The sequence below is a fragment of the Acinetobacter sp. ANC 4204 genome (genome assembly GCF_002135205.1).
Lineage (GTDB): Bacteria > Pseudomonadota > Gammaproteobacteria > Pseudomonadales > Moraxellaceae > Acinetobacter.
The window spans coordinates 688406-784040 of sequence record NZ_NEFZ01000001.1 but is presented as its reverse complement, the minus strand read 5'-3'; the positions used below and the strand labels follow the sequence as shown (position 1 = coordinate 784040).

Genomic DNA, 95635 nt, shown 5'->3' with positions numbered 1-95635 from the left:
CTAGACGAAGGCCGTGCGGGCGAGAACTGTGGTGTTCTTCTACGTGGTACTAAGCGTGAAGACGTACAACGTGGTCAAGTACTTGCTAAACCAGGTACAATCAAGCCGCACACTAAATTCGATGCAGAAGTATACGTACTTTCTAAAGAAGAAGGTGGTCGTCACACTCCATTCCTTAACGGTTACCGTCCACAGTTCTACTTCCGTACAACTGACGTAACTGGCGCGATCAAACTACAAGATGGCGTAGAAATGGTAATGCCTGGTGACAACGTTGAGATGTCAGTAGAATTAATCCACCCAATCGCAATGGACCCAGGTCTACGTTTTGCGATCCGTGAAGGTGGTCGTACAGTTGGTGCTGGTGTAGTTGCTAAAGTAACTGCATAATCATCTGATTGTGTGAAAAAGCGCCCCTTTGGGGCGCTTTTTTTATGGCGTCTAGTTAGATGTTTTGTTTGTTGGATTGTTAGTTATTGCCACAGTGCAATATTGATAAGCTTTTATGAACCTTATTTAGTAATAAGATGGTTTTGTTTTACGATTTTTTTTAATAAAAATTATATAAATTAGTTGCTTATGTGCTGTAAAGAAGAAGTAAATTCAATTCTTATCCCTTATTAAGCCTGTCTCCTAGAGTTAAATATCTGTCTCATTATGTCAAGTTTTAATTTTCATAAGAATTAGTATAAATGGAAGAAAAATACAAAAGCGACAAGGAGATGCAAAATGCAAAAGGAATATGATGTCGTCATCATCGGAGCAGGACTTTCGGGTATTGGTATGGGATGCCAATTAACTCAACAAAGCCCGCACAAATCATTTACTATTTTAGAACGTCGTCAGGCTTTAGGCGGGACGTGGGATCTTTTTCGTTATCCTGGAATCCGCTCTGACTCAGATGTGATTAGTTTTGGCTTTAAGTTCAGCCCTTGGAATAGTAATCAAGTTTTAGCTGCTGGAGAGTCCATAAAAAGCTATTTAAAAGACACAGCTGAAAAATTTGGTATTGATCAGAAAATTCAGTACGGTATTAAAATTAACTCAGCAAATTTTTCCACTCGAACCAATCGTTGGACGGTAGATGCGATAGATGAGGCAACGGGCGAAGTATGTCAATTTGGTTGTAATTATCTGATCACCGCTACAGGTTATTATAACCACGATCAAGGTTATACGCCAAAGTATCAAGGTTTGGAAAATTTTAAAGAGCAATTTGTGCATCCGCAGCACTGGCCAGAGAACTTAGATTATAAAAACAAACGTGTGGTGGTGATTGGCAGTGGCGCAACTGCGGTGACTTTAATTCCTGCGATGGCAAATGAGACGGCGCATATCACGATGTTGCAGCGTTCTCCAAGTTATGTGATTAATGTGCCAAATACCGACAAATTGGTTGATGCCTGCCGAAAAGTCTTATCTGAAGAGTTGGTGTATAAAATTTTCCGTAAGCGTAATATCTTTATGCAGCGTGGTATTTATAAATTATCACGTCGTTTCCCGAATAAAATGCGCTCATTCTTGCTGTCAAATGCGCAAAAAGCGTTGGGTGAGCACTATGATATGTCCCACTTCACACCGAAATATATGCCTTGGGATGAGCGTCTTTGTGCTATTCCAGATAATGATTTATTTGCTGTAATTCGCGAAGGTAAAGCTTCTGTTGTAACAGATCATATTGAGTGTTTTAGCGAAAAGGGTATTTTGTTGAAATCAGGTGAAATGCTTGATGCAGATATTATTGTAAGTGCTACAGGCCTTGAGTTACAGATGCTTGGGGGGATTCAAATTTCGGTCGATCAAGAGCAGATTAAACCGAATGAAAAAATGAGTTATAAAGGAACATTAATTCAGGATGTTCCTAATTTTGCGTACTTATTTGGTTATACCAATGCGCCTTGGACACTCAAAATTGATTTAGCGTGTGATTATATTTGTCGCTTAATCAATGAGTTGGATATTCGTCAAATGGCTGCTGTTAAAGCGGTTGCGCCAATCAATGAGAAGACAGAGCATAGTATCGTATATGGCATGCAATCGGGTTATGTACAACGAGGGGATTGGGTCTTGCCACGTCAAGGAAAGTCTTCCGAATGGTTTGTTAGCCATAATCTTGAAAAAGATACAGAAATGTTTAACCAATCCGTTGATAGTCCGAATCTGGTTTGGTCAGTTGTTTTAGAGAAGCCTAAAGGAAAAGTGAAGGCAGCATAAGTTGGGGAAGGCTTTGGCGTATGCTGTAGATGAAGACATGCGCCAAAATTAATTGCCGAAAAGGGAATATGGGCATGAATATAAAACAATTAAGTTTTATGAGTGGTGGGGGTATTCTTTCTCGGGTGGGCATGCGATTCAAACTGCAGCCAATCATCCAGAAATTTGTGCAGTATTACTTCAAGCAGCGCTTGTCAGTGGTTTATCCAGTTTGAAAGGTGTTCCACTGGCAAAATTGGCCCGTTTGAGTGTTGTTGGTCTTTGTGACTTGATGGGTGGCTTGCTCAATAAACCCGTTTATCGTCCAATTGTTGGGCATGTGCAGGATGATGCGGCCATGACCACAGCAGATGCATGGGAGGGTTATCTGTCGCAACTTCCCGAGAATGCGAACTGGGAAAACAAAAACTCGGGCCCGTATCTTCTTAGAGGTACCATTATATAACCCGATTCGTTCCGTGCATAAATTGAATATGCCAATTTTGGTGATTTCAGGGCAAAACGATACAGTCATTCCAGAAACAGCAATGCGTGTGGCGGTCCATAAAATGCCAAATGCACGCTATTACATGCTGCAAAGTAATCATTTTGAACTTTGCTCAGGTGAAGTTTTTGAAAAGAATATTGCTTTGCAAATCGGCTTTTTAAAGGAAAAAGTTCCCGTGCATTTGGTGCATGTAGCAGCATAAAAAATGAGGCCTAGTGCCTTATTTTTTATGCTCATCATCTTTGTTTGTACTAACTTTCTATCTTCAGGTGGATCTGGGTGTAGGTGAATTGTCTAACAATTTAGCTCTAAAACTGTCCTAAACTGATATTTTGCTGACCTTAACTGCACTTATGGGCAGAGCCTAATCACGTAAGATAAAAAGACAGAATAAATATAAGGATTGAATATCTTTATCGGATGTTCATAGGAGCCGAAAGATGAATGCCAAGGTAAAAATTACCAATCGCGCAGGTGCGAGTTTCCCTGTACGTCGAATGAACTTTGAGTTTGAAAATGTGCCTGAATATTGGATGAATGGTTCGGCAGGGCTGACCCATTTTATGACAGCTTTATCGGCACTCTTTCCGGCAGGTGAGATGTTTTTTATCGACAGTGTCCGTGCCGTACGCCAGCATCCAGCAATCAAAGACAATGCTGAACTGCAAAAGGAAATTTCAGCGTTTATTGGTCAAGAGGCGATGCATACGCAAGAGCATGAAGGCTTTAATGCATCAGCACAAAAATATGGACATGATGTGGCAACCCTTGATCACTATACTGATCGTGCGATTCAGACCACGCGTAAAGTATTTGCTTTTTTAGGTAAACCTGTGGGCATTACTCAAGAAATGGTCGATTTAACCGCAACTACAGCGTTAGAGCATTTTACTGCAACGATTGCCTCTCAACTGTTGGTCAATAAACACATCCAAGAACTTATGACAGATGAAACCATGAAAACCATGTGGTTATGGCATGCGATTGAAGAAAATGAACATAAAGCAGTGGCTTATGATGTTTTTGAAGGTATTTTTGGTAAAGGCTTAAAAGCATATCTTTTAAGAACCAGCTCTTTGGTTGCAGCAATGGCAATTCTGTTCCTTGTACAGTCGTATTTCGTATTTCGGTTATTGCAACAAGACAAACTGTTGAACATGGCGGCATTAAAAGATATTTATACCTATGGATATAGCCCATCGAAAGGCATTATAACGGGGATGGGGCGTGAAATGATGATGTATTTCAAACCCGGTTTTCACCCCAATGACCACGATACCGATGCTTTACTGGAAAAGTGGAAAGCAAAGTTAGGTTTTTAAGTTGTATTGACACTTTGAGCGATATAAATCGCTCATTTTTGTATTCGATTTTAGCTACAAATTTTTTATAATGCTGCATCCTTATTTTAGAAAGATAAACGAAGATGATTCGTTTAATGCACACTGCGGACTTAGATCAAGTCGTTCAGATTGAGCGTTTAGTTCAAACCCATCCTTGGAGCTTGCAACAGTTTCAAGAGTCAATCCAGTCTTATCATAGTACCGTGATTGAACAGGCGGGGCAGGTGGTCGGATTTTGTATCCTGCAACCTGTACTTGATGAAGCCAATTTACTGTTGATGGCTATTCATCCGAGTCAGCAAGGCAAAGGGCTGGGTTATCAACTGCTCGATGCTTCATTGGCACAACTCAAAAACAACCCACTACAAGTCTTTTTAGAAGTCCGTGAGAGCAATCAGGCGGCCATTGCATTGTATGAAAAGTCGGGCTTTCATCAGATTGATCTGCGGAAAAATTATTATCCTAAACCCGATGGGACTCGTGAGCATGCCATTATTATGGTGAAATCGTGCAGTGATGACTTTGCCGAACTGTTTAAATAATCGAAAAGTTGAATTGAATACGATGACTATTTAATAATGGCATTATTCCAGCCTGAAGGCAGGGTGGTCATTAATGAGTTTCCCAATTGCTCGACTTCTTCTGTACTGAGACTGTGGTTGAGTCGACGCCATTGGCCATCAATGAGTAGCTCTAAAGGCAAATATTGCGATTTGTAGTTCATTTTTTCTGAGTGTGGTACCCAGTAACCCAAGTACACAAACTGTAAAGCACGTGCTTTAGCAAGCTCAATTTGTTTTAAGATGGCAAAAGCCCCCAATGAGCGTTTGCTTTCATCGGGGTCAAAAAACGTGTAGACCGCAGACAAGCCATCATCTAAAGGGTCACAAGTCGAAACACAGATGAGACGGTCTTCTTTCCATAGTTCTAGGAAAAAGCTATCAGTACAGCTGTGCACGAGAAATTTATCAAATTGGTCACGACTCGGTGGGAACATATCTCCATCGGCATGGCGTTTAAAGATATAACGCTCATATAAGTCATAATGCTTTTTAGTGGCATCTGCCGTGCGAGTAATCTTTAAAGTAAGGTCTTGGTTGCGTTTCCATGCCTTTTTTTGACTGCTGTTCATTTTAAATTCGCGCACAGGTACACGGCTAGACAAACACTGTCGACACAGATGACACTCTGGGCGGTAGACAAAATCTCCACTGCGACGGAAACCGACACGAGAAAGTTCGGACAGTGTAACCACATCAATACGATGTGCTGGATCGAGGAACACCATCCGAGCTGACTTTTTTTCTAGATAGCTACAGTCATGCGGTGGGGTAATGTAATACTGTAAATCATTCAGTAGGGACTTCGGGTGATACGAATTCATAGTAAATCCCTCTATTATTCTTTATTCAATCAGTCGCGCATTCTGCGCTATTGTTTTACTTGAAAATACACCCTCCTGATATATTTTCCAATCAATAGCAGGTTGATTTACAACATCTTGTAACGATTTTAAGTAGGTTTGCCGAGAAAGTGTACAAGCACCGAGGCTCAACAGATGATCATTGACCAATTGGCAGTCGATCCAAGGTAGTTCATTTTCACGTCCAATCAACATCAGTGTATAAAATGCCATTTTTGAAACATCAGTTTCGGTACTGAACATAGACTCCCCAAAACAACCTTTGCCGATGCTGACACCATAAAGCCCTCCGACTAAGCGTGTTTGATCCCAAACCTCGACACTATAGCCATAGCCTGCATCAAACATGTCACAATAACCCTCAATAATATCTTCACTGATCCATGTGTCATTGGCATAGCTACGTGGCAGTGAACAGGCACGGATCACCCGTTCAAAAGCTTGATTGATGGTGATGCGATAATCTTGCTTTTTCATGCTACGAAGTAGGGTTTTACTGGGCTGATAATCCTGCGGTCGGATGATGCAACGTGGTTCAGGGCTCCACCAGCAAATGGGTTCACCTGCGGAGAACCATGGAAAGAGACCATGGCTATAAGCCTCAAACAGGGTAGACGGGGAGAGGTCTGCACCGATACAAATTAAGCCTTCACCCTCGGGGTCAACTTCAAGCGGATCGGGAAAGATATACTCAGAAGGCGGTAACTGCTGCATAGTAAAGTCGAAACATGATAAAAAATGACCCTTAGATCATACATAAAAAAACCGCCCATTGTGGGCGGTCTTTTTTAAAGGCTTAGATTATTCGCCTAACGCATCCAAATATTTTTCCGCATCTAGTGCAGCCATACAGCCTGAACCTGCTGAAGTGATTGCTTGACGATAAACACTATCTGCAATATCACCTGCTGCGAATACACCTGCGACAGAAGCAGCGGTGGCATTACCAGATGTACCGCTTTGAACTTGGATATAGCCATCACGTAAGTTCAATTGACCATCAAACATTGAACTGTTTGGTTTGTGACCAATTGCAACAAATAAACCTTGTACATCAATGTTTTGGGTAGATTCGTCTTGAGTTGATTTTAAGCGAACTGCGGTTACGCCCGTGTTGTCACCTAACACTTCATCGACTTGGTGATTCCAAATGATGCTGATTTTTCCTTCTTTTTCTTTTTCAAATAAATGATCTTGAAGGATTTTTTCAGAACGCAATGAATCACGACGGTGAACCAAAGTCACATGCGATGCAATGTTAGACAAATACAGCGCCTCTTCGACGGCAGTATTGCCTCCACCCACAACCATGACTTTTTGGTTTTTGTAGAAGAAACCATCACAGGTTGCACATGCGCTCACGCCTTGGCCCATAAAAGCAGCTTCAGATTCAAGACCTAAGTACTGAGCGGTCGCACCTGTGGCAATAATTAGTGCATCACAAGTGAACTCATCCATATCACCTTTAAGGACGAATGGACGTACAGAAAGATCGACTTCATTGATATGATCGTAGATGATTTCAGTACCAAAACGTTCCGCATGTGCTTGCATACGTTCCATGAGTGCAGGGCCTGTTAAGCCTTCAGGGTCACCCGGCCAGTTATCCACTTCAGTCGTTGTGGTGAGCTGACCACCGAGTTGGATACCTGCAATCAATGTAGGCTTTAAGTTGGCACGCGCAGCATATACCGCAGCGCTGTAACCTGCAGGGCCTGAACCGAGAATAATCAAACGTGAGTGACGAGCGCTCATACGTAGAATCCTTTTTTTATTTAGAAATTTGTGGAATTATACGTGAAACTCTATAACAGTTGTGTGTGTTCAATGTCGATATTATTGATCATATAAATCGTTTTGAGCTATATAGAAGAAATATGCGGTGTAGAGCGGGTAAAAGTGGATAAATCATCTACTCGCTATACATAAAGCATTTAAGAATAGTGCATCTTTTTATAGAGAAGAGGTGCATAATATGACGTTTATTGTGAAACTTTTGCTTTAGGTTTCGAACAAAAACATTAATGAAGAATTTGTTACAGGACAGTATATGACTGAGGTGTCGGGTGCTTATGCACAGCGCTTATTAATGACATTATTTTTAGTCTCGTTTGGCATTTATTTGTTCCTTGCTACCGTGACCTATACCCCATTTGATCCGGGCTGGATGCATATATCAAGTGATACCTTACAAGTTTCGAATGCCAGTGGTGTTGCAGGGGCATGGATTGCTGATTTGTTGTTCGGCTTTTTGGGGTGGGCAAGTTTACTTATTCCTGTGTTTTTGTTTATTGAAGCCATTCAAGTGTGGTGGCCACATAGCTTTTTAAACCGCCCATTTCGTTATGCTGCCCAGTTTTTTATTTTGCTTGCAACGGCCAGCTTACTGTTCTTGTTTTGGCAAGTTCCCGCAGATACTTTAGATAATGCCTCGGGCGGGATTATTGGCTACGAACTTGGACAAAGTTTGTCGCAAATTTTAAGTATTTATGGTGCAACTTTATTTTTGGTTGTTTTTACTTTAGTTTTGCTAACCTTGGCTTTTGGGATTAAATGGAATCGTACTTTCGCTACACTTAAGGCAACCCCAGCTTATTTACAAGATCTATTTTATCGTAACGTGCCTGAAAGCGAGTCTGCCTTTGATCGGACGGCGCCAAGTGTAAAAAAAGAAGTGATTGCAACAGCACCGAAAAAGGGTATTGATGCAACGGAATTGGCAGAGGCGCCAGCTGTGCAAGAGGCATCGGTGAAAGCACCTCAGCGCGACTATTCAGCAGAGCATTTGTTTAATGATATGGTTGCGAAAGAACACCGTGTCCAAGAACAACAGGTGGATGTGGATGATGAGGCAGAGCTTGAGCGAACCCTTGAAAAAGCACATCAATTAGAACAAGACAGCCAACGTGTCGTGGCGACAGGTGAGGTTTGGCGTGCATTAAACTCAGGTGAGGATCAACGTCATAAAAATGATATTGATGCTTTACTTCGTGCTGCCGAAGAAGATCGCCCATTTAGCCCAGAACAACATTTTCAAGCAGTGGTGCAAGATCATACAGCACCCATTGCTGATCCAAATTACTTCCAAGACAATGCTCCTGCGCAGAAGAAAAATGTCGATTGGGATGATGATGAAATCTTTGATGAGTTGCTTGCTGCCGTACCTAACGGCAAAACAGCAACGGATGTTCATAGCCCATTCAATATGCCTGAACCTGTGTCTCATTTACATGTCGTTGAAGATCCTGTTGCAGTGGCAACAATAAGTACTGCTGTGACTCAGGCAGCATCACAACGGTCAATCCAGACTGGACAAATAGCCCCATTAGATACATTGGATGATATTGATGACTTCTTAGCCGAAGACTGGGAAGAGCGTAAAGAGGCTTCACCTGAAGTACGCACCACTAGCAGTTATGCTCAGTCTTCAGCCTTTGTCCAAGCCCCGATTCAACATCAAAATACGGTGAGCACTCATGCTACACCTGCTGCGGTCAAAGAAGTTTTATCTAAAGAAGCATTTATTGAAGCATGGCAAGATACCGCAGGCAAACCGCAGGATGAAGACGAGTTTGATTTTGATGCGCCACTGACGGATGCCTCTGGTCGTCCGATGTCTTTGGCAATGCAAGTGGTCGAACGTCGTCGTGATCTATCACCACTCCCGGGGTTAGATTTGCTCGATGAAGTTGATCTGAATAAAAAAGTCAATTTCACCGCGGAACAGTTAGCTCGGTTATCTGAATTGCTTGAAATTAAGCTACAAGAATTTAATGTCAAAGCTAAAGTGGTTGAGGCGCAACCAGGACCTGTGGTAACTCGATTTGAGTTAGATTTGGCTCCAGGTGTAAAAGCCTCTAAAGTCACCAATATCTCGCGAGATTTGGCACGTTCAATGTCCATGGCTTCCGTACGTGTGGTCGAAGTTATTCCGGGTAAACCGTATATTGGGATTGAAGTGCCAAATAGCAGCCGTGAAATGGTGCGTTTGATTGAATTGTTAAAAACCCCAGCCTTTGAAGATCCTGCTGGCTTACTGTCTATGGCAATGGGTAAAGACATTTCAGGTAATCCGGTGATTACTGATCTGGGCAAAGCACCGCATATGTTAGTTGCGGGAACTACAGGTTCAGGTAAGTCCGTTGCAGTGAACTCGATGATTTTGTCGATGCTGTTAAAATATAAGCCAGAGCAACTGCGCCTGATTCTGATTGATCCAAAACAGTTAGAACTTGCAAACTATAACGATATCCCACATTTACTTACCCCAGTTGTGACTGATATGAAAGATGCGGTCAGTGCCTTGAATTGGTGTGTGAATGAAATGGAACGTCGTTATAAGCTGATGTCTTTCTTAAAGATCCGTAAGCTTGCAGACTACAACCGTAAGGTGGAAGAGGCTATTGCTAATGGTGAAGACCTGATTGATCCGACATGGAAAGCCAGCGACTCTGTTGCATGTGAGCGAGCACCACGTTTACAACCCTTACCTTCGATTGTGATTGTGGCCGATGAGTTTGCTGACATGATTATGCAGGTCGGAAAAAAAGCAGAAGAAATGATTACTCGTTTGGCGCAAAAATCACGTGCCGCAGGGATTCACTTATTGCTTGCAACACAGCGTCCATCGGTGGATGTGATTACAGGTTTAATTAAAGCTAATATTCCAACACGTGTGGCTTTGCGTGTGAACTCAAAAATTGACTCACGTACGATTTTGGATGCGGGTGGTGCAGAAGACTTACTCGGTCATGGTGATATGTTGTTTTTAGGGCCCGGTAAAATTGAGCCTGAACGTGTACATGGTGCCTTTATTGCCGATGACGAAGTGAACCGCATTTGTGATGCGTGGCGTGAACGAGGCTCACCAGACTATGTCGATGAAATTTTGACGCCATTTGATGAAGAGCCAAGTTCTCGTGGCTTTGAAGATGGGGATGGTGATCCAAACCGTGATGCGCTGTATGATCAGTGTGTGTCCTTTGTATTGGAAACACGCAAAGTTTCGGTATCTTCGCTACAACGTAAATTTAGTTTGGGTTATAACCGTGCGGCACGGATTGTTGACCAAATGGAAGAAAACGGAATCGTAAGTGCACAAGGTGCGAACGGTAAACGAGAAATTTTAGTTTAGAAAAGTCAGCCTGCGGATAGCAGGCTTTTTCTTAATCATTCAGTTTAGGCATAGTCATGCAAATTATTGATGCATTAATTCCATTGGTGGCACTGATCGCAATGGGATATGTATTAAAGCGTTATCGCTTTTTAACGGTGGAATTTTGGCAAGGTGCTGAAAGGCTAAACTATTGGATTCTATTTCCTGTTCTACTTTTTACAAGTTTAGCTACAGTTCATTTTGATATCGGACAAGTTTTGCCTCCGCTAGCGGTTGTTTTTGCAGTGACTTTGCTGATTAGTTTAGTTCTGTGGATACTTAAAGCAATCTTTCACTTTCCTGTCGCTCAGTTTGGTGTGTATTTACAAAGCCAGATTCGTTTCAATACCTATATTGGCTTGACCAGTATGGCACTGATTTTTGGTGCTGCAGGGATGCAAGTCTTTGCCATGATTATTGCCTTTGTGATTCCTTTGGTGAATGTGCTGTCGGTACTGAGTTTTTCTCAAGGGCAGGGGCTGTCTTATAAAAACATTGCGTGGTCGGTTGCGAAGAATCCACTAATTTTGGCGTGTATCGTGGGGATTATGTTTAATTTCTCAGGTATGCACTTAGCTGAAAGCATTAGTCAATCCTTAAAACTGGTGGCGGGAATGAGTCTTCCACTTGGTTTGTTGTGTGTTGGTGCGGCATTACAGTTTAATGCGTTGAGGCATGCTGGGCGTGCTTTGATTTTAAATACCTTCGGGCGTTTAATCCTTGTGCCGATTCTGGCTTATATTGGCTGTCGTTTAATGGGTTTAGCCTCATTTGAAACCATGATTGTAGTGGTGTTTTTCTCGCTCCCAACGGCATCAGCAGCCTATGTCCTCACTAAATACTTCCAAGGTGACAGTCAGCTCATGGCTGCTGTGATTAGTTTACAAACCATTTGTTTTGGTCTGACTTTTCCACTGTGGATGTGGTTTTTGCATGTATAAAAAAATGCCAGTTCCATTGTGCTGAACTGGCATTTTAAAATGGCTGTTTTTGAAGAGTTAGGCAAATTTAGCCAAGACCTCTAAAAATGGTGCCGCTTGACGTGGATAAGCGGCAATCACGTCATGAATGCGCTGACCTTCTGGATTGGTTGCGTTAATATCGCGACCATCCGTTTTAAATTGGGTGAGCAGACGCTCATAATCACTTGGGCGCATGTGTTTAAATGCATGGTACAACACATGAAAGTCGCCATTCACACCTTCAGGAGGAAGCTGAGTTAAATAGGCAAATACACGCTCATCTGACCATTCTTCATTGAACGTTGCTGGCTGAGATAATGCCATAGCAATCTCCTTGCTGGTTTAATCATTAAAAAAGGCAAAATATGGGAGACAAAAAATACTTTTTTGTGTCTGCGCATATTCTGCCTTGATTCAATTTGCTTGACTAATCAAAAATCAGATTAACGTTCTTCAGGCAAATTGATATTCATTTCAAGCATTTCAATATTCGCTTCAGAACGAACAGCCATTTGAATGTGCTGTTCATCTACACCGCGAACATAGCGATTCACCACTTGCATGATTTCTTTCTTCATTTGGTCGATTTTTTCTTGGCTAAGACGTTTACCTAAACCACTTTCAGACGCTACGATAACTTTCAAACGATCTTTTGCTGTTTGTGCACTAGACGGTTTTTCATCATTACTAAAAAGCTTACTCCAAAATCCTGCCATGTCTACGCTCCAAATAATCGTGCTAACCAACCTTTAGGTTTCACGGTAATGTGACGATAAGGACGTTCTTCACCTAAGAAACGTGCTACAAGGTCATCATAGGCTTGGCCTGCTGATTCTTCAGTGAAGAGAATCACTGGTTTACCTTCGTTCGATGCTTGTAAAACGCTCTTACATTCAGGAATAACACCCAAAGTCGGCACACGTAAAATATCTTTAGAAATGTCGTCAATAGTTAACATTTCTTGTTTATCTGCGCGTTCAGGGTTGAAACGTGTGATACACAAGTGTTTACGAATACGACCTTCGTTCATTTCCACTTTCTTGGTTTTGCTATCGAGCATCCCAATAATACGGTCTGAGTCACGTACAGATGAAATTTCAGGGTTTGTCACAATAATTGCTTCGTCGGCATGGTACATTGCTAAAATCGCACCACGCTCGATCCCTGCGGGTGAGTCACAAATAATATAGTCAAACTCTTGTGACAACTCATCCATAACACGCGCTACGCCTTCATCAGTTAAGGCATCTTTATCACGGGTTTGCGACGCAGGTAAAATATATAAGTTCTCGATATCTTTATCGCGGATAAGCGCTTGTTGTAATCGAGCTTCGTTATTTAAGACATTGACAAAATCATAGACAACGCGGCGTTCACAACCCATGATCAAATCAAGGTTACGTAAACCTACGTCAAAATCGATCACAACAGTTTTGTGACCACGTAGGGCTAAACCTGTTGCAAAAGATGCACTTGTCGTAGTTTTGCCTACGCCACCTTTGCCTGATGTTACGACAACAATTTTCGCCACCGAATCCACTCCTGTTATGGTTTAAATCCCCTTATTTATCATTTGGGGCTTTTGGTGTTTATTTATACATTAAAATTCAAGCGCTTCAAATACAAGCTCTTGTTGATCATTTAAGTAAATATGTGTTGGGCGTTTTAAATGCTGCTGAGGAATATCATCTGCGACACAATAGGTTCCTGCAATTGAAACCAACTCAGCTTCTAAAGCATGGCAGAAGATACGTGCAGCAGTGTTTCCACCCGCGCCGGCAATGACTCTACCACGAGCACTGCCATAAATATGTATATTTCCTGAAGCAATTACTTCCGAGCCACTGTTAATGCCCGCAGTAATAATGATATCGCCTTGATTTTGAACCAAGCACTGACCCGTACGTAAAATTTCGTCATGGTATGAGGTCGCATGACGAATCACAGAGGCTGCCGCAACTGGAGCATTGGCAGACGGTGTGGCAACAGGAGCAGGGGCTTCAACCACTTGCTCTTTGGTTGCTTTAACTTCTTGTAGCTGTGCACCTACCGCATGACCTTGGGCTGGAATTACGGGGAACTGAATGGCACGTGCTTGTTCAGCCAAAATCCCATCTTGTACTGCCATTGGTTGAACATCCAGATCAAGCAGTAATTGGATGAGCGAAATTAACTCTTGCTCAACAGTACTTTCTAGAACCACCAAAGCTCCAGCAGTTGATGCACTTTGTAATGTTTTAGTTAACTGCTGTCGGATTGCATCATGATCATTGGTGTCAAGGGTAATGCGAATTGCATTGACCATTCTGCCGGTTATCCGGATATCAGCCATAATTTTTCCTTAAGACTTCTCAGATTTATTTTTTACTAAAGAAGTGATGTTGTAAATAGAGCAAATCCTAGAACAAAATGAAGGATTGCACTAGCTACGTTTGTAATATTTTTAGCTTAATGCTTATTCTTTGGCTTGATCATCTTTTTCTAGCTCTTCTAGCCATTGTTTCACTTTAACTTGCTTACGAATTGCATCCAAACTTTCATAGACCACAGACTCAACCAATTGCTCCAATGACTGATTGTCAATTTTTAAATCACTGACCTTTTCCGCAATTAAGCGGTAGGTTGCATTGGGTTGTGCTGGGTTTCCCGTAACCATTGGTTCTAATAAGCCTTGAGTGATATTTTCACCGAGACGTTGCCCGATACTTTGAATTTGCTGTTCAATTCGTCCTCCCACAATTGGAATTAAACGCAGTAATTGGGTGAGTTCGGGGGTATCTTCAATCGCACGGTTCACAATCAGACCGACATTTTGTGCAATAAAATACTGACGCTGTTTCAGTTCAGTCGCGAGAGATTCTTGTAGAATTTCGGCCAATGCTTGTGCAAATAAAGTCCGATGATGATCGACAAGGTCATGGATAATTTTTTTATGGGTCGAGCTGGTATTTAATTCGTGCTTAACCCCATCCAATACGGTAATCACGACGCGGTCAGACAGTTCCTCCATCACCACGCGGTAGTAAAATTTGCCCTTAGCTTGTACCGATTGAGGAATGACGTTATAGCCTAATTCGTGCAGGCGAAAAGCAATCACTCCCGCGCGGAATAACCTTAAAAAGCGTAAATGAGGAATAATGGCTAAAATTTCGTACCAATGGATGAAAGGGAAGAAAAACCAGCGACGATGGTGCTTATAAATAATAGCAATACCCCAACGTACCAGTAATTCAGCAATCAAGAACAGAATAAACCAAGCCTCGGTGGTAATGACCCACGGGTGCAAATGTTCGCGATAAAACGCTAAAAAATTTTCAAGATGAATGGCATGGAAAAACCATCCACCAATATTGCTCATGATAAAAAAATTAGTGCACAAGCAAAACAAGTTAAAAATGATGAGAAACACCATAAAAATGTCATAGATCAAAAACAGTTTGAAATACAAACTTTGTGGATCGACCTGATGATATTTTGATTTTTTGGCTTGGTTATTCTGCATCATGCATAGACCCTTACTGGGTTGAGTGGGAAGGTGAATATTTGGTTTTCATTTGTTCAATCAATTGGTCTTTTTCAGCCCAAAGTTGGTCAACCCATTGTTGAAACTGTTCACGAAAGCGTGCATCGTCTTCATAATTTCCAGAAAGTACCCACGCAGGGATGTCAATTTTACGCAAATTAACTGCAATCCGTGGGACTTCGCCAAGCCAAAATTCACTATAGCCAGGCACACCATCGGGATAGACAATGGTCATGTCTACCAACGCATCAATCTCCTTACCCAAAATCCCTAAGGCCAAAGCTAAACCGCCTGCTTTGGGTTTGAGCAAATGTTGATAAGGGGATTGTTGCTGGTCATGTTTTTCTTGGGTAAAGCGTGTACCTTCCAAATAATTTAATAGGGTAAATGGTTGACTCAGTAATTGTTCACAAGACTTGCGCGCTTCAATCATATCGCGTGTTTTTAATGCAGGATTTTTCGCAATTTGTTCTTTACTATGCCTTTTCATCATTGGAAAACCTAGAATTTTAAAGGCTTGTCCGACAAATGGAATAAAAATAAGTTCCCACTTGGTAAAGAAGCGAGTGAGGGGCATACGGGTTAAGCCGAAGTACTGATTGACTGTGGTATCGACCCAACTTTGGTGGTTACAGGTCATGAGATAACGACCTTGCATACTTAGCTCAAGATCTTCATCGACTGAAATATCCCATTGGGTATCAGGTAAAATATGATCAATTAAATAATTGTTCACTCCTAGCCAGCTGTTGGTAATTTGAATATTGGTTTCATCTACTTTTTTTGATTGTTTAAACAGTTTTGTGAGACCAAGTGCCAGTACGGGTGGGCCGTGAAAAAAAGTACTTCCTGTAATGACTGAACCAACAGTTAAACCACGTGTGATTTTTTTTAATAAAGGTTGTTTTTGGTTTGGCGATGACATAAAAATAAACCCTGAAATCTAATGTGTTTTACAACTCGTTCTATTTTCTAAAGGTCAATATAGTACGGGATGATCAAATAGAAAAGCACCAAACATTAACTGTGTAGGAAATGTGACGAAGAAAGCCTTGAAAAGGAAATTTTTTATTACATATTGTAAATAAAGGCTTTATTATTAACAAAAAATCAATGGTCTATTTTATCGTTTTACGACAATATTTGTTCTATAAACAAAACACACAAAGAAGGAGGCATGCGATGCGTGCACTAGCAATTTCCGCAGTCGTTGGGGCAATGGTTCTTACAGGTTGTCAAAGCACTGGCAATAACATTGGTGGTGTAGAATACGATAAAGCTGCTTTAGGTACTTTAATTGGTGCTGCTGCGGGTTATGGTATTTCTAAAGGTAATGCGAATAGTAGCCGTCAAAACAACCGTGCTGCAGCGATTGGTGCTGTATTAGGTGGTGCAACGGGCGTTTACCTTGACAATAAAGAGAAAAAACTTCGTCAACAAATGGCGGGTACTGGTGTAGAAGTTAACCGTAATCCAGATGGCTCTGTAGGTTTAATCATGCCAGGTAACATTACGTTTGATACCAACAAATCGAACATCAAGCCAAACTTCTATTCAACGTTGAACAAAGTTGCGCAAACTTTAACTGAAGATAACAAGAGCGGTATTCTTGTAACAGGTTATACCGACAGTACAGGTAATGACTCAATCAACATTCCGCTGTCTCAAGCGCGTGCGCAATCTGTAGCAAGCTACTTGGCATCTCAAGGTGTTTCTACAACACGTATTAATGCGCAAGGTCAAGGTTCAGCAAACCCAATCGCGTCTAACGCAACTGCTGAAGGCCGTGAGCAAAACCGTCGTGTAGAAATCAGCATCTACGCAATTCAATAATTTTTATTGAAGACTGAAAAACCACCTTCGGGTGGTTTTTTTATGACGATTAAAATGTGAATTTGCATTATGCATCTTGAGTGGAGATGACTATAATCGAGCTCGGAATGAAATAGAGGAAAGACTATGTCACTGGCAAGTCAGTTAAACGACAAGCAACTTGAAGCCATGAAATATACTCAAGGACCCTTGTTAGTACTTGCAGGGGCTGGTTCAGGTAAAACTTCGGTGATTACCCGTAAGGTTGCTTACTTGGTGAAACATTGCGGTATTCCAGCGTATCGCATCACAGCGATGACGTTTACCAATAAAGCAGCACGCGAAATGAAAGAACGTGTCACTAAATTACTTTCACGCGAAGAGGCAAAAGGCCTTTCAGTTTCGACTTTCCATACCTTCGGTCTAAACATGTTGCGTTTAGAGTTAAAACACACACCATTAAAAAATAATTTTTCTATTTTAGATGCAGACGACTGTAAGCGTATTTTGATGGACTTGATGCACCGTGACAATTTATCTGGTGCGGAAAGTAAAGAGCTGATTGCGAAAGCCATGAAGATGATTTCAGATTGGAAAAACGATCTGATTCCACCTGAGCAAGCACACACCACTTGTGAAACTGCTGAAGATGTTCAGTTTGCGCATTTGTATCAACTGTATGAACGTAATTTACGTGCTTATAATGCGGTCGATTTTGATGACTTGATTGTGATGCCGACGCGTCTTTTACAGGAAAATGCAGAAGTTCGTGAACGCTGGCAAAATCGCATTCGCTATTTATTGGTCGATGAATATCAAGATACCAACACTGCACAGTATATTTTGGTGAAATTACTGGTGGGGGTGATGGGGCAGTTCACCGCAGTGGGCGATGATGACCAATCCATCTATGCATGGCGTGGGGCTAAGCCTGAAAACATGGCTTTGCTCAAAGAAGACTTTCACAATTTAAAAGTGATTAAACTGGAGCAGAACTATCGTTCGACCAGTCGCATTTTAAAAGCGGCCAATACCGTGATTGGTAATAATCCACATATTTTTGATAAAAAACTGTGGTCAGATAAAGGCCATGGTGAAGTCATTCGCGTGATTACGTGTCGCAATGATGACGATGAGTCAGAGCGCGTGGTGAAAGACTTGATTACGCATAAACTGATGAATGGCAAAAATTGGAAAGATTATGCCATTTTGTATCGCGGTAATTTCCAAGCACGTGCACTAGAAACACAGCTCCGTCAGATGCAAATTCCATATAAGTTATCAGGCGGTCAGTCGTTCTTTGCGCGTGCTGAAATCAAAGACGTGATGAGTTATTTGCGTGTCATTATTAACCCAGAAGATGACAGTGCATTTTTACGGATCATCAATACGCCTAAACGCGCCATTGGCCCTGTGACTTTAGAAAAACTGGGTTTATTTGCTCAAGAAAATCATTTGTCTTTGCTTTCAGCAGCGGGTGATCAGCGTCTCACCATGGTGATTCCTAAAAAAGCCACCACGCAGTTGGCGGAGTTTGCAGACTTCATTACCACCTTTACTCGTGAGTTGCTTGAGGATGATGAACCAGTGCCGATTATCCGCAAGATGATGGTTGAAGCGGGTTATATCGACTATGTCAAAGAGTCTGCGGCGACGCCTGCACAGGAAAAAACCAAGCTAGATAATATTGAAGTACTGTATAGCAGTATTCAAAGTTTGATTAACCGTGCTGAAGATGTTGATGAGAAAAACATTGAAAGTGTGATTCGTAAAATGGTGTTGCTGGATATGTTAGAGCAGCAACAAGAAGAAGAAGACACCGACAAAGTAAACTTGTTGACGTTACATGCATCCAAAGGTCTTGAGTTTCCATATGTCTATCTGATTGGTCTTGAGGAAGAATTGCTGCCGCATAAAAACTCGATTGCCGCAGATACGGTTGAGGAAGAGCGTCGCCTGATGTACGTGGGTATTACTCGTGCGCGTCAGGGTTTAACCATTACGCTGGCAGAACAACGCAAAGCGGGCGGGCAGATGAAGCAAATGACACCAAGTCGTTTCTTGGATGAGTTGCCGCAAGATGAGTTGGAATGGCTAGGGCGGAAAAAGAAACTGGCGGGCAATGTCGATCCGAAATTACAAGCGCAGCACTATTTAGACAATTTACGTGCGTTGATTAAACGCTAATTTTTTTTGTTTTTGAAATTTATTGTACGAGGAAGAATAGAATGAAAGTTCAGGTTAAAGTGTTGGATTCACGTTTAGGCAATGAATGGCCAATGCCAACTTATGCGACAACGGGTTCAGCAGGTTTAGACCTTCGTGCATGTGTCGATGTTGCGACCGTCATTGAACCGGGACAAACAGTTTTGGTCAAAACGGGTTTATCTATTTATATTGAAGATCCACATTTTGCAGGTTTAATTTTACCGCGTTCAGGTTTAGGTCATAAACACGGTATTGTTTTAGGTAACTTGGTGGGTTTAATTGATTCGGACTACCAAGGTGAATTGATGGTTTCAGTTTGGAACCGTAGTCAAACGGCATTCAGTTTAGAACCAGGCGAGCGACTTGCACAGTATGTACTTGTACCTGTGATGCAGGCACAGTTTGATATTGTAGAAGAATTTGAAGCGACAGAACGCGGTGCAGGTGGTTTTGGACATACAGGTCAAAACTAAACGGTCCGTGAAAATGTAAAAAAGCCTCTCATCTGAGGGGCTTTTATTGTTTCTATGCTGAGTGCTCATTTTTAGTTCATAAAAAGTTACACCTCGTTTTTGAATCCTGAGTAAAATTAAAAAAAGCACAAAGCCATAAAAACAAGGGCAGTTGAAAATGAGCTGCTCGAAATGAACAGATTAGAAGTTAGAACTATGCATTATCAGCCGAATTTCCCTGCACATATTTTCCGCGCCTATGATATTCGTGGCAAATTGGATGTCATGAGTGCTGAGTTGATTCGTGCCATTGCGCAGGCGCTAGCGATGCAATATTTAAATGCTGGCCAAACCCGTTTAGCGATTGGTTATGATGCTAGGCTAAGCAGTCCCGCATTTGCAGAAATTATTTATCAAGAATGTATTAAACAGGGGCTAGAAGCACATGATATAGGCTGTTGCGCCAGCCCTGTATTGTATTTTGCAGCGCGTCAGTTTGACGGCAATGGCATTATGGTGACAGCCAGCCATAACCCGAAGTCGGATAATGGTATTAAATGGATTGTGCAGAGTGAACCTCCTTTACCTGAAACAATTCAGCAAGTGGCATACGATACAAATGCGTGCTTGGATCGTCATGCAGAAATGAACTGGCAGATGTTGCCACATGAGGTCGTGCCTGAATATTGTTTAGCTTATCAAGATGCATTATTGAGTGATATCCAACTGCAGCCCCAAGCTCGACCATTTAAGGTGGTGGTAGATGGGCTACACGGATCTGCGGGGCGCTGTGCAGTCTTGGTTCTAAAAAAGTTAGGTTGTGTGGTTCACCCGTTACGCTGTGAGGCCAATGGTGAATTTCCTGAACATGCCCCTGATCCATCTCAAGCCAAACATCTAGACCTGCTACGCCACGCCGTGCAACAGCAGCATGCGGATATCGGTATTGCCTTTGATGGAGATGGAGACCGTGTTGTTTTAATTGATGAAAACGGAGTGATTATTTCAGCTGATCGGTTACTGTCACTGTTTGCGCAAATGTGTTTGTCTCAACATCCCGAGCATGAAGTCGTGTTCGATGTGAAATGCTCCACGATGGTTCGCAACACAGTACTGGCTCATCAGGGAACTCCCAAAATGATTCGCACAGGTAGTTCATTTCTACGTAAGTATTTGGCGCAGTCTAAAGGACAAGCTATCTTTGGCGGTGAGTATGCTGGGCATTATGTGTTTAATGATGGGCGTGGTTTCGGTTATGACGATGGTTTGTATGCTGCACTACGAGTATTGGAATATTTAAATTTACATCAGCTAACTTTATCAGAAGCACTGGCAGATTACCCAGAACGTTCGAGTACTGAAGATATTTATATCAGTACCCATCAAATTTCACCTGCGCTGGTTTTAGCGAATGTAGAAAAACAAAGTCAGCACTTTCAAGCAGAAATGAGTAAAATTGATGGTGTAAGACTTGATTTTGAGGACGGATTTGGCATTATTCGAGCATCGAATACGGGCGAGTATTTTACCGTGCGTTTCGACGCGGACAGTGATCAGCGGCTCAATCAAATTCGCCATAGCTTTGTGCACATGCTGACGGCAGATTATCCGCAGATTGCACAAGACATATTAGACGCCCATTAAGGAGAGGCACATGCCACATCAACATACTGGCCTCGACAAAGCACAGGTTCTGACTGAAGCTTTGCCGTACATTCAACGTTTTGCTGGAAAAACGCTAGTTGTAAAGTATGGTGGCAATGCAATGACCGATCCTGAGCTTGAGAGCTCGTTTGCACGTGACATCGTTTTGTTAAAAACCGTTGGATTGAACCCAATTGTAGTCCATGGCGGAGGTCCACAAGTCGACTCGTTTTTAAAGCAGTTGGGACGTGAGTCTGACCGTATTGATGGCATGCGTGTGACTGATCCAGCGACCATGGAAGTGGTTGAAATGGTGCTGGGTGGTAGTGTGAATAAATCTATCGTGAACTTGATTAACCAACATGGCGGTCGTGCCATTGGTTTAACGGGTAAAGATGGTAATTTATTGCGTGCACAAAAGTTACTGATGGAAAAAACTGCGGAAGATGGCACAGTACAAAAAATTGATCTTGGCCTAGTCGGTGAAGTGACCAGTGTTAAAACTGATGTATTGGAGATGTTTAGCAGTGGTGATTTTATTCCTGTGATTGCACCCTTAGGTGTGGATGAAGAGGGCAATACCTACAACATCAACGCAGATTTGGTGGCTGGAAAAGTAGCTGAAGCCCTTGGTGCTGAAAAGCTGATTTTGTTGACCAATATTTCAGGCGTTCTAGACGAAAATAAAAATCTGCTGACAGGACTTACCACCCAAGAAGTTGACCGTCTTATTGAAACGGGCGTGATTTATGGCGGGATGATTCCGAAAGTGGGTTGTGCGCTAGATGCGGTGAAAGGCGGTGTGGTGAGCGCGCATATTGTGGATGGTCGTGTGCCACATGCAACACTGTTGGAGATTTTCACCGATCATGGTGTGGGTACATTGATTACCAACCGCAGTAAACACTAAGTATTTTGAAAGCCTCCTCGGAGGCTTTTTTTAAGCCTATACGTTTTATAAAAATGGTTTTATGCCCGAATGTGTTCGGGTTATGAAGCATTGTGAATTGCAAGCCAGTCAGGACTCATGCACAATAAAACCATCATAAATAAATATGTTTGAAATAAGATCAAGATTATGTGCCAACTGCTCGGAATGAATTGTGCAACACCGACTGATATTACCTTTTCATTTCGAGGCTTTTCGCAGCGGGCGGGGATTACCTCAGATCATTGTGATGGTTTTGGAATTGCTTTTTTTGAGAATAAAGCCTGTCGTTTGTTTGTTGATAATCAATCTGCAGTTGAGTCACCGATTGCTGAATTAATTCGGAACTATCCGATCAAATCACGCAATGTGATTGCCCATATCCGCAAAGCGACGCAGGGAAAAATTAACTTAGAAAACTCACATCCATTTAGCCGTGAGCTATGGGGGCGACAGTGGATTTTTGCGCATAATGGCGATTTGCATGACTTTGATCCTGTACTGTCAGGACGTTTTACCCCTGTGGGGAATACTGACAGTGAACGTGCATTTTGTTATTTGCTAGATCAGTTAGTGAACAAATTTGGTTATGTTGAGCCAAGTTTAGATCAAGTTTTTGATTTATTAACCGATATTTCTCCACGGATTGCGGAACATGGTACGTTCAATTTTTGTTTGTCTAATGGGCAGGCACTTTTTAGTTACGCTATTACCAAACTGCATTGGTTGGTGCGAGAGTACCCATTTAAACCTGCGCAGCTGATTGACCTTGATGTTGAAGTGGATTTTAGTCAAGTCACTACTGCAGAGGATCGAGTCGCTGTGATTACTACAGAGCCTTTAACTCAAAATGAAGCATGGACGGCCTTTGCACCAGGGGAAATGATTTTATTTCAATATGGCAAAGCGATACGGCATGAAATGACGCATGTAGAACGCTTAGTCCGGGAAGCTAAAGACCCATCATTAAAAAGAGTGACCAAAGCAGATCAATATTAAATTATTCCAAAATAGATAAAATATAAAAGCATGCTGATAATAATGTTAAGCATGTTTTTATTATTTTTTGTGTATTAAAAATAATAAATTGGTTAAAAAATAACTTATTCTTTTGCTCGGGTTTAAATTAATATTTTCATATAAAATAATCACTTATGTTGAATATGATGCTAATATCAGAAACCCTACTAAATTGATTCACTTTTATTTTCATCACTAACCGATATGATTAATTCATGTAATTAATCTATTAATTTTTATTGGGTGGTCGGAATGATAATGAAGTGGGTTCCAGAATATAATACTGGTATCGATGTGATTGACGATCAGCACCGTCGTATTTTAGATTACATTAATGAAATTGAAGCAATTGATGTTGATACTGATCGTGCACGTGTAAAGCAAATTCTAGAAAATATTATTGATTACACACAATCTCATTTTACTTTTGAAGAATCTCTTCAAGAAGAGGCGGGTTATAAATACCGTGTACCACATAAGCGTGTGCATGATTTATTTATTAAAAAAATTGAATCTTATCGTGACCGTTTTGAGTTAGGACAGTCGATTGAAGCTGAGTTGCATGAAGTATTGTCGAAATGGCTGATTAATCATATTCAACACGATGATGCTGACTATGTCGGGGCAGTGAAAGAAAACATGATGGGGATCATCAAAGAAAAAGAAAAGAAAAAAGGGAAAAACTGGTTTGCTCGCTTCTTTTCATAAGTGAGCATAACAAGGGATAAAAACAATAAATTTTAATTATATTTAGCGCAGCAAATCATCAGTTTTGGTGGTTTGCTTTTTGTTTTTGATTTTCATAAGAGAGCAAGGCAAAATAGCGCAAGACTTATTGAAGGAACGCATCATGCAAGACAATGCTATGTCACGATGGTTATCGCCGCTGATGGCATTTTGTTTATCATTTATTATCATTGCCACACTTGCACCCTTGGTGGGAATTCAGGTTGAACGTCAGCTCGACTTTTGGTTGCTCTGGTTATTTACCATGCTGATCTTGGCTTTACCTGTGTGTTATTTAGAAATTGCCTTAGCAAAGCGTTCAAAAACTACGGCATTAAACGCATTATCAAGTTTAACCCGTGATGCAGATGCATCACAAACTTGGCGTCTTGTGGGTTGGCTTGCGGTTGTCTTTATTCCTTTCTTGGCAGGTGGCATGCTCTCTAATGCTGCACAGCTCCTGAATCAATATGCACTGCCAGATAGTATATCACCCGTGATTTTTGGTGGTTTGGCTGTGGTTGCCATCGCTTTGTCTTTTGCACCACGGAAGCTAATTTTAGCCTTAACGGCTATTGGTGTAATCGTTTCATTAGTCGTAGCCAATGTCTCTGGAGTAAGTGCGGCTGAATGGCAAGTGACGCCTGTTGAATTCTCAGAATGGGGCAGTGCAACGGTATTGGCATTAGTGGCAAGTGGTTTAGGACTCGGTCTGTACTGGCAAAATAGCCTACTACAGGTTCAACAGCAAGATGCTGCAAGCAAGACGGTTCTACCTATTTGGATTGCACAAATTTTAGCTGTGGTTGCTTTTGCATTTTTTGCAGTACAAGCAGCATTACCTGCGTATGCCATTGCGTTGACTGCAGTTGCAGCAGCGGCCGTGTTGTTGCAGATGGCACGTGAACAGTTGGCACAGCGTCAACTGAATGTGGTCATTCAATGGTTGATACTTCTGGCTGCGACATTGGTTTGGTTGATTCCAGCGACTGGTCCGATTTTTAACATCTTACTGATGCTTTGGGGCTTAGTGATTTGTTTGATTTATGCCATTTTTGCTGGTTGGATTATGAAAATTAGCCATTTACGTAAGTCAATGAACTTTAGCAATGAAGCTTTTTATAATATTTGGCGTATTGCGGTGCGTGTGATCTTACCCGTTTCTATTGTATTGGCTATCGTGGCTGTGCTTGGAAAATTGATCTAATGAGCCAGCTTCACTACGTCTGGGTTGCTTATGCAACAGCAAACCAGCAGTTTCATCTCCGGGTTCCGTTTGCTGAGGGGATGACGGCATTGGATGCGATTCAATTGAGCGGTATTTGTTCTCAAGTTGAATTACCAGAGCCATTACAACTGGGTATTTTTGGTGTTCGTTTGAAAGAGCATGCGCAGATATTACAAGCTGGGGATCGCGTTGAAATTTATCGAGCTTTAAGCATTAATCCTAAAGATATTCGTCGGATACGTGCAGAAAATAACCCTGTGGGGCGCTTTGCCAAAGGCAATCGCTTAAAACAATCGAAGTGATATGAAAAACCCCTCAGTTGAGGGGTTTCTTTTTTATTATAAGGCTTTATAGTGGGGGCGCGTTTAGAATCGCTTCTTTCGATGCTGGTAAGCCTGGCTGAGATTCAGGGATGCTTTCTAAGCCTTCAATTTTTTGGACAATACCATTTGAGTCAAAGTAGATTTGCAGGTGTTGCCCATGCGCAGCAGGAATCTTGGCTTTTTTAGCATAGGTTCCTGGGGTATAATTGTAGATGTAGTCCCAACGTAGTGGATTCATTGGATCTGAAAGCGTAGGGCTGCCAAGTAAAAAGCGAACTTGTTGATGGCTCATGCCAACTTGTATTTTTGACGCTTGTGCTTGAGTTAATGGTGTACCTTGAGGAATATCAACTTTATAAACGCCCAAGGTCGAACAACCTGCGAGCAGTGAAGTGACGAATAACGTCAACATGATTTTTTGCATTTTGCTACACTATCCCAAATTAATTATGATGCAATTGAGCCACGGATAGATCATACTGCATCTACACTTTGTTGCATATTCTAACTTTAAATTTGTTGAGAGACCTTTTTACATGCCAATTTCAAATCAAGATCTACGCAAAGCTGGACTTAAAGTTACACTTCCACGAATTAAAATATTAGAACTATTAGAAAATTCAAAACAACACCATTTAAGTGCGGAAGATATTTATAAGACTTTACTTGAACAAGGTGAAGATGTCGGTTTAGCAACTGTTTACCGCGTGTTAACGCAATTTGAAGCAGCGGGTATTATTCAGCGCCATCACTTTGAAAATAACCACTCTGTTTTTGAAATTATGCAAGATGATCATCATGATCATATTGTGTGTCAAAACTGCAACAAAGTGGTTGAATTTACGAATGAAGTGATTGAGCACGAGCAGCATGAAGTTGCTGAAAAACATGGCTTTACTTTAACGGGACACTCGTTGAACCTGTACGGTTATTGTGATGCTACTGAATGCCAAGACGCGCTACGTAAAAAGTAAGATGTTCATCTAAGATATAAAAAAGGGCTTCATGAGAAGCCCTTTTTTTAGTTTGAAGGAATAAAATTAAGCTTGTCCATCAAACGTGATATTTGCACTGGCATGCAATAGACGATCGCCGCCTTCTTCTGATAATTTGATTTGTAAACGTAAGTCGTTTGGTGAGTCAGCGTGTTTCAGCGCATCTTTATAGGTAATCTGCTTGGCTTTGTACAAATCAAACAAGGCTTGGTCAAAGGTTTGCATACCAAGTTCACGAGAACGCTTCATCAAATCTTTAATTTCGTGGATTTCGCCTTTACGGATCAAATCGGAAATTAACGGTGAGTTAATCAAAATTTCAATGGCAGCACGACGTGAATTACCGTCAGGTGTTGGAATCAACTGCTGAGCAACCATCGCTTTAAGATTTAAAGATAAGTCCATAAACAATTGGCTATGACGGTCTGCTTCAAAGAAGTGAATAATACGGTCGATGGCTTGGTTGGCGTTGTTGGCGTGCAGTGTTGCAAATACCAAGTGACCTGTTTCCGCGAAGGCAATTGCATAATCCATGGTTTCACGGGAACGAATCTCACCAATCAGGATCACATCAGGTGCCTGACGCAAGGTGTTTTTCAGCGCGATTTCAAAAGAGTCCGTATCAATGCCGACTTCACGCTGGGTAATGATACAGCCTGCATGTTCATGAATAAATTCAATCGGGTCTTCAATGGTAATGATATGACCTTTCGAATTCTGGTTACGATACCCAATAATTGAAGCCAACGAGGTTGATTTACCTGTACCTGTTGCACCCACAAAGATGATGATGCCACGTTTGGTCATCGCTAGTTCTTTGAGTACAGGTGGAAGTTTTAACTCGTCCATGGTTGGAATCTTGGTCTCAATTCGACGCAAAACCATACCAGGCATATCACGTTGTTGAAAGGCACTGACACGAAAACGCGCAGTTTTATCACGATTCATAATCGCGAAGTTACACTCACGTGTATCCGCAAATTCTTTACGCTGCTTCTCGCTCATGATGGAGTTCAGCAGTTGTCCTGCGACATCACCTGTCAGTTTGCCTTTAGCTACAGGCACAATTTGACCGTTAATTTTCATTGAAGGTTCAACATCAGCGGTGATAAATAAATCTGACGCTTTTTGTTGAATCATATAATTGAGTAAGTCGTTAAAATCCATATCTCTACCCCAAATCCATTGTTTTCTTATAAGAATGTTTCAGGTTGTTTAGCAGCAGTACGTGCGGTCTGTGGACTAATCACCCCTTTAGTGACTAAGTTTTTCAAACTTTGATCCAGTGTGGTCATACCGTAGTTTGCACCAGTCTGAATAGCAGAATACATCTGTGCCACTTTGTTTTCACGAATTAAGTTACGAATGGCAGGAATACCAATCATGATTTCATGCGCGGCAACACGTCCACCGCCATTTTTTTTGAGTAAGGTTTGAGAAATGACGGCCTGTAGCGATTCAGATAGCATGGCGCGAACCATGTCTTTTTCTTCAGCAGGGAATACGTCAATCACACGGTCAATCGTTTTTGCAGCAGAGGTGGTATGTAATGTACCAAAGACCAAGTGACCTGTTTCAGCTGCTGTGAGTGCCAAACGAATGGTTTCAAGGTCACGCATCTCACCTACGAGAATAATATCAGGGTCTTCACGCAGAGCAGAACGTAGTGCTTCATTAAAGCCATGTGTGTCACGGTGCACTTCACGTTGGTTTACGAGACATTTTTTTGATTGGTGCACAAATTCGATGGGGTCTTCAACGGTTAAAATATGGTCATAACGGTTGTCGTTAATGTAGTCAACCATAGCGGCCAGTGTAGTTGATTTACCCGAACCAGTCGGACCTGTTACCAGTACGATACCACGCGGAAATTCACAAATATCTTTAAAGATTTGTCCCATACCCAAGTCTTCGATAGTCAGAACTTTGGATGGAATAGTACGGAATACAGCACCAGCACCGCGGTTTTGGTTGAATGCATTCACACGGAAACGTGCAATGCCCGGGACTTCAAAGGAAAAGTCTGTTTCTAATAATTCTTCAAAATCACGACGTTGTTTGTCATTCATGATGTCATAAACCAACTTATGCACTTCTTTGTGTTCTAAAGCTGGTAAATTAATTCGACGAACCTCACCATCGACACGAATCATCGGTGGCATACCCGCAGATAAGTGTAAATCTGACGCCCCGTTCTTAGCAGCAAAGGCTAGTAATTCTGTGATATCCATAATTTCCCCGAGATCATATAAATGCTAATTATTTTGATAGAATAATAAGGCTTTCAAACAACTTAACCAACAGTTTGTTGAAAGGCAAAGCAAAAAAGATGACTGAAATGAGACCCTCGTCAATGAATATCCTGCAAAACTCACGTCAACATGTGTTATCCCAAATTCAGCAGGCCTGTGAGGTTTCAGGGCGTGATGTGCAATCTGTGCAGCTTTTAGCCGTTTCGAAAACACATCCAAGTGAAGTGTTACGAGACATGTACGTTTGCGGTCAACGTGCCTTTGGTGAGAACTATCTGCAAGAGGCTCTGCAGAAGATTGAGGTGTTACAGGATTTAGATATTGAATGGCATTTTATAGGACATGTACAACGCAATAAAACCAAACATTTGGCTGAAAAATTTGCATGGGTGCATGGGGTAGATCGTTTAATTATTGCTGAGCGGTTATCGACTCAGCGACTTGCCACCCAAGCAGCCTTAAATATTTGTCTACAGGTTAACATTGATGGTCAGGACAGCAAAGATGGCTGTCAACCTAACGAGGTTGCTGAGCTGGTACAAAGCATTAGTCAGTTGCCTCACATCAAACTGCGTGGTTTGATGGTCATTCCAGCACCAAACAATGTGCAGGCTTTTACGGCGGCGAAAGTGCTATTTGAGCAAGTGAAAGCACAGCATGCACATCCAGAAGACTGGGATACGCTTAGTATGGGGATGTCGGCAGATATGAATGAGGCAATCGCTGCGGGTTCAACCATGGTGCGTGTTGGAACAGCTTTGTTTGGGGCGAGAGACTATTCACGACATTGAGTTGTTGAGGCATTAAGGTCAAAAAAGCTTCTTGGTATTCAAATATGCTGAGAAGACTTAACTTACAATTTTATAAAACTAAAACGCTGCTGAAAAAATAGGCTTCATTTAAACTGATTGAATTGCTTGTAGATTTAAGTTACTGAGTTATTGGAACAGACACTCTGACAATGATAAAAACTGCATTTAGGATGAAACCAAAAATGGAAAAAATTTATTTATTTCTCTCTCTGATGCTGAGTTTATTTTTGGCAGCGTGTAGTAGTACAAATACTCACATGGAGGAAGTGACAGCGGAACCAACAGCATTAAACGCGACGGTTTCTCGAGCTGAAAAATTGGGTACGAAATGGGGTGATGAGCTTCGTTCAAACGTAACAGAAGTGAATTTAAAACGTTTATCCAGCAGTCCAATTGCTGAATCACAAGTTCGCTATGCCAGTAAAACATATACAGGCAAAGCGGTGAATAGTATTTCTTTGGCGGCCGGAAAAATCAGTTTTTCAATTATAAATGATGCACAGCGTCCACTGCCTTTATTTCGAGATGGTCAGCAGTATTATTTATCTGGCAAAGATGGACAAAGTTATCAACTCAAATACCAAAACCATAGCAATAGCACCTTTGAAGTGGTTGCCAGTGTAGATGGTTTAGATGTGATTAATGGGCGTTCGGCATCTCGTAGCAACTCAGGTTATGTGCTTCGTCCACAGGGTGAGCTGATCATTGAAGGTTTCCGTAAGAGCGACTCCGCGGTGGCATCTTTTACCTTTAGTCGACCTGAAGATGCTTATGCGGCAAACTCAGACCACGGTTCAATCCAAAACACAGGTGTGATTGGTACAGTCATTTATCCGTTAGAGTCTGCTACGGCAGTGGACAAGGCAACTGATGCATCTAAATATGCACCACCACCAAAAGCATTCCCAGCGGATTAAAAGTTGGCGTTCTGCTTTCTCTATTGAAAATGGCGTTTAGTGGGAGCACTTACATTAAGTAGGATGCTCCTATTATTTTTAGCAGGGAACTGTATCTTAAAAAAAAGATCAAACTTTGATCATTAAAAAAGTTGAAATTATCCCACCACCTCAATGGTACTGGCACCTGCGCCTAGAGCTTTAACTTGGATTTGGACAGGAATACGTTCATGCATTTCTTGGATGTGTGAAATCAGCACCACCTTACGGCCTTGGTTTTGTAGTTGATCGAGAGCATTCATGACCATGTGTAGCGATGATGCATCTAAAGTCCCAAAGCCTTCATCAATGAACAGCGATTCGATTTTCATTGAGCCCGAGGCCATATTGGCGATGGCAAGAGATAGGGCAAGGGCAGTCAAGAAAGACTCGCCTCCTGAGAGTGATGCAACGGAGCGGGTTTCTCCATCCATGTCATGATCAATAATAGCTAGACTGAGCGAGTGATCCAAACGCTTTAAGGTATAACGCTGTGAGAGTTGGTTGAGCTGTTGGTTCGCATGTTCCAGTAAAATATCAAGGTTATATTGCTGCGCATAATCACGGAATTTCTTGCCCGTAGCATCGCCCATCAGACCTGATATTTTCCCCCAACGATGTTCTTCTTGTTGAATGTTTTGAATTTGATCGACAAATTGTTTTTGTTTCACCACATTTTGCTGATGTAACTCAAGTTTCAGTTTGAGCTGATCGCGTATTTCAAGTTGATTATTGAGTGCAGACTGATGCTCCTGCATGTGTTGCTCTAACTGTAGTGGATCAATCTCAGGTTGATACTTGAGATGTTCTTGCAATTGTTCTTGTATGGTTTTCAAAGCAGCATCGGCTTCATTCAGTAGGCGTTCAGCATGCTGTAATTTTTGACGGATCTGTTGCACTTGTGCAGGGTTAATTTCAGCAAGCGTTTTTAAGTCTTGCAGTTCAAACTCAGGATGTTCTTTGAGCCAGTGCTGGATTGTATTTTCCACATCATCTGCACTACTTTGGTTTTGCTGTAATTGTGCTTGAAGTTGTTCTAGCTGACTTTTGTCTTGCTCAAATTGATGACGTAATTGCTCAAAATGTTGCTTGATCTGTTGGTAATGGCTTTGTGTCTGTTGGCGCCGATGATCGTGTTGAATAAGCCATTCGTTGGCTTTAATACCCGTTAAGCCTGTCATCTGTTGGATCAATTGATTGGCTATTTCTGTATTCTGCTGTCCTTTTTGTTTGATCTCACTAAGCCGTTCAGCGGTTTCTCTGATGTGTTGGCTCGTGTGATCAAGATTCTGTTGATTGGTCTTGAACTGTTGATTGGTCTGATCGAGTTGCTGACGCCATTGTTCCAGTTGTTCTAGTTGCTGTGCACGAGTCTTTAGACGTACTAACAGTTGCTGTGCAGCCAAGCTAGTCTGTTGTTGCCAAACTGTTTTTTCAGCATCAGATAAATACTGGGCAATGTGTTGAACTTGGTTTTGCAAACTATTTGCTGTGTGTAGCAAGTGTTCAGTCTGTTGAATGTTTTGGATGCAGTATTGCTGGGTTTTAATATTATGTTGGCACTGCTCAGATTGCTGTTTGAGTTGCTGTAGATCGAGCGTATGTTGCTGAATGATCTGCTCAAATTGCATGTTTATTTCTGATTTTGTTTGTGTCAGGTCGAGTGCAATATCTGCTGTTTTACCGTGTGCAATCAGCACGCTTTGTAATGGGCTGATTTTTTCAGAAAGTTGCTGGATTAGTGTTTTGCGTTGTTCTATTTCTGCATTGAGTTTGGTGAGTTGTTGCTGTGCTTGCTGCCAAGCTTGAAAGCTTTCGAGCTCTTTTTGGTTTGCTTGTTGTTCCTGCTGTTGTTGAAGCTCAAACAGGGCTTTGGAGAGCGCAGTATCTTCCATTTTATAAGGATGTGATGTACTTCCACAGACAAGACAAGGTTCGCCCTCTTGGAGTTCAGCACGTAAATGTTCAACATTCTCAGCATGTAAAAGCCGTTGCTGTTGTAAAACTTGTTGTAGTTGGATGCGTTCACTTTTGGTTGATTGAAAAGCCTGATCCGCTTGCAGCGTATGCTGTTGTAAGGCTTGTTGCTGAGTTTGAGCACTGTTGAGCTGTTCTTGCTGTTGTGCAATATCAGTCTTCAATTCAAAAAACTGTTGAACTTTTTGCTGAATTTGCTCAATTTGACTGAGCTGATTGATCTTCAACTCTCGTTGCTGCTGTGCTTGCGCAATTTTAACTTCCAGTTCTTCGATGTGACCAAACTGTTGTATGGACTGTTGTAATTTTACCTTTTGTGCTGACAGTTGCTGTTCTACTTGAGCTTGTTGCCCGAGTTGATATTCAATGTTTTGGTATTGTTGAATAAACTGTTCGAGTTGTTGGACATGGGCGCTGAGGCCTTGGTCTAAGCTTGTAAACTGTTGTGAACTTTCCAGTTGCTGCTTACACTCGGTTTGCTGACGCTCAATGTGCTGAATCTGCTGTTCAAGCTTTTGTTGTTGCTGGGTTAGGGGCAGTTTAGACTGTTCTAAAGCCTGCAATTTTTCCTGAGCTTTCTTAAACTCAGCCCCGATAAAATCACGTTCTTGAATACATTTACGTACATCATTCAATGCATCATGATGGGTACTTTCAAACTGTTGTAGTTCATTCACTGCCGTTTCAGCTTGCATGAATTGAGCTTTTTCAGTCTCAAATTGCGTGAGTAAATGATCAAATAACTGTTGTTGTTTTTTCAGGCGGGGCAGCAGTTGTTGTTTGGTTTGAAGTAGCTGTTGTTGTTGGAACAGCATAGGTCGAACTTCAGCGAAGATCTCTAAACGAGCCAAGCGTTCACGCTCAGGGTTTAATTCCTGTTGTAACTTATACTGTGCTTCGACCAGTTGTTGTTTAATGATGATTTCACTGTCGAGTTTCTGCTTGCTTTCAAACCATTGCTGTTGTTTTTGCAGTTGTGACTTTTGGGCTTCGAGTTGTTGATAGCTGTGGTCACTATGTTGGAATTGTGCGGATAGTTCTGCAACTTGCTCATCGGTTAACAGTTCAATATGACCCAATACATTTTCTAGCTCTTTGCGCTGAGTCGCGACCAGTTTGGTTTTCTCATAAGCCAGTTGTCCAATTTTGCCAAAAATAGCCGAATTGGTGAGATATTCCAATAATTCGCCGCGCTCATTGTCTCGTGCTTTTAAAAAAGCAGTAACTTCGGATTGTGCCAGTAGAACAGCGCGCGTGAATTGTTCAAAGCTCAACTGGGTAATACGTTTGATGTTTTCATCGACGGCTTTGGCTTTATCCGCAACAACGACACCATCGGTGACACATTTTAAATAGCGCTGTACGTTTTGTAGTTTCCCGTCAGCTTTTTCTCGTGAACGTTTCAATTCCCATCGAGCGATATAGCGTTTTTGGTCTTGTGCAATAAAGCAAAGTTCAGCATAACCATGCGCGGTACCACGACGCAGTACGGTCAGTGGGGAATTGGTGAGTAGTTCTGAGCCATCGACATCTTGAATTTTTCCATCGCTGTCTTTGAGGCGTGGAATACGGTTAAACAGTGCCAAACACATTGCATCTAAAATGGTAGATTTGCCTGCACCTGTTTTCCCTATAATGGCAATAAGCCCTGCACTGGCTAAAGGATCACTTTCAAAATCAATCAAGTGTTCGCCAGAAAGTGAAGCAAGGTTTTTTATTCGAATGGAAACAATATTCATAGTAAACCTTTAAGCCTCGTATCCATCTTCAAGGGATTGTTCAGCTTCACGCATTAAACTCATAAAATCCTGTAGCACAGCGGTATCATGCTGATAACCCTGTTTTTCCCAAATTTGCTGAAACAGTTTTTCTGGTGTGGGTGGTTCTAAACTTACTTTAGCGGGGGCATTGGGGTCTTGCTCCGTAGCTAAGTACTGACGTGAAATACGGACTAAACGATAACGATTTTTAGGCAGTGCATCTTCAAACTGTTGTCTTAAATTGGGCTGAGGCGGAACAGCTGTATGATATTCAATATCGACATATTCACGTTGATCAATCAGCTCAATTTCACCTGCTGGTAAGGCTTTGAGTTTGTCCAGCACCTCATTTAACTCCCCCCGTATTTTATGCAGTTGAATACTACGTGGTATAGCGAGTACATTTAACTGGAAACGTGAGGCATCTTTCTGTACAGGGTCAAGTGTCACTTCAAGAACTTGATGTTTGTAGTTAATTTCACTAAATGACAGGGGGATGGGGGAGCCGCTATAACGGATATGCTCTTCACTGACTTTTTGTGGTTTATGTAAATGTCCGAGTGCTACATAGTCAATGATTTCATCAAATAATGCTGTTGAGAGTGCTTCTTCATTACCAATCACAATCGGACGTTCAGAGTCTGAGGTTTCGCCACCTTGCATATGTGCATGAGACATTAAAATCAGGGCTTGATCTGCTGTTTTGCGGGCTTTGGCCTCGGCAATCAGTTGTTGATGCAAATAGGCAATCGCGTTTTGGCTATTGGTGGTGTGTTCATTAACGCCTGTAATTTCAGCGGGGCGTAAAAAGGGCAGGCTCAGACACCATGCCACAATATTCTGTTGTTCATCTAAAATGGGCACCAATAAATGTTCAAGGTCGATTTGTTGTTCAGTATTTTTATGAATGACACCGACTGCTTTGGCATTGTATTTCGCCAGTAAAGGTTCAACTTGTTCAATGCGATAGCCTGAGTCATGGTTGCCTGCAATCATGAGCGTTTGCATGTGGGGGGCACGTGCATGCGCATCGGCTAAGAACTGGTACAGTTGTTTCTGTGCACTGGATGCAGGATTGATGACATCAAAAATGTCTCCTGCAATAAGTAAAGCATGCGGTTGTTTTTCACTGATTTGTTGTAGTAACCATGCTAAAAACTGTTCATGTTCATACTGGCGGGAATGGTTATAAAAGAACTGTCCCAGATGCCAATCCGATGTATGAAAAAAACGAACAGCCATAGATGCCCCAAGCTCAAAACGCAATAGAGCTATAAGCTAACATAAATCAAACTTTTTCGAAGGATAATCATCAGCTCTACGTCAAACCTTGACGTAGATGATTGAGCTGATAGTTATAAGTCGCATGACACCGAGATATGGCGAGATTATTATGTGAAAAGGAAAGTGATGGATGTGTTTGATTAACACTATAGTAAAAAGATTAAATATGATTAAAAAATGTTCTTTTTATGAGCTATTATGTATCTGAATGAAATTGTATATCATTTCGTATGCATAAAAAAATGTAAAAATTGATTAAGTATTCAATTTCAATAATTTATAACAATGATTTATGAAAAAGGTTAAAAACAATAAATCATTTATCGAGTAAGACTGGGTATAAGGAGAAAATAACTATGTCTGATTCTATTTTCAATTCGCCCCGTATCGTCAATGATCTGGTGTATAAGACGCTGATTGAATCAACACTTGCTATTCCTTGGAGCATAGATTGGGAAACCAAAACTTTTAGTTATATTGGCCCACAAATTGAAAAAGTATTAGGTTGGAAACAGGATTCATGGAGAACTGTTGAAGACTGGGCAATGCGTATGCATGAAAATGACCGGGCATGGGTGGTTGATTTTTGCGTGGCACAGTCGATTTCTGGTGTCGACCATGAGGCAGACTACCGTGCGCTGACCATTAACGGGGAGTATATTTGGATCCGCGATGTGGTTCACGTGGTTAGAAAGCCAGATGGGGAAGTGGACAGTCTGGTCGGATTCATGTTCGATATTTCTGAGCGCAAAAGACAGGAACAAGAGTTAGAAACGCTGAAAAAGCAATTGGAAGAATATTCGTATCAAGATGGCCTTACGGGTATTGCAAACCGTCGATTCTTTGAAGATTGCTATCAACGTGAGTGGCTTAATGCGCAGCGTGAGCAGAAACCACTGACATTAATGTTATTAGACATCGACTATTTTAAACAGTACAACGATTATAATGGTCATATTTTGGGGGATGCATGCCTCAAACAAATTGCACAATTGTTGAAAAAAAATGTGTCGCGTCCACGTGATTTAGTTGCACGTTTTGGTGGGGAAGAGTTTATTTTGGTTTTACCTGATACATCGCAAGATGCTGCCATTGAAATTGTAGAACGTATTTTGCAGAGTATTCGGACAGCCGATATTTGTCACAGTTCATCGCCATTAGATCAGCGTTTATCCGTCAGTCTAGGAGTAAAGACAATTGTGCCTATGTTTAATCATGACAAAATGACCTTCTTAAAAGAAGTAGATCGAAATTTATACTTGGCTAAAGAACAAGGACGAAATGGCTACGTTATTCAAGATGAGTCTGCTGTTCAACATTTAACGTATTATTAATCTATTCTTTGCTTCCTCATCTGTTGATGGTGGGGAAGTTCTAAAAAATCAGTTGCCCAAAAAATAAAGACCGACGATTCGAGTGATGATGAAATCGTCGGTCAAAGAAAACTGCTTCACGTTTAAATGTTGGCTGCTAACAACATTTAAATTTGGAGCCAATCTTATTGCTCTAGGAAAGGTCACCGTACGTATTGTGGATGCCGGTACAATATTTTGACGGTTGCTGCGACCTTGTACCCTATTTAACGCAACTCAACTTCAATTGGTTGACATGAAAATGAAAAAAAATTGAATTTTTTTTATAATGAGTTTTTAGCTAGGTTGTAAGCAGCGCTATGGTATCACTAACACGATATTTTCTTTGGTTTTTTTTCTTGTGTTTTATTTTTAGCTGCGTATGCGGTGTGTTAGCAGCACTGCTACCTACAGGTTTGGGCGGTGTATTAACAGCTGTACCGTATTTGGTGGCTATGATTTGGGTGCTCCAAAAATTTATTAAACAACAGCGCCGTGCACCGACCCAAGCTGAACGTAAAAAATTTACTTTGGGTTTTAGTCTGATATTTTGGGGCTATAACTTGGCGTTTCTCTTGCTTGGTTTATTCATTTTTGCCCAAGCTGATGCTGAAGTGGGACAAAACTTTATGCTTTATCTACAACAGCCACAGTTTGTCGCGATTATCGTAATTATGTTTTTACTGGTTGCCATTCCACTTTGTTTGCTGACCTATTGGTTCTATGGCAAACAAGCAGAACGTATGGCGGCAAAAATTGTCGCTTAATCGTAAAGCTTTCTTCTAAATGCTATAGTCTGATGAAAAGTATCATTTGAGATCACGCTATGCAAAAAGAACGTGTATTGGTGACAGGAGCGAGTGGTTTTATTGGTTCAAACTTGCTTAATTATTTATTAGAAAAAGATTATGAAGTCATTGGTTTAAGTCGGCAGAAGAATCTTTCAAAAATACATCCACATTTAATCTGGATTCAAACGTTGGATGAATTGAAACATGATCGAATTGATTATGTGGTAAATCTGGCGGGGGAAAGTATTGCTCAAGGGCGTTGGACAGATGCCCGCAAACAAAAGCTGATTGCCAGTCGTGTTGAAATGACGACAACACTCTATCAGTATCTAGCCAAAAGAAATATCCAACCGAAATGCATTATTTCAGGCTCAGCGGTGGGCTATTATGGTATTGACCCGACTGAACAATGGACAGAACGTTGTACAGAACAGTCTCCACCGCAGTCGATTTTTATGTCGGAGTTATGTCAAAAGTGGGAGCAATCTGCTCGGCAAAACACAACGCAAAATACCAAAATCATCCGCTTGGGGGTGGTCTTTGGACGCGGGGCGGGCATTCTGCCGCAAATGTTGTTTCCGATTAAAATGAATCTGTGTGCTCGAATTGGTTCAGGACGACAACCTGTGGTGTGGGTGCATATTCAAGACGTGTTGCGAGCGATCGAGTTTTTGATGCTACATGAAACGACTGAGCAGGTCTTTAATGTCGTCAGTCCAGAAAAAGTCACCCAGTCGGCGTTTGCACAAACCGCAGCTCAAATTCTAAAACGTAAACCTTTACTTTCTTTGCCTGCTTTTGTGTTGAAATTGCTCTTAGGCGAGCAGTCTCAACTGGTGTTAAATGGTCAGTTTGTCCGTCCGCAAGCGCTGAGCAATCAAGGCTTTGAGTTTAAGTATCCGACTTTAAAAGAAGCATTGCTTCATCTCATTCAGCCCAAAGCGTGATTGTGGTGAAGTCATCATCACGCAAAATGTGCTAAACGTTCTGGAGTATAGGCAGTCGCATCAACAGTTAATGGGTGCTCTAACATTAACTCACGCAGTAGCCGTGCAGATGCGGGTCCCATACACAGACCATTTCGATAGTGGCCGAAGTTTGCCCAAAGATTGGAAATTTCAGGAAATGCTCCGATATAAGGGACGCCTGTTGGTGAACTTGGGCGTAGACCTGCCCAATGCTTCACAATTGGGAAATCAGCCAGTTCTGGCACCATGTCCAAGCAGGCTTTATAAATATTTTGTTGGGTTTGTAGGGAGGGGCGTTGGTCAAAACCGACATCCGCCATGCTTGAGCCACAAACGATATGACCGTCTAAACGTGGAATCAGATACATGACCTGATTCATACACATTGTTGGGAGCCAGTTTTCAGGGGTTTTAAACAGCAACATTTGCCCTTGTACAGGGTTCACTGGAATGCTGCATTGGAGTTGTTCGGACCAGTGCTGTGACCATGCGCCTGTTGCAATCACCACATGATCTGCATGATAACTTTGACCATCAGCAGTTTTTACCCCTTGAACTTGCTGATTGACTATGTCAAACCTATGTACCCATGCTTGCTCATGGAAAGTGACTTGTGATAATTGTTTGAGATATTCCACAATCGACTTGAGCAGTCGGGGATTGCGGACGTTAGCTAACTGTGGAAAATGGATGGCTTGTTGAAAGCGCGTTGAAATACGTGGATTGATCTGTTCCAGTTGCGTGCGTTGTAAAAGTTCACACTGCTGCATCGGTTCCTGATGTTGTTCTTTATAATTTAGACCAATATCAAAATCAGCTTCGTCAAAAATTAGCATACCTGTTTCATGGATTTCAAAATCTATCCCTGAAACGGGGCTAATTTTTTCATTCCATGCTTGATACATGCTTTTGCCATATTTGGCGAGGTCATTGACACTTTGTGGATAGCGCCACGGGTACATCGGAGAGAGAATACCTCCACCTGCCCATGAGGCCGCTTGTCCTGCTTGTTGTTGGTCAAAAATCTCCACTGAACAACCGTGTTCAATCAGCTCAAGCGCTGTCAGTAATCCACTGATACCTGCACCAATAATGGCAATATGCATTGCAACTCAATCCTTCTGGTGTATTTCTTTTACTTCATGTCTTTCAGTTTGAGTGCCGCTTCTTCTGCAAAATAGGTCCAGATGCCATCGGCACCTGCGCGGCGGCAACTCATCAGTGATTCAATAATCACGCTGTCCGATAACCAACCATTTTGAATGGCTGCGGCAAGCATGGCATATTCACCACTGACTTGGTAAACGAAAGTCGGGACGCCAAAAGTGTCTTTGACTTCACGAACAATGTCCAAATACGGCATACCCGGTTTGACAATTACCATATCCGCGCCCTCTTGAATATCAAGGGCGATTTCATGTAGGGCTTCTGCGCGGTTGCCGACATCCATTTGATAGTTGTATTTATTGCCACCTTTAAGGTTGCTCGATGAACCGACTGCATCGCGGAAAGGACCATAGAAGCTTGATGCATATTTTGCTGAATAGGCCATGATCGAGGTGTAGATATGGCCATTGGCTTCAAAGGCTTGACGGATGGCACCGATACGACCATCCATCATGTCACTGGGTGCGAAAATATCAGCACCCGCTTCCGCGTGGCTTAAGCCTTGTTTAATCAGTGCCGCAACGGTTTCGTCATTGAGTACATAACCTGTTTCATCAATAATGCCATCTTGACCATGCGTGGTATATGGATCAAGTGCACCATCGGTAATCAGCACCATTTCAGGCAATTCTTTTTTGAGCAGACGTAGCGTGTTTTGAACCAAACCATCTTCACACCATGCTGCTTCGGCACTGAGGCTTTTATCTTCTTGAGGAGTTACTGGAAATAGTGCGAGTTTCGATACACCAAGTTCAAGTAAACGCTCCGCCTTTTTGACAAGTAAGTCAGCAGATAAGCGCTGAATATTTGGCATACTGGGAATATCTTGGGTTTGCTTCTGTCCTGGCAGGACAAATACTGGATAGATGAGATGATCTGGCGTTAAATGAGTCTCACGGACCATAGAGCGCAGATGTTCATTTTTACGAATACGACGCATGCGAGTAGCGGGAAACGCGGGACGATTGAACGTATAGGTCATAAAAATCTCGATAATCAGTATTAAACTAGGTCAGTATTGTAGACCTATCTGGTGGTTTTGGGCAGATTTGGATAGGTTTTTATTGTTTGCATGCTAAAGCAGGGTGTTATGAATAGTGGTGAAAAAAGCTGGACGGGCAGCATACACTTAGGAGCGAAAGTGGATATTGATGTGGTTTTTGAGCAATTGGTCAAGGCTTTTAATGCATCGCCATTTTTTAAGCACAACAGTATGAGCATGCGTGTAGTCAATGGACAGATTGAAGCCTATATAGATATGCAGGATTACTTAATTGGTAATGTCGCGTTCCAAATTTTACATGGTGGCGTGGCTGCAACGATTTTGGATAGTGTTGGTGGTATTGTGGCGATGGGGGAGCTGTATAAAAAAGCCGAACCTGACACGATTGCAGATACCATCAAAAAAGTATCACGTTTAGCGACAGTAGATATGCGGGTTGATTATCTTGCGCCGGGACGTGGAAAATATTTTATTGCACGTGCTGAAACCCTGAGATTGGGGCGTAAAGGTTGTACGATGCGTATGACTATGGTGAATGATGAAGATCGAGCGATTGCAACAGCTATTGCTTCGTATGCATATTAGGTCTATATGACTAAATGATTAATAATTAAGTGAAATTTATAGCACTCAGCAGGAAGTTGGGTGCTAAAAACTAAAAAAGACTGTGCAGTTACAAATTATATTCTCAAAATATGATTATCTAATCGTAAAATGCATCAAATTTTATAGTGACTTTCTCATCGACACCAATGCAGACAAGTTTTTTGTCTGATGTCCCTTTAGAAGGGATGATGCCGGCTGACCAAGTCTGTTAGATTTAGGAAAAATCAATGACAGATGCCTCAAATACACTGCCAGATACTGATACAGCCAATCAAATTAGTGATCAAACACTGAAAGCAAAACGGAAGAAAAGTTTAACTTTTGTTGCTCTAATTCTGATTATTGCTGCCGTTTTATACTTGGTTTGGAAACTGTTTTTTCAACATTCAGTTTCTACAGACAATGCTTATGTGGGTGCAGAAACGGCATCCATTACCTCTATGGTGACAGGTCAAGTTGAAAAAGTCTTGGTCAGTGATACTCAGAATGTGAAAAAAGGTGATGTGCTGGTTTTAGTGGATCATCGTGATGCTGAAATTGCTGTAGCCCAAGCTCAAGCTGAACTACTTAAAGCAAAGCGCCAATATAAACAAAGTGCCGCCAACAGTAGCTCTTTAAACTCGCAAGTCTTTGTGAGTGATGACGCCATTCACAGTGCCGAAGCGCAAGTGGCTAAAGCCCAAGCTGAGCTAAATAAAGCAAAGGATGACTTGAACCGTCGCCAGCAGTTGAGTGCAACAGGGGCAATTTCCAAAGAAGAGTTGAGTACTGCACAAGCCACATTTAATAATGCGCAAGCCGGCTATAACTTGGCACAGGCTGGTTTAGCTCAAGCAAAGTCGAGCCAAAAAGCGGCACAAAGCAATTTGGCTGCCAATGAAGCCTTAATTCAGGGTAGCAATGAAAACTCGATGCCTGATGTTTTAGTGGCACAAGCAAAATTAAAACAAGCTTTGTTAGACCTAGAACGTACAGAAATAAAAGCGCCTTTTGATGGTGTGGTGACAAGCCGGAAAATCCAAGTTGGACAACGTGTGGCACCGGGTTCAGTGCTCATGATGTTGGTTCCTATTTCACAGTTATATGTCGATGCGAATTTTAAAGAAAGTCAGCTTGAAAATGTACGTCCAGGTCAAAAGGCTATTTTAACCTCAGACTTATATGGGGATTCGGTTGAATTTCATGGCACAGTCTTGGGCTTTTCAGGCGGTACGGGCTCTGCCTTTGCATTGATTCCTGCTCAAAATGCGACAGGAAACTGGATCAAGGTCGTACAGCGCTTGCCTGTGCGTATCCAACTTGACCCGAAAGAACTGACTGAGCACCCTTTACGTGTTGGCTTATCTATGGAAGCTCAAATCGACTTGAAATCGAAGTAGTTGCTTATGAATAGCTACGTTCCCTATGGCGACTTAAAAGGTGGTCGCCTCATGCTGGCAGCCTTTGTTCTTGCTTTGGCCAACTTTATGGTCGTGCTAGATATGACGATTGCCAATGTCTCTGTGCCTCATATTACGGGAAGCCTTGCTGTATCGAGTTCGCAAGGGACATGGGTGATCACCTCCTATGCTGTGGCTGAGGCAATATGCGTTCCTTTAACGGGATGGCTTGCAGGTCGTTTCGGTGGGGTCAAAATTTTCATTTTAAGCCTAATAGGCTTCACGGTATTTTCAGTACTGTGTGGTTTATCAACCAGTTTAGAAATGTTGGTTTTTTGCCGAATCGGTCAAGGTCTATTTGGTGGTCCGATCATGCCACTTAGTCAGATGTTGCTGATGCGAATTTTCCCTCCTGAGAAACAATCTCAAGCGATGGGTATGTGGGCAATGACGACTGTGGTTGGTCCAATTCTGGGTCCAATTTTAGGCGGAACCATCAGTGACAACATGTCATGGCATTGGATTTTCTTTATCAATATTCCAGTCGGTATTTTCTGTGCATTTGCAGCAATGCGTTTATTAAAACCAGCAGAAACAGCAACAGCAAAACTGAAAATTGATATGGGGGGCTTATTGCTATTGGTGCTTTGGATTGGGGCATTACAACTCATGCTCGATCTGGGGCATGAACGTGACTGGTTCAATAGCCCTGTGATTGTGGTATTGGCTTTAACCGCTGTGATTGGTCTGGTGATCTTTACCATTTGGGAGCTGACCGAACGACATCCAGTGGTGAATATCCAAATCTTTAGATACCGTAGTTTTACTATTTCTGTTTTAGCATTGGCCTTTGGTTTTGGTGCTTTTTTCGGTAGTATTGTGCTGATTCCACAGTGGCTACAGATCAATTTGGGTTATACCGCAACTTGGGCAGGTTATTTAACTGCAACTATGGGGTTTGGTAGTTTAACCATGTCGCCGGTTGTGGCAAAGCTAGCAACCAAATATGACCAACGCGCACTGGCGAGTTTTGGTTTGAGTATTTTGGGTGGGGTGACGCTGATGCGTTCATTCTGGACCACAGATGCAGACTTTTTCGCATTGGCATTACCACAAATCTTGCAAGGTTTTGCTGTGCCTTTCTTCTTTATTCCACTGTCGAATATGGCATTATCGTCTGTGTTGCCACATGAAATGGCATCTGCCGCAGGTTTAATGAACTTTTTAAGAACTATGGCAGGGGCAATTGGGGCATCAGTTGCCGTTACCATTTGGGATGACCACACTAAAGTTGCACGTAGTGAAATGGTAGGTAGTTTACATACAGACCAGACCCAATCCCTGTTAATACAGCAGGGGATGAGTTCGGAGAGTGCTTTAGCTTATATTTCCAGTCTAGTCGATAAAGAAGCATTAACCTTATCCGCAAACTATATTTTTCTGATCTTAGCATTAGTATTTCTTTTCGCTGCTGCCATTATTTGGCTTTGCCCTAAACCTAAATTGGGTGCCGGTGGTGGAGGGCATGCACACTAAGACCATAAAAAATCACTTAAAAAAGAACATGCCAGTCAGTTCCTTAACTGACTGGCATATTCTTTTTCAACCCTAGATTTTATTCGATAGAATTAGGAATTAAATTTCAGACTTTGCACGTTCTAATGCAGACTGCCATTGCTGTAAGTGAAAATCACGTTGATCTGTGCTCATTTGAGGTTCAAATGCACGCTCAAGTTGCCAAGACTGTGCAATTTCATCTAAGTTAGAAAAGATACCAGACCTTAAACCTGCCATGGCAGCAGCTCCCCATGCTGTAGATTCTTGCATTTTAGGGCGTAAAACAGGCACATTTAAAATGTCTGCCTGAAACTGCATAAGCATATCATTTTGACTCGCACCGCCATCGACACGTAATTCTTTGAGTGGTTGCTGAATATCAGCTTGCATGGCGGTCAGTACATCTGAGACTTGGAAGGCAATAGATTCTAAAGCTGCACGTGCAATATGGGCTTTGTTGGTTCCACGTGACATTCCACATAGTAATGCACGAGCTTCACTGTCCCAATGTGGCGCACCAAGTCCAGTAAAAGCAGGGACAAGGATAACACCATCGGTATCCTTAACTGTACAAGCCAGCTTTTCGACATCGCCACTTTTTTGAATAATGCCTAAATTATCTCGTAGCCACTGCACAATTGCTCCTGCCATAAATACGCTACCTTCTAAGGCATAAGTAGTTTGATTTTGCGTTTTCCAGCCAAGTGTAGAAAGCAGTTTATTTTTACTGTACTGAACGGTGTCCCCCGTATTGAACAACATAAAACAACCCGTGCCATAGGTATTTTTAGCTGTACCACTTTCAAAGCAAGACTGGCCAAACAGCGCAGACTGTTGGTCACCTAAAATCCCTGTAATTGGAATATTGGCTCCAAGTAGTCCTGTTGCAGTATCGGCCACATAGGTATCTGAATTGATAATTTGAGGAAGTAGTGTAGATGGAATATTAAAGAGTTCTAATAGCTCTTCATCCCACTGCTGGGTACTCAAATTCATCAGCATGGTACGAGATGCATTACTAACTTCGATGACGTGATTTGCGCCTTGAGTCAGGTTCCAAATGAGCCAACTGTCAATGGTACCAAAAGCTACATGACCTTCTGTCGCCAATTTACGGAGACCGTTGACATGTTCAAGTAACCATACCAATTTTCCAGCACTAAAATAAGGATCAATTCGAAGCCCTGTTTTGGATTGAATTTTGTGGCTCATGTTTTGCTGAAGGAGTTGGTTGCACCATTCAAAAGCACGACGATCTTGCCAAATAATGGCAGGTGCAAGTGGTTGCCCTGTGCGTTTATCCCATACGACAGTCGTTTCTCTTTGGTTGGTGAGACCAATGGCTTGAATGTCTTTGGCAAGGATGCGAGCCGAGGCGAGTGCTTGCTGTACAACGGCAATTTGTGAGCTCCAAATCTCTTGGGCATCTTGTTCAACCCAGCCAGATTGAGGGGTGTGTATGCGTGTTTCGCGTTGTGCCGTTGCCTGAACTTGACCTTGTTCATTGAAAATAATGGCACGACTCGAAGTGGTTCCTTGGTCGAGTGCAAGTAAGTAGCTCATAAATTATTTTATTGTTGGACTTGAAAACCAAAATATTAACGCAATTATGTAATTAAGCGCATCAATATGTGTGTTTGTTTAGAAAATAGATCGTATTTTCTGGCAACTATGCTATGATTGACGCTACTTTGGGGGTGTTTCTGGCTTCGACGCTGGTGATGAAACTCATAGATGCATGTCGAGAGCGCATTTTCTCTCGTAAATCAAATTTGCATTTTTTAGTCGCAAACGACGAATCATACGCTCTAGCTGCCTAAGGGCAGCTTGTCCGCCTCTCTGAATACTTGTGGTTAGAGAGTCCGACTGAAGCGCACGCACACAAGTCCGTATAAAACCAAGCCTCGGGGTTTTGTACTAAATTAAGAGGATCGCGATTTGTACCCTGTTCGTCGGGTCACAAAGAGTTAAAACAGTAGACGATATCTAAGCATGTAGTATTCTCGAGCGTAGTGCTGGCGGACGCGGGTTCAACTCCCGCCACCTCCACCAAAATTCTTTATATAAATCAGCCACTTGTGAAAGTGGCTTTTTTATTGCCACATTTTTGCCGCACTTCCCCACAAAACCCGCCACATTTTATAGGCATTAAAAAATGCACCTTAAGTACCATTTGTAGTATTTAGTTTCGCCATTCCTATCCTGTTCTTATCTCCATGTATTCATTTTGCATATCGCTTAATCAGCATTGGGAGACTGTGGCCAATCCCAACTTGGGGTGTTCTACTCATGTTAGATACCTGCTAAATAAATACGAATAAGCAAAGCAAAGCGGTAATGATTCGGTTCAAATTTTCTTGGTGAAATATTTAAATGTCGAAATTGGTATGAATAAGCATGCAGATTGATGGGCTAGTGCAGACTTTTGGATGCTCTCTGCATACAAAAATAAGCTATTTGTTGAATCTATCTTGGATTTAAGTGAAATCTGCACTGCTGGATTCGATGGTGGTGGCTTATCCGCTCGCATCAATGATCAGGAGTAAATGTCATGAATGCGTTTGTTGGTGAAACTTTTCAAATGAATCAACTGATTAGTATTAAAGAAGTCATTAAATATGTAGGTGTAGGTTGTTCAATGATCTACGAGATGATGGATGAGTTCTCACCGTATTACGATCCAACTTTCCCGAAGAAAGTTAAAATTACTCAAAACCGTATTGGTTGGTCTGCTTATGAAATTCATCAATGAATTATGATTTTGAAAGCTTTTTATATTTTTGTAGGATTTGATCTTTGCTTAAAGTTGCAGTGGTTGCTGAAGGAGAAAGGCCTTCAAGTTTTAGGTTAGCTCTATAATTTTGTAAGCGTGTTGCTTGAATATATTTTTTTCTGTTCAATTGTCTTAAGCATGTTTAAGCTTCTTAAGTCAAAAAAGTTTAATCAGTATATCAGATTTGGCTTATATCAAATGATGGCAGTCGAAATATAAAAATAAAAGCGTTGTAGTGATTAAATTTAATTGCGACAGTTTGTGTCTTTCACTCTCTGTTTTTTGCTGAAAAATAATTAAATTTCGGTAAACTATTCACGTTTCATTCTTCTCTTCGGACTTCAATAACAATGACCCAAGTACAACTGCAACAGCTACAAAAACAACTATGGAATATAGCCAATACTTTACGTGGCAAAATGGGTGCAGATGAGTTTCGTGATTATATTCTTGGGTTTATCTTCTTTAAATATTTATCTGAAAAAGCGGTCAACTTTGCCAATGAATTACTGGATGGCGAAGACATTGGCTTTTTAGCGTTAGATGAGAATAACGCTGAGCATGTGCCATACATCGAAGAAATCAAAAAAAATGCCATTGAAGAAGTGGGTTATGCGCTGACACCAAAGCAACTATTCCATACGCTTGCAGAACGTGGTCGTAAAGGCGATTTCATTTTGGATGACTTGGCAGAAACGCTGAAAGCGATTGAACAAAGTACGCTTGGTTCAGACTCTGCCGATGACTTTGCCAATCTGTTTGAAGACCTCGATCTAAATTCGACTAAGCTGGGTAATACAGCGAGTGATCGAAACGAGCTTGTGGCGAAAGTACTCAGTCATTTAGATGATATTGATTTTGATATTTCCAATACTGAATCGGATGTATTGGGTGATGCCTATGAATACCTGATTGGTGAGTTTGCATCAGGTGCAGGCAAAAAAGCAGGGGAGTTTTATACGCCACAAACGGTATCAACTTTACTGGCTAAGATCGTTACGCAAGGTAAAACCCGTTTACGTTCACTCTATGATCCGACTTGTGGTTCAGGTTCGTTGTTGCTACGTGTAAAGCGTGAAGTGCAAGATGTGGATATGATTTACGGTCAGGAGATGAATCGTACCACTTACAACTTGGCACGTATGAACATGATTTTGCATGATGTACATTTCGCCAAGTTCGACATCAAGCAAGAAGATACCTTGATTCGTCCTCAGCATTTGGACAAGCGTTTTGATGCGGTGGTTGCCAATCCGCCATTTTCGGCAAAATGGTCTGCTGATCCGTTATTTTTACAAGATGAGCGTTTTGCTGCTTATGGCAAACTTGCGCCAAGTTCTAAAGCGGATATGGCATTTGTTCAGCACATGCTGCATCAACTGGATGAGCATGGCACGATGGCTGTTGTGTTGCCACACGGTGTTTTATTCCGTGGCTCGAGTGAGGGAATGATTCGTCAATACCTAATTGAACAGCTCAATGTGATTGATACCATTATTGGTTTACCTGCCAATATTTTCTATGGTACGTCTATTCCGACTTGTATTTTAGTGCTGAAGAAAAACCGTGAGCATAAAGACAATATTTTGTTTATTGATGCCAGCAACGAGTTTGAGAAGCAGAAAAATCAAAACAAGTTATTGCCTGAGCATTTGGACAATATTATTGGGGCATTTGAAAACCGTCAGAATATTGAAAAGTATGCGCATGTAGCAACTTTAAAAGAAGTTAAAGAAAATGACTTTAACCTGAATATTCCGCGTTATGTCGATACTTTTGAAGCTGAGGATGAGATTGATCTAAATGCGATTGCTCAAGCCTTGCAAGCTTTGGAAGTTGAAACTCAAAAGACGGATGCCGTAATTTCAGATTTCTGTAAAGAGCTTGGGATTGCTTCGCCGTTTGCGGAGGTGAAGTAATGTCTGCGCCTAATTTAAGATTTAAAGAGTTTGATGGGGATTGGTTAAGTTCAAATCTAGGTGAAATCTCTGATATTAAAACAGGCCCATTTGGCTCAACTTTACATCAAGAGGATTATGTCGATATTGGAACCCCAATTATTACAGTTGAACATTTGGGTGAAATAGGAATAACTAATCAGAATTTACCATTAGTTTCTGATGCAGATAAAACACGTCTTAAATCATATTTATTAAAAATAGGAGATTTGGCTTTTAGCCGTGTAGGCTCTGTAGATAGATGTGCAATTGTTACCGAAAAAGAAAATGGTTGGCTTTTTTCAGGTCGTATTCTAAGAGTAAGGCCTAATAATGAGTTAATTGATTCTAAAAATTTAATGTATGCCTTAAAAACAGAAGATGCACAGTATCGAATTAGAAGTGTTGCTGTCGGTCAAACAATGCCTTCTCTTAATACAGAGATTTTGAAGAATTTCCCTGTAATATTAAGTAATTCTAAAAACGAACAAACCAAAATCGCTACTTTCCTTTCAGCAGTCGATGAAAAAATTAACCAACTCACGCAAAAACATAAGTTACTCAGCCAATATAGACAAGGCATGATGCAGAAGTTGTTTAGTCAGCAGATTCGTTTTAAAGCGGATGATGGCAGTGAGTTTGGGGAGTGGGAGGAGACAACATTAGGTAAGTTGGCAAAATATTTTAAAGGTTATGCTTTTAAGTCTGAGTCGTATAAGGCAACAGGCATAAGGATAATTAGAGTCTCTGATTTAAGTAAAGATTCGATTAAATATGATAATGAAGCGATTTACTTAGATGAAAATGAATCTCTAAATCATAAAAGTTGGGCTATTCATAAAGGGGATATTGTTATTACGACAGTAGGCTCAAAACCTCATCTTATAGAATCTGCAGTAGGTCGTCCTATTTACATTAAAAAAAATAATGAAGGATTGTTAAACCAAAATTTATTGGTGTTACGTCCAATTGATGAGAGTGTAGAGATGTATTTTATTTTTTCTCAGTTGTTGAGTGTGAAGTATTTAACACATATTGAAACTATTCAGCGTGGGAATGCAAATCAATCTAATATTACAGTTAAGGATTTACTTGAATTTAAACTTTTCAAAGCTTCAGTAGATGAACAAACCAAAATCGCTAATTTCCTCTTTGCTATTGACCAAAAAATTGAAGTCGTGGTGCAGCAAATTGAACAAGCCAAACATTGGAAAAAAGGCTTGTTACAGCAGATGTTTGTTTAATATTTTCATATCAGCAAAGTGCGATAATTCACTTTGCTTTTTAATACTTTATAAAACTTAAAATAGGATCATCATGAAAAAACTTATACTCGTTGCTTTTATGGCATTACCGATGTTGGTACAGGCTCAACCTTTTAAATATCAAAAAGATAGTTCTGGTTTTAAGCAATATAAAGGGAACGCGACTTTAACAGGAACATACTCACGTACTTTAGACCCTGAATATTTAGAATATATGGGCGATGGGATTTGCTTTGAACCAGATCAAAAATCCTCTGCACTTGTTCCTCGTCCAAAAGGTGATGAACGAACAGCATGGTTCTGCTTTAGCAATTTTGAGCAAGCAAAGAAAACATTTAAATTGCCAGACACCATCAAAAAAGACTTTTGCAAGTATGAAGGTAAGGCAACCATTACCATTAAAGATTACAACTTATTTGTTGAAGAAACAGAAGGTTCTGATTTAACCCAACTTGTTTCAGCAAAAAATATTACACCTGCGAAAGCAGTCAAGTGTGAAGCTCAGTATTAAAGCTGTTTTGTTAAAGTATTTGCATAACTAAAACATTTGAAAAAGGTTTGTTGCAGCAGATGTTTGTGTAAGGGGAATTGTTATGGCGAATTGGTTAGTTACTGTTAATTACGATGAATTTGATTTAGAAAAAGCCTTTGAAGAGTTATCAGAAGTTTATTGGAGTAACCATTCCAAAAATGAAGATGCAGGGTTTCAAATAGACGATATTGTATATATTTATGTGACTCAGCCTATATCGAAAGTGATGTATAAATTTAAAGTCATTGGTCAATCGGATAACTTTTTTCCTACAGCACAAAGAAAATATTGGGCGAATAAGGACGATATAGATTCATATACTGGAAACTTTTCAGTGTTTGAAAAGATATGCAAAGTTGAAAAAAATACCTTATCTAGAACATTTTTTCTTCAGGAAAGTTTCATTAAAAAAAGTGATACCTTACAAGGGCGTAGAACTGATCGAGGTAAAGGGCCAAATGATCCTATTAAATTATTGCTTGATCATATTTCTCGCCAGTTTGCTGTTGAAATTATTGAAACGGATTACCCAGATGAAGCCAATTTAGAAAATAAATCATTTCCTGAAGGGGCAAAACAAACAGTTCAGGTGAACCGCTATGAACGTAATCCCGAAGCAAGAGCAAAATGTATAGAAATTTATGGTACTCGTTGTTATGTATGTACCATGAGTTTTGAGTTTACATATGGAACATTTGCTCGTGATTTCATTCATGTGCATCACAAAAAGGCACTACATCAAATTGCAGAGAGCTATGAGGTTAATCCTGAAACAGATTTAATTCCAGTCTGTCCGAACTGCCACGCAATGTTGCATAAAAATAATGACGGCATACCTATAGATATTGAAAAATTGAAAAGTTTTTTTAAAGCGGCACTCAATGATTCAAGACGATATAACTTTGATAATTAATAACCAATTCAACAATGAGAAATTGGTTAAAACAAATGTCAATTGAGGATGAATTAATGCAGCTTTATCAAACTCAAGCAGAAACATTAACGGCATTGACCGAAGATCCTTTTCGGCTAGAAAAAGAAATTCAAACGTTATTTGAAAGTAATTTATATAGTTTTACAGGTTTAGAGTTCGTCAAATCTGAATTTACCATCAAAAATAACCGTATTGATACTTTAGCTTTTGACTCAGAAAGCCAAGCTTTTGTGATTATCGAGTATAAACGAGAGCGTAACTATAGCGTGATTGATCAAGGGGTTTCCTATCTTAATCTTATGCTTGAATACAAAGCTGACTTCATTGTTGAATATAACGAGAGCCAATCTCAGCATCTTAAACGTCAAGATGTTGATTGGTCACAAACCCGAATCATCTTCGTTTCGCCGAGCTTTACTGACTTTCAAAAACAATCTACCAACTTTAAGGACTTAGGTATTGAATTGTGGGAAATTAAACGCTATCAAGGTGGAATTGTTTCGGTCAATCCATTACAGAAGACAAAATCAGCACCTTCAATCAAGCAGGTGCAAATAGTCGAGTCTGGAGATATTAAAAAGATTGCCAAAGAAATTCAGCAATATGACGAAGACTACCATTTAGCAGATAAAACAGATGACATTAAAGAGTTATATGAGCAATTTAGAAATTCAATTTTAAATCTTTCCCCTGATTTAGAGTTGAATATTAAAAAGGTTTATATTGCATTCCAAAAAAATAAAAGGAATCTTGTTTACTTTTCAATTCAAAAAAACCAAATAAAAATTTGGTTAAATGTAAAATTTACCGATATTGATGATCCTAAAAATCTAGTGAAAAATGTTACAGGCATTGATCATTATGGAAGTGGGGACTGTGAATTAAAGGTTTGTGATACAGAAGACTTGGAATATATTTTGAGTTTAGTTAAGCAATTATTGAAAGAATAAGAGAAAATATTGTGCAAGAAACAGGTCAATTAGAAGTTTATAAAAATCTACTTTTACATGCGGTTAAATACCATCAACAACCACGAGAAAAAACTTTTTTTGATACTGCAATTCGTAAGCATTATGAAAACCCAACCACAGAATTACTCAGCTTTTTTCTAAACCCTGAAAATGAGCATGGTTTAGGATCAGTATTTTTTGATGGACTAACCGATGCAATTAATGCTCTTACTCTAAATGCCGATGCAGATGACTACGGTAATGTAAACAATGTTTATACTGAATTGCCCACTGATTCAGGAAAGCGTATTGATTTATTAATAGAAACTGATACCGCTGTTTTTCTAATTGAGAGTAAAATTCATTACACGCAAAACAATCCTTTTGATGACTATGAAACTCACATTGCTGAAAAATTTTCTAAGTTAAAGCCATTTAAGGTTGTATTTTGTATTGATGGAAAATCATCAATACAAGGTTGGCAAGGGTTATCTTTTAGTGTCTATGCAGAACATGTTCGAACCTATTTGTCACACGCTGTATTGAAAAATCCCTACAACAAATGGGGGTTATTTGCGAGAGAGTTTTTAATGCACTTAGAACATTTTAGGGAAAAGAAAATGAATAATGAAGCCATGAATTTTGTGCAGGATAGCTACAAGCAAATATCTGAATTAATTCAATTAAAGCAAGATTTTTTTTTAGAAATAGCGAATCGAATAAATATAAAACTAGAAACTAGTATTGAAAACTATAAATCATGTAGTTCGCCGCCATATACATGGGATATAGATCAACAAAAGTATGAGGTTATAGATTTCTCAAACAGTCACTGGAAACATGTAAAAAGTTCAGCAAATCTAAGTCTACTTATTGATACTCAACCTTTACAATGTTCTGTCTGTTTATTTCTGCACAAACCCAACAATAATTTAATTAAAAAAGTAAAAGAAATATTGAATGTCAATATGCTCCAAACTTCAAACTATGAAGAATTTCTAAATAGAAATACTGAATGGTGGTTAGGTTGGGAAAGGATTCCGTTCGAATTTGATGAAGTGTCAAACAAAATTATAGAGATTAATACTGTATTACAAGAAATAGAAACAGTGTGGAGAAATACAGAGGCACAAGAGGTATGACCATTCAAAGCGAATATCAACTTGAAAATAAACTGATTGCACAACTGCAAGGGCTAGGGTACGCAACCGTTACCATCAAGGATGAACGCCAACTACTGTCTAATCTTAAAACACAAATTGAACTTGCCAACGGACTTGCACCATTATCAGAAACTGAATGGAAGCAGGTCATTAGCTTTCTTAATACAGGCACGGTATTTGAACGAGCTAAAAATTTACGTGACCAGTTTCCTGCCAAATTTGATGATGGTTCCAGCAAGCACATTTTCTTTTTATCAGATGACCCAAGCAAAAACTTTTACCAAGTCACCAATCAAATTACCGTAGATCATCGTGATTTTAATGGTCGAACCAGTCGTTTCGATGTCACGCTCTTGGTCAATGGTTTGCCTTTAGTTCAAATTGAACTGAAAAAACGCGGCATGGAAATTGCCGAAGCCTTTAATCAGACACAACGCTATATTCGTGAAGCGTATTGGGCAGGGCAAGGGCTGTTTGGTTTTATCCAGCTTTTTGTCATTAGTAACGGTGCAAATACTCGCTATTATTCTAATGGTACAACTGGGATTGAATTTGCCTTTCCGTGGGCAGATGTTGCCAATAAACATATCAATGAAATTGTTGATTTTACTGATGCCTTTTTAAATCATAAGCATCTTACAGATATGCTGACCCAATACATGGTGATGTTGGAAACCAGTAAAAGTTTAATGGTATTACACCCATATCAAATTTACGCCGTGCAAAAGATTATTGCCCATGTACAAAATTCAGAACAAAATGGCTATATCTGGCATACCACAGGTTCAGGTAAAACACTGACATCATTTAAAGCCAGTCAGCTCATCATGAAAATGCCTGATGTGGAAAAGGTATTGTTCGTAGTAGATCGTAATGACCTCGACACACAAACCTCACGTGAGTTTAATGCTTTTAAAGCCGAGAGTGTGGATAGCACAGACAGCACGCATACTTTGGTGAAGCAACTCGATCAACGTCACGACAAGCTGATCGTGACCACCATTCAAAAGTTAAATCGCGCTATTAGCACTGACCGATATTTAGAACATATCAATTATCTAAAAGACAAAAAAGTGGTGTTCATTTTTGATGAATGTCATCGTAGCCAATTTGGTGATACTCATCAAAACATTAAAAAGTTTTTTAGTAATGCGCAGATGTTTGGATTCACGGGAACACCGATCTTTGAGGAAAATAGTCAGTCCAAAGCAGGTTTGAAACTCACCACAGACTATTTGTTCAATCAGTGTTTGCATCAATATGTCATTGTGGATGCGATTCGAGACCGTAACGTACTTCAATTCCAAATTGATTATCGTGGCAAATATACTGCTAAAGGTATGCAGAATAACCTTGATTATGACGAAGATGTTGAGGGGATCGATACCAAAGAGCTTTATGACAATCCGCAGCGATTAGAAATGATTGCTCGTTATATCGTTGATACGCATGACACTAAAACCAAGAACCGTGAGTTTACGGCGATGTTCTGTGTCAGTTCAGTGGATACCTTGACGCAGTATTATGAGTTATTTGAAAAAGTCCAAGCTGAAAAGCAGCAACAAGATGAGGCGCAAGGTCGATTATTTAAACCTCTCACCATTGCGACTATTTTCTCTTATGGTTCGAATGAAGCGGTTGAGAACAATGACCAAAATGGATTGATTCAAGAAGAATCAACTGATGCTCCGAGCCAAATAAATCAGTCTAGTCGTGATAAATTGGATCGCTATATTGCCAATTATAATGCTCAGTTTGGCACTAACTATAACTCTGGTGATGGATTCTATGCTTATTACCGTGATATTGCAGATCGGGTAAAGAAAAAGCAGATTGATATTTTACTGGTCGTAAATATGTTCCTTACAGGTTTTGACTCAAAGCCTTTGAATACCTTGTATGTCGATAAGAACCTTAAATATCATGGTCTAATTCAGGCTTTTTCACGGACTAACCGTGTTTACAATGATAAAAAACCATTTGGGAATATTATTAGCTTCCGTAACCTAAAACGTGCTACAGATGAAGCATTGGCATTATTTTCAAATAAAGAAGCCAGAAAGACTGTACTCGTCCCTAGCTTTGATGAAATCAAACAAGATTATGAGCAAGCGGTTGAAAAGCTCCTCAGTATTACGCCTGATTATCAGACTGTAGATAATTTAGTCACAGAAGAGGAACAACTTGAATTTATTAAAGCTTTCCGTGAGGTCATGCGTTACAACGCACAGTTGCAAACCTTTGTGGAGTACGATCAAGACCAGACGTTATTAGATAAACAGCACTTTGCTAATTTTGCTTCGAAATATGCAGACCTATGTCGAGAAATTCGTAAAACCACCAAGAAAGATAAAGTCTCGGTCCTTGATGATGTCGATTTTCAATTAGATTTACTGCACAGTGATCGTATCAATGTTGGTTATATCCTGACACTATTACAGATGGTGGTGAATGCTGAAACGGATGAGCAGCGTCAGAAATACGAAGCACAGGTACACGATCTTATAGGCAGTGATATTAGTTTGCATGATAAGCAAGATTTGATTCAAAAGTTCATTGAAGAAAACATGCCAAAAATGATTAATGGGCAAAGTGTACAAACGGCGTTTGCTCAGTTCTGGGATGTACAAAAAGAACAGGCTTACCAGCATTTCTGTGAGCAAGAAAATCTAAAACCTGAAGCGATGAAGCGGGTCTTGGATAATTATGAGTTTAATCAACGCTTGCCACGTAAAGAAGAAATGAAGGAATTACCTAACTTTAAGGTGAAGTTGTTTGAGCGAGATAATGTCTTGACCAATTTGCTGGCGAAAACGAGACAGTTGATTGAGAAGTTTTATGTCGGGTTTTAATAGAGGTAATAATTGGGTCAAAGCAATTATAAAAATTAAATTTATTAATGAGTAAGGTGCCAGTTCATCTGCCACCATCTCAGATAGCTCAGTTTAATTTATATGAAGTCTTTACTTAAAAGATATCAGCCTAAAGATTCAAGGCATATTGTTACCAATAGAATAAAAAATCGTAAATAATCTTTACCTTTTAATATCGAGGATTCCTAAAATCCACGAGCAGGATTTAATATAATACTGAACTTTATAAGTGAAATATTATATTAAATAAATCCTATTACTTCTGAAATCTGCAATCTTTTCAAATTCAGTATTTATTTTATTTACTGTGTTTATATCAATTTTAGCTAAAAAATTGACATGGATGTGAGCATCTTCTACGCAAGCGTCTTACTTTCATCTAACAACATTTCACATGAAAGCTTTCCTTAGATTGAATCAATGATTGCGCCTAAGATCAGTATTGGGATAAATTTTTTTCTTACAAAGAAATGCCTGCACTATCAGCACAAAAAAGTTGAATTTATTTGAAATTTTTCAAAAGTTAATTTCGATTAGTTAAAGTCATTTACTCATAGCCTACCGTTTTTTGATGCAGAAAAAAATGCGTTGGCTTTTTTGTAATAATTAAAAAAGTCGAATTTTTTAATGGAGTTAAGGTTCTTTTTTGTTTATTATCTGTTTGTTTTTTGTATATGTGAAATATCACTTTAAATCTAATAAAGAAATTATAGTTCTAGCTTGAAGCTTTAACGATGAGGGGAATTATGAAAAAGGCTATATTGACACTATTGTGCTTGGGTATTGTTCAAGTTAGTACTGCTGAAATCGTTAAAGCGAATGGGGAAGGTAGTGCACCTATCGTTAAAAAAGACCTAAATAGTACACGTAATCAAGCATTCAATAATGCAAAAAAGGATGCAGTGATTACTTTGATTAAACGTATTAATGGCCCTCAAGCTATGAACGATGCGAATCAATATTTGGATGATATTGTAAAACAAATTGATAGCAGTTATGTGTTGAATCGAGGGAGTAGTACTAATAGTAACAATGAGTTAGTTACCCAAGTTAGTCTAGAAGTGGATGATCAAGAATTTCGTTCAATTCTCAATGATTTAGGGCTGGCGAAGAAAAGTAGCCGAACGAGTCCAATTATGATTGTAATGGATGAATATTTTGGGGTACCAAAAGATAACTCAAAACCTGTTAAAGAGTTCACATCATATTTTTCTGATCGTAGTTATAGCTATGATGAAGATGCGAGTTACAAAGCTAGCGAAAGTGCCAAAGCCAGTGCTTCAGATTCTTATTCTTCAAAAGGACGTTCAGCTGCTGCATCTGGTTATGCTTATGATAATTACTATGGGGCGGGTGTTGGTGTTTCCGCTCGTTCAGCAAGCCATAATAATTCAGGTAAATCAGCTTCTTCAAGTAGCTACAACGCTAGTGAATCAGCTAAATACAGTCAATCCGAACGACAAAATGATATCCAAAGCTTTGTGAAATATGTGGAATATCAGACTCCAAGTACTAAAGCTGAGCGTGATAATCAAACCTTAAATTCAATTGCGAGTTCTGCTTCACGTTATGATTTGCGGTTGCTCGATTCTGACCGTTTTAGAAGTCAGTATTTGAATGGTCGGAGTATGTCGATTCAGCAACTGATGAGTGATACAGAGTTGAATAAACTCGTAATCGCTGCACGAAAAGAAAAAGCAGATTGGTTTATGGCGGGTAGCTCTTATATTTATGATCGTGGTCGTTCGAGTGCTACTGGGCAATTTGTCTGTGATGGTGCCGTTAGCTTCAAAATTTATTCAGTCGATGATTCAACTTTGATGGGTGGTGAAACTCGTACAGAATCTTCGACAGGTGCGACTACAGATTCTTGTCGTACGAATGTTGCTAAGAAACTTGGCGAATTGGCCGTTAGCCAAGTAGGACCACAGATTCTGGGTTATGCAAAAAATCGCACTATGTATGGTAAAGAAATTACCATTTTTGTGAAAAGTGTTTCTGGCAATGTTTCTTCTCGTTTAGGGGACGATTTATACATTGCCTTAGATGAAATGGATGGTGCAGAAAATATTGATATTCGCACTCAGGATGGAAAATTGGTCGAAATGACCATGACTTATAAGAGTGAGAAACCTGTTAGTGCAGAATTGGCTAAAGCACTACGTAAAGTAAATCCAACTCTATCAAGTGCTGAGCGTTTACAAGCTGGCAATACGATTACGCTTTGTATTGGTGGTACACAATGCAAATAAAGTTAAAAGCTTTATGTTTAGCTATGCCGATGCTTGTTTCGGCATGGGCAAATGCGAATATTCAAATTTACCCATCGAAAGGAATTTTTGGGCTAGAGCAACCTTGTCGTAATGATCCTAGCAAATACGAAGCGAATGGGTCTTCAATTGTATGTGACTTCAGTCAAGCGATTGACAATGAAAGCATTCGTAAACAAGTTGAGCAACTTTTTGTACAAAGTTTAAAGGAAGGTTTTGATGAACAGATAGTCGATACTATTTCACAAAAAACGAAAAACCGCACTTATATTGCATCACTAGAAGTTTTACGCGCAAGTGAATACATTGTGAAGAAGGATTCGACTGCCGAAATTTTTCTTCCAGTGACCTTAAGTCTAAAACTCACCAATGTGTTATCTGGAGAGGTTATATATAGTGACAGTAAGACCTTGTCACAACCAATTCAAGTACTTGCTACAGAGATTGATTCTAGCGTAACCAAAACAGCAATTAAGCAGAAATTTCAAAGTACTTTGTTGATGCTAACGCAGCAAGTGACTCAAGAATTAAAATCAAAACTTAAAGTTTCTGAAACAGGAACTCAAGTGATTGATCAGTGGAAATCCTATTTTGTTTTAGATAAAGGCTTTAAGCAAGGAATTGCTGCACAAGCTGAACTCAGCTCAGCAGATGGTGATTTGATTCGTGTTGTGCATGCTGACAGTGATTATGCTGTGGCTGTACCAGTCTTGATGCAGAACAGTAGTAAGCACTTTAGTAAAGTTTCAACCAATACACGACAGGCTATGAATAAGCCCAAAGCTTTAGTGGTCGATGTGCTGACTTATCAAGGCGAATCGAAAGACTTAATAGAACAAATTTTTTCTGATGCAGTGGGTGAGCAAGCCTCATTTACTTTAACACCAGTCAATCGACGTTATAGTGCGATGACACAAAGTATTAGTGAGCAAACTGGATTAGCGCAAAGTGAAGACATTAACCAACGTGAATTACCTGAATTTTTCATTCGAATAAATGTCATCCCTGTAATTGCTTATCAGCAACAAATTGGAAAAATAACTCAGCAACAGGTTTTTCATAGTGAAGTCTTTGCTGAAATGATTGATCGTTCTGGCCGGGTAATTTACTCCGCGCATGCGACCGATGATATCAAAGATGTGATTTCAGATGGAATGGGATTTTCTCTCGAGGCTCGTAAAGAAGTTGTATTGAAAAATGCACTTTTGAAATTAGGCCAACAATTTCAAAAAGGGATTCAATTTACTCGTTCTGATTTAAAAGTCTCTGGATCAAGTGGTCAGAACATCGTTATTGATGATGCTGGCGAGCGCTTAAGTACAGGAATGAAAGTCCATGTTTATCATTCAGATAAAGCAGCAGGACGTAATATTTTAATTCCAACATGGGAAGCGACCGTTTTAGAGCGTCAAGGCACGAAAGTTAATGCACAATTAGATTTTCCAGTTAGCAGCAGTGATCGTTTACCTGTGCGTTCTGGAGACACTGTTTTGCTTGATAGTTCTGCCCCAGTGGGAGATTCAAAGCAATCTCGTGTTTTATGTTTAGGGCTGCATACTGAGCAAATTGGTGAAATTCCATTTTATGGTTTTGGTCCATTGATTTATCACGCTTTTACTAGTCAATCGAAACGACCATTCTATGCGACAGGTTCAGGCTTTAAAGGACAGACTTTATTAAAAGACTCAGTGATTGCTATGACTGAAAATGCAGGTTTTAAAAAAGATATGAAAGTTAACTTTCATATTCCAACAGATGAATGTTTACAGCCAGTGCTTAAGCTCGAAGTGAAACAAGACAGTATTAGATGTAATGCTGACAAAAGTAATTGTGATGCCACATTAGTTATGGCTAGTGGGGCGCGTAGATTTAACCAAAAGGCTGAGAAAATAGGGGCTTATGGTTTGCAACAAGAAATTGGATTGAAGGGTATTGATTATCAGCATCGTCATGAAATGTATAACATTCAGATGTTTGAGGCTTTACCAAAAATTTTAAATCAAATCGTGCAAAAAGCCGATTCTTCACAATAGGGGTAACAGGGTATGAAAAAAATTGCGATTGTTTTAGCAGCAAGTGCTTCAATAAGTGCATCAGGTGTCTATGCAGGTTTTGGGTCGTTGAGTAATCTTTCGTCATCATTATCTGAATCTGTAACTGGCGTATCTTCTTCAAATATGGACCTCAATGGTTTTTTCACGCAGGCTAAAGCAACAAATGCAATGTTTATTCAGAGTCGTACGGCTTTAGCTTCATTGCTTGCAAGTAAGCAGGATTCAGATGAATTAAAAGCAAAACAGAAAAGTTTGAAAACAACTTCTGATTTGAAAGAAAAAGAAGCAATCCAAAAACAGATTGTTGCATTATCAGATACTGTTTTAGAAGCTTCACAAAAAGATGAGGAAGCAACTGTAGCTAAACTTTCGGCACTGAATGCTGAGCAGAAAAAACATTTATTGAACTCTGCAACTAATTTTGCCATTGCAAGCCTAACTGCTCGCGAATTAGCTGTAGGAGCTAAAAAGGTGAGCACTAGTTTAATTGCAAATCCAAACAGTCTAACCAATACTGGAATGTCTTTAGTTGATGCTAAAAGTATGGTTGGTGATATCACAGGTATTGCTAAAAATTCAACTATGGCTTTGGTGGAATACCCGAAACTGTTTAAAAAAGCGGGTATCGAATTTAAAGTCCCAACAAGTTCGTCAGAAAAACCAAAAACTCTTGATGATATTTAAAAATATTATTTAGGTTAATGCTTGTAAAAATTCTAAATTCTAAATTGTAAATGATAATTAAATCAATTACTTAACTAAAGGAAACCCCGAAGTGGTTTCCTTTAGTTTTTTATAAAATCAAGATGCATTGCATCAAATTATTAGGAGATAAGCTGACGGCAAGACATTTTCAAAGTCAGGTCAATGAAATTCATGCGCGTGTGGCAGTTCTGAATAGATTTACGGAATTAGGTAGACCTGACACCCAAGTTGTCACTTAAATTTGAATGGATTGGGGAAAACTCAGCTTTTGAATGTTTATGCAACAAAGCCATATTAGTATAGAAGATTGGCGAATTCCAGTAAAAGGGCCACTCTGTTTAAGAAAATTTATGGCTTTTATTGTAGAAAATTTTTATCCTCACTTACCGCTTGAAGGGAGTTTAGTGAACGATCTTCCAAGCTGGTTTTCAAATGATATGTTAACTGATCATCATAGGAGTAAATTCCATCTTCATAGTTTATAAAGATGGTTTTGTATCTCATAAATTTAATTTCTATTTTAGAATAAAAAAAACCGCCATTAATGGCGGTTTTTTATGACAAACAATGCGTCGTCTTATGACAAACAATGTGTCATTTTTGACAAACCTTGTGTCGCATGACGGCTCGTCATGCGACACATAAGTTGTCATTGGATCGAATAGAAAATCATATACTTAAGCATCATCAGTGAAACTTAATGACAACTTTTGCGACACATAAGCTGTCATTATTAGGATTTCGCGACACATAAGCTGTCATTACGTAAAAAACAGGTTTTGATTCGGACCTTACTTACACAATAATGAAATGTTCTTTATACTTTGCATCAAAATACAAATACATAAGGTATTATTAGAAAATTAGATAAAAATTATCATTCTTGGGGGGAGAAATGAGTCAAAAATTAATTCAGTTTGGTTTTGATATTCATGTTGAGATGTCATTAGATGAAATCATACAGGCATTGAGATTCTGCCCAATTACATACGAGGTAGAACGATTAGATTCTCAGTATTTCTGTTTTAAAGTTGAAGATTCGTATCAAAAAAATTTAATTCTTAATTTCTTAAATGATTTTAAATTACGTAAAGAGTTAAATAAGCAAGTTAGTCCTCAACAGAAGTCTTTTGTTGATGCAATTATTTTAGCAAGTATAAGTAAATAAAATGATTTTTAAAAATGTGGAATTAATGCCATTTAACTTTAAACGAATGGCAGATGATAATTATCTCATAACAAGTGTTACGGGTGATTTTGAGTTTATTTCTCAGGATAATTTAAAAAAAATTATTGCTAAAGATGAATCATTAGATATGGATATCTATCTCAAATTGAAATCCAAATTTTTTCTGATGAGTCAAAATGCTATTGGTTCAAAGCGAGCTTTAACTTCAAGGTTACATGCAAAAAAATCAACAATTCTAGAAGGAACTTCGCTTCATATTATTGTTGTGACGATTCAATGTATGCACTCATGTTCTTACTGCCAAGTCAGTCGCCAACAAGCAGGAGATGAGTTCACTATTTCTAGAAAAGATTTACTCTTGGCCTGCGATACTATCTTTGAAAGTACATCAGATACTTTAACAGTTGAGTTCCAAGGGGGAGATCCTCTAATCAAATATGATTTAGTACAACTTGCTATTGAATACATTACTGAAAAAAATAAAGAGCACAATAGATCTATTCGTTTTGTGGTAACTACAACATTGCACCAGTTAACCTCTGAAATGTGTTTATTTTTCAAAGAACATCAAGTTGTATTGTCTACAAGTATTGATGGTCTTGAAGGCTTACATAATAAGAATAGACCGATTGCTAATCGAGATGCTTATGAAAGAACTATTGAAGGCTTAGAACTAGCACGTCAAGAATTAGGCCAAGACTCAGTTTCTGCATTAATGACGACTACACGTAAAAGCTTGAATTATCCTAGTGAGATTGTAGATGCATATGTTCAATTAGGATTTAAGGATATTTTTATTCGTGGTTTGAGTGATTATGGATTTGCTAAGAAGAACTCAAAGCGACTTGCCCCAACTCACGCTGAGTTCTTAGATTTTTATGAGAAAGCATTGGAACGTGTCATTCATTGGAATGATAGAGGATATGAACTAATAGAAGTTCATTCAGCAATTTTATTAAACAAAATCCTTTCTCCATTTGATCAAGGCTATATTGATCTCCAAAGTCCATCCGGCGCTGGATTAGGGTGTATTGTCTATAACTATGATGGATACGTATACCCTAGTGATGAATCTCGTATGCTAAAAGAAACAGGGGACACTTCTTTACGCTTAGGTAAAATTGGTGAACCTTTATCTCAATTGTTAAGCTCTGATCTACAAAGAAATATCATTAATTCGAGTTTGAATTTTAATGATCCTAGTTGTAGTCAATGTGCTTATCTACAGTATTGTGGGCCTGATCCAATCAGTGCTTATAACGAGTTTAAAACAATGACACCCCCTACACATTTAACCAGTCATTGTAAGCGTTACATGGGTTTGTTCGATTTGATATTTAACAAGTACCAAAATTCTGACAAGTTTAGAAAGTTAGCAAACCAGTGGGCCTTTAGTAAGTAGATAAGATGAGAAAAATAAAGTTAGACTCAGTCACAAAACATACCCCACAAATCTTTAGGGTACTTAATCTGGATAAGTTAGATGTAGAGTGGTTGCCTAATCAATCTATTTTAGTGCCAGTTACTAATATCCAGGAAGTTGAAATCTTTGATCGATATATTCAGGCTGGGCTAGATAATCTTTATTCAATTTATAGCCCAGACTTGCTCGAAAGGGTTGGTGCAAATAATCTCTTTATTCCAGAACAACAAGCACTAGAATCAAATGACGTGGTTGCTATTGATCCATATAAAAAGAACCTAAGCGTACTTTTGAGAGCAAGTGATACTCACCATACTTTGTTTTTAACTAACAGATGTAATAACTATTGCATCATGTGCTCTCAGCCACCTACTAAGCATGATGATTCATGGTTAGTACAACAAGCATTAGAAATTATTGATCATCTCAGCTATGAACCGATGAATATTGGTTTAACGGGTGGCGAGCCATTACTACTAGATACTCAGTTAAGGTTAATCATCGATACCATTCATAATAAATTTCCTACAACCAAGATTGATGTATTAACGAATGGTCGCTTGTTGAGTAATCCTAAGATAGCTAAATCAGTGTTATCTAATCTTGAAACAAAAGTGAATTGGCTTATCCCATTATATGGTCACGCAGATCTTTTACATGACTTTGTCGTGCAGCAACATTCGGCTTTTGAAGAAACACTAGAAGGTCTATATGTCCTCCAGCATTACGAACAACCGATACAATTAAGAATTGTTTTAGTTAAGCCTGTATTGGAGAACTTAATTGATCTTTGTACCTATATACGAACCAATCTTCCATTTGTGAATGAGGTCGCTCTGATTGGATGTGAACCTATTGGTTTTGCACTTGCGAATAAGGAACTTAGCCAAGTTGATATTAAGGACTGGTGGGATCAACTAAATGCGGCAGTGGATTTATTGCTAAGTACTAAAACTCGGTTAATTTTAATGAATATTCCGCTATGCTGTTTGCCGCAAAGCTTATGGCAATATGCAGCAAAAAGTATTTCTGATTGGAAAAATACCTATGATGATGTATGTAATAGTTGTGAAATTAAAGCTGATTGTTGTGGACTATTTAGTTGGTACAAATCAGGATGGATGCCATCTACGTTGTCGCCAATTAAACTTGTTGATATTATGAAAACTTAAATTGCATAATATATTTATTAATTAGTATCTTATTATTTTTTGGGGCGGTGGAAACTTGAGTAAATTTATAAAATCGTTAGCTCTTTTTGCTGTATCAGCTCCAATCGTTCATAATAAAGCGGAAGCAATGGCGAATGTGACTGTTGATTCTTATGATAACTTAGAGCCAGTATCAATTCGTCCTCTCAATTATGAGTACGAAAATGTGTTTGCTGCACATCGAAGTCACTCAAGTCATCGTAGCCACTCAAGTCATTCGAGTCATTATTCTGGTACTGGTTATTCGGGCTATTCAAGTTCTAAACTTCCAACCTATTCTGTACCGACTTATAGTGCACCAAGTACAAGTAGTTCATATGCTGGGACTACTTCAACTGCGAAAAAAAGTTCAAATATAACTGTAAAAACATATAGTAATGTACCTACACGGACTGATACAGCCTCTAATCCTTTCTATGGCAACTCTACTTCAGTTAATATTGGAGCAACAGAAGACCCGGTATTAGCTCGTGTGCTACAGGTGAAACGTGTACAAATGTCTTTACTACGACTCGGTTATTATTCCGGAAAAATTGATGGTGATTTGGGTAAAAACACAAGAAAAGCTATTGCAAATTATCAAGTTGATAAAGCATTAACAGTTAATGGTCGAATGACTACAGAATTATTAAATAGTCTAGGAATTCCAGCGGTCAATTTTGTTGAAGACTCTTATTAAGAATTTAGATTCAAAAAAATAAAAAATGTCAGAATTTCTTAAATTTCTATTCTTGAAGATAGAATGGCTAATAGGATTTAGTGGGCTAATTACTAAGTTTATCATTGGTTTTGGTGTATGCCTTATACTTTGCTATTTTATTTATATTGATTATTTTCCAACAGATTTGTCGTTGGGGGATGGTCTTTTATTCTTTCTTATCACAGTTAAATTTTGTTTTGTGTATCTGTTATTTTTAGGGTCACACTATGCTCTCGGAAATACTTTAGTTGGTTTATTAAGTGTATTAAAAAATATATGTATCACCTTATTTTATTTTAGAGAAAAGTTAGCCAAAAAATTATTGAATCTTTTTTTTATCAAATTAGATTTGAAAGAAAGTGTTGATCGAATTGGAAAATTTTTTATCAAGTTTTTACTTTCTGTTTTTGGCTTGGCCTTTGTGTTTGCTTTTTATGGTGGAAAATTATTGAATTTGATTACAATGATTTTTTTAAGTTTATTACTAAAATTTTATATTGATAAAATCATAAATCAATTAAAAACAGAAAAATTAAATAATGAAAATTTAACTGAGAATGAGAAGGACTATAAAAATAAAAAATTATTATTAATGTTGGTTTATGTTTTAATCGTTCCTAGTGTCGTATATCTTTTTTATGCAGGAAAAGATACAAATATTTTTATTAAGAATACACTAGGTTCTGTACGAGAAGATGATAAAAATAGCCTTATTTATATCAAATTAGTATTCAAAGATTTTTTTCCTGAAGCCAGAATTGGAGAGAAGAAAGGTGAATACATAGAAATTAAAGATGCTGAAGTCTTGTTAAGAGGTGTTGGGAAAAATGCTTTAGTCCAATATACATCTAAAGCTAAAGATCAAAATGGGAATATGGTTCCTATCAAGGTGAAAGTAGAAATTCCAAATGATTCACTTTTAATTATACGAAGAACGCATAATCAAAAGTGATAATCTATTTTATATGTACTAGCTCAGACCTAATACATCAGAACGTTTAAAAAGCCTAATTTTTTTATCAGTTTTACCCATGTAATAGGTTTTGATAAGTCCTTGCTTTTGCAAGTTTGTGATATGTGAATGACGCATACCTAGTAATGCACTAGCTTCAGTACCTGTCATATAGACTTCCTTCAATTTAAGTACTTCACTGAGTTCTTCTCGCGGAATGAGCTTCCAATAGACTAAATCTTCAATGCTTAAGAAGCCTGTATTGCACCAATATTTTTTCATCCAGTTCATGGGACAATTTAATTGCTTTGCTGCATCTACATAGGAAATATAATTTTCGCTATTGAGTTTGTTCTTCAGACTTAATAGAGAGCTAGCTTCTATTTGAACTGATAATGGATTGTTCTTATCTTTGATCAGAATTCCTTTTTGAACAAGTACAGCAACCTTATTGGGGCTGATTTCTAAGAGTGCGGCAGCATTTTTTAAAGAGTAATAATCCTTACTATGCGATATTTCATTTAAGGTAGTTTTTTGCCTTCCAGAACGAGTCGGATAACCTTTAATCATATTTAAGTCATCTGGCTTTATATCTTGGACATCAATCTTTAAAAAAATATTGATTGCAGTTGAATCTATATGTGGACCATTAGTAGGAGTAAAACCTAAAGCCGCTAATTTTTCCACTAGATTAGTTGGAGATGCTTTTAGCTGTGTTGCTAGTGGACTAACGAGTATGTAATTTTCTTTGAATTCATTCACCTTTTCTTTTGAATATTTTTTGAAAGTCTGTGGTATTTCATTTGTATTCTCTAATTTGAACCATCCAGCTTTTGCTAGTTTTCTAGCAATGTCATAATTGATACCTAACAACTTAGCAACATCCTTTAATTGCATACTATCATTGTTTGCGGGTGCTTCGATGTTAGTGAGAAGTGCAGATTTAGGTTGAGAATATGTATCAATTAAGAAGTGTTCTATGTCTCTGCTAGCAATATCTCCTTTGTAGAGTTCTTTCTGTCCAAGCTTCAAAAAGTCATTTTCTATCAATTTCTCAAGCTCAAATCGAGAAATATTTAAGATCAGTTGTATTTCATAATTTCTAAGATTTCTGGAAATACTATTTTCACTAATTCTATATTCTGAAGAATTCTTTTCGGTGATTTTAATATGCTTGTTGAAAAGTTTTTTATGTTTTAGAAATGGTAGCAATAGAATACGTGGATGAGAATTCTCACTTCTACTGTTAATATGTTCACTTAATTTTATGGCAGAAGTCTCTGGGTCAGAAAAATATTCATACACTTTAAAAAAAATATTTTCATTTGTATTGGAATTATCATCTTTTAAGAAAGAATTGAATGCTTTCCAGCATGATGCAAAATCTGAAAAAACTTCATTTGAACTATGAGTCAGTATGTCAAGAAACCAATAGATACTTTCCATTGATTTTACTTTTTGTACAGGTCCTTTATCTAATTTAAAACCGCAGAGAGAACAGTTTAGAACCCCTGTTTTGGGGAGAAGAAAATTCTTACATTGAGGACAAGAATAAATTAACAAACAAGAATGTATTGGGCATGCATGTATAGGCTTTAATGTCCATATTTTTCTAAGATATGCTTTTTCAGAAAGACAAGTGGGACAGTAGCGTAAACCTTCTAATTCTAATAATTCATGGGGGACTTCAATTGTTCCAATCATTATAGGAGATCTATTGGTTGGCCTTGATCTTTCAAAAGCTAGAAATTTATAAGAACTATCAAGATTTAATGCTTCTAAGACTTGAGTGAAGCGTTTCATATCAGAAATATGATAATTCAAAGACTGACGAATGATAGATTGATACTTTTCTTTGCCTATTAAATTAAAAATTGAACTATGTGCATTGAGTTCTGCTGTTCTTAACAAGAAACTCATTGGTGACTCATCTTTATGAGGTATTGCTTGTATTAAAAGAGGATTTTGCATAATTTTGACTATTAAATTAATGAAATGATTTGTGAAATATTCATTTCAAATGGATTTTTATTTTGTTTGCTAATGTAGAGCGTGATGCCTAATTTCCATGCATAACTGAAATCAAGGGGAGTTATTACTTGCCTATTATCATGTAAAGCATGTGTAATACTTTCCCTAATCAGGCTCATTACATATGAGTGATAGCCTTTCGTAGCTAATTGAATTTGCATGCCTACGAGTTGGCTATCTAGTGCTGGTGAGAATGTGATATTTTGCTTATTGAGTGTTCTTGAAACTTCAGCGAGAAATGCAAACATGCTCCCGCCATTTGAAGGGTCAACAGTTAATGGATTTAGGTGGTAGATGAAAGGGAATCTACGAGCAATCTGGCTATCAACTTGAAGTAGTGGGACAAACTCAGGTAAACCAACTAAACAAAAACTAATCCCTGTTCGGTTTACTAGCGTTTTAAGCCAATTGCCTGTAGTCCGATTCATTCTTGTAGATGTTGGTTTACGCTCAAATAAATGGTGAAATTCATCTAAGAATATAAGCTTAGTTTCGCATTGTGCGAGTAAATAAATAAGCCTGCTAGTTAAGTATTCAGTAGTGCCATACCCATTTTCATAAGTAGGATCGCCAAGCTCTTTGAGCATCGTTATTGCTAATGATTTAACTGTGGCAGGCGATGGTACCTCTACATAACATACAGGGATGATATTTTTCTTATGATCCTTCTCAATTTTTTCTGTACGAGGCATCAGACTTAAGATCGTTTTACAGAGCGTAGTTTTTCCAAGTCCTCCTTCAGCTAGAAGCATACTTCCAACAGGTTCACTAAATGAAATACTTCTTTTTACACAATCTTGTATACCTGTGAAAGCGGTCATGAATTCATTAGAAGTAATAACAATATTGTTAATAGATCGAATTTGTTCAAAACGATTCTCAAATTTTTCCATGTTTAAAAACCTCCAATGAACCAAATTGATTAATTGGTGTAGGTACATTTATTGAGGAAACAGCTTGTTCAGCAATATCCTTGTCTTTTGAGAATAGTTGTTCTTCGATCCTCTGTAGCTGCTTGGGAAGCTCAAGAGTAAGTGGTTTCAATCTTGGCTTTCGTCTCACAAGATTAGTTTGAATCTCATGCATAAGTTTATACAGATAATATAAATCGGACATCGAACCAATTTTTTGTTTATCAGATTGAGATTGGATTTTCTTTAGTTTTTGAACTTCAAGATGGGTTACTCGTGTTAATCCAAATGTATAGTCTTGATTGGTTGAATCTGCTTGAATGATTACATCGTTTTTGTCGGGATCAATGATAAAAACTTCATTTAAATTTAAATCATCTATAAGCACGGTAACTTTTTTTATGCCTTTAGCTTGTAGTGTAGTTAGAGCATGTGAAAAATAACTAATACCATCTACATGGACTTGACCGTGATTAATGCTTCTTTCCATAGGCCTACGGCATAAAATTTTTGCATCTATATTTGTAAGAAAACTCGGTCTTATATCTTCAATGGCATCTTGCCACATAATGATAGGTGAACGCCCTGTCGTGTGGTGGATAGATCGGTGATAAACCTCATGAATCCACGTATCTATATATTGTTTTAATTGTTCTAAAGTTAATTGGGCAATTTTACTTGAATTGTATTCACCTCTATTCATTGGATTGGAAAAAGTTGTTCCCGGTAGTTTTTGTATAATCCCATGTGTGAGCGTACTAAAAAAACGTTCAATATGAGGTTTGTTATTAGGTGTACCTACTTGGGAAGGAGTCAAAGTAATTTTCAGCTGTTCACAGACTCGTTCGAGAGCATTGTTTTTAAACTCCACACCATTATCTGGAATGACGATACTTGGGATTCCTCCTGGTAACTTTTGGTTTGGCCGAGTAATCATATCTTTGATGACTTCTAATGTAGTTGCAGCACTAGGGGGATACATATTGATATAAGTGCCAACAATGGCTCTAGAGTAGATATCAATTGCACATGCGAGAAATGGTCGGCCTAAAGCAAGTTTCGTCTTCGGGTCAATAACGATTAGATCTAAATAGTGTGTATCAATTTCGACCATATAAAGAGCGAATGGACTAATGATACTTTTGCCAGCAGCTTGAAATTTTTTCTTCGCTATTCGGGACCCTTTTTTCATTTTAAATTCAATATAAGGATCTAATTTTTTGATATGTCGCTGGATACTACGAAGTGTTGGTAACTGTTCTAATGGGATGCCTTGTTCCATGAATCGACCAAGCATATAGGCAAGTACGTCTTTACCACTTCTGTATTCAGGCTTTAAATAGATTTCATTGATTGCTTGATTTAGAATTTGATAAATTTCAGGAGAGAATCGTAAACTGCGATTACCTGAATGTTTATTTTGTAAGCACAGTTTATTCTGAGAAGAACTTTGATATTTATTGATCCATCTTGCTACAGTACGGCACGAAGGTGGGTTAAGGTCATTAATGTCGTAAGCTATTTGGGGAATTAATTTGGAAAGCAGATTAATACTTGTAGGGTGCTCCAATAGTTGTAATGCATTAATAACATAGCGTTCTTTGCGATGAAGTTCTGAGCTATATTTGGAGTTGATTATGAGTTTTTCAGGTGCAAATACACATAAAATTTCACCTAATTTATAGCGGCTTTCGAATTCGGTGGGTGTTATTGAAAATGATTTTCCACCAGCTATAGCAGCATATCGAATAGCATTATAGGTTATAGATCCGATTTCAAAAATATAGTCGGGATGTGTTTTAAAATAAAAACGAAAACCAGATTGGGGTATAAAAAGAGAGTTTTCCATATTAATAGACCTTTCGACTATTCATATTTTCTGAGCGAAGCTTAATTTTTTTATGAAAAAATAAATAATCAGCGAGTTCTTGTTTAAGACCTATTGATTCAAGTGTTTTGTAGACTTGCTGTGAGGTATAAAATTCTTCGAAATTTAAGTGACGTAAGGCGTAATTGATTTCGAAGGTGTTCCAATTGAATCTATGTCCTCTTTGATACCAGTAAAGTAGCTGCGAAATTTCTGATTCACTTGGTAAGTCTGTGTGATCTATTAGCTTAAAAGTAATATCAATTGAGTGGAGTAGATCAGAAAGTTTTGCAAAGCGGTTTAAGTCATCAGTTGACAATGATGCTATGGATGGTTTGACTTCATGAACTTCATAAGCACCTTCTTTGGTTTGAACCAAGAAATCTGGAAAACAATACTGTTCGTTGACTAGTAAAATTTTTAATGCTTGTGATCGATAATTAATGACGTTTGGATTTTGTTCTAAACTGATCGCATGAGCCAGTTCAAGACGGCTTTCTAGTGGTATTGCACCGCAACACTTTTGACTAGGGAATAGGGACGTTCGACGGCCAAAAGCACCTTGATAGATTTTACGTTGTCCATGAAGTGTAGCTGCTACATTTGCTGTTGATTCAAATGCAATCCTGATTTGTTCAAGGATATTTATTTGAATATCAGTTTTTGAAAAAAATGTTTTATAAGACATATCTGTTTATCCAGAAGTAATCCTATTCTCAATAAACATTTGAGAATGAGCTAATCTGTACTATTCCAATGGAATAGTACTTACTTGACTGGTGACGATATAGAGAAGATACTATGATTCTCAGGTCTTTATATGCTTCTATATAAAGTCACAAACGGATCCTTTTAGGGTCCGTTTTTTATTGATTTTTGGTTTAGTTTTTCATGATGACTCCATAATAATTTTTTGAAAAATGACAATTTAGTGGTTATGGTTCGGCTCTAAAGATGAGTTTCTTTGGTTTGCTAGCCATGTAGCAACATCTTTTACTAACGCATATTTTCCACGACGATTTGGGAAAGTGAAAATAGGAATAGGAACAGTTTTACGTGTTAATGCTTGACGAAAAGCATCTGTGGTTTTGTAACCTAAAGCAATTCTTAAAGCATCATCAGCTATTAGTGGGCCGTAACGGTCAAATAGCTCTTTTTCAATTGTTGTTGCATCAACTATTAAATGGTTTTGCATAGGGCTTCTTGTATTGTCCTGTCACAACAGAAGCATATATCTTTTAAAAAAAGTTGTGTAGAAAGTAAAATCAGCTCAATCTTTTACTCTACACAAATTTTTAATTTATTGTTTTTAAATTATAAATAACTATAGTTAGAGTTTTTTTTGAGACTGACTAAAAAATGAAAAATACACAAATGGAAAAAAGAAGCGAGTTAGATATCGTTCGAGTTTCATTATGGTATTGGTATATCAGGGTCAATTTATCTAAAAATTCAGATTATCAAATTGAAAAAGTAATTGAGCCAGATGCTTTTAACAAAAATAAGCATGGTGATGCTTATCATAATAATAAATGGCGAGGTTATCGCTTAGGTAAACATACCCCAAGTCCTATACTTATAGGCCAAGCAGAATCTCATGTGCAAGGCAGCTCTATGCTTCTTAAACATACGCTTTGGCAAGTCATGAATAACTCCATTAGTATTGATTCGTTGTTAAGTGATGAGCTTAGAAACCTATCGTGGGAAGTCCAACGTACTCTTTATAAAGCTAACAAATACGATTGTGGGAGTGCATTAGTCACGCATCTATCTAAAAGAAAATTACGCCAACTAGAGTATTTAGCTGGATTGGATGCATTGGCAGCACAGATAATTTTTTTTAAATTGGCTGTTCAAAGGGAAGAGGATACTTCTGCATTAAGTCAGTCTATTTATAGGACTTTACTTATTATATGTACTGAACTTCCATTCTTTAATTATCGTGAGCACTTTATTTCCTTAGTTAATTGGAATGTCTTTTCTTTAGTTAGCTCAACAAAGGAAGTATTGGGTAAAAGTTTTGTAGATAATTTCTCAAAAAATTTGAGAATTTTGATAAATCTATTGTTAGCAATGGAAGATAAGGGGAGAGTGGGTATTACAAGGAAGGAAAATATAAGAGCATTATCAGATTTGTTGCATGAAAAACGAGTTCTAAGTCTGTTTGAAGGGGCTAATATTTTGACAACAGATGCAATCTGAACTGCTTCGAATGCAAATTATCTTTGAAATTTACATTCGAGATTTTTAACGAGAGATATTGCACCGTGAAGAATAGGTGATAAGAATCATAAAATGAATAAGTGTATTAAAAGCTCTATATTTCTAGGCGCTTAGACAGTCTTTCTTCGGCATACATTTGTTTAAGAACTAAATTTTCTTGTTCCAATTTATCTAAGCGAATAAGAATTTGCTCATTAATATCTATATAACTTGCTTTCCAACGATAGAAAGTAGCGACACTTATTTTATACTCTTGGCACAGTTGTTCGACAGTTGCACCTGCTAAATTCTTTTTAACAATACTGTTGATTTGAGCTACAGAAAATTTTTGTTTCATAGTGAATTCCTAAACTATCGTTCAATCATTATCCATAAGAAAAATTTCAGCAAACAGATAGGGTTAATTAAAAATATCCTATTTTGGGATATTTTTAATTGTAACTGATATTGAGCCATGCGCTCAATACACGATCCTAGGTATCAAGACCTAATGAAGAAACTTATAGAACTGCGTGAGTCACAAAATGTGACTCAGGTTGAGCTGGCACGTCTTTTGAATAAGCCGCAGTCTTATGTGTCTAAAGTAGAAATTTTAGAAAGAAGACTTGATGTGATTGAATTGATAGATTGGTTGTCTGTTTTAAAAACAAATATTGCGGAATTCATTTCTTAAAAGCCTTAAATTATATTTAATTAGGTTGTTGAAATTATTATTGTTTGTAGATAAAAAATAAATCATGGGCTATATTTGGTTATTTTAAAATAATTAGGAGCTCATATGAAAATTGAAAAAGTAGAGATTAAAAATTTCCGAAAACTAAAAAACTGTTCACTGAGTTTTTCATCAGATCAAACAATTCTTGTTGGTGCAAATAACAGTGGAAAAACCTCTGCGATGAAAGTTTTAAAATTATTTCTAAAACATGATGCTTCAAATGAAGGCTTTAAATACACAGATTTTACATTTGATAATTGGGTGGAATTAAACAAAAAAGCTCAATATTGGTTTGATAAAACCGTTGTAATGAATCCAAAAGAAGAATTACAAGAGTGGAAAATTCTGTGCCCTACTTTAGATATAATTATTAGTGTTGAATCTTCTGAAATTCACCATGTAATAGAGTTTTTACCTTCTTTAGATTGGGATGGGGGGCTCATTGGTTTGAGATTAAGGTTAGAACCTAAAAATATAGAAGAATTGCGGAATGATTTCGTTGAATTATGCAATGAGAATAAGAGAGTTAAGTCGGAAAATGGACAAATAGAACTTAGTAATCTTTGGCCAAATGAAAATATACAAGAGTTTTTAAGCCGTCATCTAGATAAATATTTTAGAATAAAATCATATGTTATTGATCCAGATGTTGAGAATTCAGAAGAGTTACAATTGGAAACTAGTGAACCTCTGAAAGGTTTAATAAAAATAGATGTCATTGGTGAAGATGCTGGTTTTTTTAATAGCAATGGTGCAAAAAATCTATTATCAACTATTATTCAAAGCTTTTATAAATCACATTTTGATAATGATGATCGTAGGAAAACAGCTAATGATTTGGTAGCAATTAGAGCTGTAAATGATTCTAAAAGTGCTTTCGATACAACTTTAACAGAAACATTTTCGGAAATATTAAGTGAAATAAGAGATTTAGGTTATCCAGGAAGTAAAAATGATCCTAATATAAGTATTTCCAGTAAGATTGATCAAATAGAAACATTAGGTCATGAAAGTGCCATACGCTTTAAGATCAATAATGATGATGGTGACGAGGAAATTAGAATCCCCGAAGGGTTAAATGGATTAGGTTTTCGGCGCTTAATTTCTATCACTTTAACATTGATAGATTTTCGTGAATCTTGGTTAAGAAGTAATAGATTAGATCAAGAACCTATAGAACCTTTACATTTAGTTCTTATTGAAGAACCTGAGGCTCATTTACATGCGCAGGTTCAGCAAGTTTTTATAAAAAAAGCATATGAAACCTTGTGTCATGGTCAACCTAATCATTGTAGAACACAATTATTGGTAAGTACTCATTCAAGCTATTTGGCACGAGAACTAGACTTTTCAAATCTACGTTACTTTAAAAGAAAAAATAGTGACTTAATACCATATGCAGAGGTAGTAGATCTTTCTAAAACTTTTGATGAGAATGCATTACAAAACGAGAAGTTTGTTACTCGTTATATTAAAACTACTCACTGTGATTTATTTTTTGCGAATGGAATTATTTTAGTTGAAGGTGATGCTGAAAGGTTGTTAGTTCCTCATTTTATTAAAAATCATTTTCCTAAACTTAATAGTAGTTATATCTCAATCCTTTCAGTTGGTGGAGCACATGCTCATAGATTGCAAAGTTTGATTGAAAAAATTGATTTACCCTGTTTGATTATTACTGATTTGGACTCAGTTATAAAAACAATTCAAGTAGATGAAAAAGGGAATATTAAAATGAATAAAGATGGTACTGAAAAAGTAAAGTATGAGAAACGTATTCCTCTTCTTAATGCGAACCAATTAACGAATAACGATACACTAATAAAATGGTTCCCGATGAAAGATAAAATTGATGAACTATTAAAATTGGGATATGAAGATAAAGCTAATGGAAATATAAGAGTTAGTTACCAAACTCAAGTCTCTTTTGATTTTAAAGGTGAACAGAAAATAGCATTTCCTTATACATTTGAAGAGTCAGCTTATTTTGAAAACAGAACTTTGATTAATAATGTCTTTAAAAAAGATATAGATAAAGATGATAAACGGGTAAAAGCAACAGGCGTTCTATTAAAAATGATGAAGGCTGAGGAGTGTGAGGACGTTGATGATTTTAGGCTGAGTATTTTTTCTGCGTTAGACAGTAATAAGGTTGATATGGCGATGGATTTAATTTATGGACTAGAGCCAAAAGAATTAAAAACACCTCAATATATTGATGAAGGGCTAAGTTGGCTAGAAAAGAAAATAACAGGTATTGAAGAGTTGGTAAAAGGGGAATTTAATGCAGACTGTTGATACTGTTGTTTTAGAAGATTTAATTTTTGATTATATATCTTCAACGCCCCCTCAAAGTTTTGTTTTATATGCAGGTGCTGGTGCAGGCAAAACACATACGTTGCATCAAACACTCAAGAAGATAAAAGAAAATATTCTTTTGTCTCTGAGTCGAGAAAATAAAAAACTTGCTGTGATAACATATACAAATGCTGCCTGTGATGAAATTAAAGAACGGATAAACTTTGATAGTAATTTTTTTGTTAGTACGATACATAGTTTTGCTTGGAGTTTAATTTCACCTTTTACAAAAGAAATTAAAGAGATTATTAGGGAGAAATTGCAAGAGACTGTTCGTGATGAGGAAGAAGCCTTAAGTAAATCTAAAAATTTACAGAATAAGACTAGTTTAAGTAGGCAGGCGAGAATTGCAAAGTCTTTAAAAAGGTTATCTACTCTAGATTCAACTAAACGCTTTTCTTATAATCCGAATTCTTCAAATGTTGAGGAAAGTTCATTAGAGCACTCAGAAGTTATAGATATCTTTTCAAGATTATTAATAGAGAAGAAGTCTTTTAAAAAAATTTTAGTGAATAAATATCCAATTCTCTTTCTTGATGAAGCTCAAGATACCTATGAAAAAGTAATTGAAGCATTAGTCCAAACACAGGTTGAGTTTCATAATCAATTTGTGATTGGTTTGTTTGGCGACAATATGCAACGTATTTTTACCAATAATAAAAAAGATTTAGATGCCTTTGCACCTGAAGATTGGAGGCGACCACAAAAGGTTGAAAATTGGAGATGTCCGAAAAGGGTGGTGACATTAATTAATAAAGTAAGATTCGATGCCGATAAATTTCAACAAGAATCTAAAGTCAATCATGATGGGTTTGTTCGCTGCTTAATTGTTGATACTAATAAGCCAAATTTGAATAAATTGTTAGTTGAAGATGAAATATGCAAAACCATGAGAGAAATAACTAATGACGATAAATGGAATATAAGATCTGAGATAAAGACTTTAATTTTAGAACATCATATGGCTGCAACTCGTTCTGGATTTCATGTATTTTATAAGCCACTATATGATGATTCTGCATTGCGTAATAAATTAAGTACTGCTGATACCCAATCCTTAAGATTCTTAGTGGGTATATTCTGTGAGTTCATTAATTCTATAATGTCTCAAAATGATTTTGGTATCATAAAAGTTTTAAGAACTAGTTCAGATATTTTCCGAAACTTTTCCATTATAGAAAACCAATTGGATTATTTAAAAAGCATAAGAGATAAAAAAAATAAACTGTTTAATTTATTGATGGATGATAATAATTCTATAAAAATTATTCTTACTTATATTTATGAACATAACCTCTTGAATATTCCACCATCATTATTACAAGCATTAATTTTGGATATTCATGGTCTCGATGAGGAAGAGATATCCTCAGAACTTCTTGCATATAGCCAGGCCTTGGATGCCCCAATAGATCAATTATTTAAATACGCATCCTATATTGATGGAAGTTCAGCTTTTGATACTCATCAAGGTGTTAAAGGCTTACAGTTTGAGAGAGTAATGGCGATTCTAGATGATGATGAAGCAGGTGGTTTTTTGTTTGATTATGAAAAATTTTTAGGTATTAAAGACTTAAGTGTAACAGATATAAAGAATGAATCTTTAGGACTCGATAGTGCTCTGTCTCGTACTAGAAGATTATTCTATGTGATTTGTAGTCGTTCTGAAAAAAGTTTAGCTGTTGTTTGCTATACAAAAAATCCTAATTTATTAAAAGAAAAGCTAATTCAGAAAGAATGGTTTGAACAAGAAGAAATTATTTTGCTTTAAGATGAAAAACCGCCATGAATGGCGGTTTTCTCAATGACAACTTATGTGTCGCGCAATGACATTTTATGTGTCGTAAATGACAACTTATGTGTCGCGTGACGCGGCTGTTTTATTTTACCAGCTCAAAGCTCCCCCCGTTTGGTAATCCGTTACACGTGTTTCGAAGAAGTTCTTCTCTTTACGTAAGTCCATCATTTCAGACATCCACTGGAATGGATTGTTTACACCAGCGAACTGCTCTGGTAAACCAAGCTGCGCTAAACGACGGTTACAAATGAATTTTAAGTATTCTTCCATCATTGCTGCATTCATACCCAATACACCGCGTGGCATCGTGTCACGTGCGTATTCAATTTCAAGCATCGTGCCTTCAAGAATCATTTGAATGATTTCTTCTTGGAATTCGGCTGTCCAGAGGTGAGGGTTTTCAATCTTGATTTGGTTAATCATATCTATACCAAAATTCAAGTGCATCGACTCATCACGTAAGATGTACTGGAATTGCTCAGCAACACCATTCATCTTATTACGACGGCCCATCGACAAGATTTGGCTGAAGCCACAGTAGAAGAAAATTCCTTCCAGTACGCAGTAGAATGCGATCAAGTTACGAAGCAAAATCTGATCGTTTTCAGGTGTGCCTGTTTTGAACGAAGGGTCACTTAAAGACTGAGTATATTTGAGGCCCCAAGCTGCTTTACGTGCAACACTTGGTACTTCGCGGTACATGTTGAAGACTTCACCTTCATCCATACCCAAAGATTCGATACAGTATTGGTAAGCATGTGTGTGAATTGCTTCTTCAAACGCTTGACGCAAAATGTACTGGCGGCATTCAGGGTTAGTAATGTGACGGTAAATTGCCAGTACTAAGTTGTTGGCAACCAAAGAGTCAGCAGTTGAGAAGAAACCTAAAGAACGCATGACGATGGTACGCTCATCTTCAGTTAAGCCATTTTCAGACTTCCAAAGCGCGATGTCATGGTTCATGTTTACTTCTTGTGGCATCCAGTGGTTTGCGCAACCATCTAGATATTTCTGCCAAGCCCATTCGTATTTGAACGGTACAAGTTGGTTGAGGTCAGCACGACAGTTAATCATCGCCTTGTCGTCAACTTGTACACGTTGCGCACCCATTTCTAGTTCTTCTAGACCTGGAGCAACATCTAAGCTTTCTAAGGCGTGAGATGCTCTTGCCAACGGATCGGCTGGATTTGTTGATCCGCTTCGAGGGGTTGAAGCGGATTGTGTAGTTGCCACATTCTTCTGTGGTTGCTCTGCAGCAGATACCATCTGCGGATTAGCCGCTTTTTGCGGTTCGACGGGCGCAGACTTGTGTTCAGGTGCAGCCGGTTTTTGCGAATCATTTTCGAAATCGTCCCAACTTAGGATAGACATATCAATTCTCTCTACGTTGCTTTATATCTTTTATTGACATCCAGCAAAGCTGAGATGTCCTACTATACGCTTAATTTGTGAAAGCAAAATTAAGTTTTGCCAATCGTTACTCTAAAATGATGTCTAGAGCATGATTCTCATGACTTATTTTGCTTTCGCTTTTTAGCTTGATTGACTTTCACCCAAAAATAGGCGATTGGCATGTAAAACAAAACCACAAAGGAAAGCACCAAGGCTGTAAGACCTAACATGTAGTTATGTGTCATATGGAGCATGGTAATTTCCTTGGGTATCTTTAACTTTTTAATCTCCCTAAATCCCTCTTTATAAAAGAGGGACTTTACACCTCAATAAGTTTGGTGTAATTCCCCTCCTTTTAGGAGGGGTTAGGGGAGGTTATTACTGACAAGCCTCACAGTCTGGATTGTCAATTGAACATGCCATTGGCACTGGAGCTGCTTGACCGAAGCCTTCATCTTCAGCAACCACTTCTGGTTTAACTTCCTGAGCAACTGCTGCAACAGGCGCTGCCGTTACAGTTGCAGGTTTTACTGCATTCAATGCACCTGTGTTAATGGTTGATTTTTCGGCAGATGTTGCACCTAAAGCACGGAGGTAATACGTCGTTTTTAAACCGCGCAACCAAGCCATTTTATAGGTCAAGTCAAGTTTCTTACCGTTTGCACCAGAGATGTAAAGGTTTAGAGATTGTGCTTGGTCAATCCATTTTTGACGACGTGATGCAGCATCCACAATCCAGCGTGGCTCAACTTCAAACGCAGTCGCGAAGATCGCTTTAAGCTCTTCAGGAATACGCGAAATTTTCTGAACTGAACCCTCGAAGTGTTTCAGGTCATTGACCATCACAGAATCCCACAAACCACGGTCTTTCAACGCACGTACGAGGTACGGGTTGATCACAGTGAACTCACCTGATAGGTTAGATTTTACATATAAGTTTTGGAATGTTGGTTCAATCGACTGAGAAACACCACAAATGTTTGAAATGGTTGCAGTCGGTGCAATGGCCATCACGTTTGAGTTACGCATACCATCTTTTTGAACTTTGGCACGTAAAGTGTCCCAGTCCAAACGTTGAGTACGGTCAACTTCAAACATACGCTCAGGGCGTGATTTTGCAACAAGGTCAAGTGAGTCAATTGGTAGAATCCCTTGATCCCACAGTGAACCTTTAAATGTCTCGTAAGTGCCGCGCTCAAGTGCGAGATCGCTTGATGTTTGGATCGCATAGTAGCTGATCACTTCCATCGACTCATCAGCAAAGTCTACTGCGGCATCAGAACCATAAGCCAGTTGCATTTCATATAGCGCATCTTGGAAGCCCATGATACCCATACCCACTGGGCGGTGTTTCAAGTTTGAGTTTTTCGCTTGAGGAACTGCATAGTAGTTAATGTCGATTACATTATCGAGCATACGAACCGCTGTTTTTACTGTACGTGCAAGCTTTTCACGGTCTAACACACCACCTTGAACGTGTTGTACAAGGTTGATCGAACCTAAGTTACATACCGCGATTTCATCTTTGCTTGTGTTTAATGTGATTTCTGTACACAAGTTAGAAGAGTGAACTACACCAACGTGTTGTTGTGGTGAACGTAAGTTACATACGTCTTTGAATGTGATCCACGGGTGACCAGTTTCAAACAACATCGACAGCATTTTGCGCCACAAATCTTTTGCACGGATTTTCTTGTGCAACATGTTTGTTTCTTTTGCAATTGCTTCATAGTGTGCATAACGCTCAGCGAATTCTGCACCTGTTAAGTCGTGTAGGTCTGGTGTTTCAGACGGCGTGAACAGTGTCCATTCTGCATCTTCAAAAACACGTTGCATAAATAAGTCAGGAACCCAGTTTGCTGTGTTCATGTCATGCGTACGGCGACGGTCATCACCAGTGTTTTTACGTAGCTCTAGGAACTCTTCGATGTCTAAGTGCCAAGTTTCAAGGTATGCACAGACTGCACCTTTACGTTTACCACCTTGGTTTACCGCAACAGCAGTATCGTTCGCCACTTTAAGGAATGGAACGACACCTTGTGACTTACCGTTTGTCCCTTTGATATACGAGTTCAAGGCACGAACTGGCGTCCAGTCATTACCTAGACCGCCTGCCCATTTAGATAGCATTGCGTTATCACGCATAGCGCCATAAATGTCATACAGGTCATCATCAATCGTAGTCAAGTAACAGCTAGACAACTGTGGACGTAGCGTACCTGAGTTAAACAGAGTAGGCGTAGATGCCATGTAATCGAAGCTAGAGAGTAAGTTATAGAATTCGATTGCACGTTCTTCACGATTTGCTTCGTTGAGTGAAAGACCCATCGAAACGCGCATGAAGAATAATTGTGGTAATTCGAAACGTACGCCATCTGAGTGGATGAAGTAACGATCAAATAAAGTCTGTAAACCTAAGTAAGTAAATTGGTTTGAACGTTCTGGTTGAATCGCTGCTGCCAATTTTGCAAGGTCAAAGTTAAGTAGCTCTGGTGAAAGGAGGTCTAATGCAATACCTTTCTTCAGGAAGGTTTCTAAAGCATCGCCTTCAGCTGTGTCTTCAGACAAGCCAAGGAACGTTAAACCTGTTGCAACCAATTCATCACGCAGTAAGCGAGCCGTGACATAGGTATAGTTTGGTTCTTGTTCGATACGTGTACGTGTAGCCATCATCATCGTCGTTGCGATGTCAGACGCTTTTACACCGTTGTAGAGGTTTTTAATGGTTTCGTCGATGATCGCTTGAACATTAATGCCTTCTAAACCTTCAGCCGCTTTGGTTACTGTTGCTTCAAGCTTACGCATGTCAAGCGGTTGAAGCTGACCATTGGCGTCAGTGATTTGTAGTGTTGGGTGATGGTTTTCACCTGCTTGTTTACGTGCGTCAGCACGTTGATCGCGGTAGATGACATACGCGCGAGCAACTTTCTGTTCACCTGTACGCATTAGCGCAAGTTCAACTTGGTCTTGGATTTCTTCGATGTGGATTGTACCGCCAGAAGGTAAGCGACGCGTAAATGTATTTAATACCATCTCGGTAAGTTGTGAAATACGATCGTGGATGCGGCTTGAGTCAGCACTTTGTTGACCCTCAACAGCTAAAAATGCTTTACCAATAGCAACAGAGATTTTTTCTGCGTCAAAGCTGGCAACATCTCCAGTGCGTTTAATCACCTGAATTTGACCAGGGGTTGAATTTGATACGCTCATGCTAGCATAGCTCCATTTTGTCATCTATTTTTATGTCTATGGACCATTTGAACTGGGCAATTTTTATGCCACAGTGTTTGAGGTTTAAACACAAGACCTAGTGGTTTAAAAATTAATTGAACACAAGATACGGGAAAATTCGGGGTAGATCAATATTGACATTTTATTAAAAATTTCGATTGCTCTTGTATTGAAATGGTCGCTAAAAAAATCCCTTTTTTATGATTCTTGTATTAAGCCTTATTAGACAAGGCGATAGCATAACAAAGCTCGGTTTAAGTACTTATAGATAACATTGTGGATAAGTGAAAAAGAGATGTGCGGAGTAGAAATAAACGGTTGAAAGCAGTGGTTTGGCGTGAAAAAACATCAATTTGTAAAGAAACGTTTCTTTGCTTTGGTTGGATATAGAGCAAACGCGAGAAAGTGCTTATTTTGTGCTTAAAAAAATGTATAACAAAATGCTACTTTGATGTATCAGTTTGGTGAACAAGATCTTGTTTACAATGTAAACGTGTGTATATTGCAAACTATATCAGAGCGTATCCCTTGGATTTTAAAGGATACGTTAAGTCGTCAAAATAAAGGGGCACTCCATGAGCCAAGAAGAAAAGTTACCAAAAATTTTAATCGTAGAAGACGATGAGCGTCTAGCTCGCTTAACTCAAGAATACCTGATTCGTAATGGTCTTGAGGTTGGGGTAGAGCCCGATGGTAACCGTGCCATTCGCCGTATTATTGCAGAACAACCCGATATGGTGGTGCTAGATGTCATGCTTCCAGGTGCTGATGGCTTAACGATTTGTCGTGAAGTTCGTCCACATTACCATCAACCGATTTTGATGTTGACTGCACGTACAGAAGATATGGATCAAGTGCTTGGTCTGGAAATGGGTGCAGATGACTATGTGGCAAAACCAGTTCAGCCACGCGTTTTACTTGCACGTATCCGTGCATTATTACGTCGTACCGACAAGGCGCCAGAAGATGAAGTTGCGCAGCGCATTGAATTTGATGATCTGGTGATCGACAACGGTGGTCGCTCAGTGACTTTAAATGGTGAATTGGTTGACTTCACCAGTGCTGAATATGATTTATTGTGGTTACTTGCTTCAAATGCTGGTCGTATCTTATCGCGTGAAGATATTTTTGAGCGTTTACGCGGTATTGAATATGATGGTCAGGACCGTTCAATTGATGTACGTATTTCACGTATTCGTCCAAAAATTGGCGATGATCCTGAAAATCCAAAACGTATTAAAACGGTACGTAGCAAAGGCTATTTATTTGTTAAAGAAACCAATGGTATCTAAGTCATCTATTTGATTCGTTAAAGTGGGACATTTTTAGTGTTCAAACACAGTATATTCTTGCGTATCTATGCAGGGTTAGTCGTGCTGGTTGCTATCGTAGCTCTCATGGCGTATTTGCTTGTGCAAATTATTAATTATCAGCGAGTGCAAGAATATCGCGAATCATTAACAGATGGGATTTCCTTTATTATTAGTGAAGGTGTATCTCGTCAAACCAACGCGCAGCAAAAAGCAGACTGGATTTCAGATGCGTCTGATCTGCTTGAACTGCCCATTAATATGATTCCTGCAAGTAAAGTTAATTTAACTCGAGCAGAGACTAAACGGATTAGTGAGCGTAAAGCCGCTGTACGTTATGATGCGCAAACGCAAGTTGCGTATCTGATTCTTGGTCTAAAAGATGACCCAAATCATTTACTCTATATTAAGGTAGATAAAATTGGGGAGTTGCAAATGAAAGCACTCCCGATTTTTATTCTTGATTATTTGGTCTATTACCCAGGTCAAGAGGAAGAGTATTTAGCGAAAATACAAAAGTATTTCTCTTATCCTGTACATATTGAAGAAGTGCAAAATCTTGCGCTTGAGTCTGAGCAAATTGGTCGATTGCGTTTAGATCATAGTGTGATCTTATATCGCGATAGCGCTTCCGTGCGCGGTACAACCATTTCTATTGTTTCTCCTCCTTTGCCAAGTTCACCGAATAAAGTGTTGGTGCTTGGGCCTGTACCTATTTTCAACTGGATGCCATTTCAGCTTGCAGCAGGGATTACCTTATTAAGTTTGTTTGTGCTCAGTTTAGGGGTATATGGTTTGCTAGTGCCTATGCAACGTAAGTTGCGAGAGGTTAATTATGGTTTGAACCGTATGAAAGCAGGGGATATGACTTTACGTTTGCCTGTCGATGGTAAAGACGAAATGGCGAGTCTGGCGAATAGTTATAACAGCATGTCCGATCACATTCAGCGTTTGATTGAAGCACAGCGTGAACTCATGCGTGCCGTATCCCATGAGCTTCGTACGCCTGTTGCGCGCATCCGTTTTGGGATGGAAATGTTGGCGGAAGAAGACGATTATGAATACCGCCTGCAGCAAGTTGATATGATTGATAAAGATATTGAGGCCTTAAATACTTTAATTGATGAAATTATGACTTATGCCAAATTAGAGCAAGGTACGCCATCACTCGATATTGAAAATATTGTCTTGTTTGAAGTGTTGGATCAGGTGGTGGTAGAGACTGAAGCCTTAAAGACTCAAAAGGAAATCAACTTAAATGCACCACCTTTAACGTTACAGGTTGAAGCTGAACGTCGTTACTTACATCGTGTAGTACAAAACTTAGTCGGCAATGCCGTACGTTATGGTGACCATCAGGTGTTGGTGAGTGGTGGTATAAATGAAAATGGGATGGCTTATGTCTGTGTGGAAGACGATGGGCCAGGTATTCCCGAAGATGAGCGTGAGCGTGTTTTTGAGGCATTTGCTCGTTTAGATGATAGTCGGACTCGTGCATCTGGTGGTTATGGTTTGGGGCTTTCAATTGTGAGTCGTATTGCTTACTGGTTTGGTGGGCGTGTAATGGTTGATCAAAGTCCAAGTTTAGGGGGCGCGCGTTTTACCATGACATGGCCAGCACATCGTTTTAGTAAGTCTAAAAAGAAATATAATGTCAAAGAAAACACAGACACCAAAAACTAATTTTTATGTGGTATGAAAAAGCACCGAGGTTCGGTGCTTTTTTTTCATTATTTTTTTATTCTTGAATAGTGGCATCAGGAGAAATAATTTGCTTGCCTTGCTTTAGGCTTTCAAGCGCACTGGCATTAAAGTCAATCAGCAGAGAATTGTTTTGTATATCTATGCCATAGCGGCTAATGAGCTTTTGGTCACCATTGATCGTTTCAATTTTGTATTCATCTACAATATTCATAATGCCATCGAGATTGGTGGTAGCTGAAGCTTTGTCTTGACGAAAAAGTTCATAAATGTCGCGTAAATCAAAAATAGCATTATTGGCATCGGGGTGTTTACGGACATAGTTTTCAACATGGCGAATAAGCAACTGGGCAAATAAAAAATAATTAGGTTTATGGGTGAATTCTAGGCTCATTCGGTGCTCCTTATTCTTTGTTGTTGGTTATTTATATCAATAGCATAAGAAAAAGCTGAGTGCATCTATTGATTGATTTGATTTGCAAATAAACACAAAAATTATGAGTGACTTAATTTGCTTTTATCTATGTTTGATGAATAAAAAAACGGTTGGTTCGGTTGATTTTTCTCGTTTTGGTAGATGGTCTGCCATGTGTAGAGAGATGGTGTAAATGATTTGAGGGGCTTCCACAGGTTTGTGAATTCCAGCTGTAAGATGAAAATTTAGAAAAATAATAGAATAGTACTGTTTTATTTAAGAAAACGATCAGTTTTAAAATAAAAGGGCTTGCATAGAAAAAATCTCAAAAAACGACGAGAAATCATCCTAAAGACGAATATCTATAAGCTAGCAACTTACGTCATCAATCGGGTACAATTGGCGGGATTAATTTTGTGTTTGGTGTATTTGAAGGCCAATACATACATTCTTTGTTAATAAATTAGGCCTGCCAGGAGTTATCCCCGCATGAGTGCCATTACTCCATACGAATGGGCAATTATTGCCTTCGTGATCGGCGTTACATTTCTTTGCGTCTTTATGCTGACCGTTCCATTACTCCTTGGGGGTAAGTCATGGGGCCGTGCCAAGCAAGAGCAATTTGAATCAGGTGTGGTTGGTGCTGGTGGTGCACGTATCCGCCTATCAGCAAAGTTCTATTTGGTTGCTATCTTCTTCGTCGTATTCGACTTAGAGGCGCTTTACCTTTACGCATGGGCGAACTCTGTTCGTGAAGTGGGTTGGGTTGGGTTTACAACAGCAGCAGTATTTATTTTAGTTTTACTCGTTGGTTTGGTTTATGAGTTGTCTACTGGTGCGCTTAACTGGTCGCCTTCAGACAAGCGTAAAGCAGCAGGGATTAAACCTAAAGTTGGTTCTCCAAATATGAACATTGCAGAAATCACTCGCTTTAATTCAATTGAAGAGTTGGTTATGGATCCTACGGGTCAAATCCCAGCTCAATCATCTGGTCGTGTGAAAGATAAATCACCGGCTAAATCGTCTGACAAGGAGTAACTCGGGATGAAATATACATTAACCCGTGCGAATCCGGATGCTGATCAATATCCACTTCAAGAGCGTCAAATCGTAACGGATCCGCTTGAAGAAGAAGTGAATAAAAATGTGTTCATGACTCGTTTAGAGGACGTGGCACATACAGCAGTGAACTGGGGACGTAAGAACTCAGTTTGGCCGTTTAACTTTGGTACATCTTGCTGCTACGTAGAGTATGCAACGACTTTGACAGGCGTGCATGACTTGTCGCGTTTCGGTGCCGAAGTAATCCGTGCTTCACCTCGTCAAGCGGATTTGATGATTGTTGCAGGTACATGTTTCGTCAAAATGGCTCCAGTTATTCAACGTTTATATGAACAAATGTTGGAACCGAAGTGGGTTATTTCAATGGGCGCATGTGCAAACTCTGGCGGTATGTACGATATTTATTCAGTTGTACAAGGTGTGGATAAAATCATCCCAGTTGATGTTTATATTCCAGGTTGCCCACCACGTCCAGAAGCATTAATCCAAGCATTAATGTTGTTACAAGACCAAATTCAACTAGAGCGCCGTCCACTTTCTGCCGTGATTGGTGATGATCTTAAGCCAGTATATAAGCCAAAGATGATGCCAGAACGTGACCGTAAGAATGCTGAACGTATTGCAGTGAAAAACTTACGCTCTATGGATGAAATTAAATAATTTAAACGATAAATTTTGATGCACCCGGCTTGGGTGTAATTGTCGTTTAGGTTGAATGAATTTGTATTAAATAGGAAGCCAAGCCAATGGCTGAAACTGAAAACGCTATGCCAGAATCACCGCAAGTTGATTCACGCCCAGCATTTGCAATTGTAGAAGAGCTCAAAACCAAATTTGGTGAGAACTTCTATGTGCAAACGACTTTTGAAGACTTTCCAACAGTCTGGGTTGAGCGCGCGCGCGTACAAGAAGTTTTAATGTTCTTGCGTACAGTGTCACGTCCATACGTGATGTTGTTTGACTTGTCTGCGGTAGATGAACGTTTACGTACACACCGCGACGGTTTGCCTGCGTCTGACTTTACTGTGTTCTATCACTTGTTATCGCTTGAGCGAAATAGTGATATTCGTATCAAAGTTGCGTTGAATGAAAATGATGTAAATCTTCCAACGGCAACCAACATTTGGCCAAATGCCAACTGGTACGAGCGTGAAGCTTACGATATGTTCGGGATCAATTTCGAAGGGCATCCAATGCTTCGTCGTATTTTGTTGCCAACATACTGGGAAGGTCATCCACTTCGTAAAGAGTATTCTGCGCGTGCTACTGAATATACACCGTATATGCAGAACCAAGCGAAGCAGGACTATGAACAGGAACACCTTCGTTTCGTACCTGAAGATTGGGGTATGAAACGTGGAAATGACGACGAAGACTTCATGTTCCTTAACTTAGGTCCTAACCACCCATCTGCGCACGGTGCTTTCCGTGTAATCTTGCAGTTGGATGGTGAAGAAGTGAAAGACTGTGTGCCTGATATCGGTTATCACCACCGTGGTGTGGAAAAGATGTCCGAACGTCAAACTTGGCATTCATTCATTCCTTATACCGACCGTGTGGATTACTTGGGTGGTTGTGCGCAAAATATGCCTTATGTGATGGGTGTGGAGCAAATGGCGGGTATTACTGTACCTGACCGTGCGCAATGTATCCGTGTCATGATGTCTGAATTATTCCGTATCAATAACCACTTATTGTTCATCGGTACTGCAATTCAAGATGCCGGCGGTATGACACCTGTCTTCTACATGTTTGCGGATCGTCAAAAAATATATGACGCAATTGAAGCGATCACTGGTTACCGTATGCACCCAGCATGGTTCCGTATCGGTGGTACAGCGCATGACTTGCCAAATAACTGGCAGCATCTGATTCGTGAAATCCTAGATTGGATGCCGAAACGTATGAATGAATACTACACAGCAGCACTTAAAAACTCTGTGTTTGTGGGTCGTACGCGTAACGTAGCTCAATATGATGCGAAATCTGCATTGGCTTGGGGTGTGACTGGTACAGGTTTGCGTGCAACTGGTATTGATTTTGATGTTCGTAAATACCGTCCTTATAGCGGTTATGAAAACTACGACTTCGATGTGCCACTTGAGTACGAAGGCGATGCTTATGCACGTGTGATGGTTCACTTCCGTGAAATTGAAGAATCTCTCAAAATCGTGAAGCAATGTTTAGACAACATGCCATCTGGTGCATATAAAGCAGATCACCCATTGGCTGTTCCACCGCCGAAAGATAAGACTTTACAAGACATTGAAACCTTGATTACGCACTTCTTAAGCGTATCTTGGGGTCCTGTAATGCCTGCAGGTGAAGCATCTGTAATGGCGGAAGTGGTCAAAGGTGCGTCGAACTACTACTTGACTTCAGATAAGTCAACGATGAGTTACCGTACTCGTATTCGTACACCAACTTTCACGCATTTACAGCAAATGCCTTCTGTGATTAACGGCAGTCTGGTATCTGACTTGATCATTTATTTAGCGACAATTGACGTCGTTATGGCTGACGTGGATCGCTAAGGGGTAAACGCATTATGATGATTTTGACTGATAAAAAGCCACGCGTGAATGTTGAAGGGATTTTGACTACGGACGAAATCCATGAAATCGAACATCACATTAGTCACTATCCGTACCCACGTGCAGCATCTTTGGATGCTTTGAAGTGTGTACAACGCCGTAATGGCTGGGTAGATGACGCGCAGCTAAACGCCATTGCTCAGTTATTGACAATCAGTGTTGCTGATTTGGAAGGTGTTGCAACTTTCTATAACCGTATTTACCGTCAACCCGTGGGTCGTAACGTCATTTTACTTTGTGACTCGATTGCATGTTTCTTGATGGGTGCGGAAACTTTAGCAGAAGCTTTTCAGCGCGAGTTAGGCATTCAGTTTGGTCAAACGACTGCTGATGGTCGTTTTACTTTGCTGCCGATTTGCTGCTTAGGTAACTGTGACAAAGGCCCAACCTTGATGGTGAATGAAGACACTCATGGTTTGGTTGAAGTTTCTTCAGTGAAACAGTTATTGGAGAAGTATGTATGAATACCGAACCAAAACCAATTTATGGCGAAGGTAACCCAGAAACGCATCCATTAACTTGGCGTTTGAGTAAACAAGAGCACGTTCGTAATGCAGATGATTACGAAGCGCTTGAAGGTTACGCGGGTCTAAAAAAAGCAATCACCATGCCACCGAAAGATGTGCTTGAAGTGATTAAAGCGGCGACCGTAAAAGGTCGTGGTGGTGCGGGCTTCCCAGCTGGGATCAAATGGTCTTTGATGGCGCCAAATGACAACTCAGGGCCACGTTACCTGATTTGTAATGCCGATGAGATGGAACCAGGGACCTTTAAAGACCGTTTGTTGATGGAAAAACTTCCTCACCAATTGATTGAAGGGATGTTGATTGCAGCGTATACGCTTGAAGCAACTCATGGTTATATCTTCATTCGTGGCGAGTACATTGAAGCGGCTGCTTACTTAAATGAAGCGCTTGAGCAAGTTCGTGCCAAAGGTTACTTGGGTGATAACATCCTTGGAACGGGTTGGAACTTCGAGCTTTATGTACACACGGGCGCAGGTCGTTATATTTGTGGTGAAGAAACTGCATTGATTAACTCGCTTGAAGGTCGTCGTGCAAACCCACGTACCAAACCGCCATTCCCGCAAGTTGCTGGTGCTTGGGGTCGTCCTACGATTGTCAACAACGTAGAGACCTACAATAACCTACCTGCAATTATGCTGCGTGGCCCTGAGTGGTATATCGGCTTATCTGCAGGCAAGTCGAAAGATCCGGGCACAAAAATTTATGGTGCATCTGGTAAGGTGAAATTCCCAGGTCTTTGGGAACTTCCATTTGGTACAACTGCGCGTGAAGTGATTGAAGACTATGCAGGCGGTATGCGTGATGGTTTGAAACTGAAAGCATGGTTACCAGGTGGTGCATCTACAGATTTCTTGGCTGCTGAACACATTGATCTACCGATGGATGCTGAGAGCATCATGAAAGCAGGTTCACGTTTAGGTACGTGTTTGCTGATGGTGGTTGACGAAACGCAATGTATGGTTTCAGCGACACGTAACTTAGAAGAATTCTTTGCACGTGAGTCATGTGGTTTCTGTACGCCTTGTCGTGATGGTTTACCGTGGGCGGTGAAAGCACTGAAAGCATTGGAAGATGGTACAGGTAAGAAAGAAGATATTGATCACTTACAAGAGCTTACTCGTAAGCTTTGGATTGGTAAGACTTTCTGTGCGCATGCTCCAGGTGCAATGGAACCGTTGATGGGTGCACTCAAATATTTCCGTGGCGAGTTTGAAGCAAAAGTGGTGAATGCTGCTGCGCAAACTAGCAACGTAGAACAAGCTTAAGGAATTCGACTATGGCTACAATTCATGTCGATGGCAAATCGTACGAAGTCAATGGCTCAGAGAACTTGCTACAAGCATGTTTGTCTTTGGGTATTGATATCCCGTACTTTTGTTGGCATCCATCCTTAGGTTCTGTCGGTTCTTGCCGTCAATGTGCCGTGACTCAATACGCGAATCCTGAAGATACGCGTGGTCGTTTAGTCATGTCATGTATGACACCTGCATCTGACAATACCTACATCTCGATTGAAGACAAAGAAGCGAAAGACTTCCGCGCGTCAATTGTTGAGTTCTTGATGACCAACCATCCACACGACTGTCCAGTCTGTGAAGAAGGTGGGCACTGTCATTTACAAGATATGACTGTGATGACTCAACACGACCGTCGTCGTTACCGTTTCACGAAACGTACGCACTACAACCAAGAGTTAGGCTCATTCATTTCTCATGAAATGAACCGTTGTATCGCATGTTACCGTTGTGTTCGTTACTACAAAGACTACGCGGGCGGTACAGACTTTGGCGTATATGCAAGCGCGTCACGTGTTTACTTTGGTCGTCCTGAGTCGGGTACTTTAGAGTCTGAATTTTCGGGTAACTTGACTGAAGTATGTCCTACAGGTGTATTTACTGATAAAACGCATTCAGAACGCTATAACCGTAAGTGGGATATGCAGTATGCGCCAAGCGTATGCCAAGGCTGTTCTTCGGGTTGTAACATTTCTCCGGGTGAGCGTTATGGCGAACTTCGTCGTGTCGAAAACCGTTTTAATGGTGATGTAAACCAATACTTCCTTTGTGATAAAGGTCGTTTTGGGACAGGCTATGTGAACCGTGCAGATCGTCCACGTCAACCACAGTTCCGTAATGCTACAAACATTGAAACTGTTTCTGTAGATACTGCTTTAGATACGGTGATTGCAAATATTCAAGGCAAAAAAGTCTTAGGTATTGGTTCTCCACGTGCATCACTTGAGTCGAACTTCGCACTTCGCGAATTAGTTGGTCAAGAGCACTATTCAACAGGTATGTCTCAAAAAGAGCAGAACTTAGTTGAATTGGCTGCATCTATTATGCAAACCGAAGGTGTATATAACCCAGGTATGCGTGAAATCGAAAGTTATGATGCTGTGCTCATTTTGGGTGAAGACTTAACGCAAACTGCGCCACGTATGGCGTTGTCTGTTCGTCAAGCGGCGAAAAACAAAGCCAAAGAAATGGCTGCGGAACGCCGTACCCAAGACTGGTTGGCAGAACCGCTACAACGTATTGCTCAAGATGCGAAATCACCAATTTTCATCCTCGCTGCAACGCAAACTCGCTTAGCTGATGTGGCTACAGGTGAAGTGGTTGCATCTCCAAACGACATCGCTCGTTTAGGTTTTGCTGTTGCTGCTGCTGTGAAAGGTGATGCAATTCTTGGTCTAGCAGATGATGCGAAAGCCTTTGCTCAGAACATTGCAGAGACCCTAAAAGCGGCGAAGAAACCACTGATCATTTCAGGTACAAGTTTACAAGACGCATCCATCATGGAAGCTGCTGCACAAGTCGCGCAAAACCTTGGTGAAAATGCTGGTTTAACCTTGACGGTTCCTGAAGTAAACTCTATGGGCTTGGCGATCTTTGGTGGTCAAAGCTTAGAACAAGTGTTTGCACAAGACTATGACACGGTTGTGATCGTTGAAAATGATCTATTCCGTCGTTTGCCAGCGGCACAAGTTGAAGCGGCACTTGCAGATAAAGAAGTGATTGTTTTAGATCATTCTGAAACTGAAACTGTCAAGAAAGCCGATATCGTACTTTCTGCTGCGTCATTTGCTGAAGGCGATGGTACGGTTGTCTCTCAAGAAGGCCGTGCACAACGTTTCTACCAAGTGTATGACCCGAGCTACTATAAACCTGAACTGGCGATCAAAGAATCTTGGCGCTGGTTACATGCCATTGAAACTGGCGTGAAGGGCAAAGCGATTTCTTGGACCTTGCTTGATGACGTGATTGAGTCAGTTGCGAAAAACGTACCTGCACTTGAGGCGATTCAAGATGTAGCTCCAGATGCGGGCTTCCGTGTCCATGGTTTGAAAGTTGCGCGTGAACCACGTCGTTACTCTGGTCGTACTTCTATGCGTGCACCATTGAACGTGCATGAACCGAAACAACCGACAGATATCGACTCTGCATTAACCTTCTCTATGGAAGGCTATGTCGGGAACCAGACGCCGTCTCCACTGGTACCATTTGCATGGTCAGCAGGTTGGAACTCACCGCAAGCTTGGAACAAATTCCAAGATAACGTCGGTGGTCACTTAAAAGGTGGTGATTCGGGTGTGCGTTTATTCGATCGTTTAGCGAAGCGTCCAGCACGTACTTTCGTAGCTCCTGCGGTTGTGGTTGCAAACCCTGATAGCTTCCGTTTAGTGCCAATGCATCACATTTTTGCTTCTGGTGAATTTACTGTGAAAACACCTGCAATGGAGTCGCGTATTCCTGAAGCAGTCTTTGCAGTGGGTGAGCAAGATGCAACTCGTTTGAATGTTCAAGATGGTCAAAAAATCACTGTGAAAGCAGGTGAGACTTCGATTGTACTTCCAGTTCAAGTGATTGATTATTTACCTACAGGTTATATTGGTTATCCAGTTGGTCTTGCACCTACGGTTTCACTTGCTGAGCCTGTATCAGTCGCGGTAGGAGCGTAATTCATGCAACAAGAATTAATCCGTCAAACGCCGCTTTGGGCTGAGAACTGGCCAATTGCCTACTCAGTCATTCAAGCGATTGTGATTTTACTCGTTGTAGTACTCATCGCTGCGTTGATGTCTTTTATTGAGCGTCGTTTACTGGGCTTATGGCAAGACCGTTATGGTCCCAACCGTGTAGGTCCTGGGGGGATGTTCCAGATCGTTGCTGACATGCTGAAAATCATGTTCAAAGAAGACTGGACACCAAAGTTTGCTGACAAATTGACTTTCCGTTTAGCTCCTGCTGTTGCCATGGCAACAGCGGTGCTGTCGTTCATGGTTA

The 95635-nt window shown here is 39.5% G+C and carries 79 protein-coding genes, 1 other RNA gene and 5 pseudogenes (1 of these 85 only partly in view); 58 read left to right on the top strand and 27 right to left on the bottom strand.

Annotation, left to right across the window (positions count from 1 at the left end):
- The 6 genes and pseudogenes from B9T36_RS03895 to rimI all read left to right on the top strand — a co-directional run.
- Positions 1 to 390 (top strand): annotated as a pseudogene (locus B9T36_RS03895) (elongation factor Tu); the annotation flags it as partial.
- A 339-nt stretch (positions 391 to 729) separates the two neighbouring features.
- A complete protein-coding gene (locus B9T36_RS03890; RefSeq protein WP_086208222.1) occupies positions 730 to 2214 on the top strand; it encodes a flavin-containing monooxygenase in 1485 nt (494 codons plus the stop codon).
- Positions 2215 to 2266: 52 nt separating this feature from the next.
- A complete protein-coding gene (locus B9T36_RS03885; RefSeq protein ID WP_086208221.1) occupies positions 2267 to 2659 on the top strand; it encodes a hypothetical protein in 393 nt (130 codons plus the stop codon).
- A 13-nt stretch (positions 2660 to 2672) separates the two neighbouring features.
- Positions 2673 to 2903 carry an alpha/beta fold hydrolase gene (locus B9T36_RS03880; RefSeq protein ID WP_139841343.1) on the top strand — a complete coding sequence of 77 codons (231 nt, stop codon included), beginning with the start codon at positions 2673 to 2675 and terminating at the stop codon, positions 2901 to 2903.
- A gap of 238 nt (positions 2904 to 3141) precedes the next feature.
- Complete coding sequence (locus B9T36_RS03875; protein ID WP_086208219.1) at positions 3142 to 4023, top strand: metal-dependent hydrolase; 882 nt, start codon at positions 3142 to 3144, stop codon at positions 4021 to 4023.
- Between the two features lie 104 nt (positions 4024 to 4127).
- Positions 4128 to 4586 carry a ribosomal protein S18-alanine N-acetyltransferase gene (gene rimI, locus B9T36_RS03870; protein ID WP_086208218.1) on the top strand — a complete coding sequence of 153 codons (459 nt, stop codon included), beginning with the start codon at positions 4128 to 4130 and terminating at the stop codon, positions 4584 to 4586.
- Positions 4587 to 4612: 26 nt separating this feature from the next.
- Here the strand turns inward: rimI and B9T36_RS03865 are convergent, their stop codons facing one another.
- From B9T36_RS03865 to trxB, 3 genes are all read right to left on the bottom strand, one after another.
- On the bottom strand, positions 4613 to 5428 hold the full coding sequence (locus B9T36_RS03865) for an arginyltransferase (protein WP_086208217.1): 816 nt from the start codon (positions 5426 to 5428) through the stop codon (positions 4613 to 4615).
- A gap of 21 nt (positions 5429 to 5449) precedes the next feature.
- Positions 5450 to 6181 carry a leucyl/phenylalanyl-tRNA--protein transferase gene (gene aat, locus B9T36_RS03860; RefSeq protein ID WP_086208216.1) on the bottom strand — a complete coding sequence of 244 codons (732 nt, stop codon included), beginning with the start codon at positions 6179 to 6181 and terminating at the stop codon, positions 5450 to 5452.
- Positions 6182 to 6268: 87 nt separating this feature from the next.
- Complete coding sequence (gene trxB / locus B9T36_RS03855; protein WP_086208215.1) at positions 6269 to 7222, bottom strand: thioredoxin-disulfide reductase; 954 nt, start codon at positions 7220 to 7222, stop codon at positions 6269 to 6271.
- 295 nt (positions 7223 to 7517) lie between these two features.
- Between trxB and B9T36_RS03850 the strand changes: the two genes are divergently transcribed.
- Both B9T36_RS03850 and B9T36_RS03845 read left to right on the top strand, forming a co-directional pair.
- Positions 7518 to 10601 (top strand): DNA translocase FtsK, encoded by a 3084-nt coding sequence (locus B9T36_RS03850; protein ID WP_086208214.1) that lies wholly within the window; start codon positions 7518 to 7520, stop codon positions 10599 to 10601.
- 56 nt (positions 10602 to 10657) lie between these two features.
- A complete protein-coding gene (locus B9T36_RS03845) occupies positions 10658 to 11563 on the top strand; it encodes an AEC family transporter (RefSeq protein WP_086208213.1) in 906 nt (301 codons plus the stop codon).
- 57 nt (positions 11564 to 11620) lie between these two features.
- Here the strand turns inward: B9T36_RS03845 and B9T36_RS03840 are convergent, their stop codons facing one another.
- From B9T36_RS03840 to B9T36_RS03815, 6 genes are all read right to left on the bottom strand, one after another.
- Positions 11621 to 11908: a PA4642 family protein gene (locus tag B9T36_RS03840; RefSeq protein WP_004694907.1), complete on the bottom strand. Its 288-nt coding sequence runs from the start codon at positions 11906 to 11908 to the stop codon at positions 11621 to 11623.
- A gap of 119 nt (positions 11909 to 12027) precedes the next feature.
- On the bottom strand, positions 12028 to 12300 hold the full coding sequence (minE, locus tag B9T36_RS03835; RefSeq protein WP_086208212.1) for a cell division topological specificity factor MinE: 273 nt from the start codon (positions 12298 to 12300) through the stop codon (positions 12028 to 12030).
- Positions 12301 to 12302: 2 nt separating this feature from the next.
- Positions 12303 to 13115 carry a septum site-determining protein MinD gene (gene minD, locus B9T36_RS03830; RefSeq protein ID WP_004694902.1) on the bottom strand — a complete coding sequence of 271 codons (813 nt, stop codon included), beginning with the start codon at positions 13113 to 13115 and terminating at the stop codon, positions 12303 to 12305.
- A gap of 69 nt (positions 13116 to 13184) precedes the next feature.
- The gene (gene minC, locus B9T36_RS03825; RefSeq protein ID WP_086208211.1) at positions 13185 to 13916 is read right to left on the bottom strand and encodes a septum site-determining protein MinC; all 732 of its coding nucleotides are present in this window, start codon (positions 13914 to 13916) and stop codon (positions 13185 to 13187) included.
- Between the two features lie 123 nt (positions 13917 to 14039).
- Complete coding sequence (locus B9T36_RS03820) at positions 14040 to 15089, bottom strand: preprotein translocase subunit SecA (RefSeq protein ID WP_416202552.1); 1050 nt, start codon at positions 15087 to 15089, stop codon at positions 14040 to 14042.
- A 10-nt stretch (positions 15090 to 15099) separates the two neighbouring features.
- A complete protein-coding gene (locus B9T36_RS03815) occupies positions 15100 to 16032 on the bottom strand; it encodes an acyltransferase (protein ID WP_086208210.1) in 933 nt (310 codons plus the stop codon).
- Positions 16033 to 16289: 257 nt separating this feature from the next.
- Between B9T36_RS03815 and B9T36_RS03810 the strand changes: the two genes are divergently transcribed.
- From B9T36_RS03810 to B9T36_RS03770, 9 genes are all read left to right on the top strand, one after another.
- A complete protein-coding gene (locus B9T36_RS03810; protein WP_086208209.1) occupies positions 16290 to 16940 on the top strand; it encodes an OmpA family protein in 651 nt (216 codons plus the stop codon).
- A 126-nt stretch (positions 16941 to 17066) separates the two neighbouring features.
- A complete protein-coding gene (locus B9T36_RS03805) occupies positions 17067 to 19106 on the top strand; it encodes a UvrD-helicase domain-containing protein (RefSeq protein WP_086208208.1) in 2040 nt (679 codons plus the stop codon).
- A 41-nt stretch (positions 19107 to 19147) separates the two neighbouring features.
- Positions 19148 to 19600: a dUTP diphosphatase gene (gene dut, locus B9T36_RS03800; protein ID WP_086208207.1), complete on the top strand. Its 453-nt coding sequence runs from the start codon at positions 19148 to 19150 to the stop codon at positions 19598 to 19600.
- A gap of 195 nt (positions 19601 to 19795) precedes the next feature.
- Entirely contained in the window at positions 19796 to 21223 is a 1428-nt protein-coding gene (locus B9T36_RS03795) for a phosphomannomutase/phosphoglucomutase (protein WP_086208206.1), read from the top strand.
- Between the two features lie 10 nt (positions 21224 to 21233).
- The gene (gene argB / locus B9T36_RS03790; protein ID WP_086208205.1) at positions 21234 to 22133 is read left to right on the top strand and encodes an acetylglutamate kinase; all 900 of its coding nucleotides are present in this window, start codon (positions 21234 to 21236) and stop codon (positions 22131 to 22133) included.
- A 168-nt stretch (positions 22134 to 22301) separates the two neighbouring features.
- Positions 22302 to 23150 (top strand): class II glutamine amidotransferase, encoded by an 849-nt coding sequence (locus B9T36_RS03785; protein ID WP_086208204.1) that lies wholly within the window; start codon positions 22302 to 22304, stop codon positions 23148 to 23150.
- Between the two features lie 273 nt (positions 23151 to 23423).
- The gene (locus tag B9T36_RS03780; RefSeq protein WP_086208203.1) at positions 23424 to 23879 is read left to right on the top strand and encodes a bacteriohemerythrin; all 456 of its coding nucleotides are present in this window, start codon (positions 23424 to 23426) and stop codon (positions 23877 to 23879) included.
- 142 nt (positions 23880 to 24021) lie between these two features.
- A complete protein-coding gene (locus B9T36_RS03775; RefSeq protein ID WP_086208202.1) occupies positions 24022 to 25104 on the top strand; it encodes a hypothetical protein in 1083 nt (360 codons plus the stop codon).
- A complete protein-coding gene (locus B9T36_RS03770; protein ID WP_086208201.1) occupies positions 25104 to 25427 on the top strand; it encodes an RnfH family protein in 324 nt (107 codons plus the stop codon). The genes B9T36_RS03775 and B9T36_RS03770 overlap by 1 nt, the downstream gene beginning before the upstream one ends.
- Positions 25428 to 25473: 46 nt before the next feature.
- Here the strand turns inward: B9T36_RS03770 and B9T36_RS03765 are convergent, their stop codons facing one another.
- Positions 25474 to 25872 carry an outer membrane protein assembly factor BamE gene (locus B9T36_RS03765; protein WP_086208200.1) on the bottom strand — a complete coding sequence of 133 codons (399 nt, stop codon included), beginning with the start codon at positions 25870 to 25872 and terminating at the stop codon, positions 25474 to 25476.
- 112 nt (positions 25873 to 25984) lie between these two features.
- Between B9T36_RS03765 and fur the strand changes: the two genes are divergently transcribed.
- Positions 25985 to 26422 (top strand): ferric iron uptake transcriptional regulator, encoded by a 438-nt coding sequence (fur, locus tag B9T36_RS03760; protein WP_086208199.1) that lies wholly within the window; start codon positions 25985 to 25987, stop codon positions 26420 to 26422.
- A gap of 66 nt (positions 26423 to 26488) precedes the next feature.
- Here the strand turns inward: fur and B9T36_RS03755 are convergent, their stop codons facing one another.
- Positions 26489 to 27610: a PilT/PilU family type 4a pilus ATPase gene (locus B9T36_RS03755; protein ID WP_086208198.1), complete on the bottom strand. Its 1122-nt coding sequence runs from the start codon at positions 27608 to 27610 to the stop codon at positions 26489 to 26491.
- A 26-nt stretch (positions 27611 to 27636) separates the two neighbouring features.
- Positions 27637 to 28674, bottom strand: coding sequence for a type IV pilus twitching motility protein PilT (locus tag B9T36_RS03750; protein ID WP_086208197.1), 1038 nt, complete (start codon positions 28672 to 28674; stop codon positions 27637 to 27639).
- Positions 28675 to 28796: 122 nt separating this feature from the next.
- On the opposite strand from B9T36_RS03750, the gene B9T36_RS03745 reads away from it, so the two are divergent.
- Positions 28797 to 29486 (top strand): YggS family pyridoxal phosphate-dependent enzyme, encoded by a 690-nt coding sequence (locus B9T36_RS03745; protein WP_086208196.1) that lies wholly within the window; start codon positions 28797 to 28799, stop codon positions 29484 to 29486.
- A 203-nt stretch (positions 29487 to 29689) separates the two neighbouring features.
- The gene (locus tag B9T36_RS03740; protein WP_086208195.1) at positions 29690 to 30424 is read left to right on the top strand and encodes a hypothetical protein; all 735 of its coding nucleotides are present in this window, start codon (positions 29690 to 29692) and stop codon (positions 30422 to 30424) included.
- Between the two features lie 137 nt (positions 30425 to 30561).
- Here the strand turns inward: B9T36_RS03740 and B9T36_RS03735 are convergent, their stop codons facing one another.
- Together B9T36_RS03735 and B9T36_RS03730 are read right to left on the bottom strand one after the other, a co-directional pair.
- Positions 30562 to 34158, bottom strand: coding sequence for an AAA family ATPase (locus B9T36_RS03735; RefSeq protein ID WP_086208194.1), 3597 nt, complete (start codon positions 34156 to 34158; stop codon positions 30562 to 30564).
- Positions 34159 to 34167: 9 nt separating this feature from the next.
- The gene (locus B9T36_RS03730; RefSeq protein ID WP_086208193.1) at positions 34168 to 35421 is read right to left on the bottom strand and encodes an exonuclease SbcCD subunit D C-terminal domain-containing protein; all 1254 of its coding nucleotides are present in this window, start codon (positions 35419 to 35421) and stop codon (positions 34168 to 34170) included.
- Positions 35422 to 35819: 398 nt separating this feature from the next.
- Between B9T36_RS03730 and B9T36_RS03725 the strand changes: the two genes are divergently transcribed.
- The 3 genes from B9T36_RS03725 to B9T36_RS03715 all read left to right on the top strand — a co-directional run bounded on the left by B9T36_RS03725 (position 35820) and on the right by B9T36_RS03715 (position 38553).
- Entirely contained in the window at positions 35820 to 36797 is a 978-nt protein-coding gene (locus B9T36_RS03725; protein ID WP_086208192.1) for a GGDEF domain-containing protein, read from the top strand.
- A 338-nt stretch (positions 36798 to 37135) separates the two neighbouring features.
- A complete protein-coding gene (locus B9T36_RS03720) occupies positions 37136 to 37582 on the top strand; it encodes an ABZJ_00895 family protein (RefSeq protein WP_086208191.1) in 447 nt (148 codons plus the stop codon).
- 59 nt (positions 37583 to 37641) lie between these two features.
- Positions 37642 to 38553 carry a TIGR01777 family oxidoreductase gene (locus B9T36_RS03715; protein WP_086208190.1) on the top strand — a complete coding sequence of 304 codons (912 nt, stop codon included), beginning with the start codon at positions 37642 to 37644 and terminating at the stop codon, positions 38551 to 38553.
- A gap of 17 nt (positions 38554 to 38570) precedes the next feature.
- On the opposite strand, the gene thiO is transcribed toward B9T36_RS03715, so the two are convergent.
- Both thiO and hemB read right to left on the bottom strand, forming a co-directional pair.
- Complete coding sequence (gene thiO, locus B9T36_RS03710; RefSeq protein ID WP_086208189.1) at positions 38571 to 39680, bottom strand: glycine oxidase ThiO; 1110 nt, start codon at positions 39678 to 39680, stop codon at positions 38571 to 38573.
- Positions 39681 to 39709: 29 nt separating this feature from the next.
- Entirely contained in the window at positions 39710 to 40723 is a 1014-nt protein-coding gene (hemB, locus tag B9T36_RS03705; protein ID WP_086208188.1) for a porphobilinogen synthase, read from the bottom strand.
- Positions 40724 to 40831: 108 nt separating this feature from the next.
- On the opposite strand from hemB, the gene B9T36_RS03700 reads away from it, so the two are divergent.
- The 3 genes from B9T36_RS03700 (at position 40832) to B9T36_RS03690 (ending at position 44265) form a co-directional block, all read left to right on the top strand.
- Positions 40832 to 41329, top strand: coding sequence for a thioesterase family protein (locus B9T36_RS03700; RefSeq protein WP_086208187.1), 498 nt, complete (start codon positions 40832 to 40834; stop codon positions 41327 to 41329).
- Positions 41330 to 41577: 248 nt separating this feature from the next.
- Positions 41578 to 42729, top strand: a complete 1152-nt coding sequence (locus B9T36_RS03695; protein ID WP_086208186.1) for an efflux RND transporter periplasmic adaptor subunit — start codon at positions 41578 to 41580, stop codon at positions 42727 to 42729.
- Between the two features lie 6 nt (positions 42730 to 42735).
- The gene (locus B9T36_RS03690) at positions 42736 to 44265 is read left to right on the top strand and encodes a DHA2 family efflux MFS transporter permease subunit (protein WP_086208185.1); all 1530 of its coding nucleotides are present in this window, start codon (positions 42736 to 42738) and stop codon (positions 44263 to 44265) included.
- A 99-nt stretch (positions 44266 to 44364) separates the two neighbouring features.
- On the opposite strand, the gene glpK is transcribed toward B9T36_RS03690, so the two are convergent.
- Positions 44365 to 45849, bottom strand: coding sequence for a glycerol kinase GlpK (glpK, locus tag B9T36_RS03685; protein WP_086208184.1), 1485 nt, complete (start codon positions 45847 to 45849; stop codon positions 44365 to 44367).
- A 130-nt stretch (positions 45850 to 45979) separates the two neighbouring features.
- Between glpK and ssrA the strand changes: the two genes are divergently transcribed.
- Positions 45980 to 46338, top strand: a transfer-messenger RNA (tmRNA) gene (ssrA, locus tag B9T36_RS03680).
- A gap of 499 nt (positions 46339 to 46837) precedes the next feature.
- On the top strand, positions 46838 to 47038 hold the full coding sequence (locus B9T36_RS03670) for a helix-turn-helix transcriptional regulator (protein WP_086208183.1): 201 nt from the start codon (positions 46838 to 46840) through the stop codon (positions 47036 to 47038).
- Position 47039: 1 nt separating this feature from the next.
- On the opposite strand, the pseudogene B9T36_RS19210 reads toward B9T36_RS03670, so the two are convergent.
- Positions 47040 to 47199, bottom strand: a pseudogene (locus tag B9T36_RS19210) (YhfG family protein).
- Between the two features lie 210 nt (positions 47200 to 47409).
- Between B9T36_RS19210 and B9T36_RS03660 the strand changes: the two are divergent.
- From B9T36_RS03660 to B9T36_RS03590, 17 genes and pseudogenes are all read left to right on the top strand, one after another.
- Positions 47410 to 48978, top strand: a complete 1569-nt coding sequence (locus B9T36_RS03660) for a type I restriction-modification system subunit M (RefSeq protein WP_086208181.1) — start codon at positions 47410 to 47412, stop codon at positions 48976 to 48978.
- Positions 48978 to 49487: pseudogene (locus B9T36_RS19360) on the top strand (restriction endonuclease subunit S); the annotation flags it as partial. The gene B9T36_RS03660 and the pseudogene B9T36_RS19360, both read left to right, overlap by 1 nt.
- Positions 49479 to 50240 (top strand): annotated as a pseudogene (locus tag B9T36_RS19355) (restriction endonuclease subunit S); the annotation flags it as partial. The pseudogenes B9T36_RS19360 and B9T36_RS19355, both read left to right, overlap by 9 nt.
- Positions 50241 to 50313: 73 nt before the next feature.
- Complete coding sequence (locus B9T36_RS03650) at positions 50314 to 50772, top strand: hypothetical protein (RefSeq protein ID WP_086208179.1); 459 nt, start codon at positions 50314 to 50316, stop codon at positions 50770 to 50772.
- A gap of 82 nt (positions 50773 to 50854) precedes the next feature.
- A complete protein-coding gene (locus B9T36_RS03645) occupies positions 50855 to 51706 on the top strand; it encodes an HNH endonuclease (protein WP_086208178.1) in 852 nt (283 codons plus the stop codon).
- Positions 51707 to 51762: 56 nt separating this feature from the next.
- Positions 51763 to 52677, top strand: coding sequence for a DUF5655 domain-containing protein (locus B9T36_RS03640; RefSeq protein WP_086208261.1), 915 nt, complete (start codon positions 51763 to 51765; stop codon positions 52675 to 52677).
- Between the two features lie 11 nt (positions 52678 to 52688).
- A complete protein-coding gene (locus B9T36_RS03635; RefSeq protein WP_171264394.1) occupies positions 52689 to 53819 on the top strand; it encodes a PD-(D/E)XK nuclease family protein in 1131 nt (376 codons plus the stop codon).
- Positions 53816 to 56692, top strand: coding sequence for a type I restriction endonuclease subunit R (locus tag B9T36_RS03630; protein ID WP_086208176.1), 2877 nt, complete (start codon positions 53816 to 53818; stop codon positions 56690 to 56692). The genes B9T36_RS03635 and B9T36_RS03630 overlap by 4 nt, the downstream gene beginning before the upstream one ends.
- Positions 56693 to 57459: 767 nt before the next feature.
- A complete protein-coding gene (locus B9T36_RS03625) occupies positions 57460 to 58965 on the top strand; it encodes a hypothetical protein (RefSeq protein WP_086208175.1) in 1506 nt (501 codons plus the stop codon).
- Positions 58956 to 61016 (top strand): hypothetical protein, encoded by a 2061-nt coding sequence (locus B9T36_RS03620; RefSeq protein WP_228146961.1) that lies wholly within the window; start codon positions 58956 to 58958, stop codon positions 61014 to 61016. Before B9T36_RS03625 ends, B9T36_RS03620 begins: the two co-directional genes overlap by 10 nt.
- 12 nt (positions 61017 to 61028) lie before the next feature.
- On the top strand, positions 61029 to 61721 hold the full coding sequence (locus B9T36_RS03615) for a hypothetical protein (protein WP_086208174.1): 693 nt from the start codon (positions 61029 to 61031) through the stop codon (positions 61719 to 61721).
- 119 nt (positions 61722 to 61840) lie between these two features.
- Positions 61841 to 61981 (top strand): annotated as a pseudogene (locus tag B9T36_RS18940) (IS5/IS1182 family transposase); the annotation flags it as partial.
- Between the two features lie 656 nt (positions 61982 to 62637).
- Positions 62638 to 62910, top strand: a complete 273-nt coding sequence (locus B9T36_RS03610; protein WP_086208173.1) for a hypothetical protein — start codon at positions 62638 to 62640, stop codon at positions 62908 to 62910.
- 1 nt (position 62911) lies between these two features.
- Positions 62912 to 64333 carry a His-Xaa-Ser system radical SAM maturase HxsB gene (gene hxsB, locus B9T36_RS03605; protein ID WP_086208172.1) on the top strand — a complete coding sequence of 474 codons (1422 nt, stop codon included), beginning with the start codon at positions 62912 to 62914 and terminating at the stop codon, positions 64331 to 64333.
- 5 nt (positions 64334 to 64338) lie between these two features.
- Positions 64339 to 65526 (top strand): His-Xaa-Ser system radical SAM maturase HxsC, encoded by a 1188-nt coding sequence (gene hxsC / locus B9T36_RS03600; protein WP_086208171.1) that lies wholly within the window; start codon positions 64339 to 64341, stop codon positions 65524 to 65526.
- Between the two features lie 55 nt (positions 65527 to 65581).
- Positions 65582 to 66244 carry a His-Xaa-Ser repeat protein HxsA gene (gene hxsA / locus B9T36_RS03595; protein WP_086208170.1) on the top strand — a complete coding sequence of 221 codons (663 nt, stop codon included), beginning with the start codon at positions 65582 to 65584 and terminating at the stop codon, positions 66242 to 66244.
- Positions 66245 to 66269: 25 nt separating this feature from the next.
- Positions 66270 to 67217: a hypothetical protein gene (locus tag B9T36_RS03590; RefSeq protein WP_086208169.1), complete on the top strand. Its 948-nt coding sequence runs from the start codon at positions 66270 to 66272 to the stop codon at positions 67215 to 67217.
- An 18-nt stretch (positions 67218 to 67235) separates the two neighbouring features.
- Here the strand turns inward: B9T36_RS03590 and B9T36_RS03585 are convergent, their stop codons facing one another.
- From B9T36_RS03585 to B9T36_RS03565, 5 genes are all read right to left on the bottom strand, one after another.
- Positions 67236 to 69188 carry a TniQ family protein gene (locus B9T36_RS03585; protein WP_086208168.1) on the bottom strand — a complete coding sequence of 651 codons (1953 nt, stop codon included), beginning with the start codon at positions 69186 to 69188 and terminating at the stop codon, positions 67236 to 67238.
- Between the two features lie 11 nt (positions 69189 to 69199).
- Complete coding sequence (locus tag B9T36_RS03580) at positions 69200 to 70141, bottom strand: TniB family NTP-binding protein (protein ID WP_086208167.1); 942 nt, start codon at positions 70139 to 70141, stop codon at positions 69200 to 69202.
- Positions 70128 to 72008: a Mu transposase C-terminal domain-containing protein gene (locus B9T36_RS03575; RefSeq protein ID WP_086208166.1), complete on the bottom strand. Its 1881-nt coding sequence runs from the start codon at positions 72006 to 72008 to the stop codon at positions 70128 to 70130. The genes B9T36_RS03580 and B9T36_RS03575 overlap by 14 nt, the downstream gene beginning before the upstream one ends.
- A 1-nt stretch (position 72009) precedes the next feature.
- A complete protein-coding gene (locus B9T36_RS03570) occupies positions 72010 to 72714 on the bottom strand; it encodes a hypothetical protein (protein WP_086208165.1) in 705 nt (234 codons plus the stop codon).
- Positions 72715 to 72954: 240 nt separating this feature from the next.
- Positions 72955 to 73221, bottom strand: a complete 267-nt coding sequence (locus B9T36_RS03565) for a hypothetical protein (protein WP_086208164.1) — start codon at positions 73219 to 73221, stop codon at positions 72955 to 72957.
- A 164-nt stretch (positions 73222 to 73385) separates the two neighbouring features.
- Between B9T36_RS03565 and B9T36_RS03560 the strand changes: the two genes are divergently transcribed.
- On the top strand, positions 73386 to 74228 hold the full coding sequence (locus tag B9T36_RS03560) for a hypothetical protein (RefSeq protein WP_086208163.1): 843 nt from the start codon (positions 73386 to 73388) through the stop codon (positions 74226 to 74228).
- Positions 74229 to 74343: 115 nt separating this feature from the next.
- On the opposite strand, the gene B9T36_RS03555 is transcribed toward B9T36_RS03560, so the two are convergent.
- On the bottom strand, positions 74344 to 74586 hold the full coding sequence (locus tag B9T36_RS03555) for a transposase (RefSeq protein WP_086208162.1): 243 nt from the start codon (positions 74584 to 74586) through the stop codon (positions 74344 to 74346).
- Between the two features lie 117 nt (positions 74587 to 74703).
- On the opposite strand from B9T36_RS03555, the gene B9T36_RS03550 reads away from it, so the two are divergent.
- From B9T36_RS03550 to B9T36_RS03540, 3 genes are all read left to right on the top strand, one after another.
- Positions 74704 to 74922: a helix-turn-helix domain-containing protein gene (locus tag B9T36_RS03550; protein ID WP_086208161.1), complete on the top strand. Its 219-nt coding sequence runs from the start codon at positions 74704 to 74706 to the stop codon at positions 74920 to 74922.
- 105 nt (positions 74923 to 75027) lie between these two features.
- Positions 75028 to 77262, top strand: coding sequence for an ATP-dependent nuclease (locus tag B9T36_RS03545; RefSeq protein WP_086208160.1), 2235 nt, complete (start codon positions 75028 to 75030; stop codon positions 77260 to 77262).
- A complete protein-coding gene (locus B9T36_RS03540) occupies positions 77249 to 79093 on the top strand; it encodes a UvrD-helicase domain-containing protein (RefSeq protein WP_086208159.1) in 1845 nt (614 codons plus the stop codon). The genes B9T36_RS03545 and B9T36_RS03540 overlap by 14 nt, the downstream gene beginning before the upstream one ends.
- Positions 79094 to 79207: 114 nt before the next feature.
- Here the strand turns inward: B9T36_RS03540 and B9T36_RS03535 are convergent, their stop codons facing one another.
- Together B9T36_RS03535 and B9T36_RS03530 are read right to left on the bottom strand one after the other, a co-directional pair.
- Complete coding sequence (locus B9T36_RS03535) at positions 79208 to 80491, bottom strand: ribonucleotide-diphosphate reductase subunit beta (RefSeq protein ID WP_086208158.1); 1284 nt, start codon at positions 80489 to 80491, stop codon at positions 79208 to 79210.
- A 399-nt stretch (positions 80492 to 80890) separates the two neighbouring features.
- Positions 80891 to 83722: a ribonucleoside-diphosphate reductase subunit alpha gene (locus B9T36_RS03530; RefSeq protein ID WP_086208157.1), complete on the bottom strand. Its 2832-nt coding sequence runs from the start codon at positions 83720 to 83722 to the stop codon at positions 80891 to 80893.
- A gap of 596 nt (positions 83723 to 84318) precedes the next feature.
- Between B9T36_RS03530 and bfmR the strand changes: the two genes are divergently transcribed.
- Both bfmR and bfmS read left to right on the top strand, forming a co-directional pair.
- Positions 84319 to 85035: a response regulator transcription factor BfmR gene (gene bfmR, locus B9T36_RS03525; RefSeq protein ID WP_005007943.1), complete on the top strand. Its 717-nt coding sequence runs from the start codon at positions 84319 to 84321 to the stop codon at positions 85033 to 85035.
- 36 nt (positions 85036 to 85071) lie between these two features.
- The gene (gene bfmS / locus B9T36_RS03520; RefSeq protein ID WP_086208156.1) at positions 85072 to 86736 is read left to right on the top strand and encodes a sensor histidine kinase BfmS; all 1665 of its coding nucleotides are present in this window, start codon (positions 85072 to 85074) and stop codon (positions 86734 to 86736) included.
- 55 nt (positions 86737 to 86791) lie between these two features.
- Here the strand turns inward: bfmS and B9T36_RS03515 are convergent, their stop codons facing one another.
- Positions 86792 to 87148, bottom strand: a complete 357-nt coding sequence (locus tag B9T36_RS03515; protein ID WP_086208155.1) for a hypothetical protein — start codon at positions 87146 to 87148, stop codon at positions 86792 to 86794.
- 510 nt (positions 87149 to 87658) lie between these two features.
- On the opposite strand from B9T36_RS03515, the gene ndhC reads away from it, so the two are divergent.
- The 7 genes from ndhC to nuoH all read left to right on the top strand — a co-directional run.
- A complete protein-coding gene (gene ndhC, locus B9T36_RS03510) occupies positions 87659 to 88207 on the top strand; it encodes an NADH-quinone oxidoreductase subunit A (RefSeq protein WP_086208154.1) in 549 nt (182 codons plus the stop codon).
- 6 nt (positions 88208 to 88213) lie between these two features.
- Positions 88214 to 88891 (top strand): NuoB/complex I 20 kDa subunit family protein, encoded by a 678-nt coding sequence (locus tag B9T36_RS03505; RefSeq protein WP_004695382.1) that lies wholly within the window; start codon positions 88214 to 88216, stop codon positions 88889 to 88891.
- Positions 88892 to 88977: 86 nt separating this feature from the next.
- On the top strand, positions 88978 to 90765 hold the full coding sequence (gene nuoC, locus B9T36_RS03500) for an NADH-quinone oxidoreductase subunit C/D (protein ID WP_086208153.1): 1788 nt from the start codon (positions 88978 to 88980) through the stop codon (positions 90763 to 90765).
- A 14-nt stretch (positions 90766 to 90779) separates the two neighbouring features.
- Positions 90780 to 91289 carry an NADH-quinone oxidoreductase subunit NuoE gene (gene nuoE / locus B9T36_RS03495; protein WP_086208152.1) on the top strand — a complete coding sequence of 170 codons (510 nt, stop codon included), beginning with the start codon at positions 90780 to 90782 and terminating at the stop codon, positions 91287 to 91289.
- Complete coding sequence (gene nuoF, locus B9T36_RS03490) at positions 91286 to 92617, top strand: NADH-quinone oxidoreductase subunit NuoF (RefSeq protein WP_086208151.1); 1332 nt, start codon at positions 91286 to 91288, stop codon at positions 92615 to 92617. Before nuoE ends, nuoF begins: the two co-directional genes overlap by 4 nt.
- Before the next feature lie 11 nt (positions 92618 to 92628).
- Complete coding sequence (gene nuoG / locus B9T36_RS03485) at positions 92629 to 95310, top strand: NADH-quinone oxidoreductase subunit NuoG (RefSeq protein WP_086208150.1); 2682 nt, start codon at positions 92629 to 92631, stop codon at positions 95308 to 95310.
- Positions 95311 to 95313: 3 nt separating this feature from the next.
- Positions 95314 to 95635: the 5' end (the start) of an NADH-quinone oxidoreductase subunit NuoH gene (nuoH, locus tag B9T36_RS03480; RefSeq protein ID WP_086208149.1), read on the top strand. It continues 686 nt past the right edge of the window; 322 of the gene's 1008 nt are visible here — the first part of the coding sequence; it begins with the start codon at positions 95314 to 95316; the stop codon falls past the right edge of the window.

Bases quoted from the DNA above. Each gene is read 5' to 3' on its own strand.
- B9T36_RS03890 (WP_086208222.1), top strand. From the start codon at position 730: ATGCAAAAGGAATATGATGTCGTCATCATCGGAGCAGGACTTTCGGGT.
- B9T36_RS03875 (WP_086208219.1), top strand. From the start codon at position 3,142: ATGAATGCCAAGGTAAAAATTACCAATCGCGCAGGTGCGAGTTTCCCT.
- rimI (WP_086208218.1), top strand. From the start codon at position 4,128: ATGATTCGTTTAATGCACACTGCGGACTTAGATCAAGTCGTTCAGATT.
- B9T36_RS03865 (WP_086208217.1), bottom strand. From the start codon at position 5,428: ATGAATTCGTATCACCCGAAGTCCCTACTGAATGATTTACAGTATTAC.
- aat (WP_086208216.1), bottom strand. From the start codon at position 6,181: ATGCAGCAGTTACCGCCTTCTGAGTATATCTTTCCCGATCCGCTTGAA.
- trxB (WP_086208215.1), bottom strand. From the start codon at position 7,222: ATGAGCGCTCGTCACTCACGTTTGATTATTCTCGGTTCAGGCCCTGCA.
- B9T36_RS03850 (WP_086208214.1), top strand. From the start codon at position 7,518: ATGACTGAGGTGTCGGGTGCTTATGCACAGCGCTTATTAATGACATTA.
- B9T36_RS03845 (WP_086208213.1), top strand. From the start codon at position 10,658: ATGCAAATTATTGATGCATTAATTCCATTGGTGGCACTGATCGCAATG.
- B9T36_RS03840 (WP_004694907.1), bottom strand. From the start codon at position 11,908: ATGGCATTATCTCAGCCAGCAACGTTCAATGAAGAATGGTCAGATGAG.
- minE (WP_086208212.1), bottom strand. From the start codon at position 12,300: ATGGCAGGATTTTGGAGTAAGCTTTTTAGTAATGATGAAAAACCGTCT.
- minC (WP_086208211.1), bottom strand. From the start codon at position 13,916: ATGGCTGATATCCGGATAACCGGCAGAATGGTCAATGCAATTCGCATT.
- B9T36_RS03820 (WP_416202552.1), bottom strand. From the start codon at position 15,089: ATGATGCAGAATAACCAAGCCAAAAAATCAAAATATCATCAGGTCGAT.
- B9T36_RS03815 (WP_086208210.1), bottom strand. From the start codon at position 16,032: ATGTCATCGCCAAACCAAAAACAACCTTTATTAAAAAAAATCACACGT.
- B9T36_RS03810 (WP_086208209.1), top strand. From the start codon at position 16,290: ATGCGTGCACTAGCAATTTCCGCAGTCGTTGGGGCAATGGTTCTTACA.
- B9T36_RS03805 (WP_086208208.1), top strand. From the start codon at position 17,067: ATGTCACTGGCAAGTCAGTTAAACGACAAGCAACTTGAAGCCATGAAA.
- dut (WP_086208207.1), top strand. From the start codon at position 19,148: ATGAAAGTTCAGGTTAAAGTGTTGGATTCACGTTTAGGCAATGAATGG.
- B9T36_RS03795 (WP_086208206.1), top strand. From the start codon at position 19,796: ATGCATTATCAGCCGAATTTCCCTGCACATATTTTCCGCGCCTATGAT.
- argB (WP_086208205.1), top strand. From the start codon at position 21,234: ATGCCACATCAACATACTGGCCTCGACAAAGCACAGGTTCTGACTGAA.
- B9T36_RS03785 (WP_086208204.1), top strand. From the start codon at position 22,302: ATGTGCCAACTGCTCGGAATGAATTGTGCAACACCGACTGATATTACC.
- B9T36_RS03780 (WP_086208203.1), top strand. From the start codon at position 23,424: ATGATAATGAAGTGGGTTCCAGAATATAATACTGGTATCGATGTGATT.
- B9T36_RS03775 (WP_086208202.1), top strand. From the start codon at position 24,022: ATGCAAGACAATGCTATGTCACGATGGTTATCGCCGCTGATGGCATTT.
- B9T36_RS03770 (WP_086208201.1), top strand. From the start codon at position 25,104: ATGAGCCAGCTTCACTACGTCTGGGTTGCTTATGCAACAGCAAACCAG.
- B9T36_RS03765 (WP_086208200.1), bottom strand. From the start codon at position 25,872: ATGCAAAAAATCATGTTGACGTTATTCGTCACTTCACTGCTCGCAGGT.
- fur (WP_086208199.1), top strand. From the start codon at position 25,985: ATGCCAATTTCAAATCAAGATCTACGCAAAGCTGGACTTAAAGTTACA.
- B9T36_RS03755 (WP_086208198.1), bottom strand. From the start codon at position 27,610: ATGGATTTTAACGACTTACTCAATTATATGATTCAACAAAAAGCGTCA.
- B9T36_RS03750 (WP_086208197.1), bottom strand. From the start codon at position 28,674: ATGGATATCACAGAATTACTAGCCTTTGCTGCTAAGAACGGGGCGTCA.
- B9T36_RS03745 (WP_086208196.1), top strand. From the start codon at position 28,797: ATGAATATCCTGCAAAACTCACGTCAACATGTGTTATCCCAAATTCAG.
- B9T36_RS03740 (WP_086208195.1), top strand. From the start codon at position 29,690: ATGGAAAAAATTTATTTATTTCTCTCTCTGATGCTGAGTTTATTTTTG.
- B9T36_RS03735 (WP_086208194.1), bottom strand. From the start codon at position 34,158: ATGAATATTGTTTCCATTCGAATAAAAAACCTTGCTTCACTTTCTGGC.
- B9T36_RS03730 (WP_086208193.1), bottom strand. From the start codon at position 35,421: ATGGCTGTTCGTTTTTTTCATACATCGGATTGGCATCTGGGACAGTTC.
- B9T36_RS03725 (WP_086208192.1), top strand. From the start codon at position 35,820: ATGTCTGATTCTATTTTCAATTCGCCCCGTATCGTCAATGATCTGGTG.
- B9T36_RS03720 (WP_086208191.1), top strand. From the start codon at position 37,136: ATGGTATCACTAACACGATATTTTCTTTGGTTTTTTTTCTTGTGTTTT.
- B9T36_RS03715 (WP_086208190.1), top strand. From the start codon at position 37,642: ATGCAAAAAGAACGTGTATTGGTGACAGGAGCGAGTGGTTTTATTGGT.
- thiO (WP_086208189.1), bottom strand. From the start codon at position 39,680: ATGCATATTGCCATTATTGGTGCAGGTATCAGTGGATTACTGACAGCG.
- hemB (WP_086208188.1), bottom strand. From the start codon at position 40,723: ATGACCTATACGTTCAATCGTCCCGCGTTTCCCGCTACTCGCATGCGT.
- B9T36_RS03700 (WP_086208187.1), top strand. From the start codon at position 40,832: ATGAATAGTGGTGAAAAAAGCTGGACGGGCAGCATACACTTAGGAGCG.
- B9T36_RS03695 (WP_086208186.1), top strand. From the start codon at position 41,578: ATGACAGATGCCTCAAATACACTGCCAGATACTGATACAGCCAATCAA.
- B9T36_RS03690 (WP_086208185.1), top strand. From the start codon at position 42,736: ATGAATAGCTACGTTCCCTATGGCGACTTAAAAGGTGGTCGCCTCATG.
- glpK (WP_086208184.1), bottom strand. From the start codon at position 45,849: ATGAGCTACTTACTTGCACTCGACCAAGGAACCACTTCGAGTCGTGCC.
- B9T36_RS03670 (WP_086208183.1), top strand. From the start codon at position 46,838: ATGAATGCGTTTGTTGGTGAAACTTTTCAAATGAATCAACTGATTAGT.
- B9T36_RS03660 (WP_086208181.1), top strand. From the start codon at position 47,410: ATGACCCAAGTACAACTGCAACAGCTACAAAAACAACTATGGAATATA.
- B9T36_RS03650 (WP_086208179.1), top strand. From the start codon at position 50,314: ATGAAAAAACTTATACTCGTTGCTTTTATGGCATTACCGATGTTGGTA.
- B9T36_RS03645 (WP_086208178.1), top strand. From the start codon at position 50,855: ATGGCGAATTGGTTAGTTACTGTTAATTACGATGAATTTGATTTAGAA.
- B9T36_RS03640 (WP_086208261.1), top strand. From the start codon at position 51,763: ATGCAGCTTTATCAAACTCAAGCAGAAACATTAACGGCATTGACCGAA.
- B9T36_RS03630 (WP_086208176.1), top strand. From the start codon at position 53,816: ATGACCATTCAAAGCGAATATCAACTTGAAAATAAACTGATTGCACAA.
- B9T36_RS03625 (WP_086208175.1), top strand. From the start codon at position 57,460: ATGAAAAAGGCTATATTGACACTATTGTGCTTGGGTATTGTTCAAGTT.
- B9T36_RS03620 (WP_228146961.1), top strand. From the start codon at position 58,956: ATGCAAATAAAGTTAAAAGCTTTATGTTTAGCTATGCCGATGCTTGTT.
- B9T36_RS03615 (WP_086208174.1), top strand. From the start codon at position 61,029: ATGAAAAAAATTGCGATTGTTTTAGCAGCAAGTGCTTCAATAAGTGCA.
- B9T36_RS03610 (WP_086208173.1), top strand. From the start codon at position 62,638: ATGAGTCAAAAATTAATTCAGTTTGGTTTTGATATTCATGTTGAGATG.
- hxsB (WP_086208172.1), top strand. From the start codon at position 62,912: ATGATTTTTAAAAATGTGGAATTAATGCCATTTAACTTTAAACGAATG.
- hxsC (WP_086208171.1), top strand. From the start codon at position 64,339: ATGAGAAAAATAAAGTTAGACTCAGTCACAAAACATACCCCACAAATC.
- B9T36_RS03590 (WP_086208169.1), top strand. From the start codon at position 66,270: ATGTCAGAATTTCTTAAATTTCTATTCTTGAAGATAGAATGGCTAATA.
- B9T36_RS03585 (WP_086208168.1), bottom strand. From the start codon at position 69,188: ATGCAAAATCCTCTTTTAATACAAGCAATACCTCATAAAGATGAGTCA.
- B9T36_RS03580 (WP_086208167.1), bottom strand. From the start codon at position 70,141: ATGGAAAAATTTGAGAATCGTTTTGAACAAATTCGATCTATTAACAAT.
- B9T36_RS03575 (WP_086208166.1), bottom strand. From the start codon at position 72,008: ATGGAAAACTCTCTTTTTATACCCCAATCTGGTTTTCGTTTTTATTTT.
- B9T36_RS03570 (WP_086208165.1), bottom strand. From the start codon at position 72,714: ATGTCTTATAAAACATTTTTTTCAAAAACTGATATTCAAATAAATATC.
- B9T36_RS03565 (WP_086208164.1), bottom strand. From the start codon at position 73,221: ATGCAAAACCATTTAATAGTTGATGCAACAACAATTGAAAAAGAGCTA.
- B9T36_RS03560 (WP_086208163.1), top strand. From the start codon at position 73,386: ATGAAAAATACACAAATGGAAAAAAGAAGCGAGTTAGATATCGTTCGA.
- B9T36_RS03555 (WP_086208162.1), bottom strand. From the start codon at position 74,586: ATGAAACAAAAATTTTCTGTAGCTCAAATCAACAGTATTGTTAAAAAG.
- B9T36_RS03550 (WP_086208161.1), top strand. From the start codon at position 74,704: ATGCGCTCAATACACGATCCTAGGTATCAAGACCTAATGAAGAAACTT.
- B9T36_RS03545 (WP_086208160.1), top strand. From the start codon at position 75,028: ATGAAAATTGAAAAAGTAGAGATTAAAAATTTCCGAAAACTAAAAAAC.
- B9T36_RS03540 (WP_086208159.1), top strand. From the start codon at position 77,249: ATGCAGACTGTTGATACTGTTGTTTTAGAAGATTTAATTTTTGATTAT.
- B9T36_RS03535 (WP_086208158.1), bottom strand. From the start codon at position 80,491: ATGTCTATCCTAAGTTGGGACGATTTCGAAAATGATTCGCAAAAACCG.
- B9T36_RS03530 (WP_086208157.1), bottom strand. From the start codon at position 83,722: ATGAGCGTATCAAATTCAACCCCTGGTCAAATTCAGGTGATTAAACGC.
- bfmR (WP_005007943.1), top strand. From the start codon at position 84,319: ATGAGCCAAGAAGAAAAGTTACCAAAAATTTTAATCGTAGAAGACGAT.
- B9T36_RS03515 (WP_086208155.1), bottom strand. From the start codon at position 87,148: ATGAGCCTAGAATTCACCCATAAACCTAATTATTTTTTATTTGCCCAG.
- ndhC (WP_086208154.1), top strand. From the start codon at position 87,659: ATGAGTGCCATTACTCCATACGAATGGGCAATTATTGCCTTCGTGATC.
- B9T36_RS03505 (WP_004695382.1), top strand. From the start codon at position 88,214: ATGAAATATACATTAACCCGTGCGAATCCGGATGCTGATCAATATCCA.
- nuoC (WP_086208153.1), top strand. From the start codon at position 88,978: ATGGCTGAAACTGAAAACGCTATGCCAGAATCACCGCAAGTTGATTCA.
- nuoE (WP_086208152.1), top strand. From the start codon at position 90,780: ATGATGATTTTGACTGATAAAAAGCCACGCGTGAATGTTGAAGGGATT.
- nuoF (WP_086208151.1), top strand. From the start codon at position 91,286: ATGAATACCGAACCAAAACCAATTTATGGCGAAGGTAACCCAGAAACG.
- nuoG (WP_086208150.1), top strand. From the start codon at position 92,629: ATGGCTACAATTCATGTCGATGGCAAATCGTACGAAGTCAATGGCTCA.